This is a genomic window from Bacillus sp. KNSH39 (assembly GCF_052656585.1).
Window position 1 is genome coordinate 922,744 of record NZ_JBQXYO010000001.1, and the last position, 115,343, is coordinate 1,038,086.

At 32.7% G+C, this 115,343-nt stretch carries 117 protein-coding genes, 8 pseudogenes, 1 riboswitch and 1 other annotated feature (2 of these 127 only partly in view); of the genes and pseudogenes, 101 read left to right on the forward strand and 24 right to left on the reverse strand.

Annotated elements, in window-relative coordinates:
- From ACUL40_RS04540 to ACUL40_RS04550, 3 genes and pseudogenes are all read left to right on the forward strand, one after another.
- Positions 1 to 206, forward strand: the 3' portion of a protein-coding gene (locus ACUL40_RS04540) for a GNAT family N-acetyltransferase (RefSeq protein ID WP_002182765.1). It extends 328 nt beyond the left edge of the window; the window shows 206 of its 534 coding nt (coding positions 329–534); its start codon lies beyond the left edge, outside the window; the stop codon is at positions 204 to 206.
- A 45-nt stretch (positions 207 to 251) separates the two neighbouring features.
- On the forward strand, positions 252 to 821 hold the full coding sequence (locus ACUL40_RS04545) for an AAA family ATPase (RefSeq protein WP_000513268.1): 570 nt from the start codon (positions 252 to 254) through the stop codon (positions 819 to 821).
- A 51-nt stretch (positions 822 to 872) separates the two neighbouring features.
- Positions 873 to 1,135 (forward strand): annotated as a pseudogene (locus tag ACUL40_RS04550) (DinB family protein); the annotation flags it as partial.
- Between the two features lie 372 nt (positions 1,136 to 1,507).
- Here ACUL40_RS04550 and ACUL40_RS04555 read toward each other — a convergent pair.
- Both ACUL40_RS04555 and ACUL40_RS04560 read right to left on the reverse strand, forming a co-directional pair.
- A protein-coding gene (locus ACUL40_RS04555; RefSeq protein ID WP_445423132.1) for an IS3 family transposase occupies positions 1,508 to 2,667 on the reverse strand; the annotation gives its coding sequence in 2 pieces (ribosomal slippage) (positions 1,508 to 2,409 and positions 2,409 to 2,667; 1,161 coding nt in all).
- Positions 2,668 to 2,784: 117 nt separating this feature from the next.
- Positions 2,785 to 2,922, reverse strand: coding sequence for a DUF3956 domain-containing protein (locus tag ACUL40_RS04560; protein WP_000376554.1), 138 nt, complete (start codon positions 2,920 to 2,922; stop codon positions 2,785 to 2,787).
- Between the two features lie 165 nt (positions 2,923 to 3,087).
- Here ACUL40_RS04560 and ACUL40_RS04565 point away from each other — a divergent pair.
- Positions 3,088 to 3,198, forward strand: a pseudogene (locus ACUL40_RS04565) (DinB family protein); the annotation flags it as partial.
- Positions 3,199 to 3,258: 60 nt separating this feature from the next.
- On the opposite strand, the gene ACUL40_RS04570 reads toward ACUL40_RS04565, so the two are convergent.
- From ACUL40_RS04570 to ACUL40_RS04580, 3 genes are all read right to left on the reverse strand, one after another.
- Entirely contained in the window at positions 3,259 to 4,275 is a 1,017-nt protein-coding gene (locus ACUL40_RS04570; protein WP_098214383.1) for a D-alanyl-D-alanine carboxypeptidase family protein, read from the reverse strand.
- Positions 4,276 to 4,450: 175 nt separating this feature from the next.
- Positions 4,451 to 5,608 carry a sensor histidine kinase gene (locus ACUL40_RS04575; protein ID WP_001243312.1) on the reverse strand — a complete coding sequence of 386 codons (1,158 nt, stop codon included), beginning with the start codon at positions 5,606 to 5,608 and terminating at the stop codon, positions 4,451 to 4,453.
- Positions 5,598 to 6,293, reverse strand: coding sequence for a response regulator transcription factor (locus ACUL40_RS04580; RefSeq protein ID WP_001038807.1), 696 nt, complete (start codon positions 6,291 to 6,293; stop codon positions 5,598 to 5,600). The genes ACUL40_RS04575 and ACUL40_RS04580 overlap by 11 nt, the downstream gene beginning before the upstream one ends.
- A gap of 192 nt (positions 6,294 to 6,485) precedes the next feature.
- Between ACUL40_RS04580 and yqeK the strand changes: the two genes are divergently transcribed.
- The 6 genes and pseudogenes from yqeK (at position 6,486) to ACUL40_RS04610 (ending at position 12,858) form a co-directional block, all read left to right on the forward strand.
- Positions 6,486 to 7,094: a bis(5'-nucleosyl)-tetraphosphatase (symmetrical) YqeK gene (gene yqeK, locus ACUL40_RS04585; RefSeq protein WP_445422849.1), complete on the forward strand. Its 609-nt coding sequence runs from the start codon at positions 6,486 to 6,488 to the stop codon at positions 7,092 to 7,094.
- 13 nt (positions 7,095 to 7,107) lie between these two features.
- Positions 7,108 to 7,811, forward strand: a pseudogene (locus ACUL40_RS04590) (DUF3885 domain-containing protein).
- Entirely contained in the window at positions 7,808 to 8,545 is a 738-nt protein-coding gene (gene mtnN, locus ACUL40_RS04595) for a 5'-methylthioadenosine/S-adenosylhomocysteine nucleosidase (protein WP_000151939.1), read from the forward strand. Before ACUL40_RS04590 ends, mtnN begins: the two are co-directional and overlap by 4 nt.
- A 42-nt stretch (positions 8,546 to 8,587) precedes the next feature.
- Entirely contained in the window at positions 8,588 to 9,436 is an 849-nt protein-coding gene (locus ACUL40_RS04600) for a GNAT family N-acetyltransferase (protein ID WP_048519177.1), read from the forward strand.
- A 191-nt stretch (positions 9,437 to 9,627) separates the two neighbouring features.
- A complete protein-coding gene (locus ACUL40_RS04605; protein WP_001059022.1) occupies positions 9,628 to 10,002 on the forward strand; it encodes a hypothetical protein in 375 nt (124 codons plus the stop codon).
- 174 nt (positions 10,003 to 10,176) lie between these two features.
- A complete protein-coding gene (locus ACUL40_RS04610; protein WP_445422850.1) occupies positions 10,177 to 12,858 on the forward strand; it encodes a M4 family metallopeptidase in 2,682 nt (893 codons plus the stop codon).
- A 332-nt stretch (positions 12,859 to 13,190) separates the two neighbouring features.
- Here ACUL40_RS04610 and ACUL40_RS04615 read toward each other — a convergent pair whose 3' ends face one another.
- Positions 13,191 to 14,417 carry a helix-turn-helix domain-containing protein gene (locus ACUL40_RS04615; RefSeq protein ID WP_075677045.1) on the reverse strand — a complete coding sequence of 409 codons (1,227 nt, stop codon included), beginning with the start codon at positions 14,415 to 14,417 and terminating at the stop codon, positions 13,191 to 13,193.
- A gap of 591 nt (positions 14,418 to 15,008) precedes the next feature.
- Here ACUL40_RS04615 and ACUL40_RS04620 point away from each other — a divergent pair.
- The 7 genes from ACUL40_RS04620 to ACUL40_RS04650 all read left to right on the forward strand — a co-directional run bounded on the left by ACUL40_RS04620 (position 15,009) and on the right by ACUL40_RS04650 (position 25,625).
- Positions 15,009 to 16,670, forward strand: coding sequence for a SpaA isopeptide-forming pilin-related protein (locus tag ACUL40_RS04620; RefSeq protein WP_166669624.1), 1,662 nt, complete (start codon positions 15,009 to 15,011; stop codon positions 16,668 to 16,670).
- Positions 16,671 to 16,757: 87 nt separating this feature from the next.
- Positions 16,758 to 17,561, forward strand: coding sequence for a class C sortase (locus tag ACUL40_RS04625; protein WP_166669623.1), 804 nt, complete (start codon positions 16,758 to 16,760; stop codon positions 17,559 to 17,561).
- Positions 17,562 to 17,715: 154 nt separating this feature from the next.
- Positions 17,716 to 19,953: an MSCRAMM family protein gene (locus tag ACUL40_RS04630; RefSeq protein ID WP_445422851.1), complete on the forward strand. Its 2,238-nt coding sequence runs from the start codon at positions 17,716 to 17,718 to the stop codon at positions 19,951 to 19,953.
- Between the two features lie 156 nt (positions 19,954 to 20,109).
- A complete protein-coding gene (locus tag ACUL40_RS04635; protein ID WP_000225721.1) occupies positions 20,110 to 20,673 on the forward strand; it encodes a class I SAM-dependent methyltransferase in 564 nt (187 codons plus the stop codon).
- 240 nt (positions 20,674 to 20,913) lie between these two features.
- On the forward strand, positions 20,914 to 21,393 hold the full coding sequence (locus ACUL40_RS04640; RefSeq protein WP_000559863.1) for an SRPBCC family protein: 480 nt from the start codon (positions 20,914 to 20,916) through the stop codon (positions 21,391 to 21,393).
- A gap of 79 nt (positions 21,394 to 21,472) precedes the next feature.
- The gene (locus ACUL40_RS04645) at positions 21,473 to 24,643 is read left to right on the forward strand and encodes an ATP-binding cassette domain-containing protein (protein ID WP_445422852.1); all 3,171 of its coding nucleotides are present in this window, start codon (positions 21,473 to 21,475) and stop codon (positions 24,641 to 24,643) included.
- 172 nt (positions 24,644 to 24,815) lie between these two features.
- A complete protein-coding gene (locus ACUL40_RS04650) occupies positions 24,816 to 25,625 on the forward strand; it encodes a MerR family transcriptional regulator (RefSeq protein ID WP_000472640.1) in 810 nt (269 codons plus the stop codon).
- Between the two features lie 276 nt (positions 25,626 to 25,901).
- Here ACUL40_RS04650 and ACUL40_RS04655 read toward each other — a convergent pair whose 3' ends face one another.
- Positions 25,902 to 26,618 (reverse strand): SDR family oxidoreductase, encoded by a 717-nt coding sequence (locus tag ACUL40_RS04655; RefSeq protein WP_000029108.1) that lies wholly within the window; start codon positions 26,616 to 26,618, stop codon positions 25,902 to 25,904.
- A gap of 353 nt (positions 26,619 to 26,971) precedes the next feature.
- Between ACUL40_RS04655 and ACUL40_RS04660 the strand changes: the two genes are divergently transcribed.
- The 5 genes and pseudogenes from ACUL40_RS04660 (at position 26,972) to ACUL40_RS04680 (ending at position 30,948) form a co-directional block, all read left to right on the forward strand.
- Positions 26,972 to 27,310: a winged helix-turn-helix transcriptional regulator gene (locus ACUL40_RS04660; RefSeq protein WP_427260207.1), complete on the forward strand. Its 339-nt coding sequence runs from the start codon at positions 26,972 to 26,974 to the stop codon at positions 27,308 to 27,310.
- Positions 27,311 to 27,443: 133 nt separating this feature from the next.
- Entirely contained in the window at positions 27,444 to 28,196 is a 753-nt protein-coding gene (locus ACUL40_RS04665) for a class I SAM-dependent methyltransferase (protein WP_445422853.1), read from the forward strand.
- A 136-nt stretch (positions 28,197 to 28,332) separates the two neighbouring features.
- Positions 28,333 to 29,166 carry an alpha/beta fold hydrolase gene (locus ACUL40_RS04670; RefSeq protein WP_445422854.1) on the forward strand — a complete coding sequence of 278 codons (834 nt, stop codon included), beginning with the start codon at positions 28,333 to 28,335 and terminating at the stop codon, positions 29,164 to 29,166.
- A 117-nt stretch (positions 29,167 to 29,283) separates the two neighbouring features.
- Positions 29,284 to 30,078, forward strand: a complete 795-nt coding sequence (locus tag ACUL40_RS04675) for a VOC family protein (RefSeq protein ID WP_000627924.1) — start codon at positions 29,284 to 29,286, stop codon at positions 30,076 to 30,078.
- A gap of 116 nt (positions 30,079 to 30,194) precedes the next feature.
- Positions 30,195 to 30,948, forward strand: a pseudogene (locus ACUL40_RS04680) (aminoglycoside phosphotransferase family protein).
- A gap of 78 nt (positions 30,949 to 31,026) precedes the next feature.
- Here the strand turns inward: ACUL40_RS04680 and ACUL40_RS04685 are convergent.
- A pseudogene (locus ACUL40_RS04685) lies at positions 31,027 to 31,322 on the reverse strand (protein kinase); the annotation flags it as partial.
- 2 nt (positions 31,323 to 31,324) lie between these two features.
- Here ACUL40_RS04685 and ACUL40_RS04690 point away from each other — a divergent pair.
- Positions 31,325 to 32,137 (forward strand): AraC family transcriptional regulator, encoded by an 813-nt coding sequence (locus ACUL40_RS04690; RefSeq protein WP_427260204.1) that lies wholly within the window; start codon positions 31,325 to 31,327, stop codon positions 32,135 to 32,137.
- A gap of 14 nt (positions 32,138 to 32,151) precedes the next feature.
- On the opposite strand, the gene ACUL40_RS04695 is transcribed toward ACUL40_RS04690, so the two are convergent.
- The gene (locus tag ACUL40_RS04695; protein WP_427260203.1) at positions 32,152 to 33,843 is read right to left on the reverse strand and encodes a M3 family oligoendopeptidase; all 1,692 of its coding nucleotides are present in this window, start codon (positions 33,841 to 33,843) and stop codon (positions 32,152 to 32,154) included.
- Positions 33,844 to 34,013: 170 nt separating this feature from the next.
- Between ACUL40_RS04695 and ACUL40_RS04700 the strand changes: the two genes are divergently transcribed.
- The 3 genes and pseudogenes from ACUL40_RS04700 to ACUL40_RS04710 all read left to right on the forward strand — a co-directional run bounded on the left by ACUL40_RS04700 (position 34,014) and on the right by ACUL40_RS04710 (position 36,378).
- Positions 34,014 to 34,610 carry a DUF4030 domain-containing protein gene (locus ACUL40_RS04700; RefSeq protein WP_427260202.1) on the forward strand — a complete coding sequence of 199 codons (597 nt, stop codon included), beginning with the start codon at positions 34,014 to 34,016 and terminating at the stop codon, positions 34,608 to 34,610.
- A 59-nt stretch (positions 34,611 to 34,669) separates the two neighbouring features.
- Complete coding sequence (locus ACUL40_RS04705) at positions 34,670 to 36,040, forward strand: aminotransferase-like domain-containing protein (RefSeq protein ID WP_000280124.1); 1,371 nt, start codon at positions 34,670 to 34,672, stop codon at positions 36,038 to 36,040.
- A gap of 113 nt (positions 36,041 to 36,153) precedes the next feature.
- Positions 36,154 to 36,378: pseudogene (locus ACUL40_RS04710) on the forward strand (hypothetical protein).
- 132 nt (positions 36,379 to 36,510) lie between these two features.
- Here the strand turns inward: ACUL40_RS04710 and ACUL40_RS04715 are convergent.
- Together ACUL40_RS04715 and ACUL40_RS04720 are read right to left on the reverse strand one after the other, a co-directional pair.
- Positions 36,511 to 37,944, reverse strand: coding sequence for a 4-hydroxyphenylacetate 3-hydroxylase family protein (locus ACUL40_RS04715; RefSeq protein ID WP_001180384.1), 1,434 nt, complete (start codon positions 37,942 to 37,944; stop codon positions 36,511 to 36,513).
- An 18-nt stretch (positions 37,945 to 37,962) separates the two neighbouring features.
- On the reverse strand, positions 37,963 to 38,406 hold the full coding sequence (locus ACUL40_RS04720) for a cysteine dioxygenase (protein ID WP_001176009.1): 444 nt from the start codon (positions 38,404 to 38,406) through the stop codon (positions 37,963 to 37,965).
- A 210-nt stretch (positions 38,407 to 38,616) separates the two neighbouring features.
- Here ACUL40_RS04720 and ACUL40_RS04725 point away from each other — a divergent pair, with 210 nt between their 5' ends.
- The 5 genes from ACUL40_RS04725 (at position 38,617) to ACUL40_RS04745 (ending at position 42,281) form a co-directional block, all read left to right on the forward strand.
- Positions 38,617 to 38,817, forward strand: coding sequence for a hypothetical protein (locus tag ACUL40_RS04725; RefSeq protein ID WP_000279689.1), 201 nt, complete (start codon positions 38,617 to 38,619; stop codon positions 38,815 to 38,817).
- A 160-nt stretch (positions 38,818 to 38,977) separates the two neighbouring features.
- A complete protein-coding gene (locus ACUL40_RS04730) occupies positions 38,978 to 39,904 on the forward strand; it encodes a zinc-dependent alcohol dehydrogenase (RefSeq protein ID WP_259593226.1) in 927 nt (308 codons plus the stop codon).
- Between the two features lie 80 nt (positions 39,905 to 39,984).
- Positions 39,985 to 40,842, forward strand: a complete 858-nt coding sequence (locus tag ACUL40_RS04735; RefSeq protein ID WP_427260200.1) for an NAD-dependent epimerase/dehydratase family protein — start codon at positions 39,985 to 39,987, stop codon at positions 40,840 to 40,842.
- A gap of 55 nt (positions 40,843 to 40,897) precedes the next feature.
- The gene (locus ACUL40_RS04740) at positions 40,898 to 41,395 is read left to right on the forward strand and encodes a DUF421 domain-containing protein (RefSeq protein ID WP_001021701.1); all 498 of its coding nucleotides are present in this window, start codon (positions 40,898 to 40,900) and stop codon (positions 41,393 to 41,395) included.
- Between the two features lie 256 nt (positions 41,396 to 41,651).
- Entirely contained in the window at positions 41,652 to 42,281 is a 630-nt protein-coding gene (locus ACUL40_RS04745) for a class I SAM-dependent methyltransferase (RefSeq protein WP_000397612.1), read from the forward strand.
- Positions 42,282 to 42,533: 252 nt separating this feature from the next.
- Here the strand turns inward: ACUL40_RS04745 and ACUL40_RS04750 are convergent, their stop codons facing one another.
- Together ACUL40_RS04750 and ACUL40_RS04755 are read right to left on the reverse strand one after the other, a co-directional pair.
- Complete coding sequence (locus ACUL40_RS04750) at positions 42,534 to 43,235, reverse strand: class I SAM-dependent methyltransferase (RefSeq protein ID WP_001079451.1); 702 nt, start codon at positions 43,233 to 43,235, stop codon at positions 42,534 to 42,536.
- A complete protein-coding gene (locus ACUL40_RS04755) occupies positions 43,232 to 44,134 on the reverse strand; it encodes an SMP-30/gluconolactonase/LRE family protein (protein WP_000492433.1) in 903 nt (300 codons plus the stop codon). Before ACUL40_RS04755 ends, ACUL40_RS04750 begins: the two co-directional genes overlap by 4 nt.
- A gap of 142 nt (positions 44,135 to 44,276) precedes the next feature.
- Between ACUL40_RS04755 and ACUL40_RS04760 the strand changes: the two genes are divergently transcribed.
- Positions 44,277 to 44,447 (forward strand): DUF2197 domain-containing protein, encoded by a 171-nt coding sequence (locus ACUL40_RS04760; RefSeq protein ID WP_000551042.1) that lies wholly within the window; start codon positions 44,277 to 44,279, stop codon positions 44,445 to 44,447.
- Between the two features lie 69 nt (positions 44,448 to 44,516).
- Positions 44,517 to 44,773 (forward strand) — a binding site (T-box leader).
- Positions 44,774 to 44,854: 81 nt separating this feature from the next.
- Entirely contained in the window at positions 44,855 to 46,408 is a 1,554-nt protein-coding gene (lysS, locus tag ACUL40_RS04765; RefSeq protein ID WP_048538119.1) for a lysine--tRNA ligase, read from the forward strand.
- Positions 46,409 to 46,467: 59 nt separating this feature from the next.
- Here the strand turns inward: lysS and ACUL40_RS04770 are convergent, their stop codons facing one another.
- On the reverse strand, positions 46,468 to 46,896 hold the full coding sequence (locus ACUL40_RS04770; protein WP_001128402.1) for a cell wall hydrolase: 429 nt from the start codon (positions 46,894 to 46,896) through the stop codon (positions 46,468 to 46,470).
- A 151-nt stretch (positions 46,897 to 47,047) separates the two neighbouring features.
- Here ACUL40_RS04770 and ACUL40_RS04775 point away from each other — a divergent pair, with 151 nt between their 5' ends.
- The 3 genes from ACUL40_RS04775 to ACUL40_RS04785 all read left to right on the forward strand — a co-directional run bounded on the left by ACUL40_RS04775 (position 47,048) and on the right by ACUL40_RS04785 (position 49,777).
- Positions 47,048 to 47,962 (forward strand): acetamidase/formamidase family protein, encoded by a 915-nt coding sequence (locus tag ACUL40_RS04775; protein ID WP_000285669.1) that lies wholly within the window; start codon positions 47,048 to 47,050, stop codon positions 47,960 to 47,962.
- Between the two features lie 127 nt (positions 47,963 to 48,089).
- The gene (locus tag ACUL40_RS04780; protein ID WP_000238994.1) at positions 48,090 to 48,797 is read left to right on the forward strand and encodes a response regulator transcription factor; all 708 of its coding nucleotides are present in this window, start codon (positions 48,090 to 48,092) and stop codon (positions 48,795 to 48,797) included.
- The gene (locus ACUL40_RS04785) at positions 48,794 to 49,777 is read left to right on the forward strand and encodes a sensor histidine kinase (protein WP_033686943.1); all 984 of its coding nucleotides are present in this window, start codon (positions 48,794 to 48,796) and stop codon (positions 49,775 to 49,777) included. Before ACUL40_RS04780 ends, ACUL40_RS04785 begins: the two co-directional genes overlap by 4 nt.
- A gap of 244 nt (positions 49,778 to 50,021) precedes the next feature.
- Here ACUL40_RS04785 and ACUL40_RS04790 read toward each other — a convergent pair whose 3' ends face one another.
- Positions 50,022 to 50,648, reverse strand: a complete 627-nt coding sequence (locus ACUL40_RS04790) for a DUF6518 family protein (RefSeq protein ID WP_000376264.1) — start codon at positions 50,646 to 50,648, stop codon at positions 50,022 to 50,024.
- Between the two features lie 709 nt (positions 50,649 to 51,357).
- Between ACUL40_RS04790 and abc-f the strand changes: the two genes are divergently transcribed.
- The 5 genes from abc-f to ACUL40_RS04815 all read left to right on the forward strand — a co-directional run bounded on the left by abc-f (position 51,358) and on the right by ACUL40_RS04815 (position 57,263).
- Positions 51,358 to 52,986, forward strand: coding sequence for a ribosomal protection-like ABC-F family protein (gene abc-f, locus ACUL40_RS04795; RefSeq protein ID WP_048518996.1), 1,629 nt, complete (start codon positions 51,358 to 51,360; stop codon positions 52,984 to 52,986).
- A gap of 20 nt (positions 52,987 to 53,006) precedes the next feature.
- Complete coding sequence (locus ACUL40_RS04800) at positions 53,007 to 53,591, forward strand: GNAT family N-acetyltransferase (protein WP_000343079.1); 585 nt, start codon at positions 53,007 to 53,009, stop codon at positions 53,589 to 53,591.
- A 259-nt stretch (positions 53,592 to 53,850) separates the two neighbouring features.
- Positions 53,851 to 54,621, forward strand: coding sequence for an ABC transporter ATP-binding protein (locus tag ACUL40_RS04805; RefSeq protein ID WP_000404284.1), 771 nt, complete (start codon positions 53,851 to 53,853; stop codon positions 54,619 to 54,621).
- Positions 54,596 to 56,527 (forward strand): ABC transporter permease, encoded by a 1,932-nt coding sequence (locus ACUL40_RS04810; RefSeq protein WP_048518997.1) that lies wholly within the window; start codon positions 54,596 to 54,598, stop codon positions 56,525 to 56,527. The genes ACUL40_RS04805 and ACUL40_RS04810 overlap by 26 nt, the downstream gene beginning before the upstream one ends.
- Before the next feature lie 67 nt (positions 56,528 to 56,594).
- On the forward strand, positions 56,595 to 57,263 hold the full coding sequence (locus ACUL40_RS04815) for a lipoprotein BA_5634 family protein (protein WP_000831682.1): 669 nt from the start codon (positions 56,595 to 56,597) through the stop codon (positions 57,261 to 57,263).
- Between the two features lie 76 nt (positions 57,264 to 57,339).
- Here ACUL40_RS04815 and ACUL40_RS04820 read toward each other — a convergent pair whose 3' ends face one another.
- The gene (locus ACUL40_RS04820; protein WP_001165495.1) at positions 57,340 to 57,681 is read right to left on the reverse strand and encodes a DUF3914 domain-containing protein; all 342 of its coding nucleotides are present in this window, start codon (positions 57,679 to 57,681) and stop codon (positions 57,340 to 57,342) included.
- A 280-nt stretch (positions 57,682 to 57,961) separates the two neighbouring features.
- Here ACUL40_RS04820 and ACUL40_RS04825 point away from each other — a divergent pair, with 280 nt between their 5' ends.
- From ACUL40_RS04825 to ACUL40_RS04870, 10 genes and pseudogenes are all read left to right on the forward strand, one after another.
- Positions 57,962 to 59,203: an esterase/lipase family protein gene (locus ACUL40_RS04825; protein WP_000517059.1), complete on the forward strand. Its 1,242-nt coding sequence runs from the start codon at positions 57,962 to 57,964 to the stop codon at positions 59,201 to 59,203.
- An 87-nt stretch (positions 59,204 to 59,290) separates the two neighbouring features.
- Positions 59,291 to 60,316 carry a homoserine dehydrogenase gene (locus ACUL40_RS04830; RefSeq protein WP_000701758.1) on the forward strand — a complete coding sequence of 342 codons (1,026 nt, stop codon included), beginning with the start codon at positions 59,291 to 59,293 and terminating at the stop codon, positions 60,314 to 60,316.
- An 89-nt stretch (positions 60,317 to 60,405) separates the two neighbouring features.
- On the forward strand, positions 60,406 to 61,854 hold the full coding sequence (pdxR, locus tag ACUL40_RS04835; RefSeq protein WP_000471644.1) for a MocR-like pyridoxine biosynthesis transcription factor PdxR: 1,449 nt from the start codon (positions 60,406 to 60,408) through the stop codon (positions 61,852 to 61,854).
- 4 nt (positions 61,855 to 61,858) lie between these two features.
- Complete coding sequence (locus ACUL40_RS04840; protein WP_000690435.1) at positions 61,859 to 62,773, forward strand: D-alanine--D-alanine ligase; 915 nt, start codon at positions 61,859 to 61,861, stop codon at positions 62,771 to 62,773.
- A 73-nt stretch (positions 62,774 to 62,846) separates the two neighbouring features.
- A riboswitch (TPP riboswitch) is annotated at positions 62,847 to 62,952 on the forward strand.
- 127 nt (positions 62,953 to 63,079) lie between these two features.
- Complete coding sequence (tenA, locus tag ACUL40_RS04845; protein ID WP_001011746.1) at positions 63,080 to 63,769, forward strand: thiaminase II; 690 nt, start codon at positions 63,080 to 63,082, stop codon at positions 63,767 to 63,769.
- Between the two features lie 397 nt (positions 63,770 to 64,166).
- Positions 64,167 to 64,430, forward strand: a complete 264-nt coding sequence (locus tag ACUL40_RS04850) for a DUF3937 family protein (RefSeq protein ID WP_069358061.1) — start codon at positions 64,167 to 64,169, stop codon at positions 64,428 to 64,430.
- 555 nt (positions 64,431 to 64,985) lie between these two features.
- Positions 64,986 to 65,306, forward strand: coding sequence for a heterocycloanthracin/sonorensin family bacteriocin (locus ACUL40_RS04855; protein ID WP_001071364.1), 321 nt, complete (start codon positions 64,986 to 64,988; stop codon positions 65,304 to 65,306).
- Positions 65,307 to 65,451: 145 nt separating this feature from the next.
- Positions 65,452 to 65,586 (forward strand): annotated as a pseudogene (locus tag ACUL40_RS04860) (site-specific integrase); the annotation flags it as partial.
- A gap of 209 nt (positions 65,587 to 65,795) precedes the next feature.
- Complete coding sequence (locus ACUL40_RS04865) at positions 65,796 to 66,281, forward strand: hypothetical protein (protein WP_033687380.1); 486 nt, start codon at positions 65,796 to 65,798, stop codon at positions 66,279 to 66,281.
- A gap of 308 nt (positions 66,282 to 66,589) precedes the next feature.
- On the forward strand, positions 66,590 to 67,291 hold the full coding sequence (locus tag ACUL40_RS04870) for a pPIWI_RE module domain-containing protein (RefSeq protein ID WP_044307582.1): 702 nt from the start codon (positions 66,590 to 66,592) through the stop codon (positions 67,289 to 67,291).
- Positions 67,292 to 67,329: 38 nt separating this feature from the next.
- Here the strand turns inward: ACUL40_RS04870 and ACUL40_RS04875 are convergent, their stop codons facing one another.
- Positions 67,330 to 68,439 carry a site-specific integrase gene (locus ACUL40_RS04875; RefSeq protein WP_000675854.1) on the reverse strand — a complete coding sequence of 370 codons (1,110 nt, stop codon included), beginning with the start codon at positions 68,437 to 68,439 and terminating at the stop codon, positions 67,330 to 67,332.
- 303 nt (positions 68,440 to 68,742) lie between these two features.
- On the opposite strand from ACUL40_RS04875, the gene ACUL40_RS04880 reads away from it, so the two are divergent.
- The 4 genes from ACUL40_RS04880 to ACUL40_RS04895 all read left to right on the forward strand — a co-directional run bounded on the left by ACUL40_RS04880 (position 68,743) and on the right by ACUL40_RS04895 (position 72,119).
- On the forward strand, positions 68,743 to 69,936 hold the full coding sequence (locus tag ACUL40_RS04880; protein ID WP_000440006.1) for an exosporium leader peptide-containing protein: 1,194 nt from the start codon (positions 68,743 to 68,745) through the stop codon (positions 69,934 to 69,936).
- 564 nt (positions 69,937 to 70,500) lie between these two features.
- Positions 70,501 to 71,652, forward strand: coding sequence for an AimR family lysis-lysogeny pheromone receptor (locus tag ACUL40_RS04885; protein WP_000265306.1), 1,152 nt, complete (start codon positions 70,501 to 70,503; stop codon positions 71,650 to 71,652).
- A 37-nt stretch (positions 71,653 to 71,689) separates the two neighbouring features.
- Positions 71,690 to 71,836, forward strand: coding sequence for a hypothetical protein (locus ACUL40_RS04890; protein ID WP_000720927.1), 147 nt, complete (start codon positions 71,690 to 71,692; stop codon positions 71,834 to 71,836).
- A 154-nt stretch (positions 71,837 to 71,990) separates the two neighbouring features.
- The gene (locus ACUL40_RS04895; protein ID WP_000836786.1) at positions 71,991 to 72,119 is read left to right on the forward strand and encodes a hypothetical protein; all 129 of its coding nucleotides are present in this window, start codon (positions 71,991 to 71,993) and stop codon (positions 72,117 to 72,119) included.
- Positions 72,120 to 72,154: 35 nt separating this feature from the next.
- On the opposite strand, the gene ACUL40_RS04900 is transcribed toward ACUL40_RS04895, so the two are convergent.
- Entirely contained in the window at positions 72,155 to 72,508 is a 354-nt protein-coding gene (locus tag ACUL40_RS04900; protein ID WP_000491272.1) for a helix-turn-helix domain-containing protein, read from the reverse strand.
- Between the two features lie 200 nt (positions 72,509 to 72,708).
- Here ACUL40_RS04900 and ACUL40_RS04905 point away from each other — a divergent pair, with 200 nt between their 5' ends.
- The 9 genes from ACUL40_RS04905 to ACUL40_RS04945 are packed head-to-tail and all read left to right on the forward strand — an operon-like array spanning position 72,709 to position 76,074.
- Positions 72,709 to 72,900: a helix-turn-helix domain-containing protein gene (locus ACUL40_RS04905; protein WP_000854271.1), complete on the forward strand. Its 192-nt coding sequence runs from the start codon at positions 72,709 to 72,711 to the stop codon at positions 72,898 to 72,900.
- A 56-nt stretch (positions 72,901 to 72,956) separates the two neighbouring features.
- On the forward strand, positions 72,957 to 73,223 hold the full coding sequence (locus ACUL40_RS04910; protein WP_000522034.1) for a helix-turn-helix domain-containing protein: 267 nt from the start codon (positions 72,957 to 72,959) through the stop codon (positions 73,221 to 73,223).
- Positions 73,223 to 73,387, forward strand: coding sequence for a hypothetical protein (locus ACUL40_RS04915; RefSeq protein ID WP_000390285.1), 165 nt, complete (start codon positions 73,223 to 73,225; stop codon positions 73,385 to 73,387). Before ACUL40_RS04910 ends, ACUL40_RS04915 begins: the two co-directional genes overlap by 1 nt.
- Before the next feature lie 57 nt (positions 73,388 to 73,444).
- Positions 73,445 to 74,500 (forward strand): DnaD domain protein, encoded by a 1,056-nt coding sequence (locus tag ACUL40_RS04920; protein ID WP_025921883.1) that lies wholly within the window; start codon positions 73,445 to 73,447, stop codon positions 74,498 to 74,500.
- A gap of 3 nt (positions 74,501 to 74,503) precedes the next feature.
- On the forward strand, positions 74,504 to 74,782 hold the full coding sequence (locus tag ACUL40_RS04925; RefSeq protein WP_000799090.1) for an AbrB/MazE/SpoVT family DNA-binding domain-containing protein: 279 nt from the start codon (positions 74,504 to 74,506) through the stop codon (positions 74,780 to 74,782).
- Positions 74,775 to 75,134: a hypothetical protein gene (locus tag ACUL40_RS04930; protein ID WP_001125949.1), complete on the forward strand. Its 360-nt coding sequence runs from the start codon at positions 74,775 to 74,777 to the stop codon at positions 75,132 to 75,134. The genes ACUL40_RS04925 and ACUL40_RS04930 overlap by 8 nt, the downstream gene beginning before the upstream one ends.
- Positions 75,135 to 75,152: 18 nt before the next feature.
- Positions 75,153 to 75,320, forward strand: a complete 168-nt coding sequence (locus tag ACUL40_RS04935) for a DUF3954 domain-containing protein (protein ID WP_000717826.1) — start codon at positions 75,153 to 75,155, stop codon at positions 75,318 to 75,320.
- Between the two features lie 27 nt (positions 75,321 to 75,347).
- Positions 75,348 to 75,599 (forward strand): hypothetical protein, encoded by a 252-nt coding sequence (locus ACUL40_RS04940; protein WP_000109498.1) that lies wholly within the window; start codon positions 75,348 to 75,350, stop codon positions 75,597 to 75,599.
- 19 nt (positions 75,600 to 75,618) lie between these two features.
- A complete protein-coding gene (locus ACUL40_RS04945) occupies positions 75,619 to 76,074 on the forward strand; it encodes a nucleoside triphosphate pyrophosphohydrolase family protein (RefSeq protein ID WP_001102016.1) in 456 nt (151 codons plus the stop codon).
- A gap of 267 nt (positions 76,075 to 76,341) precedes the next feature.
- On the opposite strand, the gene ACUL40_RS04950 is transcribed toward ACUL40_RS04945, so the two are convergent.
- Entirely contained in the window at positions 76,342 to 77,130 is a 789-nt protein-coding gene (locus tag ACUL40_RS04950; RefSeq protein WP_000185203.1) for a sulfotransferase family 2 domain-containing protein, read from the reverse strand.
- 1,101 nt (positions 77,131 to 78,231) lie between these two features.
- Here ACUL40_RS04950 and ACUL40_RS04955 point away from each other — a divergent pair.
- On the forward strand, positions 78,232 to 78,987 hold the full coding sequence (locus ACUL40_RS04955; RefSeq protein WP_000783004.1) for a DNA cytosine methyltransferase: 756 nt from the start codon (positions 78,232 to 78,234) through the stop codon (positions 78,985 to 78,987).
- Positions 78,988 to 79,023: 36 nt separating this feature from the next.
- Positions 79,024 to 79,164, forward strand: coding sequence for a hypothetical protein (locus tag ACUL40_RS04960; RefSeq protein ID WP_179191799.1), 141 nt, complete (start codon positions 79,024 to 79,026; stop codon positions 79,162 to 79,164).
- Between the two features lie 140 nt (positions 79,165 to 79,304).
- Here ACUL40_RS04960 and ACUL40_RS04965 read toward each other — a convergent pair whose 3' ends face one another.
- Positions 79,305 to 79,595, reverse strand: coding sequence for a hypothetical protein (locus ACUL40_RS04965; protein ID WP_001045720.1), 291 nt, complete (start codon positions 79,593 to 79,595; stop codon positions 79,305 to 79,307).
- Positions 79,596 to 79,826: 231 nt separating this feature from the next.
- On the opposite strand from ACUL40_RS04965, the gene ACUL40_RS04970 reads away from it, so the two are divergent.
- Genes ACUL40_RS04970 through ACUL40_RS04980 form a run of 3 tightly spaced genes read left to right on the forward strand, consistent with a single transcriptional unit; the run spans position 79,827 to position 81,040 of the window.
- Positions 79,827 to 79,997: a hypothetical protein gene (locus ACUL40_RS04970; protein WP_000645540.1), complete on the forward strand. Its 171-nt coding sequence runs from the start codon at positions 79,827 to 79,829 to the stop codon at positions 79,995 to 79,997.
- Between the two features lie 27 nt (positions 79,998 to 80,024).
- Positions 80,025 to 80,498: an ArpU family phage packaging/lysis transcriptional regulator gene (locus tag ACUL40_RS04975; RefSeq protein WP_000166200.1), complete on the forward strand. Its 474-nt coding sequence runs from the start codon at positions 80,025 to 80,027 to the stop codon at positions 80,496 to 80,498.
- Positions 80,498 to 81,040, forward strand: coding sequence for a site-specific integrase (locus ACUL40_RS04980; RefSeq protein WP_001012177.1), 543 nt, complete (start codon positions 80,498 to 80,500; stop codon positions 81,038 to 81,040). Before ACUL40_RS04975 ends, ACUL40_RS04980 begins: the two co-directional genes overlap by 1 nt.
- Before the next feature lie 335 nt (positions 81,041 to 81,375).
- On the opposite strand, the gene ACUL40_RS04985 is transcribed toward ACUL40_RS04980, so the two are convergent.
- Positions 81,376 to 81,792, reverse strand: coding sequence for a DUF1259 domain-containing protein (locus tag ACUL40_RS04985; RefSeq protein WP_001061495.1), 417 nt, complete (start codon positions 81,790 to 81,792; stop codon positions 81,376 to 81,378).
- Between the two features lie 283 nt (positions 81,793 to 82,075).
- On the opposite strand from ACUL40_RS04985, the gene ACUL40_RS04990 reads away from it, so the two are divergent.
- On the forward strand, positions 82,076 to 82,786 hold the full coding sequence (locus tag ACUL40_RS04990) for a DUF421 domain-containing protein (protein ID WP_001289208.1): 711 nt from the start codon (positions 82,076 to 82,078) through the stop codon (positions 82,784 to 82,786).
- Between the two features lie 512 nt (positions 82,787 to 83,298).
- Here the strand turns inward: ACUL40_RS04990 and ACUL40_RS04995 are convergent.
- Positions 83,299 to 83,784 carry a hypothetical protein gene (locus tag ACUL40_RS04995; RefSeq protein ID WP_000100518.1) on the reverse strand — a complete coding sequence of 162 codons (486 nt, stop codon included), beginning with the start codon at positions 83,782 to 83,784 and terminating at the stop codon, positions 83,299 to 83,301.
- A 526-nt stretch (positions 83,785 to 84,310) separates the two neighbouring features.
- Here ACUL40_RS04995 and ACUL40_RS05000 point away from each other — a divergent pair.
- From ACUL40_RS05000 to ACUL40_RS05125, 26 genes and pseudogenes are all read left to right on the forward strand, one after another.
- On the forward strand, positions 84,311 to 84,523 hold the full coding sequence (locus ACUL40_RS05000) for a hypothetical protein (RefSeq protein WP_000778974.1): 213 nt from the start codon (positions 84,311 to 84,313) through the stop codon (positions 84,521 to 84,523).
- A gap of 134 nt (positions 84,524 to 84,657) precedes the next feature.
- Positions 84,658 to 84,996, forward strand: a complete 339-nt coding sequence (locus ACUL40_RS05005; protein WP_000333451.1) for a hypothetical protein — start codon at positions 84,658 to 84,660, stop codon at positions 84,994 to 84,996.
- A 4-nt stretch (positions 84,997 to 85,000) separates the two neighbouring features.
- The gene (locus ACUL40_RS05010; RefSeq protein WP_000964490.1) at positions 85,001 to 85,231 is read left to right on the forward strand and encodes a hypothetical protein; all 231 of its coding nucleotides are present in this window, start codon (positions 85,001 to 85,003) and stop codon (positions 85,229 to 85,231) included.
- Positions 85,224 to 85,559, forward strand: a complete 336-nt coding sequence (locus tag ACUL40_RS05015) for an HNH endonuclease (RefSeq protein WP_001008152.1) — start codon at positions 85,224 to 85,226, stop codon at positions 85,557 to 85,559. The genes ACUL40_RS05010 and ACUL40_RS05015 overlap by 8 nt, the downstream gene beginning before the upstream one ends.
- A gap of 152 nt (positions 85,560 to 85,711) precedes the next feature.
- Positions 85,712 to 86,047 carry a P27 family phage terminase small subunit gene (locus tag ACUL40_RS05020; protein WP_000124846.1) on the forward strand — a complete coding sequence of 112 codons (336 nt, stop codon included), beginning with the start codon at positions 85,712 to 85,714 and terminating at the stop codon, positions 86,045 to 86,047.
- On the forward strand, positions 86,044 to 87,702 hold the full coding sequence (locus tag ACUL40_RS05025; protein WP_000615662.1) for a terminase TerL endonuclease subunit: 1,659 nt from the start codon (positions 86,044 to 86,046) through the stop codon (positions 87,700 to 87,702). Before ACUL40_RS05020 ends, ACUL40_RS05025 begins: the two co-directional genes overlap by 4 nt.
- Positions 87,703 to 87,710: 8 nt before the next feature.
- Positions 87,711 to 88,874, forward strand: a complete 1,164-nt coding sequence (locus ACUL40_RS05030; protein WP_025921931.1) for a phage portal protein — start codon at positions 87,711 to 87,713, stop codon at positions 88,872 to 88,874.
- Positions 88,858 to 89,640 (forward strand): head maturation protease, ClpP-related, encoded by a 783-nt coding sequence (locus tag ACUL40_RS05035; RefSeq protein ID WP_000216392.1) that lies wholly within the window; start codon positions 88,858 to 88,860, stop codon positions 89,638 to 89,640. Before ACUL40_RS05030 ends, ACUL40_RS05035 begins: the two co-directional genes overlap by 17 nt.
- A 3-nt stretch (positions 89,641 to 89,643) precedes the next feature.
- The gene (locus tag ACUL40_RS05040) at positions 89,644 to 90,798 is read left to right on the forward strand and encodes a phage major capsid protein (protein WP_000234867.1); all 1,155 of its coding nucleotides are present in this window, start codon (positions 89,644 to 89,646) and stop codon (positions 90,796 to 90,798) included.
- A 5-nt stretch (positions 90,799 to 90,803) separates the two neighbouring features.
- Positions 90,804 to 91,097 carry a hypothetical protein gene (locus ACUL40_RS05045; protein WP_001098848.1) on the forward strand — a complete coding sequence of 98 codons (294 nt, stop codon included), beginning with the start codon at positions 90,804 to 90,806 and terminating at the stop codon, positions 91,095 to 91,097.
- 1 nt (position 91,098) lies between these two features.
- Complete coding sequence (locus ACUL40_RS05050; RefSeq protein WP_001247286.1) at positions 91,099 to 91,452, forward strand: phage head closure protein; 354 nt, start codon at positions 91,099 to 91,101, stop codon at positions 91,450 to 91,452.
- A gap of 1 nt (position 91,453) precedes the next feature.
- Positions 91,454 to 91,798 (forward strand): HK97 gp10 family phage protein, encoded by a 345-nt coding sequence (locus tag ACUL40_RS05055; RefSeq protein WP_000997564.1) that lies wholly within the window; start codon positions 91,454 to 91,456, stop codon positions 91,796 to 91,798.
- A complete protein-coding gene (locus ACUL40_RS05060; RefSeq protein ID WP_000172097.1) occupies positions 91,795 to 92,124 on the forward strand; it encodes a hypothetical protein in 330 nt (109 codons plus the stop codon). Before ACUL40_RS05055 ends, ACUL40_RS05060 begins: the two co-directional genes overlap by 4 nt.
- The gene (locus tag ACUL40_RS05065) at positions 92,125 to 92,718 is read left to right on the forward strand and encodes a major tail protein (RefSeq protein ID WP_001114731.1); all 594 of its coding nucleotides are present in this window, start codon (positions 92,125 to 92,127) and stop codon (positions 92,716 to 92,718) included.
- 6 nt (positions 92,719 to 92,724) lie between these two features.
- Positions 92,725 to 93,081, forward strand: coding sequence for a hypothetical protein (locus tag ACUL40_RS05070; RefSeq protein WP_000415935.1), 357 nt, complete (start codon positions 92,725 to 92,727; stop codon positions 93,079 to 93,081).
- Positions 93,082 to 93,311: 230 nt separating this feature from the next.
- A pseudogene (locus ACUL40_RS05075) lies at positions 93,312 to 94,520 on the forward strand (hypothetical protein); the annotation flags it as partial.
- A 257-nt stretch (positions 94,521 to 94,777) separates the two neighbouring features.
- Positions 94,778 to 95,035 carry a hypothetical protein gene (locus ACUL40_RS05080; protein ID WP_000566747.1) on the forward strand — a complete coding sequence of 86 codons (258 nt, stop codon included), beginning with the start codon at positions 94,778 to 94,780 and terminating at the stop codon, positions 95,033 to 95,035.
- Between the two features lie 217 nt (positions 95,036 to 95,252).
- Positions 95,253 to 97,442 (forward strand): phage tail protein, encoded by a 2,190-nt coding sequence (locus ACUL40_RS05085; RefSeq protein ID WP_445422855.1) that lies wholly within the window; start codon positions 95,253 to 95,255, stop codon positions 97,440 to 97,442.
- Between the two features lie 41 nt (positions 97,443 to 97,483).
- Positions 97,484 to 98,959, forward strand: coding sequence for a distal tail protein Dit (locus tag ACUL40_RS05090; RefSeq protein ID WP_000093919.1), 1,476 nt, complete (start codon positions 97,484 to 97,486; stop codon positions 98,957 to 98,959).
- Positions 98,956 to 103,866: a phage tail spike protein gene (locus ACUL40_RS05095; protein WP_001260223.1), complete on the forward strand. Its 4,911-nt coding sequence runs from the start codon at positions 98,956 to 98,958 to the stop codon at positions 103,864 to 103,866. The genes ACUL40_RS05090 and ACUL40_RS05095 overlap by 4 nt, the downstream gene beginning before the upstream one ends.
- 39 nt (positions 103,867 to 103,905) lie before the next feature.
- Entirely contained in the window at positions 103,906 to 104,331 is a 426-nt protein-coding gene (locus ACUL40_RS05100; RefSeq protein WP_000373893.1) for a phage holin family protein, read from the forward strand.
- Positions 104,331 to 105,266 carry an N-acetylmuramoyl-L-alanine amidase gene (locus tag ACUL40_RS05105; RefSeq protein ID WP_000405785.1) on the forward strand — a complete coding sequence of 312 codons (936 nt, stop codon included), beginning with the start codon at positions 104,331 to 104,333 and terminating at the stop codon, positions 105,264 to 105,266. The genes ACUL40_RS05100 and ACUL40_RS05105 overlap by 1 nt, the downstream gene beginning before the upstream one ends.
- A 279-nt stretch (positions 105,267 to 105,545) precedes the next feature.
- A complete protein-coding gene (locus tag ACUL40_RS05110; RefSeq protein WP_001294984.1) occupies positions 105,546 to 106,247 on the forward strand; it encodes a CsxC family protein in 702 nt (233 codons plus the stop codon).
- 125 nt (positions 106,248 to 106,372) lie between these two features.
- Positions 106,373 to 107,230 carry a BC_2427 family protein gene (locus ACUL40_RS05115; RefSeq protein WP_000795507.1) on the forward strand — a complete coding sequence of 286 codons (858 nt, stop codon included), beginning with the start codon at positions 106,373 to 106,375 and terminating at the stop codon, positions 107,228 to 107,230.
- Positions 107,231 to 107,638: 408 nt separating this feature from the next.
- Complete coding sequence (locus ACUL40_RS05120; RefSeq protein ID WP_001001285.1) at positions 107,639 to 108,427, forward strand: sulfotransferase family 2 domain-containing protein; 789 nt, start codon at positions 107,639 to 107,641, stop codon at positions 108,425 to 108,427.
- A gap of 85 nt (positions 108,428 to 108,512) precedes the next feature.
- Positions 108,513 to 109,283 carry a sulfite exporter TauE/SafE family protein gene (locus ACUL40_RS05125; RefSeq protein WP_000021617.1) on the forward strand — a complete coding sequence of 257 codons (771 nt, stop codon included), beginning with the start codon at positions 108,513 to 108,515 and terminating at the stop codon, positions 109,281 to 109,283.
- A gap of 39 nt (positions 109,284 to 109,322) precedes the next feature.
- Here ACUL40_RS05125 and ACUL40_RS05130 read toward each other — a convergent pair whose 3' ends face one another.
- Positions 109,323 to 110,045, reverse strand: a complete 723-nt coding sequence (locus tag ACUL40_RS05130; protein ID WP_044128302.1) for a sulfotransferase family protein — start codon at positions 110,043 to 110,045, stop codon at positions 109,323 to 109,325.
- A 290-nt stretch (positions 110,046 to 110,335) separates the two neighbouring features.
- Between ACUL40_RS05130 and ACUL40_RS05135 the strand changes: the two genes are divergently transcribed.
- The 4 genes from ACUL40_RS05135 to ACUL40_RS05150 all read left to right on the forward strand — a co-directional run bounded on the left by ACUL40_RS05135 (position 110,336) and on the right by ACUL40_RS05150 (position 113,878).
- Positions 110,336 to 112,018, forward strand: coding sequence for an RNaseH domain-containing protein (locus ACUL40_RS05135; RefSeq protein WP_142244345.1), 1,683 nt, complete (start codon positions 110,336 to 110,338; stop codon positions 112,016 to 112,018).
- Positions 112,019 to 112,225: 207 nt separating this feature from the next.
- Positions 112,226 to 112,993, forward strand: a complete 768-nt coding sequence (locus ACUL40_RS05140) for a DUF3959 family protein (protein WP_445422857.1) — start codon at positions 112,226 to 112,228, stop codon at positions 112,991 to 112,993.
- A 143-nt stretch (positions 112,994 to 113,136) separates the two neighbouring features.
- Positions 113,137 to 113,553 carry a DUF3995 domain-containing protein gene (locus ACUL40_RS05145; protein ID WP_000905568.1) on the forward strand — a complete coding sequence of 139 codons (417 nt, stop codon included), beginning with the start codon at positions 113,137 to 113,139 and terminating at the stop codon, positions 113,551 to 113,553.
- Between the two features lie 121 nt (positions 113,554 to 113,674).
- Complete coding sequence (locus ACUL40_RS05150; protein ID WP_000878369.1) at positions 113,675 to 113,878, forward strand: hypothetical protein; 204 nt, start codon at positions 113,675 to 113,677, stop codon at positions 113,876 to 113,878.
- A 328-nt stretch (positions 113,879 to 114,206) separates the two neighbouring features.
- On the opposite strand, the gene ACUL40_RS05155 is transcribed toward ACUL40_RS05150, so the two are convergent.
- The gene (locus ACUL40_RS05155) at positions 114,207 to 114,419 is read right to left on the reverse strand and encodes a hypothetical protein (protein WP_000362067.1); all 213 of its coding nucleotides are present in this window, start codon (positions 114,417 to 114,419) and stop codon (positions 114,207 to 114,209) included.
- A gap of 209 nt (positions 114,420 to 114,628) precedes the next feature.
- On the opposite strand from ACUL40_RS05155, the gene ACUL40_RS05160 reads away from it, so the two are divergent.
- Positions 114,629 to 115,343, forward strand: partial view of a DUF1835 domain-containing protein gene (locus ACUL40_RS05160; RefSeq protein WP_000565681.1) — the 5' portion only. It continues 290 nt past the right edge of the window; only the first 715 of its 1,005 coding nucleotides appear in the window; the start codon lies at positions 114,629 to 114,631; its stop codon lies off the right edge, out of view.

The window sequence follows — 115,343 nt, forward strand, 5'->3', positions numbered from 1 at the left end:
TGAAAGCAGTACTTCATATTGCTTTTGACGAATTAAAACTACATAGAGTAACTCTTGGTGTGTATGATTTTAATACATCGGCCATTTCATGTTACGAAAAAATAGGGTTTGTAAAAGAAGGCTTATTAAGAGAGTCAAAAAGAGTAGGAGAAACGTATTGGAATTTATGGGAAATGAGTATGTTAGAATATGAATGGAAGAAGTAGCAACGATAGTAATTTATAATTATATTATGTTAATAAAGGGGTTTGGTGGGTATAGTGGATAATAAAACAAAAATAATTTCAATTGCAGCTGTTTCGGGAGGAGGTAAAACTACAATTACAGAAAGATTAAAGCATAAGTTTAAAAACTCAAAAGCTCTATATTTTGATAGTTATACATTTGATAACTCTCCTGCTGATATTTGTAAATGGATTGATGATGGGGCGAATTACGACGAGTGGGTATTAACACCATTAATTCATGATATTGAGCAACTTATACAAAATAATACCTTAGACTATATTATTGTAGATTATCCTTTTGCATACTTAAATAGTGAGATGCGAAAATTCATTGATGTAACTATATTTATTGATACGCCTTTAGATATTGCGATGGCTAGAAGGATTTTGCGAGATTTTAAGGAAGGTACAATAGATGAAATACATAATGATTTGGAACATTACATGACATATGCGAGAAAAGCTTATTTAGAGGCAATTCATACTGTTAAGCCGAATTCAGATATCATATTGGATGGTTCTTTATCTGTAAGTGAAATAATTAATCACGCTGTAGAGGAACTTGGCCGAAGAGAAGTGATTGTCAATGGTTAAATGTATAACAGATGCTGTTAGGTGGATAATTGAAGTAAGAGAGAGATAAATGTGTACACTTTATTTCAATATAATTGGCAAGTAAGAGATGATTGGTTTAAGTGGTGTGAACAACTTTCAGAGGAAGATTTACTTTGCAAACTGGGGGTATGTTAGAAACATTATTTCATATTGTAGATGTAGAGTATAGTTGGATTAGTGCTCTTCAAGGATAAGAAGATAGAGAACCGCAATTTAAAGATTATCAATCGATTCAAAAAGTGAAAGCGTTATCTGATTTATATAAACGAGAACTTGAAGTTTTTTTTGCAGTCATGATCATCTAGCCTAGAATGCTAGCACACTTAAAATAAGCCGTATAAAAAGTTAATCATTGTGTGCTTTGATTATATAACGTCGGCGAAATAAATAGTGTGAGGGACAGCTATTCTAACAAGTATTTTATGTAACGTTCGTATATTTAAATTTTCTTGTAATTAATCGAATTCTAATTTTTTAGAAACGGATAATGAGGTATGGGTGGAGCTCTTTTTTATTGAATAAAATGGGTTAATTTTTCGGATTTTCATTACAATATAAAAAATAAAATTTAAATTTTGTTTGTTTTTAAGAAAAGGTGAGAAGAAAATAAAAAAAGAGGGCTAATTGGTCATCTCCCTGTCAAGTAGACAGTAATAAAAAGAGTATTATGCCACGGCCTTTTCCCGATATTCTATCGGGGAAAGGCCGTGAAGTTTTTCTTGGAACCTTTCTGTATTATAGAATTGAATATATTCTTGAATTGCTTGATAAGCCATTTCATATGTTTTTGGGCGCACTAAATACAACTTCTCTGTTTTTAAATGTGAGAAGAATGATTCGATACACGCATTATCAAAACAGTTTCCACGTCTAGAATGACTACCGACAAATCCTAATCTTTCTAACTGCTTTGCGTAAGATTTTGATGTATATTGAAACCCTTGATCTGAATGTAAAAGGGGCTTAATGGATAAGGATTTCCCCTCTAATTGTTGTAATGTAGTTAAAACCAAATCTAAATCATTTCTTCGAGATAGCTTCCAAGCGACAATTTCATTGTTATATAGGTCTAACATGGCTGACAAATAAGCAAACTGGTCTCCAATTCGTACATAAGTAATATCCGTTACATATTTTTGATTTTGTTTGTCCGCTTGAAACTCTCGGTTCAAATGATTTTTAAATATCACCGATGTTTTCCTTCCGTAAAATGGACGTTTTTTCCGGATGATAGATTGGATGCCTAATTCTCTCATGAGACGGCGAACACGTTTATGATTCATTACCATTCCTTCTCGAGCTAAAGCACGAGTCATGCGTTTATACCCATAGTAAGGGTGCTGACGATGAATAGATAAAATATGTTCTTTATGCCACATATCCCTTTTCTGACGTAAACGCTCTACGTTATGATATTTCCGCCATTTATAGTAGCCAGCCTTAGAAACTTCCGCGATTTGAAACAGCCATCGAAGTGGATAGGCTTGGCGTAATGAATCGATAAGAGAAAATCGTTCTTTCTTTAGGACCATTCCTTCCCGTGTAGATTTGGATTGCGCTTTTTTAAATACTCAACCTGCGCCTTCAAATAAGCATTTTCTTCTTCTAGACTATTAAAATTCTTTCGATTCCAGACACCACGTTGATCCTCAAAGGACTCCCCCTGTTGCGCACGTTTTACCCACTCAATAATCTGAGCATCACTCTTCACACCGAGTTGTTCACGAATTTCTCGCAATGATTTTCTCTCTTCTAATCGAAGACGAACTGCTTCTTGCTTTAGTTCTTCTGTATATTTTTGAAATGATTGTCCTTTTCTTGCCATAAAAAAATCCCCTCCAGATAAAACAGTATTGAGTCCATCATATCAGATGGACTCTTTTTTTACTGTCTACCTATAGGGGATAATACCAAATGCCCTCTTTTTTTATTAATTTGGTAATTAATCACAGATTGGTATCCCAAGCACTCTTAGAGCTAATGCTACTTGAAGGGAAATCTCTAATCTAGCAATTTCAATACCAGCTACTGAAAGAACTAAAAAAGGTTGTCCGTTTACAAATACAACGCAACTATCCATAGTTAAGCCTCCTTTCTAGTAATCTACTATAGTATATGAGTAGAACTTTAAAGTGTAATAGTTCAATTGTTGGATTTAATAGAATTAATAGATTAACCCATTTAAACTAAACAAACGAACACAACGAAAGGAAACAGAGATGGATGTATGCCTCAAAAAACATAGGTTTTAAGACATGTAATGGGATATTAAATTTATCATATTGGTCAGCTATCTATATGGGCGAGAGAGTTAAACTTGCAACCAGTTTCAGCAAATTTGCTTGGAAGAGGATGATAGAATTAAAAACCGACTTGCATCTCAAGCGCAAGTCGGTTCTATATATAAGAAGATTTCTTAATTGAAATCCTCGGATTTTTTCTGACGTATATGTAAAAACATTAAGGTGGTAATGATTAAAAAAATCATTATAGTTTGTATAATTAAATTTTTAAACTGAAGCAATATTGTCCAAGATGTAAGGGCGTCTTTAAAAGCTTGGAGTGCAGAGTACGAGGAAGGATCAAAACCATACTGTAGCAACTTTTTTGTTTCAATAAATGAAATGTTTTCTTCATCTGCATCTAATATTACTGAAATTAGTCTAGTATCTCCAAGTTTTGCTGTACTGACAAAACTATAATTACCGTTAGTTGAAAAACTAGTTTGTAAGCCATCAACACCTTGAAGTTTAATGTTTTCATTAAGGGAATATATCATTTTATTCGTATTGAAAACCTGGGAATCTTTGAAGGTAAATTGGTAAGAGGTTAGTTTCGTAATATTCAATACATCTGGAAAATCTTTTACTAATCGTGCTGCTAGTTTAGCTGCGTCTATCGCTGTTGTAGTTGATTGTTTATTTGTATTATTATTAATTCCAGTAGAGTTTAGAAATGGAGATGGTTGTAATAACTTTAGTTCTTTTGCTTTTTTATTCATTAATACTGTAAAGTTATCTTCATTTCCAGCAATGTGTTCTGCTAGAGCGAGTGCAGAACGATTATTCCCTGCCAGTAGCAATGCATGAAGTAAATCACGAACCGTTGTTTTATCATTCGATGTTACTTGTATAGGGCTTGTTTCTACTCGGAAAACTTCGTTACTTATTTGTACGAAGTCATCTAACTGTATCTTTTTATCATTTAGTTGCTCCAATACGATATATTCTGTCATTAATTTAGATAAAGTAGCTGATTGTACTGGGGTTTCTTCATTTTTTTTATAAACAATTTCACCTGAATTAGCATTTATTAAAATAGCTGATTTAGCTTGAATAATCGGACCATTTACATAAAGATAAAAATATAAAACGATAAGTGCAGTAATAAAAAAAGATAATAATAAAATAGCGAATTTCTTTAAGAATTGCATAAGCGATCCTCCTATTATGACATCAATAATAGTATTGTAAAAAGGAATGCTTAATTAGGAAGAAAGAAAAGGTAAAGAATTTCTAAAGAATTATAAAGGATTATTAAATTTAGGGTAATTATGGAAAAAGTTCAATTTCTTATATGGTAAGAAATTGAACTTTTTATTTGTAATATTAACATTTGTATGGGAGTAGTTTTACAGTGAATGTTGTTTTTTCGTCATCACTATATACTTCAATTGTTCCTTTATGCAATTCGACTATACTTTTTGCAATTGCTAATCCAAGTCCAGATCCACCAGTGTTTGTAGAGCGAGATTTCTCAACGCGATAAAAACGTTCAAAAATATGAGGTAAATCCGTACTAGGAATAGGTTGTCCGTAATTTGTTATATCAATTGTAATCATATTATTACTTTCATAAGCAGTAAGGTCAATATAGCGACCTTCGCTTCCATAAGCGATAGCGTTTATAATAAGATTTTCAAACACACGCACTAATTTGTCACCATCAGCTAATACCATGAGCTTTTGAGACGGGAAAGAAGGTCGACATTCTATATTAGCTTCTTGAACCTGTATGCGGAATTGAACAGTTAATTGTCCAAGTAACTCTACAATATCAATAGGAACAGAATACAAGCTTAATTCTTTATTTTGAACACGTGTATATTCGAACAAGTCATTCATTAATGCATTAAGACGAGTTACTTTATCGTAAATGACTTGAATATAGTATCGCAATTCCACTTCATCTCTATAATTATCATGATGGATTAAATTTACGTATCCAACTATAGAAGTAAGGGGAGTGCGTAAGTCATGTGATACATTTGTAATAAGTTCACTTTTTGCTTGTTCCGCTTGTCTTTCTTCATCAATTGAGACTTTTAATTGTTCAACAATTTCATTGACCCCGATTGCTAATTCTTCTAGATAATTATGATTTACAATAGAAACTTTATGATTGAAGTTTCCATTTGCAATATAACGAATTTCTTCTATCATTTTTTTTATACAAGTTTCATAATAAAGTTTTTTCTCGTGACGATAAAAAATGTAAAGATAGGATGAAAAAATAGAAAATAAAAACAAATAAGATACAATCATCATCCATAAAGACTCTTTAATCCCTTTATACTTTTCATAACCAAAAATTCGAATGAATTCTTTACCGAGTTCGGTTAGAGTAAGTGAACTTTCAATTACACTCGTAACGAGGCGATAAATAATTAGTTCAGTAATAGGAGTGAGTGTGATAGCTAATAAAAGCCAAAAAATAAGTTTCCATTTAGGAATATCTTTTAATATATCAAATGCTTCATTTCTCAATTTTATAGCCAACTCCCCAAACAGTATGAATAAATTTTTCTCCATTTATTACTGTTTCAAGTTTATCTCGTAAGTTGCTAATATGGACCATTACCGTCTTATTTGAACCATAACCATCTTCATTCCAAACGCGTTCGAAAATTTCTTCTGAACTAAATACTCTTCCTGTATTACTCGCAAGTAAATATAAAATATCGAATTCAATAGAGGTTAGTTTAATGTACTCTCCATTTACTTTAACTGTATGATTATGTTTGTGTATTTCAACAGAGCGAATACGAATAATACCATCTTCATTCTTTTGCGAAGTAGCATTTTGGAAAGAGGATCTTCGTAATAAAGCTTTCACTCTAGCTACTAATTCTAATGGATTGAATGGTTTGATCATATAATCATCAGCACCTGTCATAAGGCCTAATATTTTATCCATATCTTCTGCTTTTGCACTAAGCATTAGAATTGGTACAGTATTATTTTCACGCACTTCCTGACAAACTTCTAATCCGTTTCGTTTTGGCATCATAATATCCAAAATCATAAGGTCAACTTCATATGTAGAAACCTTTTGCAATGCTTCATCGCCATCATAAGCTTTATAAATGTTATAGCCTTCATTTCGCAAATAAACAGCAAGTAATTCAACAATTTCTTTATCATCATCAATAATTAATATATTTTTATTCATTGTGTAGTTCCTTTCCTTACAAATCATCAACATTACTATAATATCAAACATTTATGTACTTGTAGCGATGATTATGTATAAAATTTCATGTAACGTATTAAAAAGGAGTAAAAAGATTAATAACGAATATAAAATAACAAGGATATTTAGATTCTACATTATAATGAAAGTTAGTTATAAGGGGGATTTTCTATGTTATGTAATGATATATATTCATTTACTCCATCTGGAAAAATAGACAATGATATTAAAGCTTTTCTACTAAAATATAATAAAGAGTTTACATATAAACATTCAATTCGTGTGGCAAATGAGGCAAAAAAGATTGCAGAAAAGTTTCACGTAGATAAAGAAAAAGCAGCAATTGCAGGATATTTACATGATATTAGTGGCATTTTTCCAAACGAGGAGCGGATTGCAGTTGCTGAAGAATTTGGTGTAGAAATAGTGGAAGCGGAAAGAAAGTTTCCTATGATTATTCATCAAAAATTATCGAGGGTAATCGCAAAAGAAATATTTAAAGTCGAAGATGAAGAGATTTTAAATGCAATTTGTTGCCATACAACGTTGCGTAAACATGCAACGAAGATGGATTTAGTATTATTTGTTGCAGATAAAATAGAATGGGATCAAAAAGGGACACCACCATATTTAATAGAAATAAAAAAAGAATTGGGAAAATCTTTGGAAAAAGCAGCTTTTGTATATATTTCATATTTGTGGGAAAGGAAAGATACATTGAAAGTTATACATCCGTGGCTAGAAGAAGCATATTGGGATTTAAAAAGAATTGTACAGTAGAAAGGACAAGGAAATGCAATTAAAAGAATATATGAATCAAACATTTCCAGGAGTTACATTAGGACCCTACTTATATTCTCAGTGGGAAAATCATTTACATTTTGATTTCGGAAAAGATAAATATCAAATTGTAGAAGGAACCGACGATTTAAATATGGAATACTTTTCTCAACTTTGAAGACATATTTTCAAAAGAAGATGTAGTGTTTGTAGTGACAAATGTTTATAGATTTAAAAAGGAAAACATAAAAACTTCACAGAAAATAAATATATACAATAAATATATTAAGAAAAGAGATTTAAGATTTCATATAAGATAAGAAACGTTACCGTTTTTATTTGAAGATGAAGAAGCAGATTTATCCCGCTATTTGCCGGGCAGTAAGACCCCCCACTGATTAAAGTTTCACTTTATATTGTACATATCAATTTTCTTTTAAATGTCTTGCGGAAGATATTAAATATGAACCGCTGATACAAGCTGCTAATCATGAGGATTTTTCTGATCTGTATCTTCGATTTGGACGAAAAAAAGAAATCTCTTATCCAGATGTATTTCTCATAAATGCAAAGAAAGATATTGTGATGTTTATGTATGATGATAGAGGATGTGAAGTAATTGCGAAGAATAAAGAAATAATACGAGATTCATATAAGAAATACAAAGAATGGATTCCAGATTATGAACGAGAAAGTATAGATAACTTATTTAAATGACAATAGGGGAAGTGAAGCGTGTAATGAAACGTATTGCAATTGTATCTGCATGGGAACCAGAACTGACGTATTTGCATCAACATTATCCGAGTGAACGTGTTGAAAAAAGAGCAGCTTGGGAATTTCATTTTCATACTATTAATGAGCTGGAAATTATATCAGTTGTTACTGGTGTCGGTAAAGTAAGCTGCGCTAGTTGTGTACAATTGTTAATTAGTGAGTTTCAGCCAGATGAGTTGTTTATGACAGGAATATGCGGAAGTTTATCAAACAAGGTGAAAAACGGTCATATTGTAGTGGCACTAAACGCAATACAACACGATGTTACTGCAGCTGGCTCAGGGGAAGATGTTTTTAATTTATATAACGGTAGAACAGCACCTATTGAAACAACAAAATCACTTGTAAGAAGAATAAAAAAAATACGATCATATGATCCAATACATTTCGGTACATTTTTATCCGGAGATCAACGTATTCGTAGTTCAGAAATGAGATATTTACTCCATACCGTATATGGAGCATTGGCAGTTGATCAAGAAGTAGCAGCTTTCGCCTATGTGTGTCAAATAAATAAAAAACCATTTCTCTGTTTAAAAGCTGCTTCAGATCAAGCAAATGATAAAACGAAAGAAGAACAAAAAATTTTTAAAATGCTAGCATGCGAAAGAGCATGTGAGCATTTAATTGCCTTTTTACGTGTTTATGAGATTAATGTAGTAAATAATAGATAGTTAGAGGGTTTTAACATAAGTAATTGGAGGCATAATTATATTATGATTCAATATAAAAGGTGTAGTGATGTAAATATTGATTTAGTATATGAAGCTTTTAAAGTTGGATTTTCAGATTACATTATTAAAATGGAAGTTTCAAAAGGGGATTTTATACAACGTTTTTTGGGACCAGAAGGTAATTTGCTAGAACATTCTTTTCTTGCTTTAGAAGAAGGCAAACCTGTTGGCGTAATACTAGGTGGTATAAAGGATTATGAAAGTATTAAGACTATGCGCTGTGGAACATTAGCGGTTCATCCTAATTACCGCGGTATTGGTGTGAGTCAAAAATTATTTGAACTGCATAAAGAAGAGGCGATTCAACATGGATGTAAGCAACTTTTTCTCGAAGTCATTGTAGGAAATGACCGAGCGATTCATTTTTATAATAAGTTGGGCTATGAAAAAGTGTACGATCTTTCTTATTATAATTTAAATGATTTGACTAAAATAATGAATAAAGATTGTAAGGATATTGAAGTAAAACAATTAGAATTTCCAACTTTTAAAGATGAAATTCAGAAATGGTTAAACTTCCATATAAATTGGCAAAATGATATTGATTATATCAAAAAAACAAATCATGTATTTTATGGTGCATATGTCGATAATGACTTAAAAGGCTCTCTATGTGTAAATAAACAAGGTAAAATTAGTTTTATTTTCGTAGACAAAGATTATAGAAATATTGGTGTTGGGATGAAATTATTACAAATAGCAAGAGAAGAATTAAATTTATCAAGTTTATCAATTGGGTTTCCTAACAATAATTTACTGGAAGGTTTTCTTAAGAAATGTGGATTTGAAAAGAATTCTTTAGCGCAATATGAAATGTATTTATTACTCTAAGAGCGGAAAGATTTATTCTTTTCGCTTTTTATTTTGCTGTTACGTTGGTAAATGCTCCGCAACTATAATTTATAATGAGAGGGATTTTGTTTATCCTTAAGTTATTTTTTAAATTGTCAATTTCATGCTAATAATTTTCTTTGTATAATATTCTAATTTTATGTAGAATAGATACGATGGGAGGGGATGAAATGAATAATGGATTAAAGTTTAAGATTTTTGAATTGCATTGTCTCGTTCAAAAGACTTATTCTGATATTAAAATAGCGTGTGATATTGCTATTTATCAAGAAAACACTTCTAAATATTTAATTTCATTAGGATTTTTAAATAAATCATATATGACTTATATAGAAGCAAAAAGATTCTATCGCGAAAATGAAGAGCTTGTAAGTGTAGAATTTGATAATTTCTTTGATATGTATGATAAATTAGAAAACGAATTAAAACAAGTTATTTCAACTGAAGATAAAAATCCTTCATTGTTACATAGCAGACTTGATCAGTTTCAGCAGAAAGTTGAAAATATAAATGACCTAATAAAAGTATTGCAAAATGCTCGTTAATGAATGCTTTTTTCTGTTCGTATAGAAATTATGTATTAAAAACATTTTAGGGATATTACATATTGAAGAGGTGGCTTTTGTAGATTACAAAAGTCATCTTTTTATGTTAGGAATAGATTGTATACATTTTAGCAGTTTCATATAAATAATAGAAATTTATACGAGGTAAATATCATGGGAAATAAAAAAGAAATAGCTATAGTTGCATTAACAACAGGATTCGTTTTAACAAGTGTAACACCATATGGAGTAGGTCATGCAGAGGAACCTGGTCAAATGCAAGTTGAAATTCAAGAGGATTCGTTCCGTACAGGTGATCTGACACAACCATCAAAAAAGGCACCAGAGAATGTAGTGAAAGATGCACTTAAGGAAAATACGGAGCATGCTTTGTCTCCAAAACAAGTTAGTGCAGAAACAGGAGTAGATTACAAGGTTCTTCAAAAACGTGGTTCTTATGATGGAACTACACTTGTGCGCATGCAACAAATATATGAAGGAAAAGAAGTATATGGCCACCAGTTGACTGCTCACGTAGATAAAAAAGGTATTATTAAAAGCATTTCAGGAGCTAGCGCACAAAATTTAACACAAGAAGATTTAAAGAAACCTATTAATTTATCAAAAGAAGAAGCAAAACAATATATTTATAAAAAGTACGGAAACGATACTAAATTTATTTCTGAGCCAGAAGTTAAGGCAGTTATTTTTGTTGATGAAAATCATGGGCAGGCTAGCAATGCATATCAAGTTACATTTGCTGCTACAACACCAAATTATGTATCTGGAACTTATTTAGTGAATGCTCATAATGGTGAAATGTTAAAAGATATGGTACAAGAATCAAGTTTGAAAATAAGTGAAGAGTATGTTGAATCCGTTAAGGAAAATAAAACTAGCAATTTTACATCATTAACTGGAACAGGAAAAGATGATTTAGGCGTAACTCGTACATTTGGTATTTCTAAACAGACCAGTGGGAATTATGCGCTTGCTGATTACACAAGAGGACAAGGAATTGAGACATATGATGTAAATTATAGAGATATTACAAATGAAGAAAGTTATTATCCTGGTATACTAGCAACTAGTGTTTCAACAACATTTAATGATCCAAAGGCGGTAAGCGCTCATTTCTTAGCAACAAAGGTATACGATTTTTATAAAGAAAAATATAAGCGTAATAGTTTTGATAATAAAGGAAAAAAAGTAGTTTCAGTTGTACATGCATGGGATTCTGGAGGAACAAATGATCCTGAAAATTGGGAGAATGCATTTAGTACTAATATTAATAACATTAGTATGCTTTTATATGGAGATCCCATGGTAAAAGCGTTCGATATAGCCGGTCATGAATTTACACATGCAGTTACATCAAGTGAATCTAACCTTGAATTTTCAGGAGAATCTGGGGCAATTAACGAAGCATTATCGGATATTATGGGAACGGCTATAGAGAAATACATAAATAATGGGGAATTTAACTGGACAATAGGAGAACAAACTGGATCGACTTTTCGTAATATGAAAAATCCAACTGCAATTAATTTTTCAGAAGGACTACCGTATCCGGATGATTATAGTAAATATAATGATTTAAATGGAGAGGATTATGGAGGCGTTCATTTTAACTCAAGTATTATTAATAAAGTTGCGTATTTAATGGCACAAGGTGGTACTCATAACGGTGTAAATGTAAATGGTATTGGTGAAGATAGAATGTTTGATATTTTCTATTATGCAAATACTGATGAATTAAATATGACTTCTAATTTCTCTGAATTGAAATTGGCATGCCTTAAAGTGGCAACTAATAAATATGGAGCGAACTCAATTGAAGTTCAAGCAGTCCAAAATGCTTTTGATGCGGCAAAAATTACAGGAACGGTGAAAGAGAACGAAAAAACAGCAGAAAACCAAGCTCCAGAGTTAACTGTACCGTTTACGATTACACTACGTGTAGGTGATACGTTTGATCCAATGAGAAATGTAAAAGCTGTTGATAAAGAAGATGGTGATTTAACAAATAAAGTAAAGCATAAAGGCGATGTAGATACTTCAAAACCAGGTACATACATTGTGGAATACATGGTTGTTGATTCTCAAGGGCGGAATGCAACGGCAACACAGACTGTAATTGTAGAGGGAAATGGAGAAACATCAGATTTAGAACCTAAATTAACAGTGCCTGTTGGAGCGACAATTCATGTTGGAGATTCATTTGTTCCAATGGCAGAAGTATTAGCTATCGATAAAGAAGACGGTGATCTCACTTCTAAAATCAAAGTTGATGGTGAAGTAGATACAACTAAAGCCGGTACTTACGTATTAACGTACACGGTTACAGATTCTAAAGGTCATGAAGTAACGGCGAAGCAAACTGTAACGGTCAAAGTTAGAGAAGAAGTTAAAAATGATAAACCAATACTAAAAGTACCTGCTACAACTTCAATTACTGAGGGTGATCAATTTGATCCATTGGTAGGGGTATCAGCTACTGATAAAGAGGACGGTGACCTTATTTCTAAAGTAGCGTATGAAGGAACTATAGATACAACTAAAGCTGGTACTTATGAAATAATATATAGTGTTAGAGATTCCGTGGGTAATGAGGTAAATGCAATACAAAAAGTATTAGTGAAAGATAAAGAAACTAGCAAAGCTAATGGCCTTGCTAATAAGGAAAATAAGAGTAATATCCCAAACAACAGTAATAGCGATAAAAAAGAATATACATATAAGGAGCTTCCAAAGACGGGTGTAAGTACAACTAACAGTGCAGCAATCGGCATATTGATGATTATTACAGGCACAGTACTCACTTTTGTTCGCAAATTTAGAAAGATACAAAAATAATAGTAGGGATCATTCGTTTGAAGAAAAGAGTTCATTATTCAAAAGAAATAAAGTAGAAAGTAAGTAAAACAAAATATGGATTTTTTACTTAATAAGATTTTAGTAGTTAAGCGGTGCATTTGGCTTCTATAAAAATTTGTAGTTGGATCATGTTCTGTCTACAAAACTACATTACATAAAAAACACGTTACTATTCTCATTAAAATAAAAGAATAGTAACGTGTTTTTTGGTTTGGAAAAAGCATAAATCCTATAGTTCATGAATCTGGGAGTGCTTCTAATCTGCCATTGATGAGTTACTGAAAACATTTTGTTTTAATGGAAGTTTCACTCTAAATGACAACATGAGATTTTCGATATTTACCAGGTGTTTCATTGGTGAATTTTTTAAAAATTTTAGTGAAATAACTTTGATCGCTAAAATTAAGCGAAGCGCATATGTCTGATAAAGGATAGGTGGTGAAAGTTAATAATTTCTTTGCTTCTTCTATTCGTTCACGTTGAATGTACTCAATTAATGAAATACCGACTTCTTTTTTAAATAATATAGATAAATAATCTGAATTCACATTTGCAAATTTAGCAACTTGTTTAACAGATATTGGATTGTAAATATTTTTAAAAATGTAGTTTTTGCAAATAGCAATAGTCTGTGAATGTTGCTGTGTTTTTTGTGCCTTTACACGGTCTGCAAAGGTACAAAAAGCATTTTTTAATAAATCCCAAACAGATTCTTTGTCTTTTAAATCTTCTGTTCTTTGAATATGTAAATCATAAATTTTGTAAGCAATCCCAGATGGAAGTCCCCCTTTTATCGCATATCTAGTAGCGAGCGTGATGGATGAAATACAAATGTTTTTATGACGTCTTAATTGATGGAATGAAGATAAAGATGAAAGAGTCTCTTGTTGGAATTCGTAATAATATTTGAGTACGGTTTCTTTATCCCCGTGTTCTATAGAACTAAGTAGTTGCTGCTCTATATATAAATTATGATAAATGGATTCGTCTTTTTGCATTGAAATATATACATCTTCGTTTAAGATGCTGCTATGACTTATATGAAGTGAGTCACTGTTATTTGAAAAGGTGCTTACATCTGAATTTTTTTTATAGAGAATGCTATAGAACAATATCGCTATATTTACAAAGAAATTTTGATCTTTGACTGACAATGAAAAATAATGGTCTCTTGTTCTTTTATAATTTGGAATAAAATTAAGGTTACTATCCGCTTTACTTGTAGAAGAATTCACATGTGTCAAGGGCCCAATAATAACAGTACCGTTCACCATATAATCGCTCTTTATGTGAATTAAAATAAAGTGCCCTAGATATTCGTGAGTTCTGAAGATGGGGGAATTATATGTATCATTTCTCTGAAAAAGCATATGTAACTCTTCTATTTTTGATGTATATAACGAATGTGAATCATTTTTTGATTTAAATTCTAAAAGAATATTTTTGTTACAATCTAAAAAACAAACTGGAATTTCGAAAGATTGAAAAAACATATTGCAAATGTACTCTATTTCAACTAGACTGAGTTTTTTAGTCATATTCTTCCTCCTTACAGTTATGCGTAATAGTTAAATAAACATATATTCCTTTTTCATAAGTAGATACGGAAAACCTTTATCAATAAAAAATATAAATAAAAGTTATAAACTTCTAAGAATAATACCATAATTTAACATGAATAGCACATATTATTTGAATATACAGGTAATAGTTTTGGACAGTAACGTAAAATATGAATCGTCACACTTATTTGTTGGTTATTACTTATATGTATTAAAAAATGATTAAGATTGGATTTTAAATAGGGATAGGAAGTGAGAAATGAATAGATTGACAGTAAGTGAATAGTCGAAATTAGCGGTGAAAGCTATTATGCAACAAATGTAATGATTCTTGAAATAGGGATATACGTGTAATTTAGGGGAGAAAATTACATATATCATGTGGAGAGACAACGTAATAATAGAAGATAAGAAAAGTGAATAAGTGATTGTAAACAATGGATTGTTGGACGACTATGTTTTATGTTATTCGTTTAAATCTGATACTTGGCACACTATTGCTTTTAAGAAGGTAATAGTAATAAAGAAATTTTTAAAATGATAGAAGTAGTAAAGGGGATAAGAGAAATGAAAAAAATATTTAGTGTGCTTTTAGTGTTATTCTTAACATTTTCTACATGGTCTAGTGTATTAGTAAAGGCAGATTCACCATCTAAAGGTACTTTAACGATTCATAAGTATGAACAAGAAAAAGATGGAGCGCAGGGACTAGAAGGTGACGGTTCTGCAAATCAAGAGGTGCCAAAGGATGTGAAACCATTAAAAGGTGTAACGTTTGAAGTAAAAAGGGTTGCTTCTTTTGAAAAAATTTCAAACGATGGGAAAATCGTAAAAGAAGACGTGAAACCTGTAATGGGAGCCACTCCAAATCAAGTAGTAACAGATGATAACGGACAAGCTATATTAAAAGATCTTCCGCTAGGACGTTATGAGGTGAAAGAAGTGGCAGGACCTCCACATGTTAATCTAAATCCCAATACGTATACAGTGGATATTCCATTAACAAATAAAGAGGGTAAGGTGCTAAACTATGATGTTCACATGTATCCCAAAAATGAGATTAAACGTGGTGCAGTGGATTTAATAAAAACTGGTGTAAATGAAAAAGCATTAGCAGGTGCAGTATTCTCTTTATTTAAAAAAGACGGTACAGAAGTGAAAAAAGAGTTAGTAACAGATGCTAATGGTCATATTCGCGTGCAAGGATTGGTGTATGGAGAATACTATTTCCAAGAAACAAAAGCTCCGAAAGGCTATGTAATAGATCCAACTAAACGTGAGTTTTTTGTTAAGAACTCCGGAACAATTAATGAAGATGGAACTATTACTTCTGGTACAGTAGTTAAATTAGAAGTGAAAAACTATGAAGAACCAACAATTGATAAAAAGATTAACGGAAAATTGGAAGCGTTACCAATCAATCCGTTAACTAATTATAATTATGATATTAAAACATTAATTCCAGAAGACATTAAGGAATACAAAAAATATGTGGTAACAGATACTTTGGATAATCGTTTAGTGATTCAAGGAAAGCCAATCGTGAAAATTGATGGAGCAGAAGTAAATGCAAGCATTGTAGAGGTAGCTATAGAAGGTCAAAAGGTAACAGCTACAGTAAAAGATTTCACAAAATTAGATGGTAAAAAAGAATTTCATTTGCAAATTAAATCTCAAGTAAAAGAAGGAGTACCATCTGGTTCGGAAATTTTCAATACAGCAAAAATACATTTTTCAAATAAAAATGATGTAATTGGAGAAAAGGAATCTAAACCCGTAGTTGTTATTCCGACAACTGGAATAATTGAGTTAACAAAAATTGATGGTGCTAATAAGAATAAATTAAAAGGTGCAGAGTTTGTACTTAAAGATAATAATGGAAAAATAGTTGTCGTAGCAGGAAAAGAAGTAACAGGTGTATCAGATGAAAATGGTGTTATTAAATGGTCTAACATTCCATATGGAGACTATCAAATTTTTGAAACGAAAGCACCAACATATACAAAAGAAGATGGTACAAAAGCATCTTATCAATTATTAAAAGACCCCATTGATGTAAAGATTAGTGAAAATAATCAAACGGTTAAATTGACGATTGAAAATAATAAAAGTGGATGGATTCTTCCGGTAACGGGTGGTATAGGAACGACTCTTTTTACTGTAATAGGCCTTACTTTAATGCTTACAGCGGCATTTGTTTTCTTTAGAAAAAAGTTTGCTAGAAATTAAGATTTTAGGAACATGTAACCATATGAAAAGGGGAGAAGCAAAATGCTTTCCTCTTTTCGATATTTAAGCGTATACAGAGGTGGAAATATGAAACGAAATCTTGTTTTGGGAGGTATTTTCTTATTTGGATTAGGTATTTTTTTATATCCTACTATTAGTAATTGGTTGGCGACCCGTACACATTATTCTGAGATTAGCTCTTACGATAAGAAGATTAAAGCATTACAAAAGAAAGAAGTCGAACGTAGGGAAAAAGAAGCAGCCGAATATAATAAACAAGTTCAAACTTCTGCGAAAATATTTACAGATCCATTTTCTGAAAAAAAAAGTAATCATCAAGCGTATGCTGATGCGTTAAATTTAGGAGATGTAATGGGGTATATTGAAATATCGAAAATTAATATAAAACTGCCAATCTATCAAGGGACCTCTGAGGAAGTATTAAGTCGCGGGATAGGTCATTTAGATTTTTCTTCGCTCCCGGTAGGTGGAGAAAATACGCACACTATTTTAACAGGGCATCGTGGTTTACCATCAGCAAAATTATTTACAGATTTAGATAAGTTGAGTGAAGGAGATCTTTTTTATATTCATTCTTTAGACAAAGTTCTTGCTTATAAAGTAGATCAAATTAAAGTAGTGTTACCACACGAAATGGAAGATCTACAAATTGTAGAAAATAAAGATTATACAACTTTAATTACGTGTACGCCTTATGGAGTAAACACCAATAGATTGCTAGTTCGAGGTGAGCGTGTGGAGTTAAACGAGAAAGAAAAACAAAAAGTGAGTACAGAGATATTTATGTTTAATAAGTGGACTGTAATAGTTCCACTCCTATTGTTATGTGTGTTTCTAGTCGTAATTTATAAGAAAAGGTTTACTCGATAGAATGTATGTATTTATCCTGCATTAATGGGAAGTGGGACCGTAAATTCAGAGATAAGTAAAGAAGGTATATAGGGGATTGAAGTAAATCATCATTAATAAAAATTTCATTTTATTCGACTATAGAAAAAATACGGTAAAGGTGGGAACAAAGGAATTGAGGCTACGATTAAAGCTGGTAAGTATTCATTTTATTGTTTTGTTAATGTTAAGTGTAAGTTTTGTCATATATGTACCAAAAGAAGTATATGGATCCACGACAAACTTAGAAGGTCTAGGTGATATATCGCGCTATAATGCTGTTGTCTTTGGTAACCATAAAGCAATAGGTGGCGACATTGAAGGAGCAATTGCAGTTCAAGGTGATATGGATGCATCGGGGTATACAATTGTAGGTGCTGCAGCGGGAACATCTAATATAGTAGGTGAAAAATGGGTTGATGAGGGATATCCGTCCTTGTTATTGTCTGGAAAATTTAAGAAATCAAGAGAAGAATCTTTTATCATTCAAAACGGAATAGTCGTAATGACAAAAGAGAGTGATCCAGATCGCATCATACAATCCTCTTATGATCGTATCGTTTATAAAGAAAAACTAGAAATTGACGCGAAATTTAATGAATTTCGCAATATAGTGAACCAAGTCAGTAAAAATGCAGGTCAATATAAAACAAATACCCCAATTCCAAATATGAGTCATGGAATCGGAAAAGATATAAACAATCCTAATATTTATGTTTCATCAGAATTGACAGGGAAAATTAATTTAGAGATAAGAGATGTATTTTTACCGAGTGCTAAGGACAAAGATTTTATTGTTATGTATTCGGATGCAACAGAGGTTACATTTAAAAATGGGTCTATTCTATATGACACGAACAATATTGGAAGGGCTACAGATATAGTTCCTACATCACAACCATATTCTCCTAATTCCCCGTTTACTGAGCTATATGGGAAAGTGATTTGGGTTTTTCCAAATGCGAAAAAAATTATAACAGAGGGATATGGTGTCGTTGGTAGTGTGTTTGCCCCCAATGCTGTATTAGAAACAAAAGGCGGTTCGATTAATGGACAAGCATTTGTCGGTGCGGTACAACAAACTGGTGGATTTGAATTTCACAATTTCAAATTTAACTGGCAACATTGGAACAAGCCTAGTACAGGAAAAATAAAAATAAAAAAGGTTGATAGTAATAATGTTAATAAAAAATTGATCGGAGCAAAGTTTCATATAGAAGATTCAAATAAAAAAGTAGTTGGAGAACTAGTAACAAATGAAGAAGGAGAAGCGATATCAAAAGACTTACCAAAAGGAAACTATACCCTTGTAGAAATAGAAGCGCCAAAAGACTATGAATTATTAAAAGATAAAATAGCTGTAAAAGTAGAAAAAGATGCAGTAGTAGAAATTAAAATAGGAAATAAGAAATTGCCAGATCCAATGGGAAAAATGAAGTTAGTGAAAGTAGACATAAGTGATAAAAATAAAAAGCTAGCAGGGGCAAAGTTTCATATAGAAGATTCAAAAGGAAAAATAGTTGGAGAACTAGTAACAAATGAAGAAGGAGAAGTAATATCAAAAGACTTACCAAAAGGAAACTATACCTTAGTGGAAGTAGAAGCACCTAAAGGTTACGAATTATTAAAAGAAAAAACAACTGTAAAAATAGAAAAAGATGCAGTAGTAGAAATTAAAATAGGAAATAAGAAATTGCCAGATCCAATGGGGAAAATAAAGCTTGTGAAAGTAGACATAAGTGATAAAAATAAAAAACTAGCAGGGGCAAAGTTTCATATAGAAGATTCAAAAGGAAAAATAGTTGGAGAACTAGTAACAAATGAAGAAGGAGAAGTAGTATCAAAAGACTTACCAATAGGAAATTATACCTTAGTGGAAGTAGAAGCACCTAAAGGTTACGAATTATTAAAAGAAAAAATAACTGTAAAAGTAGAAAAAGATGCAGTAGTAGAAATTAAAATAGGAAATAAGAAATTACCAGATCCGACTGGACAATTTGAAATTGAGAAAGTTGATGATAAGGATATCAATTTAAAACTACAAGGCGCTATATTTCAAGTCTTAGATAAAGAGGGTAAAGAAGTGGCTAGATTAACAACGGATGAAAAAGGAAAGGTGATTTCCAGTCAATTAGTACTTGGAAAATATACGATAAAAGAAATAAAAGCGCCAAACGGATATATGTTACTTAGGGATCCAATAGAAATAGAAATTACAGAAGCAGTAAAGACACAAAAAATAACAGTGAAAAATGCGAAGAATAATTGGGTAATTCCTAATACTGGTGGGAGCGGAACAACAATTTTTTACGTAATTGGTATTATGCTAATGTTTGGTGTGCTATATTTCTGTAAGAAAAATCGTATATTATGAACTAATTTTATAGAGTTAGACAGATTGTTACGTTAGAGAGTTTTTAGGACATGAGTTCGGTATTGTACTGGACTCATGGTACTAAATTTGTTAAAGGAGGAAGGATAATAGTAAACATAGAATATATTAATGAATTAAAATGTTTAAGAGGTGAACATGGTGGCAATAAAACAAGACGAAATTAAAGTAGTTGTCGGAGCTGGAGTGTTTAATAATAATCCAGGTTGGATTCAAACGCAAGAAGATGAACTTAACTTACTAGATAAAGCTACGTGGGAAGAAAGATTTGAATACAACTCTATTTCAGCTATTTTAGCTGAGCATGTATGGGAACACCTTACTTTTGAAGAAGGTGTAAGAGCAGCTGAAATTTGTTATGAATTTTTAAAACCATCTGGTCATATTCGGTGCGGAGTCCCTGATGCATTCTTTCAGGATGAGGCATATCAAAATATAGTTCAAATAGGGGGCCCCGGTCCGAAAGATCATCCAGCAGCAAGTCATAAAATCGTTCATAATTATATAACATTAACGAAAATGTTTGAAACTGCTGGATTCGAGGTAGTTTTACTTGAATATTGTGATGAAAATGGTCGGTTTTATTACAACGAATGGGATGCAAACGACGGTGTTATTTTCCGTTCGAAAAGGTATGATTCTAGAAATAAAGGCGATAAACTTGGTTTTCCATCGCTAATTGTCGATGCGATTAAGCGCTAATCATTCAACAAAAAAAGGAGTTAATCCTATGATTTCATAAGTCGCAAATGCGGCTTTTTTATTTGTACATAAATCTATATTTAATTTTCAATATTATATAATTCGATTTAGAAAATATTTAAGTTTTTCTCAGCACCATTCACTTTAAATTAACACTTCGTTGACATAAATATTTATTTTATATTTATATTCGTGTAAAATGAAATGGGAACATATATTCTATATAAGGAGACAATCAAAATGATAGCTGAAATTAGGAAACTAACTGATGGATATATTGTAAAATTTGAACGCCAATTTCCATATACGGCAGAAGAAGTTTGGTCTGTATTAACAGAAAACAGTAAGCTGAAAAAATGGATGCCCAATTTACAGATTGAAAGCCTTAAAACTGCTGGAATAATAAAGTTCGACATGATGGACGGTTCATTCATAAATATTGATATTTTAGAGTGTCAACTAAACTCAGTACTTGAATTTACTTGGGATAAAGACCGTGTCAGATTTGAAATACATAATGAGGAAAATGGTACTCTTTTACTTCTTAAAGAGTACATTCATGAATTAACAGATCATACACCGAGAGATGTAGCTGGTTGGCATATTTGTTTAAATCTTTTTTCTTTCGTTTTAGAAGGAGAAGAGAAAGAATTTTCTAAAGATGAATGGCAACAGTGGTTTGAAATATACAAGGATAAGATTCATGAAGTGAGAGGATAATTGCATAATAGGTAATATTCATTATGTAATTATTATATTGTAAAAATGCTTTTGTGAATAAATAAGAATAGAGGTTAATATGAAAGTAAATCAATTAATTGCTAATAACATAAATAAATTAGATGCAACTATACCGTTTAATAAATCGTTTGGAATTGCTGGTTTATCTGGATCGGGTAAAACAACTTTTTGCCAAACAATTGGTGAAGAATCAAAAAAACGATTAGTTTCTTTATTACCAAAGGCTGAATATCAATATTTATTTCCTAACATTATGGAAACAAATTTTAGTGCCATTAAGATGGAAGAAATGCCTTTAGTACTTTTTCTAGGAAAATCATCGATTTCGTCTAATCCGCGTTCAACGATTGGTACTCATACTGGTGTTTTTACAGAGGTTCGGGAAAAACTTGCTGAAGTATTTAATCTTTCTCCAGAGGCCTTTTCATTTAATAATCAATTAGGCTGGTGTACTGGTTGTAAAGGCCGTGGTACTACAAAAAATGTTGAGTGTAAAAAATGTAAGGGAAAACGTTATAGTGAAGAAATTGAACAACATGAAATTGATTTGTTGGCCAAGCCACATTCAATTTCAAATATTAATGATTTAAGTGTTGAATCTATTCTTTCACTAGCAAAAGAGTTAAATATTAGTGAAGAAAAACAGCATATACTGCAAAATATTATTAATATGAACATTGGTTATTTAACATTAAATCGAATTATGGGTACGTTATCAGGTGGAGAGTTAACACGACTTTATTTGGCCGAATTCATGGCAGTAAGTGAAAATGCTGTAATTATTATTGATGAGATTTCAGTTGGACTTGATCATGAAACTTTATTACAAATTTTAGAAGAGATTAAACGATTAGGGTGTAAAAATCAAATTTGGCTTATTGATCATTCAGATACAGTACTAGATACATCTGATGAGCAATTGTTCTTTGGACCTGGTAGCGGAAAATATGGCGGGAAAATTGTGAAAGAATCACCAAGACCAAAGTCAATACTGTGGGATCGAAATAAAGAAATACCAACAGAATATTATACATTCTATGATTTATATTGCCGTAATATCCAAATGGAGGAGTTTCAAATTCCTAAAAACAGGCTTGTAACGGTTACAGGAGAATCAGGATGTGGGAAATCTACACTTTTCAATGAATGTCTAGCTACAGATTTCTTGAAAAGATATCCAAAAGATAAATTAGTTATGGTGGGACAAGACCGAAATCAATCAATTACAAGTCGATCAACTGTAGCAACTTTCCTAGATATTAAAAAGAAACTAACAAAGTATAGTGAAGACATTGATGATATTTTTGAGCGCTCGATTGAGGATATTATTGATGAACTTCCAAATGAAGATATCGCTTATAAACGTTTGAGCCTACTAATTAAATTAGGACTTGGCTATTTAACATTAGAGAGAAAAACACAAACATTATCGACAGGTGAGTTTCAATGTGTTCATTTAGTTTCGGAATTATTTGCAAACACTAGAAATCCACATACATTATTCATTTTTGATGAGCCTTCAAAAGGTTTATCACAAAATATTTTAAATCAATTTATCGATAGTATTAGAGGTATTCTGCAAGATGAATCAGTTTCTATCATTATGATTGAGCATAATCGTTACATGTTAGAAAGCTCTGATTATATAGTTGATTTTGGAAAAAGGCAGAATGAATCTGTAGAGCATTTGGATGTTGTTAATCATGAGGATTACTATCGTCAAAAAAGTAATGTGAATAGCACAGAGAAAATAAATATCTCTTCAATGCTTAAGCAGAAAAAAGGAGTTCACTATTTAGAAGGAAATCATATTAACTATTTTAAAAATGCCGAAAATGTTTATAAGGGCGGTATTTTAAAAAGTTTATCATCAATGGCTAGGTTAATTTATGGTGAATATGAATCTGATACAATCGCACCTGTTATTGCTATTGATCTTGAAAGACATTTATATAGTCAATATAGTTTCTTATATGAGATTGGTGGATTAATTAATCATATTGTAGCTGCTCATCCAATTAATAAAGATACGAGAAGTTTTGATTTCTATTCACAGGACAATCATTGTCCATCTTGTTCTGGACGTCTTCAAATTGAAGTTTTTGATAAAGATATTGCCATTCAAGATAAAAGTGTTCCATTTTGGGATGGGCTATTCGATCCAGAAATCATGAAGGTATTAAAGTTTTATCAGCATGAAAAAATAGAATTTCTATTCGAAGAAATAAAAAATGAGCTTGGTCACGATTTGTCAAAGAGCTATAATGATATGTCAGAAGAAGAAAAGCATACGTTTTGGTACGGATATTTTGAAAAATCATTTTATGATAAAAAAGGAAAGACACGCAGAACATGGGTAGGATTTAATACAATTATTGGTGGATATATTGTTATTTCAAAAGCACCTATTAAAGAAGAAATTAAGAGTTCAAAAAAAATGATGAAATGTCCAATTTGTGAGGGGACGGTTTTAAATCATCATAAGCCACTTAAATTTGGTAACGTAGATATTCGTGAAATAATCAATCAGCCTATTAATAAAGTATTGAAAACAGTTGGTGATTTACCGGCACTTGTTAAATTGAAGTCTATTGTTGGTGGCGATATGGTATTGACAGAAGATGTTTCTTTATTGCCAAGAAAAGCACAAGTTGCACTGAAGATGTTTGAATTAGAACAAGCAAGCTTTTCAAACTATGAAATGGTGTTACAAAATGTCTTACCATTCTGGGGCGAAATAAAAGGAAATATCGAATCCATTAGTATTAATAATCAAGTAACTGTTTGTGATTTCCCTAATGTTTATGAAACGAGAGAAACCATTATAGATAAGTATTTCACAAATGGTAAATATAAAAAACTTACGTATGTATACGAAGCGTTTGGATACAAAAAATTAGTTACCCAAATTAATAAAATTAAAAAGAGTAATCCATGTCCATTTTGTAAAGGTAAGAAAGTGATAACCGAAGATAATCTACATGATGGTGTCTTTAAACTAACAATTCCATGTGTAACTTGTAATGCAAGTGGTATTAATGACGAAGGGTTAAAAGAAGTTGTTGAGGGCGTGGATGTACAAACGTGGTTAACTGGAAAAGTAAGTGATGTTGTGAATGAAAGCTTATTAACAGAAGCTGTTGGACAAATACCAATTTTTAATCGCATACGTGAGTTGGATAAACGAGATATGATGGCGGTTTATGAATGTCTTGAGAAAAATAACTAGTGATGGATTGTCAATTGCAGTAGTCATAAAAACAGGAATATAGGTTTTTAATTATATAAATATAACATGTTAAATTGTTATTTAAATCGTTAAAAATAGTTGACCCTCACACAATGTCATTGTTTAAGATAAAGTTGAGCTTCAAAGTAGATGTAACCTATAGGAGGAAATCATGTTTAAAATAGGGGATTTTTCAAAACTATCTTCCATTAGTATACGAATGTTGAGACACTACGATAAAGTGGAATTACTACAACCAGTAAAAGTCGATGAGCAGAGTGGATATCGATTTTATTCAGCAGACCAATTAAAAAAAGTAAATCAAATTCAAACGTTAAAAGCTATGGGGTTTAATATTGCTACCATCAAAGAAATAATAGAATGCGATAATATAGATACCATAAAAGAGCAATTTTTAAATCGTAGTGCTCAAATTAAAGAAGACATGAATAACCTCCAAAAACAATTACGTCTCCTCGAAGACTCAATGAAAACGATGAGAGAGGATGTTGTTGAGATGAATTATCATGTTTCAATAAAAGAAATTCCAGAAAGAACTGTAGCTAGTGTTAGAAAGATTATTCCATCGTATAATTGCGAAGGTGATTTATGGAGTGTATTAATGCAAGAAATTCAAATGAAAAATATTAGTATTGCCCAACCGAGTTATAGTATTGCGGTTTTCCATGATCGTGAATACAAAGAAAATGATGTAGATATAGAAATACAGCTAAGTATTCTAGGTAAGCACGAAAATACAAAAGACGTTACATTTAAAAATATGGAATCGACTAATGTAGCTTCTATAACAGTTAATGGAAGTTATGAACAGATGACAGCTGTAAATGAGGCTGCGGCAAAATGGATTGAGACAGAGGGTTATAAATTAGCAGGCCCGATGTTTAATATTTATCATGTGAGCCCAGCGATGGAAGCGGATCCTAATAAGTGGGTTACAGAAGTTTGTTATCCAGTTAAATGAAGATAAAGAAAAAAGGCATTATTTATATGTCTTTTTTCTTTATAAACTTATCCATAAATATCAAGATAAATTACTTCTTGATTTGATTCGTCAACTACTAGCACGATTGAATTTGCAAATGTACAAAATGAGCGGATTATAATGGATTCCTTTAATGAATCTTCTAAAAACCAACCTGTTGGTAATAAAGAAATGCAACCATCTTTTTGGAAATTTCAGCAATGTTTACATTAGCAACAAAATCCACCGGAATAAGGGGCTTTTCTCTTAAATAATTTAATGGTATGTGTACCCTCCATCAGGAAATAATACATTACCCGTAGTAAAACTATTTTGCATTAAATATAGGACAGTATGTGCAATTTCATCATTAAATCCAGCTCGTTGTACAAGTGAAAGAGATTTATAAGCTTCGTAAGCAACTAGTCTATTTTCATTTTGTTCATTTTCTCTTTGTATTGTTCCAGGAGAAACCACATTAACTCTAATAGGAGCTAATTCCACAGCTAAAGCCTTCCCTAAACTTTCAATAGCACCATTGCAAGCTCCATAAGCAGGAGCGCCTTTAAGTGGTCTTTGACTAAATGCACCAGACATTAACACAATCGATCCAGAGTTTGAAAGAAAAGGAATTGCATATTTTACGGCATAATATTGAGGCCAAAACTTTCCGATGAAGCTACTTTCAGCAATTTCCTCTGTAGAGGTAATCGGTCCAAGTGTGTAAGAGGCTCCCGGTGTGAATAAATGATCAAAGTTCCCAACTATCTTGAAAAAATTTTGTAATTGCTCTTTATTTTGATTATCCAATATATAAGTTTGAAGATGATTGTTATTTATTACTTCTCGAGCAACTTTTAATTTTTCTTCCGAGCGTCCGGCAATAATAACATGTGCGCCTTGTTTAATTGCTTGTGTTGCTGTTGCTAATCCAATACCAGAACTCCCGCCAATGATAACAATACGGCTATTTTTTAATGTAGTAATAGACATATTTTAGCCACTCCTTTAATAAAAAATTTAGAATATAACTAACTGTGCTATGCTTTTATTATTCGCTAAAAGGGAGCAAGTGAAAAGTACGCACTTTATATGTACATAGTCGCAAATTTCGTACTAATCGCTATACATGCGGATAAGTAATAGGAAAAATTTCTAAATATGGTTTATCCGGCATTAACGGGCAGTAAAACTCTCACCTCAAAGTTAGGAAAATGCAAGGAAGTTAGGTAAGAGATCAATAGCCCGTAAAAGCCCGATTGGTTCAACTAATAATCAGTGTGGGATGAACAAAACCCCCACTGATTAAAGTTTCACTTTATGATATCTGAGGAGAGGTGAGAAAAATGGATTTACAAGAACCGAAGTTAAAAGGGGTAATAGCAACATTACAAATAATCGGTGGGAAATGGAAGCCACTCATTTTGTTTATTTTGCTAACAGATGGAATGAAACGTTTTGGTGAATTAAAGCGATTGATACCAGATATATCTCAAGGGACGTTAGCGAAGCAATTACGTGAATTAGAGCAAAATCAACTAATAAAACGCGAAATTTATCAAGAAATACCACCTAAAGTAGAATATAGCTTAACTGAACATGGAAAAACAGTCAGTACTGTTTTGGATAGTATGTGTAGTTGGGGAAGAGGGCATTTAGAATATATAGATAAAGATAAACCATAAAAATGTTATGTAAACTTATTGTAGTGTGAAGGGAAATATTGTTTTAATAATTTGTATTTTATAATATATAATTAAGGAGTGTCGTAGGTTATTATACATATTTAATTTATTTTTACAAAGGGGAAGTAATAAGATGAACGAATTAGAGTATAAAAGCTTCTATAATAAAGTAGGAAGATTAAATGGATGGGATTTTAGCAAAATAAAATGTGAAACTGTAGGAGATACATGGGACTTTTATAGTGAGGTAAAAGAAAGGTGTAAACCATCACATATTTTACTTGATGTTGGTACAGGCGGAGGAGAAAATGTACTTAACATAGCATCATCAGTTAAATTGTTGATTGGAATTGATAATTCTAACGGCATGATTGCAACGGCACATTCTAACTTGAAAAAATCAGGTGTACAAAATGTTGAGTTTCTTCAAATGGGTTCTGAAGCTTTAACATTTCCACATGCACATTTTGATATTGCTTCAAGTTGTCATGCCCCGTTTCTGGCATCTGAGTTAGCGAAAGTAATGAAAAAGGGTGCCTTTTTCTTAACACAACAAGTAAGTGAGAATGATAAATTAAACCTGAAAGAAGCATTTGGTAGAGGACAACGCTTAGGTGAACGGGATGGTACTTTAAAAGAAAATTATATGAATGAACTTATTAGTGCAGGATTTGATCTCGTGCAAGTACGTGAATATGATGTTACTGATTATTACAGTAGGTCTGAAGATCTCATTTTCTTATTAAAACATACCCCTATTATTCCTAGATTCGGAGAACAGGAAGAGGATTTTACTATTTTACAAAAGTTCATTGATACGTATAGTTCTGAAAAAGGGATTCGTACTAATTCAAAAAGATTTATGATTATTGCTGTTAAATTATAATGTATTTTAGTGTAAAAGCTGCTTTTCATTTAAAGAAAAGCAGCTTTTTGTGTGGAAAAGAATACAGGAAATACTTGAAAATAATGGAAATAAATAAAATGTAAATTAAAAAATCAAAATATGGAGGATAAATGTTTTGAAACGTTACTATATTAGCAATGAAAAAATAAATGTACATATTACTGAATGGGGGAATAATGACAAGCCCGTTATCTTTTGTTTACATGGATTAGGTAGTACGAGTTTAAGTTTTATAGAAATTGCTGAGGAATTAAAAGAAGAGTATAGATTTATCTCCGTTGATGCACCTGGACATGGTAAAACACCCCCATTTGAAAGAACAGAAGATTATGAGATGCACAATTTAGCAAATTGGTTAAATGAAATAATAAATGAATTGAGAATCGAATACTTCTATTTTCTATCGCATTCATGGGGAAGTTTTGTAGCGTTATTTTATTTGTTAAATCATCCAGAAAAAGTACAAGGAAGTATTCTTATTGATGGTGGATATCAAACAAAAAGGCTTAAAGAAGAAACGTTGGAAGAAGAAATTGCTTATTATGAAAAGGACTTTGATAAATATGTTTTTAATAATTGGGACGAATTTTTCAAAAGTGAAAAAGAAGCTTATACTAGATGGTCTTCATTGTTAGAAGTTGCTGTAAAGGATCTAGGGATCGAAATGGATAATAAAGTATGGTGGCATGCCAGGGGGAATACAGCTAGTAATATAATAAGAGGTATGCATAAAGATGAAACAATAGATATATATGAGAAGCTACCGGCTAATATTGTATTACTTCGAGCTACAGTCCCACAAGTTTGGGCGGATTATAGAGATAAGACAGTAAATGTTTTTAAAGAGAAAACGGACAGTATAGTAAAAGTAATTCCTGATACTACCCACATGTTGCACTGGGATAAACCAGAAATTGTTATAGCGGAAATAAAAAATAATTGGAGCTAACATATTCATACTAAAGTTGTAGTTTCTATATGAAAAATCCATCCTTCCGTTTGATTTTATCTATTTATAAGTGTAATACAATACGAATAGATAATAAGAAATGAGGGGGAATGTAAAGTGATTACACATATATCAGATATAAAACTACAGACGGTTTCCATAGAAGGGGTAAAACAAGTTTATAAGGACATATTATCTTTTCCAATAAAAAAAGAAACAGCATCCTTCATTCAATTTGAAGTAACACCTTATACAACAATTAGTTTTCAAGAAGTGTATGAACCAATCGCACCTGCACATTTTGCTTTTGAAATTCCATATTCAAAATTCCATGAAACAGCAAAATGGTTAAAGGACTCTGGATTACTCATTGTAAAATGGCAAAATGGAAATGTAATTGGTGAAGAGAATGGTCTATTCAATTTATACTTTAAAGACGGAGATGGAAATCTACTCGAAATTATCGCACATAGTTATGTTAAAGAGGATGTATTAGTACCACACTCACCTTTAAACATTTTATACGTAAGGGAAATTGGTCTTCCTGTTAAAAGTGTACCTGTTTTTACGGAATGGTTAAAATCAAATCTAAATATGAAAACGATGGAAGATGGGGATATTTTTAACTTTGTTATAGGTGGCACTGCATATATCGTCGCGACTTGGTGGCAGCGACCTTGGATTCCAATCGCGATGAAAGCTCTATCACCGAAAGTATACGTTTCTTTCGGAACACCAGACGTCGCATTTTTACAGCGAATCCAAAATAACTTTAAGAAAAATAGTGTATCATTTGAATGTAAACGTAATGAAGTATCATTTATTGAGCAAGGATATACATTTTCAATTGTGCATACATCAGAGTTTCATTCTGATATTCCTAAACAATTAAACTTACCGCTTTCTATTTAAGGATGGAAAGCGGTAAGTTTTTTGTATATTCGTGAAGAAGGTTTTAGCTAGGATTATAGTGAATTTAAAGAGAAGTATAAGGTGTTATTCTAATTTATGTTAAGGGGGGAAATAAAGTGGTTTTAGGTAATCCAATTGCAAAAGGGAATACAGCAGAAATTTATTTAACTGATGATAAGGTTGTAAAATTATTTAAATATTACCTCCCAGATACAGAGTCTATGAATGAAGCAAAAAAAACAAAAATATGCGTATTCATGTGGGTTGCCAGTTCCAAACGTATTTGAAGTGAAAAAGATACAAAATAGACAGGCAATTATTATGGAACATGTAAAAGGGGACAACATTGGTGATCTTCTGCTTAATAATTTAAATGAGGCAGAGCGTTATATCAGTCTTTGTGTTAATGAGCAAAAAAAGATCCATGCTATACATGTAAATACAGATGAAATGGAGTTAATGAGGGAAAGGTTAGAGCGTCAAATTAAATCTGTGCATAAATTGGATGAACGCAAAAAGAAGGATATATTACAAAAATTAGATTTTATTACATTTGATTTTAGGCTATGTCATGGAGATTTTCATCCATTTAATTTGATTTTGAGTAAGGAAGAGAAAGTGAAAGTTATAGATTGGGTAGATGCTAGTTCAGGTGATATTCGCGCAGATGTATTTCGAACATACTTGTTGTACTCACAATCTTCGGTAGAATTAGCTGAGATGTATTTACATATATATTGCAGTCGTACCGGCATATCAAGAGATGAAGTTTTTCAATGGGCTCCTATTATTATTGCAGCTAGATTTTCTGAAAAAGTATCACCGCAAAATGAAGTGTATTTGAGAAGATTATTGAATCAGTATTTATAAGTCATAAAAAAGGTTGTCAGCTAATTAATAAATGCTGTTGTTTAACCAAAGTTTCCTTGCAGTTAAACAACGGCATTCTTAAATATTGATATAGGTATTCTTATTTTCGATCTTCATCCTATAAAGGTTCATAATCCGTACTTGTTCCTCCGTTAATTCTTCTTTATCCCAATACATATGCATTAAGCTATATTCAAAAATCTCCTTTAATTTAATAAATAACGGAAACTTGTCTTTCATCTCTTTTGGTAGCCTTCAAATAGTGCTTTTGTAATAGAATACTCATAGTCAACGATATTCCCATTTCCAGCAAATGAATATTCTATCGCACTATAAATAGGAACGGCTAAATCGAATATGTAAAAATGTTTTTGGAATGAATCCAAGAGAATATCAACTTAACAAAATGCCTATCCAATCATTTGTTAAACTAAATTTAAATAAAGAAGGGGCGTTTAAAATGAATATTTCTAGAAAAATAGAGGTTGAACAGTTACGAAATAGGAAGAGTGAGCTATTTGATAAAGAGGTACTTAACATATTAAATGGTCAAGTTATGTATGAAGAATTTAAAAATAAAAAGCTAATGGATCATTCTGATTATGCACCATTTAATGAGGCAATGTGTGTGAACCCTGCTACTACACAAGTTTTTGATGAGGATTTTATTAAAACAAGAGCGGAAGGACATAACAGTTCAGTAGAAAGTTATATAAAAAAGGTTATAGATCCGTTAGAAAACCTTTTTACGAAAAAGTATAAATGTATTGTTCTATGGTTTGGTGAAGATATGTTTTGCCAAATGAACTTACTTACCATACTTTCTCACCTTGAACAGTCTGTTTATGAAGGGAAGGTATACTTAAATAGCTTTAGAGAGGATGAATTTAAAGTAAATCAAATTGAACTTGAATTGGGGAAGTATTCTTCTATATACAATGAAGTATTAGTAAACCATAAAAAGACCTCTCATAAGGTACCACCTGTAATGTATCAGGCTATAGACTTATTTTTAGAAATGTTAACAGAAGATAATCCAGTAATGAAATTCATCTCTAAAAATAAAGATTTATCAACTCGTGAATTATTAATAAAGTTGTTTTATCTTTTTCCAACAATCGGATATGGAGATACTCAGTACATAGAGCTGATTAATAAAATAAAGAAGAAAGCTACACCAAAAATATAGGTGCAGCTTTCTTCTTATAATTGCTCAAGTAATTCTAATTCTTTTTCTACAAATAGCATTAGTTCTTTAATTGTTTCACCAGAAAAATCAAAACGAATACCGGCTGCATCATACACTTCTTTTATAGATTGCGAGCTTCCTAGTGATAATGCCTTTTTATAATTTTCTAGCGCTTGCTTAGGATCCTCTTTATATTGTTTATACATTTGTAATGCACCAAGTTGGGCGATCGCATATTCAATATAATAAAATGGTACTTCAAAAATATGGAGTACAGGTAGCCAACTCGTTGCTATCCAGTTTTCGTAGCCATCAATATGTATGACGCTAGACTGATAATGTTTTTGAAGTTGTAAGTATTTTTCATTTCTTTCTTCAGAAGTATGACTTGGATTTTCATACAGCCAGTGTTGAAATTGATCGACAATAAGCATAATAGGTAAATATGAAATAACATCTTTAAAGAAGTTAATTTTTGCTTGTTTTAAATCTTTTTTGTCTGTATAGAAGGTATCCCAATAATTAAGCGAGAATAACTCCATTGTCATACTGGCTAGCTCAGCTGTTTCAGCTGGAATTTCTATATACTGTCGTAATTTTAATGGTTTTATGAGTTTGTTATGAATACTATGACCCATTTCATGTATAAAAGTGACAATATCATCTTGTGTATAATTTAAGTTCATAAAAATATAAGATAATTGTGAAGCTGGTAAGTACTCACAAAAGCCACCAGCTGCTTTTCCTTTGCGGCTTGTTAAATCAAGACAATTGTGTTTATACATTCGGTTTAAAAGTGCTGAAAATTCAACATCTAGTTTATTAAAGATATGAGTGCTCTTTTCAATTAAATCATTTTCATTTGCAATAGGTTTAAGTACTTTTTGATCTGGAGTTACAGCTGATACATCCCACGGGCGAAGTGTATCCAATTGCAGTTTATCTTTTTTCTCTAGCAATATTTTATCTTTAAGAGGCACAACATACTTACGTATGGATTCAGCTAGTTCATAGCAATCTATCGCTGAATAATCAAAACGCTCGTATTTTTTGAACATATAATCGCGATAATTCTCTAGTTGAATATTTTTTGCTTTTTGATGGCGAATTTCAATTAATTGATTTAATATGTTTTGGAGTTCTTTTTCAACAGATAAAAATTGTTCAGAAATAATGGTTTTTGCCTTTTTACGGGTGTCACGATTCGAATCTTGTAAATAGGATTGTAATTCTGTTATCGTTTTTTCTTCTCCGTCCCAAATTCCACTTAATCCTCCAGTGATTTCAAAGTACTCTGTGACTAATTTGTCTTCCTTTATTTCTAATTCGATATTTTCCTCACAAAATAACTTTTGAGCATTTTTTATTTTTGTATCTAATAAACCATATACATTAGAATCTAATTCCATTCGAAAAGGTGACTCTAAATATTTATTATCCAATAAATTTTGGTATCGCTTTAAAAGTGGCTTTACAAATTGTTGATCATGTTCAAAAGTATCCTTTATTTCTTCATCATCCGTATTACATTGAAAGGCGATGTAATGTGATCTTAATTGTTCTTCGATGTCCCAAATTACTTTTGACTGCTCTTTTAACCAATTTTCAAGGTCTAGTTTTGAAGAAATCATTTTATTTAATAAAGTCGAAAGAGTTTTTTCCAATTGTAGTACATTACTAATATCAATCGTATTTACACGTTGCATTATATATCCCTCACTTTTTATTTATTCATAGAGATATTCTATTTATTAATTGTAATTCCCTTGTTAAGTGGGGTAAATGTGAAATAATGTTAAATTTAATAATTAAAGAAGGTATTTATATGTCAAAGTAAAAAGTTTATCGTAAATGAAAATATATGGAGGGGTGCTGCATGAGAAAGGGAAAGAAGTTACTTGTATTTTTATTTCCACTTGCTTTATTATGTGCCTGTGAGAATGACATTGAAGATGCTAAAAGTGAAGATTCTATAGTGATGGATATTGCCACAGCAGCGGTAAAGGAGGAATCTTTTTTTAGTGCTGCTATAAGAGATGAAAAAGAAAGAATATTAGATTTAGAGATTGCTGATAGCGAAGATAGTAACGAAATAAAAAATGATATTAATAAAAGATTGGTGATACAAGGTGTAACGTCTTATAAAATCAATATAACTCAAAGAAATAGAGAAGTTGTAAAGGCAGAGAGTAGATGGAATCAAGTTTTTGGACATATATTTGATGACGTATTCAGAAAAAATGGATATGAAGGGTTTGGTATTCAGCAAATAAATTATAAAAAGAATCAACCTGTTACCATTGATATAAAAACTAAGATTAGCGATGATGAAGTAGGGGCGAGAGAACTTGGACAGAAAATAGAAAAAGAAGTTGAAGTTGTACTTAAAACAGAAGCAGTAAAGAAATGGATTGAAAATGATTCATATGCTATTGGGATTTACGATATAGATGATCGGAAAATTAAGGAATGAATGCTATATGAATGAAAAATCGATATAATTAAATATAGAATTACTGAAGGAGGTGTAAGATGTATAAGTATTTACATATTTTAAACGACATAGAAAATATGATTCAAAATGGAGAAATAAGAGAAGGAAAGAAATTACCGTCTATACGGTCACTCGTTACGCAATATGAATGTAATAAGGCAACAGTTATACGTGCGCTTCATGAATTAGAAAAGCGTCACATTATATATTCTGTCCCTCAAAGTGGATACTACGTTGTTAAAAAATCAGAGAGTACTATAGAAAATAACGAGATAATTGATTTTGCCTCCTCAGCACCAGATCCAGATGTTTTTCCGTATTTAGATTTTCAACATTGTATTAATAAGGCTATTGATACGTATAAAAATGATTTGTTTGTATATGGAACGCCGAAAGGCTTACCATCTTTAATACCAGTTATTCAAAAACAACTAGCAAATTATCAAGTCTTTACAAAAGAAGAAAATATTTTTATAACATCAGGTGTTCAGCAGGCACTTGCTATATTAACTTCTATACCATTTCCGAATGGAAATGAAACTGTATTAATTGAACAACCAACATATCATCTATATATTGATTATCTAGAAATAAATAAAGTTCCTGTAATCGGTATTAAACGTACGAATGAAGGTATCGATTTGAATGAATTGGAGCAAATATTTCAAACCGGAAAAATAAAATTCTTCTATACGATACCGAGATATCATCATCCGCTTGGAACGTCTTATTCTAAAGATGAGAAAGAAAAAATCACACTATTGGCTAAGAGATACAATGTATTTATAGTGGAAGATGATTATTTAGCAGATTTAGAAACTGATTCAAAAGCAGATCCATTATATAGCTTGGATAATTGTAGTCATGTCATATATTTGAAAAGTTATTCGAAGATTATTTTTCCAGGTTTACGGGTTGGAGTTGCGGTCATTCCACCATCCATTGCAAATGCGTTCTATACATACAAAAAGATACTAGATATTGATAGTCCGATGATTTCTCAAGCGGCTTTAGAAATTTATATAAAGAGCGGTATGTTTGAACGTCATAAAAGTAAAATTAATTCTTCCTACTATAATAGATCAATAAAACTAGCAGAAACATTAGAAAAAGTGCAAAATGAAGATCCATCATTATTTACATATAATAGACAAAACACATTTGGAATACACACTTGTTTAGAAATGCAGAAAAACACAGTTACAGAAACACTTATACAAAAATTAGGTGACAGGCAAATAAGTGTCGATACTATTGATAAGAATTATATGAGGAATTTTCCTAAAGAAAAACTGTTAAAGTTAAATGTTTCGAATGTAAAAGAAGATAAGATTGAAGAAGGTATTCGTAAAGTAATTGAGGAAATCAAGCAATTAAGACAGTTTAATTTTCAGTTTAGAAAAGAATAATTTGAATTAGGAGGTTCGTTGTGAGGCGCAAAATCATTCTCTTGTTTGTATGTAGCGCTATAGTGGCAGGTGCAATTGTTGTGATTACATATTATAAAAAAGAGGATTAATGCATAGCAGTTGCAAAGTATTCAAGAGGTATTATCGTAGATTAAAATAACGAACCTATAACTAATGTGAAAATTTATGAAGATTCAATTGAAAGTAAGATGCGTAGTATTTCAAATGCACAAGGTGAATTTGAAATACCACATGGAGTTTGTGGTGAAATTGCATTAAAATTAGTTACTCAGAATGGGGAAGTCTATACGAGAAAATATGATAAGAATCATGTGTAAGAAGAAAACTAAAGGTGAATAAAATGAAACCATTACAGAGAAAAGTAGCAGTTGTGGACGGAGCAACTATATATGTAACTGAATAACTATATGTTTTTTAAGAGCGCTCTTAGAAAAGAGTGCTCTTTTTCATTAATGTAAATATTTACTTAGCATCTTTTTAAAATGATTTTTATCATAATTTACATATTGCGTAGCTGTATTTCGTATTGGATCTCCGGCATAAAATCTTTCATACAATTCGTGTCTAGATCCTAATGGACTTCCAATGATATCCCAGGCTAACTTAAATAATTTTGTGCGTTGTTCGGCATCTATATTCGTTCCTTTAAAGTGCTTTTTCAATAAATTAGCTATCGGACTTTGGAAGTCATTCGAGCTCGAAGGAAGTTGAATGAACCCACCTGCTCCAATTAATTGTAAAATTTCTATTGCACGGGGATAATATTTGGAACCAAGATTCCTTGCAGTTTCAATATATTTAAAATTCGGCAAATAAGTTTTCGTTTCATTTGTAGTACCTTCAACTTCTGCAGCAATTAAAAGTGCGCGAATTGTTTCGATTTGCATAATTAATTCCCCAAGCTTCTCTTGAACATGCAAATAAGTAGTAGCACCGATCGCTTCAGCAATTTCACAAGCAATTGCAGTTATAAATTCTAGCTTTACTACTAATCGTACAATTGCTTGGTGATAAGCTAAACTACTAGAAGCTACATCTGACTTTATTGCCCATAACGCTTCAGGGTTGTTATATAGTAAGACTCGTTCCCATGGTACAAATACATTATCAAAGATTAATAGTGCATCCATTTCATCGTACTGTGAGCTAAGAGGGGAATCAACTGTAATTGAATGTGTATTCGCAAATGGTTCTCTACAAACCATATGTAATCCAGGGGAATTGGCTGCCACGATGAGAAAGTGAGCTAAATCTTTTTGAGTATCAGTCAGTTTTGCTAATGGATAGATTAATAAATCATTTGAATAAGGAGAAGCAGTACCAATCATTTTAGCACCACTTAAATAAATTCCATCAGAAGTTTTTTTCGTAACTCTTAGTAATCCTAAGTCGTTTGTATTCAACATTGATTCTGTAGATCGATTTATTTGTGGATCACGTTGAACTACGCTTAAGAATAAGTGATTATCTCTTGCTTCTTCATAATAAGATGTAATTTTATCTGGAAACTGTGCATCGAATTTTTTATAAAAATATTTTGATACGTACCAGCCAGTAAGTCTCGATCTTGCGTAATCAGATAGTCTACTCATTACACCGTCTGTAGCATAACTCCACGTTTCAAAAGCGGTTCTCCTCATTAATAATTCGTTATAGGAATTCGGAACTAAAAAGGCTGTATGGACAAATTCTTTCGTTTTTGGACTAACATATCCAACAGAATCTCTTCGTATTGGATCATCAAACAATGTAAATAAATTAGAAATGGTACTTAATGTTCCTGCAAAATGTTTGTCTGTAGTTACATCTACTTTTTGTCCATAGAGCCAAACGTTACGACCATCTTGTAAGCTCTTTATATAGTAATCTTTCAAATTTTGCATATTTCCTCCTTCTAAAGACTATTCATATATTTGGACATCTTTTAATGGTGGGGAATATACGTGGAAAGTTATTACTGCTGAATCTGTAGCATTATACATTTTATGCACAGTATCTTTTTTTACTGTGAAAATATTTCCCTCTGTAAACTCTTCAATCCGCTCGCTATTATTTTCGTACGTTATATTTTGTAACGTACCATTGACTATTAGTATACATCCTACAGATATTCCATGATCGTGCACAAAGGTCTTTGCTTTGCTGGGGAAATTTAATACTAAAATCTCTACGAATTCAGACTGATAGATAACGTTCCTTCCGTATTCAAGATTAACTGGTGAAGTAATAAAAGGAGCTATTTTATGAAGTGAAATATTTAATGATTGAATAGTGTGTATTAAATTGAACGTATCGTAGTTACATAGGTTATTAAATGCCTTTCTTATGTTATGAATCAATTGCATGTACAACTTCCTCCTAAGCATTTGCAGTGAAAGAAAGTAATCTCCTATTATATCGTGTGTAGTCGATTACATAACATTGTATTGAATAAATTCAAAAAGGTGACTGGTTTTAATTTGGTAATATTTGCTCTGGACTACATGGTAATTAATTCCTTTTTTATGGTATGCTTGAACTATAGCCCGCTTTCTATTGGAAAGGTGATGAAATAAATGGCAGTTCTTTTAGTGGATAATCTATATCAAATGTCTATTGTTTTACTGATCTTATGTTCATTTTGTTTTTATAGATATTTAAAGAAAATAAAAAGGGAAAGAAAGCTTACAGGTTTTGAAATTACGATGTATATCGTGACGCAACTTGCGTATTTCATTTGGGCGGCAACGACTTTTCTTAAAATGTTATCAGAATAGTAATCTTGAAGTATTAGACGCTGAACAGAAAGGTACAGGAGCATTAAAGGTATAAACGTGGGCAAGGGTAATTTATCATCTATTAGGTAAATAAATTTAGTCGAAATTTAGATGGATAACAATATTACTTATAACATCTTTATAAAAAGAGAGGATATAAATGGAACAATATAAGTTAATTGTAAAAGGGCCTAAACAACTTGAGTGGGAAACAAATGAAATTAAGGACATACAGGACGATGAAATTATCGTTAAAACAATCGCAGGATCGATAAGCATTGGGGCCGAGTTACCACAGTATAATGGATCCGATGTTACAGATCCGCATCCTTTTTATCCAAGAAAAACTGGATATGAAAGTTATGGTGAAGTGATTGAAGTTGGTAATCAAGTAACACATGTAAACGTAGGTGATAAAGTAGTTTCTTTTTATGGACATGAAACGATAGGGATAGTTAAGGCGCATAAAGTAATTCGAGTGCCTAGTTCTATACAACCTAAAATTGCTTTATTATCTATTCTTTCATGTGATGCCGCTAAAGGAGTATTGAAACTAAACCCGCGACAGGATGAAAAAGTACTTATAATTGGAATGGGAGTTATTGGTTTACTCGCTTGTTATTTCTTAAAATACTATGTAGGCATTGAGCATGTGGATGTTGTTGAGCCTAATAAAAATAGAAGAGATTTTGCAAAGAAGTTTGGTACGAAAAACATATATGATTCAGAAGAGAAAATAATAGAAACATATAATTATGGTTTCGAATGTTCTGCTACAAATAGTGGGTTCCATACTTTGCAAAAAGCTCTTAAAACTAATGGTGAAATATGTATACTGTCTGATGGTAATATAGAAGAACTAACATTAACTGCTAACTTTTATCAGAAAGAATTACAAATTATTGGATCAAGTGACGGATACGATTATCAAAAACATGCAGATTGGTTTTTTGAAGAAATAGGAAAAACACCATTTATAGAGGAGATCTTTCAACATGAAATACATTATACTTCACTCATACAATGTTTTGATGAATTGAGTTTAGGGATAATTAAACCATTAAAAGTATATGTTTCATATGAATAACGAAAAAATGAGCAAATATTTGTCACATACCTTACAAATGTTTCGTCACATTTATGATTATTAAATGAGGAGGAACATATATGAAAATATTTGTAGCAGGTGCAACTGGTGTAATAGGACGTTCTTTATTGCCAATGTTAATAAAAAATGGGCATACGGTGTTTGCGATGATTCGTAATACTTCGCAAGTAGAAGCAATGAAAAGGGTGGGTGCCATACCAGTAATAGCTGATGTATTTAATAGAGAGGCTGTATTTTCTGTATTAGAAGAAACAAATCCCGATGTAGTTATTCATCAATTAACGTCATTGTCATCATGGAATTTTGAGGATAATGCAAAAATTAGAACAAAAGGCACTCGTAACCTTATCGATGCCGCTAAAAATGTAGGGGTACAGAAAATAATCGCTCAAAGTATTTCATGGGCGTATGAACCAGGGGATACATTTGCGACTGAAAAAGACTCACTACATATTACTGCTTCTATGCCTCGGCAAGTCACTGTTAATGGCATATTGAAATTAGAAAAAGCTGTTACTGAGTTACCTGAATCGGTTATACTTCGTTACGGCACATTATACGGACCAGGAACATGGTATGCGGAAAACGGATTAATAGCAAATCAAGTTCGTAATAATGAAATTATCGCATCAGACGGGATAAGCTCGTTTATACATGTTGAAGATGCTGCAAGAGCTACTATGCTATCCCTTAATTGGCCTTCAGGAATCGTAAATATTGTAGATAATTATCCAGCAACTAGTAAAGAATGGTTACCAATATATGCAGCAGCGATAGGGGCACCTAAGCCTAAAGTTCAAGATGGGAAAAATAGTTGGGAAAGAGGAGCTTCCAATAATAAAGCACGTAAAGAGTATGGTTGGATACCTTTATTTCCATCATGGTCTGAAGGATTTAACAACTTAATAGGTAAGTAAAACACACCTTTAATGGGAATGATAGTAAAATACACCATTAAAGGATTGGGTTATTATGAATATAATTTGGGAAAGTATTATATTAACTTTTACTGGAATAATTGTTTTGAAAATGACAGGTAGTACATCTGTCAGCCAAATGACCAGAGCTGAAATCATTATAGTTGTATCAATTGGCCGTATTATTGTAGAACCTGTATTAAGTAGAAAAGTAGTCCCATCTATATTCGCGGCTATCATATTTGCAAGCATATTACTTATCATTCATTTCTTTGAATTGAAATTAAGGAAGGTGGAACAATTTTTAAATGGAAGTAGCATTATAATTGTTGAAAACGGAGAGATTGTAAAAGAGAATTTGATGCAGGCAAAAATGTCGGAACAACAACTTTATATGCAATTAAGAGAAAAAGGGATTCATGACGTAAAGAGTTTACAGCAAGTTACAGCGGAACCGAATGGTCGTATTGGTTATCAATTAATAAAAGAAGCACAACCAATAACTTTAGAAATGTTAGAAAAAGTATTAGATCGGTACAATATAAAAAGATAATTTCTCGTGAGAAAAAGCCAATACTATAACGGAAGTATTGGCTTTTTTATTTTTCTACAAACGTAAGGATTAATAAAATAGGGTGGATTTTAAACCAATCATTATAATAGATATGGGCTTATAATTGTGCTATATTCAATAGACTTATAGTGAATGTGGTAAAAAACTAATTTGGCATAGGTAGACGCAGCGTTAAAATTTATAAGTTTTTCATGTGATACTAAAAATGGATTGAAAATAAGGAGATAGATACATAATGGAATTTTGGGAATCAAGTTTTATCGAAAAACAAACGATGTGGGGATTTGAACCTACAGAATCTGCAATTTTGACAAAAGATTTTTTTCTTGAAAAGAACGTTAAGAATATATTAGTTCCGGGTATTGGATATGGAAGAAATGCAAAGGTTTTTATCGATAATGGTATAAATGTAACAGGTATTGAAATTTCGAAAACAGCGATCGATTTAGCAAGAGAAAACGGACTAGAAGATGTTAGTATGTATCACGGTTCAGTAAACGAAATGCCTTTTGATAATAAACTGTATGATGGGATATTTAGTCATGCACTTCTTCATTTGTTGAATGAACAGGAAAGAGAGAAATTTATTGAAGATTGTTATAATCAGTTAAAACCAGGCGGATATATGGTTTTTACAACTGTTTCTAAAAAAGCTCCCATGTACGGAAAAGGAAAACAGTTGGATAAAGATTATTATGAGATAATGGAAGGTGTAAAAATGTTCTTTTATGATTCTGAATCTATAAAAAAAGATTTTAATCAATATAGATTAGTACAAGTTTCGGAAATTGATGAACCAAATAAGAACATGGCAAATAAACCTTCAATCAATTTCTTAATGATAAAATGTAAGAAAGAACGATAACTAAAAGTTATTAAGAATGATTAAAGATGTTTATATATTGATTATGCACAAATAAAAAGGACAAGCATATAATATAAATACCTTTTAACTTTAAGTAACCTTAACTTTCGTTAATAGGGTATCTCAAAATCCCCAAAAGAGCACTTGCGGAAACAAGTGCTCTTTTATTTTTTGTTTCATAAATATTTATAGTTGCAAATTTCGTGCAATAAAAATAAATATGAGAGAAATAATCATATCTTTATTATACGATTATTTCTGAACTACAAACGATATAGCATTTGTTTTTAATTGAATGTGTCTTTCATTTCGAACAATATCATAAGCTAATTCTTTTATTTCAACTTTTAGTTCTTTCCATTCTTTATAAATGCTTTTTAAAGTACTTATCATTTCTTCGGTTGAAAGATTAATTTCAATTAAAGCTTCTAATTCTTCATTCGTTATTGAATCAATTTCTTGTATGTTAGAGTTAATAATTAAACAATTAATACCGCCGTTTTTTGTACCTCTTTTCATAGAGTGGAGTACATTTTTAAAATCTTCTTCTGATCTGACATGTTCTAAACTTGATACTGAAACGATATAATCATAAGCGTTAGAGTCAATATGATAGTTTTCAATTGCTGCTTCTTCTGTTTTTATAGCCTCGAATACATCATGTTCTTTGCTATAAATTTGTAGCTTTGTTAAAGCGGAATTAAGTAAATCAACACATGTAACGGTGCCGCTAGTATTTTTTATTTTTTTTGCAATTGGAATGCTATTTCTCCCAACGCCAGAGCCAAGGTCAAGTACTTGCAAGTTGTTTTGTCCGTCAAAGTGGTTCATCAAGTCCATAACCGTTTTAACTGGTTTGAAAAGCCAAGAGCCAGCTTCAAACAGTTTATATTGTTCATAGCAAAGGTCGTGATATTTCTTTTCTTCTTGTCTTATGTAATCGATACGGTTCACATTGTTTCAGCTCCAATATTTTTATTGCAAAATGAATAGGTGGGACAGCCTTTAACATTTGTTTGAATTCGAAAAATACCACCAGCATGTGGATACTCTTTTAATTCGTTATCACTCATTCTTGTTCTGGCTGTTGTAACATATAAATCTGTTAAATTAGGCCCACCAAATGTACATGATGTTACATATAACGCGGGAATTGGAATGCTTAATATTTGTTCTCCAGTAGAGGGATTCCATCTAGTTATTTTTGAACCTCCCCAATGTGCAATCCATAAACAACCTTCTTCGTCAATTGTCATACCATCAGGTAGACCATCATTTTCAGAGAAATTGATTACATCACTTGGATTATGAATGTCTCCAGTACGTATATTATATTGATAGCGAACCACTTTTTTAGTAGGTGTATCTATAAAGTAAAAGTATGTATGATCAGGTGACCAAGCAATTCCATTTGATGTATTTACATGTGAAACTTTTTTCTCTACACTTAAATTATGATGTAAACAATACAAGGAACCTGCAGCATTCATACCGTATGTATCTGTAGAACCTGCCCAGAAACGACCAGCTGGATCACATTTTCCATCATTGAAACGATTTTCTATTAAATGTGGTTCAGGGTCAAAAATATGTGTCAGTTTTTCTGTATTTACATTAATAGAATAAAAGCCGTTTTCCATAGCTAAGAGTAGTACATCCTCTAAATATGGAACAACACAGCCAATTTGTTGATTGAGAACAATTACTCGGTTCGTATTAGCGGTAGGATTATATATGCATAATTTTCTCTCCATAATATCAACCCAATATAAAAGTTGCTTTTTTCCATTCCAACATGGTCCTTCAGCTAAACTTGCTTTAGCATCTAAAACTAATTCTATATTACTGAACAAGATGTTCACCTCGCGTTATAAGATATTAATATAATTCGATAAGAATAGAGGTAAACCTTTTAGTCAAAGGATATTAAAATTTATACTGTAGAAAAATGACCTTCTCAAGTGATTAAAAAAGTGTATAAACAAGGAGAGGAAAATGCATATGATGTTTTATGAGATTGTTTGCTTTTCTTGTAAGAATATATTTCGTGTTTACGAAGGCAGTGAAAAATATAAGCGATTTAAAGAGAAACCAAAAGGGGCATATTGTTGTGATGAGTGTAGCCACAAAATTCAATTAGAAGCGATAAAGAATTTTTTTAGATAATTTTACGATTTCGATTCGGAAAAGTTTGACAATAAAAGTGTTATAAATTATCATATTAAAAAACTAATATTTAAGGCATAGAAGAGAAGAGTAGTTAAGAAAGAATACGTACAGAGAGCTCTGGTAGCTGAGAAAGAGCGGTATACATCTTAATGAAAAAAGACTTGGAGCTGCGCAAGGAACTAATTTATTTAGGGATGGTGCGACGGGTTCTCCCGTTATAGAGATAGGGTATAAGCATATTTTGCCGTACCTGAAGAGGTTAATATGGTGACATATTAACAAACTGAGGTGGTACCGCGAAGCTAACAACTCTCGTCCTCAAGATGAATAATCTTGGGGGTGGGAGTTTTTTTGTTGCATAAAACTGGAAATGAGAAACAAAAAATAATTGAGGTGAGTAATATATGCATTGGGCGTATGAAGTAGCACATGAATTAATTAGGAAACATCCAAATAAAGAAAAGTTTGTTTGTGCATCTGGAATTAGTCCGTCAGGTTCTGTTCATATTGGGAACTTTCGTGAAATCGTAACGACTTATTTCGTAGTAAGAGCACTTCAAGATTTAGGGAAAAAGACTCGTTTTATATTTTCGTGGGATGATTATGATAGGTTTAGAAAAGTTCCAAAAAATATTGATCCATCTTTTGCAAAGTATATTGGTATGCCATACTGTGATATTCCAGATCCGTATGGATGTCATAACTCGTATGCGGAGCATTTTGAAAAAGAGTTTGAAAAATCGCTTCAAGCATTTGGAATTGAAGTAGAATTTATTTATCAACATGATGAATATAGAAGCGGAAGGTATAACGAAAATATATTAGAGGCCTTGTATAAACGAAAAGAAATATATGATATTTTAATGGGTTTTAAAACTAGAGAGTGTAGTGAAGAAGAACGAGAGAGCTTTTATCCAGCTACATTATATTGTGAGAGATGCGGAAAAGATACAACAACTATTACACATTTTGATGAAGTATTAAAAACAGTCCGGTATGAATGTGAATGCGGAAATGAAAAAGAGTTATCCGTATTAAATACAAATAAAATGAAACTAAACTGGAAAATCGATTGGCCGATGAGATGGATGATAGAGGATGTTATTTTTGAACCGGGCGGTAGAGATCATTCATCAGAAACGGGTAGTTATAATGTATCAAAAGAAATTGCAAGGAAAATATTCAATCGAGAAGCGCCTCATTACGTTGCTTACGATTTTATTGGTATTAAAGGGAATCATGAAAAAATGTCTAGTTCTTCAGGGAATAGTATTACACCAAGCAATTTATTGAAAGTGTATATACCAGAAGTAATTCTCTTTATGTTTGCAAAATACAAACCAGGCGCTGCTTTTCATATTGGGTTGGATGAAGATGTGATTCGTAATTATACAGAGTATGAGCGATTGAAAGATAGTTATGAAAATAAAACGCTCAAAAATGAAGATTTATTTGATGCAATTAAAATCTCTAGAGTTGATAGTGAGATTAAAGAATATCCGAAATTTAATCAAGTAGCAGGAACGTTACCATTATTAAATTTTGATTCAACTATTTTACAGGGGATATTAAAGAAAATAGATAGGAGCTATGCATTAGATGAAATGAGAGCGATAAGTAATCGCGCAGAGTATTGGATAAGAAACTTTCAATTTGAAAAATTAATCGCGGTAAATGAGGAGAAAAATGCAGAGTTTTACTACACATTAGATGAAAGGCAGAAAGAATGGCTAGTAGAAGTTTGTAAAATACTTCGTTCTAATAAAGATTACTCTAACTTAATGGAGCAATTATATGCGATTTGTCATCATGAAAATAAAAAAATAATGAAAGAAAATCAAAAACAATTATTCACTATTATATATAAGCTCATTATGAATCAATCAAATGGTCCTCGTATACCATTATTAATACATGTAGTAGGCATAGAAAATTTCATCACACTATTAGATTTCTAAAACACAGTTAAAAGCAACGCAAGTACCAAAATTTCTAAGTACTTGCGTTGCAAATTTTACTATCGTGAATACATTTTCGGACATTCATCACCACTTGGTTCATAAAAACAATGGCTTTTAAACTGTCCTACAAATGGCTGATTATACCATTCAGGCGGACAAGCTCCAACTGGACGGAAATACCAAAGAGCCCATCGTGCAGGCCAGCGCCATTGACCTTGTAAAACTTTTCGTGCGATTTCTTTTTCTGATTCACGAGCGCGTTGATAAAAATATCCATATTGTACTGCTTCAAATCCGCCGGGGCTTTGATATACAGCGTCTCGTACGGTACGGAGTTGTTTAAAATCTAAGCAATCACAAAATACACGGTTTACTACAACGCATCCAACTAACTCCTCACCTTGGCGACCTTCGCCTTCAGCTTCAGCACGAATTAATCGAGCTAGTAAATCAACATCACTTTCGTTGTATGGAATAAGGGGCATAGTGATACCACCTTTCTGTTATAGTAAAGAGTGTATGTTATAAAACAATCTGCGTGCTTTTTTACATAAAAATAACATTTAATTTTAAGAGGAGCTTGTATAAAAAAAAGCTAATTAGTAATAGTAGATAAATATAAAAGGGAGAGGTATTATGTATCGAATTCATAAAGACCATATCATTTACTCAATGTCACCAGAAAATAAGCCGTGTATGGAAGTAGAAATTGGGAGCAGTCTTGTATTTGAAACATATGATTGCTTTGAAAATCAAATCGATTCTGAAGATGTTGTGTTACAAGAATTAGATTGGAACCGAATTAATCCAGCGACTGGACCTGTATATGTTAAAGGAGCAGAACCTGGCGATATATTAGTCGTAACGATTGAAAAAATTGAAATTGCAGAGCAGGGCGTTTTAACTACAGGTGCAAACCTTGGTGTAATGGGTGATGAGTTAAATGAAAATACAGTGAAAATTGTCCCAATACATAATGAATATGTTTTGTTTTCAAGTGAACTACAAATCCCGATTAATCCAATGATTGGAGTAATTGGTACTGCACCGAAAGAAGAGAGCATTTCATGTGGCACACCGCATGATCACGGCGGGAATATGGACTGTAAAGAAATTAAAGAAGGAACAACATTACTACTACCAGTTAATGTCCCAGGAGCACTATTAGCATTAGGTGATTTACACGCAGCAATGGGTGATGGTGAAATTGGTGTTAGTGGTGTAGAGGTTGCTGGTGAGGTAACGGTAACAGTTCAAATTATAAAAGGAAAACAATGGCCATTACCAATGGCTATTCAAAAAGAAAAAATGATGACGATTGCTTCAGAGAAATTGTTAGATGATGCAGCAAATCGTGCTGTACGTAATATGGTGACATTTTTACATGAAGAATTAGCAATGTCTAAAGCTGATGCAACGCTTTTATTATCGGCAGTAGGTAATTTAAAAGTTTGCCAAGTTGTGGATCCGCTGAAAACAGCGCGTATGGAACTAGGAATGGATTATGTGGAGAAACTAGGATTTACTTTTAGTAAATTTCATATTAAATAGATAAGGGACGAAAAAGGATACTTTTGTATAAAAGCATCCTTTTTTTAATTTACTGATTTTGTGAAAAGAGGTAGTATTTATTTTATATAAGTATATTTGAGATTGTGGATTAAAAAGGAGTTCAATAATGGTCAAAATTATGATTGTAGAAGACGATATGAAAATTGCAGAACTATTATCGACACATGTTGCGAAATATGGTTATCAAGGAGTTATTGTATCGGACTTTCAAAATGTATTAAACATTTTTTTAGAAGAACAACCAGAGTTAGTTTTATTAGATATTAATTTACCGAGTTTTGATGGGTACTTTTGGTGTCGTCAAATTCGGGGAGTTTCAACATGTCCGATACTATTCATTTCGGCCCGTGAAGGCACGATGGATCAAGTTATGGCGTTAGAAAACGGTGGCGATGATTTTATTCCGAAGCCTTTTCATTATGAAGTTGTAGTGGCGAAAATTCGTAGTCATTTAAGACGTGCATATGGAGATTATGCACCGAAATTAGAAGAACGAATGATTGAACAACAAGGTCTTTGTTTATATCCCGAAAGACTTGTATTGAAACTTAGAAATGACGAGATTGATATAACGAGAAACGAAGCCATTTTATTAGAGACATTAATGAAAAATTATCCGCGTGTTGTGAGTAGAGAAGTGTTACTTAATAAATTATGGGATAGTGAATCTTATGTTGATGATAATACATTAAGTGTAAATACAACACGTGTGCGTAAAAAGTTACAAACGTTGCATATAGAAGGTGCGATTGAAACGATTCGTAGTGTTGGATATAGATTTCATATTACTTGGGATAATGGTATAGAAAAATGATAAGGTTGTTTATACGTGATCATATACCACTTATTTGCTTTACCATAATTCAACTACTAGCTATATTTCTCGTATATTGGTTTGATGGGCATAATCATATTACAACGGCGTTATATGCAATGTTTCTAGGTGTTTTCTTTATGGGAAGTTATTTAGTGTTTCGTTATTTTACACATCGTTCTTTTTATGAGCGCCTAGCAAACCCGATGCAATCTTTGGATGAATCTGTTCAAAAATCTGATTTTGCAGCTGTATCGGCTGCTCTTCAAGAACTACTTGAGGTGCAATATCGACATTATCAAAATCAGCTGCAAATACAAGAGAGAAAAAATAATGACCATTTAACCTTTATGAATCAGTGGATTCATCAAATGAAAACACCTTTATCTGTAATAGAATTAATTACACAGGATGAAGTAGATTCACGTTTTGAAAGTATAAATGAGGAAACTGATCGATTAAAAAAGGGATTAGAAATGGCTCTGTATGTCGCACGTTTAGAAGCATTTACACAAGATTTTTATGTAGAAAGAGTACAACTACATAAAATAGTGAATGATTCGGTACATGAGCATAAACGTTTCTTTATCCGGAATTTTGTATATCCAGAGCTTGAAATTGATAAGGACATTACTGTAGAAAGTGATGCGAAATGGTTACAATTTTTAATCGGACAAATACTATCGAATGCGATTAAATATTCATCAGGTAGTAGAGAGAAAATTAAAGTGAAAGCTTGTAAGGAAGGTAATAATGTTATACTTGAAATTGCTGATAATGGTGTAGGTATACCGAAGCAAGATTTACCAAGAGTATTCAAACCTTTCTTTACAGGAGAAAACGGTAGAGATTTTAAAGAATCAACTGGAATGGGGCTATATCTCGTATATGAAATTACGAAGCAATTAGGACATAGTGTAGAAATCTATTCAGAAGTTGGTAAAGGTACCGTTGTACGTATTATATTTTTTAATGTGTAAAATGACTCAGGCTAAAGAACTTTTGAAATAAGTTTTTTAGCCTTACTTTATATGGATTAAATGAAATGATATACAAGACTGGTATGATTCTAATAAAAGGTCGTGTAAGTATGTGTAATGACACAATAATAAATAAGGCTGTTAAATGAGAGGGATTTAATAATTTAATAATTTATTAATATATAAATAGTTTATTGTAAGAAAAAAGCTCGCCCTTTAAAAGAGCTAGCTTTATGAATTTTAATTAAGTAAACAAACTTAATAATTTATATCCAATTAATCCCAAAATAGTGATAGGAATCATCATTAAGAAAGAAGAAATTCGATGAGCATTAGAGCGTTCTAATACAAGAATCAAGATAATCCCGACTATGACTTCGGTATATCCAACAGGTAACATGTGACTATAGTCTTCAAAATTTAAAAGAATGTGAAGTCCATCTGTTACAAAAACTCCACTAATAAGTGAGCTTCCGAATTTATGAAGTGGATTTGTAGTATCTTTCCATAGAAAACCTGCAATTCCAAAGATAGTTCCTCCTATACATGCACATACAATCCATACAGATATAAAATAAATAGAGTGAGCTATATTTTTAATAACTATTGCATAACCATAGTAGCCTAATACCATTCCGAATAGTGCAAGGATACCAGAAAGTATAGCTGTACGCTTAGAATAACTAAAGCTAGCCACAAAAAAGGATGGAACTAACCAAACGCTTCCTAGATTAGCTAATGAATTCCAATGTCCAGGAAGTATACTTTGCCCCAATTTAGTTAGTATACCAACAATTATCCCTACTATAATCGGGATGAGAAAAATCATTAAAAACATATTTAACTTTGTGATTTTTAATGTCCTGTCCATAAAATCAATCCTTACATTAATATTTTCTGTAAAAATATAATAGCTTATTACAAGGGGATAATCAATAAAAAATTATCGATAAACAATAATTTATTGTTGGGTAATGAATAATATTTTGTTTTTATACAAAATTTATCCCGCTTTAATGGGCAGTAAGACCCCCACCTCAAAATTCAGCGAAAGCAAAGAAATTAGGTGGGGGTCGGGCTGCCCATAAAAGTCCGATTGGTTCAACTAATAATCAGTGGGGATGAAGAAAACCCCCACTAATTAAAGTTTCACTTTATATAAGAGAGAGTGCTTAGAAGTTTACTACTGGGGAAATCTAAAGGACGTATTACAATCAATGTAATTTGTGCTTATTCAACATGAAGTTAAGGAATGATAAATAAACCTAAAAGAAAGCAATCTTTTTAACAGCACATATAATTGCATTTACTCATACAGTACTAGTATGGTACAATATGGTTATTAACGATGGAAAGGAATGATGGGTGGACGATGATTAACTAATCTTATTTTTAAATGTTGAAATTCAATAAATTTCAATTTCTAAAAAATAGGATTAGTCTGCCCAATTTCCATACAACGGTATTGCTATTTATATTGCGCAATAGCTTATTTGGGTATAAATAATGTAATGACTAATCCTGCCAAATTTATTTGGGAGGATTTTTTTATTCTCCCTTAATGAAAGGGATCGATATTTATGAAAGAACTATTAAAATTAAATGATGTTTATGTTGAAATAAAAGAAAATATGTTGTTAGAGAAAATGAATGTGACAGTAAAACAAGGGGATGTTATCGGATTAATCGGTAAAAATGGTGCTGGTAAATCAACGTTACTTCAATTAATAAATGGGAAGATTGAACCTTCAAAAGGTACTGTTGAATGGATGCAAATGAATATGACAACAGCATATGTTGAGCAAGAAATAGAATCTTTTATTAGTAATGATGTAATTGCAAAAGAAGCAGAACTTCTTGCGAAATGGGGCGTGCCAACGAACGATTTTCATACTTTAAGTGGTGGTGAAAAGCTGAAAATTCGATTAGCAAAAGGATTTGCTGAAAATCCTAATGTCTTAATATTAGACGAACCGACAAATCATTTAGATGAGATCAGTACGGGATTTCTCATTAAACAAATAAAAAACATGAGAGGTACAGTTATCGTTGTATCGCATGATCGATATTTTTTAGATGTTGTCGCAACAAAAATATGGTCAATTGAGGACAAAAAATTAATTGAGCATAGTGGTAATTATACGAGCTACATGAAAGCACGTGAGCAAAAAAGAAAGTCGCAGCAGCGTGAATATGAAAAGCAGCAAAAAAAGATAGAACAAGTAGAAACACATATAAAAGAATTGAGTTCATGGTCACAAAAGGCACACGCGCAGTCTACAAAACAAGAAGGTGTGAAAGAATTCTATCGTGTAAAAGCGAAGCGAATGGATGCACAAGTGAAGTCAAAACGAAAACGACTTGAAAAAGAGCTGGAGAAAGCGAAAGTAGAACGTGTGAAAGAAGAGTATTCAGTTGAGTTTTCTATTCAAGCGAACAAAAAAGTAGGAAAACGTTTTTTAGAAGTGAAGCAATTAAAAAAAGACTTTCATGGGAAAGTATTATTTGAAAACGTTAATTTTACAATTCAGCACGGTGAGAAAGTTGCGATTGTTGGACCAAACGGTAGTGGGAAAACAACATTACTGAAGATGATTATGGGAACGGAAACTGCTGAAGGAGAAATATGGATTTCACCATCTGCGAACATCGGCTATTTAACACAAGAAGTTTTTGATTTACCGCTTGATAAAACACCAGAAAATTTATTTTTTAAAGAGACGTTTGAAGAAAGAGGAAAAGTCCAAAATTTAATGAAACATTTAGGGTTCCAAGCTTCTCAATGGAAAGAGCTGATTGAGCATATGAGTATGGGAGAAAGAGTAAAATGTAAGCTAATGGCTTATATTTTAGATGAAAAAGATGTACTCATTTTAGACGAACCGACGAATCACTTGGATCTACCTTCACGTGAACAACTTGAAAATACATTAGCTGAGTATAACGGAACATTAGTAATTGTATCTCACGATCGATATTTTCTGGAGAAAACAACTAACACAAAACTCGTGTTTTCAAACAATACGATACAAAAGCAGCTAGAAGAACCTACGAAAACAAGAGATGATATTGAAGAGCTACGTTTAACGTTAGAAACAGAGAGACAAGAAGTATTAGGGAAATTAAGCTTTTTAACTTCTAACGACAAAGAATATAAAGCACTGGATGAACGGTTTATGGAACTTACGAAGCAGATTAAGGAGCTTTAATGTAAGTAAGGGGGATTAACATGGATGAAGAGAGATTCACTAAGTTATTTAAAATAGATTGTGGAGATATATACCTACAAGAGTTTACGGTCAAAGATGCAGAGAGTATTTATAACATATCCAATCAACCGGAAATAGAAAAGTTTTTACCGGACTGGAAATCGACGAAAGAACAAAGGGTTAATTGGGTTGTAAATTATGAAATACCAGAAAATAAAGCGTTTCTTCATGCAGTGAGAACTACGACTAACATAGATGATCACATATTAAGACTAGGAATATTTAAGAAAACCACAAATGAATTTATTGGATGGTGCTGCACAGGTATGAAAGAAGAACTCCCTTCACCAAACAGAGAGATAATGTATGCTATCTCAAATGAACATCAAAATCATGGCTATGCTACAAAAGCGACTAAAGGTTTAATTGACTTTTTGTTTAAAGAAACAAATTTAAATGTCCTTAACGCAATTGCTTTAATTAACAATGTAGCATCAAATAAAGTTATTGAAAAATGTGGGTTTATTTATAAGAGCCAACAGAGGATAGAAAATCAAATATATAATCATTATATATTGAGAAGATCTGAGTGGATAAAAATATAACGTTGGGTAGTAAAAGACCGATAAAGCAATCGGTCTTTTCTCATTTATATAATAAAGGTTTCATATACTTTGTATTTCCTGCTACTATACAATTATTATAAGATAGTTATGCGTTAATTTCAGTTTGAAAATAGTTTTATTATCAGTTTTTTTAGAAATCTTACAAGCGTGTAAGATAAATGAAAGACGAATCAATATGAGCTGTAAGACAATTCATTTACACTCTGTTATGAGACGTGCAAATGAAGGGAGAATATACATGGAAATTTTACATGCAAAAAGTATTAGTAAAGTATATAAAGGGAAAGTACCTTATAAAGCATTAGTTGATATTGATTTATCAATTCAAGAAGGTGAATTTGTAGGGATTATGGGGCCATCTGGTAGTGGAAAAACAACGTTATTAAATATGGTATCTACTATTGATTCTCCATCATCGGGAGAAATTTTAATAAATGGTACAAATCCTTTCCAATTATCATCAGAAGATTTAGCGTTATTCCGCAGAAAACAATTAGGATTTGTTTTTCAATCATTTAATCTTCTTAGCACACTTACTGTAAAAGAAAACATCGTATTGCCGATGACTTTAGATGGTGTTTCCGTGCAAGAAATGAACAAGCGATTGGAAGAGATTGCAGAGAAGTTAAATATTACAGATATCTTGAATAAAAGAACATTTGAAATATCAGGGGGACAAGCTCAAAGAACAGCAATCGCTCGTGCGATCGTTCATAAGCCGCAATTATTACTTGCAGATGAACCAACAGGGAACTTGGACTCTAAATCTTCAAATGATGTAATGGAGATGCTTGATACTCTTAATAAAGAAGAAAAAGCAACGATGATGTTAGTTACACATGATCCGTATGCTGCGAGTTTTTGCAGTAGAGTAGTATTTATTAAAGATGGTCAACTATATAACGAAATTTATTGTGGTGAAAGCAGACAAGCCTTTTATCAAAAGATTATGGATGTTCTTTCTTTGTTAGGAGGGAAAAGGCATGACTTTTCGTCAGTTCGCATTTAATAATATTTTTCGTAATAAGCGTACATATGCTGCCCATTTTTTAAGTAGTACATTTTCTATTATGGTTTTCTTTACGTATGCTCTTTTATTATTTCATCCTGATTTACAAGGGGAATTAAAATCAACAAGTGCAACAATGAGTGCATATGGTACGATGGGATTTACAATTTCGCAAGGTTTGATTTTTGTATTTTCATTTTTCTTTATTTTATATTCAGTTAGTTCATTTTTAAAAACTCGTAAGAAAGAATTTGGCATATTAATGATGCAAGGTATGTCAATGAGACAGTTTAAGAAATTATTATTAATTGAAAATATGTTGATTGGACTTGGTTCAATTTGTATAGGGATTTTCATTGGACTCATATTTTCTAAACTAGTTTTATTGATAAGCGCAAGTGTATTAATGATTAATAATGGTTTGCCTTTTTATACACCAGTGAAGGCTGTATTATTAACAATTATCACTTTTCTTTTCTTATTTTTCATTGTTTCACTATTTACATTTAAAATGGTAAAAATAACGGAACTTGTCGAACTTATTCGAGCAGAGGAAAAACCAAAACCTGAACCGAAATCTTCAATTTTATTATCACTGCTTTCTTTAATTAGTATAGGATATGGATATTTCTCAGTATTTCGCTTTATTTCAAGTTCCAGTTTTACTACACTTGGAATGGGTGTCTTACTAGTAATTATAGGAACGTACTTTTTATATACACAGTGTAGCGTTTATATATTACATCTTGCTAAAAGGAGAGAATCTTTCTTTTTAAAAAGAACAAATATATTAACGTTTTCTGAATTAATTTACCGTATGAAAGATAATGCAACGATGTTTTTTATTGTATCTATTATTTCAGCAGTTGCATTTACAGCTATTGGTACAACAGCTGCTATTGGTAATAGAAATTTAGTGTGGATGACAAACCCATATACATTTCTGTATGAAAGCTCTGAAAACAACAAATTGGTAGATAAACATCTCTCTATTATAAAAAAACATCTCTTGGATGCAAATATTCCGTATCGAATGGCTTCATCTTCAAGTAAATTTACAGAAAGTAACGTAAATGTATTGAAATTAAGTGAATATAACGAACTTACGAGAGCACTCGGGTACCAACATGAAACGATTGAAAAAGAAGATGAAATTTTACTAATCCCTGGGAGGGTGTCACAAAAGCAAGAATTTAAAAATGGTGACTACAAAAAAAATATTGAAGTCATTCAAGGAGATTGGACAAAGACATTTCGTGTGAAGAAAACTGTAGAGAATTTAGTTTTACCACATGATTCTAGTAGTATTTATATTGCTGTTCAAGATCATGTGTATGATGAAATTCCTCTGACGAGTAATCCAGAGGATGAAGATATTCAACATCGTACTTACGGATTTGTTGTAGATGATTGGATAAGAACGAAAGAGATTTCAAATCAATTAAAAAGTATATTCGATAAAGATCTTAGGGACAGTGATTTCTACTTTGAAGCTTTAACATTAAACTTGTTGGAGGCAAAGCAAAAGAATGGTTTATTACTTATGGCAAGTGTTTTAGTCGGAATCGTTTTCTTTACATTTGCTGCTAGTTTTATTTATTTCCGATTATACACTGATTTGGACCGTGATCAACAACAATATAAAATGATTTCGAAAATGGGATTAAGTAAACAAGAGTTAAAAAAAGTTGTAACGAGACAGTTATTATTAATGTTCTTCTTACCGATTGCTGTTGCGGTGATTCATACTGTAGTAGCGTATACGGCACTGCAACAATTAGTTAGTTTTTCTATTTTAAATAGCTCGATTTTTATTTTAATTTCATTTATATGTATACAAGTTTTATATTTCTTTATTACTCGTTGGCGTTACCTACAAAAGCTTTATAAGACTATGGAGCAATAAAGGATATCAACTAATAAAATTACAGAAAAGCATGTAAAAAATGATATGAATTATGAAAGGAACCGTGATGAAAAGAACTTTAACTATTTTTATGTTAACTATAATACTTTTAATAAGCTTTAGTTCATGCTCTAAAAAGGATAACTCATTTCCTGCAAACGGTGTATTAATTATTGGAGATGAAAATAATATTTCACCAATTATTAATCGTTATAAGGAAATTACGAAAGAAAATGAAGTGTTTTCTGTGAAAAAAGGTGAAGTTGGAAATGGACATGTATTAATTTTAAATGAATCTACAGCACTAGCACTGATTAAAGAAAAAATTTTTCATAAACGAGGTAATGGCTCCAATTATATTTTAGATACGTTACCAAAATTCCCAAAAGAAGGATCACTATTGTTTACAAATGAAGACGAAAAGAATATGAAAAGTATTAAAATAGAAGGAAATGAGATTCCTGTTACATACGATAGTGACACTTGGATAGGAAACACTCGTAAATATCCAACGCAATCGTATGTGATTGTAGCAAAAAATAGCGTATATAAGGAAATAAAAGCAAATGAAACGAAAATGCACCTTCTTCAATTAAAGAAATCTCTAGGTGATGAAAGACCTAAAATGTCGACAGATAATACAATGGTTAATGAAAATGTCAAAGTAAAAAAGCTAATTAAAGGTTTGGAAGGAGAAGTATCTTTTCAATTTGTAACGATTGGCGAAAAACCTTAAAAAAGAGTTCGGAGTTGATAAAAATTTCATCAGCTTCGAACTCTTTTTAGTTTATAGACAAATCAATTATTATGCTTTACATTACTTCATTTAATCGAGTCTCGTTTGTTTCCTCAATCCCATTTGAATTTTGAACTGAATTATTTTGGGCTTCTTTTTCTTTACGAGCCTTTTGTAGCATTTCAAGGATGATCCATAAGGGAACACCTTTATCCTTTAACATCTTCCATAAATCTAATTCATTAAATTTATGCTCAGGCTGTTTCATTTCTTTTTCAGATAAACGAATATCAAACTTGATAGGATCACTTATTTTCTTACTTTCAAGTTTAGTAGAAGAGATAGTATTATGCTCAAGATTAGATGGAGTTATTTTAGTAGGTTGAGACAATGTATGAATATTTGATCCGATTTGCATGATTTTTCCTCCTTTTCAAGCAATGAGATTAGTTTTCTTATGGTTTTTAAATCTTTTTAACATGAGGAAACTATATCTAATTATAAATCTAAATAAATAGATTTACAAGTTATATTGTAAAAAGTAAATACTCACTTGAATTAATATTTATCAACATTTTTATATGTTTTCTATATATACAACGTATATAAAATACTTTACATTATGTTTAAGTTGTTAAATTATTCTGTTAATTTTTTAAAAAGAAAAATGTAAACGTTTTATTAGGGGGGGAGAAAGTATGGGGAAGTTATTTTTAAAAATATGTTTTTTTGCATTAGTGACCGTATGTTCATTCGCAGCGAAAATATCATACGCTGAAGAGAGGCAACAAAATAATTATCCTATCATATTGGTGAATGGATTTGCTGGATGGGGTAGAGAAGAAATGCTTGGCGTAAAATATTGGGGTGGTGTTCATGATATACAGGAAGATTTGAAACAAAATGGTTATACGGTACATACCGCAGCTGTTGGACCTGTTTCTAGTAACTGGGATCGTGCATGTGAATTGTATGCACAAATTAGCGGTGGGACAGTAGATTATGGTGCAGTCCATGCTGAGAAACATGGACATAATCGTTTTGGCAGAACTTATAGTGGTTTTGCGCCGAATTGGAGTGAAACAAATAAAGTTCATTTAGTTGGACATAGCATGGGTGGACAAACGATTAGAACATTAGTACAGCTATTAAAAGAAGGTAGTTTTGAAGAAAAGAATTATGTGAAAAATCACCCAGACACCAAAATATCACCACTATTTGAAGGCGGAAAATCATACGTTCATAGTGTTACAACATTAGCAACCCCTCACAACGGTACAACACTTGCGGATGGTAGTCTTCTACTGCCGTTCGTTAAAGATTTACTCATTACAGCTGCAAGCTTTGGAGGAAACAATAATTTATCATTATATGATTTTAAATTGGATCAATGGGGTATAAAGAAGAATGCTGGAGAGTCCTTTTTCCAATATAGTAATCGTATTCTAAATAGTTCACTTTGGAAAAATACAAAAGATATAAGTCAATGGGATTTAAGTACAGATGGTGCAAAGGAGTTAAATAATTGGGTAAAGACGCAACCAGATGTGTATTATTTATCCTATAGTGGACATGCATCACAAGCAGCACCTATAACAGGTTTACATTTGCCTCATATAACGATGAATAAAGTGTTAATGGGAAATGCATTTTTCTTAGGTTCTTATGCGAGATATGAAGAAAACCGTCCGCTAGTTGATACTTCTTGGTGGCAAAATGATGGTGTAGTAAATACAAATTCTATGATTGCACCATCTTCTAATGTTACTGTAAATAATAATGAGTCATTACAGATTGGAAAATGGAATCATATCGAAACGAAAGCGAATTGGGACCATCTCGACATGATAGGGTTAAGTGTTTCAGACTCGTTAGGTTTTTCTAGCATTCAAGAGTTTTATAGAACAATTGCTGAAAAGCTATCACGTTTACCGAAATAGGTAATAATAAAGCGCTCTCGATGGAATTCGAGAGCGCTTTATATTATATTGAAAGAGGGATTTGGTAGAAAAATATGGGGGGATATTATGAAAATTCAAGTTGTATTATCAGGATACGGAACAGTAGGTAGAGAGTTTATAAAATTATTAAATGAAAAATATTCATATATATATGAAACATATGGGATTCAATTAGTTGTAAGCGGCGTATTAGGGAGAAATATTGCAATACATAATGAAGACGGCTTATCACTTCATCATTTATTAATGTATGGTGGCGGTACCGCTGCAATTGAAAAATATTTAGAGTATCATCCGAAGGAACGTGCAACAACTAGCATAAGTGGTACTGTATTGGTAGAATCAACAGTTACAAATCTTAAAGATGGAAATCCAGGGAAACAATATATGAAACAAGCGATTGAAAAACAGATGGATATAGTAGCAATTTCTAAAGGTGCGCTCGTTACAAACTGGAGAGAAATAAATGAAGCAGCAAAAGGCGCAAATATACGAATTCGATATAGCGGTGCAACAGCCGCTGCACTACCGACACTAGATATTGGACAAGTTAGTTTAGCCGGTTGCAGTATTGAAAAAATAGAAGGAATATTAAATGGAACAACTAATTATATTCTTACGAAAATGTATGAGGAAGATATGACATTTGAAGAAGCACTGAAAGAAGCACAAAATAAAGGAATTGCTGAGACAAACCCTATATTAGATATAAGTGGTTCAGATAGTGCGTGTAAATTGTTACTTTTGACAAACAGCTTAATAGAAACAGAGAAAACACTTACTGATATACATATAAAAGGAATCGAGCACGTTACAAAACAGCAAATTCGAAATGCTAAGGAACAACATAAAATTATTAAATTAATAGCATCAACATATAAGGATGAGGGAGGCAATGTGAATTTAAATGTTGAACCGTGCCAAATAGAAAAAGATCATCCGTTAGCAAAAGTAAATGGAACCGAAAAAGGAATTACGTTCTTTACAGATACGATGGGACAAGTTACTACAATTGGTGGGGCTTCTAATCCAAGAGGCGCTGCAGCTGCAGCTTTAAAAGATGTAATAAACTTATATCGAAAAGATTTGTAAGACCGTACCGCCCTTTATAAAAAATACATATGCCGTGGACCTTTTGAGAATGAAATAAATATGCAAAAATGATTGCAGGGGGTAAGAAATTGTTTAAGGATTTTAAAGTTGTTAAAGAACGTCCCGTTTATATTCAATTGAAAGATTATTTGAAGAAAATGATTATGAAAGGGCATTTGCTCGGGGATCAAAAAATCCCATCAACAAGGGAACTAAGTGAATTACTAAGTGTGAGTAGAAACACTGTACTCGCTGCTTATGCAGATTTAGAGCAAGAAGGACTCATTTATGCAGTTAAAGGAAAAGGGAACTTTGTTGCCAAGGTGGATATATCTAACACTTCGTCTGTTGAAATAGATTGGAAAAATAAACTTAATACAGTGACCGCATTAGCGGACGAATTAGATTTAATGAAACATGGTGTTCGTTGGGAAAAGGGAATGATTGTTTTTAATAGTATAGCCCCGGATGAGAAGCTATTTGATGTTGAAAATTTCAAAAGAGCTTTTCTTACTCGTATGTCCATTGAAGGGGACATCGTATTGAACTACGGATATGCAAAGGGATATAGACCGTTAATGAATTATTTACTTCATTACATGGAAATGAAAGGTGTAGACATTTCGAATAAAGATATTCTAATTACAAATGGATTTACAGAAGGATTGGATATTGTACTCTCTTCTTTATCAAAAAAATCCGGTCGTGTCATTTGTGAGAATCCAACTCACCATGCTGCACTTAAGCTTTTCCGTTTACATGGACTTGAAGTTCATGGGATTGATATGCATGAGGATGGTATTGATACGAATGAAGTTGAAAAAAGTTTGCGTGAAAAAGATTTTGATTTTGCTTATTTAATTCCTTCTTATCATAATCCAACCGGTATTGTTACGAGTTCAGAGAAAAGAACGGAATTGATGAGGTTATTCTCAAAATACAACGTTCCTATTATAGAGGACGGATTTAATGAAGAATTACGTTATTCAGGTTCACATTTAGCTCCATTATTAACTTTTGCGGGAGCTGGCAATAATGTGATTTATATTAGTAGCTTTTCAAAGGTGCTTTTCCCTGGTTTACGTGTAGGCTGGATTATTGCAGATAAAGAGCTGATTCATTATTTAGAAAGCGTAAAAAGAGCAAGAACGATTCACACATCTACGCTAGATCAAGCTGTTCTGTTTCAATATTTACATGAGGGATATTTTGAAAAATATTTAAAAAAGGCAAGATCTGTTTATAAGAAAAAATATGAGTTAGCTGTCGGGGCATGTAACCAGTACATTCCTTTTAAAAGAATGACTGGAGATGGTGGACTTCATTTATTTATAGAGCTAGAAGAGCATATGAATGCCCGCACACTTTTACAAAAGTGTTATGAGAAAGGCGTTACGTTTTCACCTGGAGATGTTTTTTACTCTGATGGAGAAGGAGCAAACACTTTCCGATTAGGGTTTTCGCGCTTGAAAGAAGAAGAAATAGTTCGTGGAATTAAAATAATTGGTGATACATTAAAAAATGAAATTTGGAGTTGAGAAAATGAAAATCGGTGTTATTATGGGCGGGGTATCGTCTGAAAAACAAGTTTCAATTATGACGGGGAATGAAATGATTGCTCATTTAGATAAAAATAAGTATGAAATAGTTCCAATTACATTAAACGAAAAAATGGATTTAATTGAAAAAGCGAAAGACATTGACTTTGCATTGCTCGCATTACACGGAAAATACGGAGAAGATGGGACAGTTCAAGGAACACTGGAGAGTTTAGGGATTCCTTATAGCGGAAGTAATATGTTATCTAGCAGTATATGTATGGATAAAAATATTTCGAAAAAGATTTTACGTTATGAAGGTGTAGAAACACCAGATTGGATTGAACTTACAAAAATGGAGGATCTAAATCTTGATGAGTTAGATAAGTTAGGATTTCCATTAGTGGTAAAACCAAACTCTGGCGGATCGAGTGTCGGGGTGAAAATCGTTTACAATAAAAATGAATTGATCTCAATGCTAGAAACTGTATTCGAATGGGATTCTGAAGTAGTAATTGAGAAGTATATAAAAGGTGATGAAATTACATGTTCTATTCTGGATGGAAAACAGTTACCTATAGTTTCAATTCGACATGCAGCCGAGTTCTTTGATTACAATGCAAAATATGATGATACTAGTACGGTTGAGGAAGTTATCGAACTTCCAGCAGAAATTAAGGAACGTGTAAATAAAGCTTCACTGACTTGTTATAAAGCATTAAAATGTAGTGTTTATGCAAGAGTTGATATGATGGTGAAGGACGGAATTCCATATGTAATGGAAATTAATACATTACCAGGGATGACACAATCAAGCCTATTGCCCAAAAGTGCAGAAGCAGCGGGAATTAGTTATAGCAAACTATTAGATATGATTATTGAAACATCATTAAAAGTTAGAAATGAAGAAGGGTTTTAAGGAGATTATATAACGAATTCTTTTGACAGTTTCACGAAGTATGCTATGATGAATACATTATAAAAACAAAATATTTATCCACTAGGGGGGCCTTTTATAGGCTGAGATCAAATGTGATTTTGAGACTCTTAGTACCTGATCTGGTTAATGCCAGCGTAGGGAAGTGGGAAAGACGTTGCTATTTAATGAGTAAATAAATACTGTCAATTTCACTTTCTTTACGCCTGTAAAGAAAGTTTTTTTATTTTACAGCTTTAATAATTGTGGATAAATACTTATATTTTATATATAATTGGAGGGATTTAAATGAATTTTTCACAATCATTACGTAAAGAAGTAGATTCAATTTGGGAAGCGAGTTTTAACCATCCTTTTGTAAAAAAACTTGGTGAAGGAACGTTAGATTTAGCTAGTTTTCGTTATTATGTGCTTCAAGATTCATATTATTTGAGTCATTTTGCTAGAGTACAAACTTTAGGAGCTGCAAAAGCTCTTGAATTAGAGACGACAGCTCGTATGGCACATCATGCTCAAAATACATATGAAGCAGAGTTATCTTTACATGAGAATTTTGCTAAAAAACTAGGGATAACGAAAGAAGAAAAAGATAATTTTATTCCTGCGCCAACTGCATATGCGTATACTTCACATATGTATCGTGCTGCGTATGAAGGGCATTTAGGAGATATCATTGCAGCAATTTTACCTTGCTATTGGTTGTATTATGAAATTGGCGAACGCTTAAAAGAGTGCCAGCCGGAAGAGCCAATTTATAACGAATGGATTTCTGCTTATGGATCTGATTGGTTCCGTACGCTAGTTGAAGAACAAATTACACGTTTAGATACTATCGCTGAAAAAGTAACAGAGGCAGACCGCAAACGTATGAAACAGCATTTTATTATTAGCAGTCAATATGAATATTCATTTTGGGAAATGGCTTATACATTAGAAAAGTGGCCAGTGGATACAGACGTAAAAGACGTAATTGGATAAAGAATAGAAGTAATGTTATAGATAGGTCTGGATTATACCTATCTATATATTTTTTCTTGTCAAATTTGCGTAAAGTCATTAGTGCTACGGAAATGGCGAAATAGAATATCGATAATTTAGCTCATTTTCTTGTCTACGCATTAACTGGATAAACTTCTGTCACATTTATTTTACAATTAAAGAACGTAAATGTTGGTGGTATGAAGTTAAATAAGAAAAGAAACCCGAGCTGTTAGCTGTAACGGAGTTGTTTTTTCATTGCAGGAATTTCTATATTATCATGGAGTGTTGTTAATACGATATGCAAATATGCATATCGTATTTTTTTGAGTTCTTTATGTGTTAAAATTAGATATAAAGATATGAAAATATAAAGAAGCAAAAGCAGGAATATCCAATGAATTTTGAGAGGTGTTATATGTTTACAAATAAGAAATTAATTCGATTTGGTTTATCGTTGTTTGTATTTTTAGGAATCATTAATTTTACAATCAGCTATTTCCAAACATATCTTGAAACAGCAGCAGATATCAAATGGGTAGTTCCAGAAATTTGGAAAACTATTTTACTAGATGTTCCTCAAGGTATACTTGTTCTTTTAGGCGCAATTGCTTTATATGATTTCACAAAAGAGGCATCACAAAAAGACGCATCAATCTAAGTGTGTCTTTTTTCAATTAGGAATTTCATAGAGAGTTTTGCTGGAGAAATAGAATGAAAAGCCCTAATTAGGGCTTTTTTTGTTGGAATTTCATATCCGTCATAGAAACCGGTCACTTGGAGGTGTTATAGCGAAAGCCATTTACAGTACAGAAAAATCTAAGCAGCAGACGGAAATATATAGGACATGGCATCATAATTATTGAGAAATTAATTGAACTTAGTAAGTATGAAGATATGACGCTGGAATTCATATTTTTTAATTTTTATTTATCCCGCTATTTGCCGGGCAGTAAGCCCCCCACCTCAAAATTCAGCGGAAGCAAAGAAGTTAGGTAGGGGATGAACAAAACCCCACTGATTAAAGTTTCACTTTATAAAAATGAGCCCATAGTAAAAATAGGTATACGAACAAGGTGCATCATCTAGTGATAAGTCATACTTTGTTGGTGTACGTATTGAACTTAGTTTATAGCGCTATTTCTACTTAGATGTAACGAACAGGAATATAGGGAAGTATCGATGAGGTTGTATTTTATAAACGGAGGTTATGAAAATGAATCAGTTTCAACAAGAACTACAAGCGTTAAGCCTTAATGATTACCGGTCTGGAAATATTGTCTATTGGGACCAGCAAAACCAATATCCATATTACTATATTGAAGATGCTGCTCGTCGCTGTGGCGGTTGTGGTCGTTGTGGCGGTTGTGGTGGAGGTCGTTGTGGCGGCTTCCGTTGTGGTGGCTTCCGTTGTATTGGTTGCTTCGGTTGTTTTGGTTGCGGAGGCTGTGGCGGTTGTGGCGGCTGTGGTGGTTGCTCTAACTGTTTTGATGGTTTTACTGATACTACCGGTACTATTGTAACGTATGAATATTGATAATATCTATCTTGCTAGTTGCGGGCAGTAACATCCCCCAAAAAATTCAGCGAGAGCAAAGAGAAGTTAGGTGGCGGACTGCCCATAAAAGCCCGATTGGTGAGAGCTGATTAAAGTTTCACTTTATCAATAAAAAAACATTAGTTATATGTACGTGCCGACAAAGAATATAGCCATTTTTAATGGATATATTCAATCATTCAAGTGAAAGAGTAACAATAAGATATATAGATGTAATCAAGATGTGATGGATAAAGCAATGACTAGATTTAAAATCTAATCATTGTTTTTTTCTTATGGTTTTGTCATTAAATATCTGTCTAGTTTGGGCATTGCTTCCTTCTAGCTAATGATTTTATTACAACCGTGTAAGGTTAATGTAATGTTAATCGATAGTAAAATAAGTTGCTTAAGTGTATTTTAAATAAGATTAAAAAGTACTGTTTATCTACAAAATAATAGGGTAAATACTATGTAATTAGGAAGTGTCTGAATATGGTTGAACTAAAATCTATTTTCCATTCGTATAAACTAAAGAGAAAAATAGCTAAAGATTTATACGGAAAAAGAGATGAATTATCACTGTTATTAAATGAATTTAATAATATGAAATGTACAGTAACATCTGAAAAGAAGAAAAATAATATATTATCTCGTTTGCAACTAATTTATCAAAATATGAAATCGGATAAGCAGTACCCTCTAGCAGTTGCTTTTGATAGTAAATTATTGGAGCAATTAGAAAAAGAATCTGTACATACTATTGAGGAGGGTATAACATGTCTACATTTAATGTTAGATATGAATTATGAGAAGATAAAACAATATGGTTCGGGTACAAGTAGGTCATTCGTTCCATTATCGCAGTCTTCTATTTGTCTTGCTGATTGTATTTGTTTAACAGGATTTGTAGTAGGTTTACTAGGAACAATTTCATTTGGAGGATTACTGTTATCTATATGTTCAATTACATAACGCTTAATATTTGTAAAGAGAGCGCCGATTTAAGGTGTTCTTTTTTAGTTTTTTGTAAATTTTTTGTAAATGATAAGTACAATACATTATATAAATTGTATAATTTAAATGTATTAAAATATAAATATAAGAGGTGCTGTATATGATAATTACTTTTAATTGTTAAAAGAGTCGATTTGATAATGTTTTATTCAGATAAATAGTTTTTACTTTTCTTTTAAATACTTGATTTAAATGGATTAGATTAAGTAACTATTGTTCTAGCTTTTTGATAATCAAGACAACTGAAGAAAGGAAGGAATCATTTTATGAAAAAATTAAGGCTGCTAACATTTGAAAATATAGTAGAACCCCTTTTAAATGAAAAGGTATCATTTATATACTTTCCTATTGAATGGCTGGACATCGTAGAGATACATTATAAGACATTTTTATTAACGAGTAAGTTGAAACGTTTGAATGAAAGATTGTATGATATGTTTTCGGATATATTGTTTATTCAGCATAACCCATACGTATTAAATGAAAATACACCATGGATTGTATCGAAAGAACCTATTAGACAAGAGCAGCTCGATTATATTTTTCAAAGTTGGTATGAGATTATTCATGATTGGAAACCAAATAGATTAGTAGAACCACCAAAATATGAATGGCAATCCGATTTGATTTCTAATTTGCCAGTACTACATGATAATGAAACGTATTCTAAGTGGGTGCCCGCTTTAATCTCACATATTTTTTGTGAGCGTCCTATATATTTAAAAAATACAAATGAAGAAGAAATCTATTTTTCCCCTCTTAGATCACAAAATATTTGTGAGGCGATGTCAGGGCCGATAAAAGATGAAAAAACACAAGATTTTTTCTCCTATGTATATCGATTCGAATGCATAACCCGCGGTGGTGAGAACGCTCCATTATTAAATATTTCAATAGGGATTCGGAGATTTTATCAAGAATATAAGATGTTAGGTCAAACAAACCTTGATATGACAACGTTTGTTTGACTTTTTTTGATAAAATGCAAACATTTTGCAAACATAGGTTATCCAAAGATACTTTTACCGAAGTTTTTAACAGCTTCTTCCTGCATATTTGGTAAAACATGAGAATAGACACTTAATGTCATTGAAATATCTGTATGACCTAATCGCTCACTGATGATTTTAGGGTTAACTCCTTGTTTCAATAGTAGAGTGGCGTGTGTATGTCTTAAATCATGGAATTTAATTTCTTTTATACCTACTTTGTGTGTCATCCTAATGAAACTTTTTCTGAAATGTGCTCTTTTTATTATTCTTCCAAACTCATTACAATTTATTAAATCTTGATCTAGATAAGCAGAACCAAACCTTAATTTCTCTTTATTGATTAAAATTTTATGCCTTTTTAAGGCTGCTATTGTTTCAATAGGTACAGGAATTGTACGTTTTGATGAATTTGTTTTTGCAGTTTTTTTGATTTTATTGTCATGACCGGATGTTTGATTTATTGTAACAGTATGTTTTTCAAAATCAATATCCTGCCATCGTAACCCTAGAACTTCTCCCAGACGCATACCTGTAGTTATTGCAAGTAGATACCCAATGTGATATCGTGATTCTTGTGAATGAGCTAAAAACTTTTTTACTTCTTCCTCTGTCCAAGTCTGGATAGGGGTTTTTTCTTTTTTAGGTATCTCAGCAAAATCTGTTGGATTTCGAGAAATAATATTTTGTTTTACGGCTAGGTTTAAAGCGCTCTTTAAAATTCTATGCATAAGCAGAATAGAATTGTTTGCAATCCCTTTATCTATCGCAGTCTTATAACATTTTTGAATGTGTATAACATTTAGTTTATGGAGCGCAACCATTCCTATACTAGGTATAACATGTTGGTTGATAAATGCCTTATAGCCAGCAAAGGTACTCTTTTCTATGCTCATACTTTTAATTTCTAGCCAATGATTTAGATAATCTTTTAACGTAACTTTAGATGGTTCTATAAAAGTTCCTTCATTCAACTCGGTAATCTTCTTTGCCACATCAGCCTGTGCTTCTTTTTTTGTCTTATATCCAGAAAACCACTTCTGTCTTCTTTTTCCTGTCTCTGGATCAGGACCGATATCAATAACGATACAGTATTTATTTCCTCTTTTTCGAATATGTCCTTTCACTTAAAACACTCCTTCATTTGTTTTGAATCATGTTGTATAAGTCTAGTTGTAATTTTGCTGCTATGAAAATTACATGTTTGGACATATCAGCGATGGATATATTTTACCATATATGAATAGAATTGATTATTTAATATATTTGTTGTTTTTTACAAAAATTAATTTTATAAAAGAATTTTGTATATTTAAGGAAATATTTTCATTTAGAATATTTTATTTGGAATAGTACATCTTATATATATCATATTTTGTACAATTAATATTTTCTTAATTGAGAAATGATTTTTATTTGGAGTGAGATATATGGAGAGGAAAAAGAAATGGGAAGGATTAAACTCTAAAAATCTATCTGCTAGTTCAATGGATTCGAGTTTAATAGGACCGACATTGCCACCGATTTCCTCATTTACTCTACCAACGGGAGCAAGTGGAGCAACAGGTCCAACAGGTCCAACGGGAACAAGTGGAGCAACAGGTCTGACAGGCCCAACGGGAGCAACTGGAATAACAGGTCCAACAGGTCCAACGGGAGCAACTGGAATAACAGGTCCAACAGGTCCAACGGGAGCAACTGGAATAACAGGCCCAACAGGTCCAACGGGAGCAACTGGAATAACAGGCTCAACAGGTCCAACGGGGGTAACCGGAATAACAGGCCCGACAGGTCCAACGGGAGTAACAGGTCCTTCAGGAGGCCCGGCAGGTCCAACAGGTCCAACAGGTCCTTCAGGAGGTCCAATAGGTCCAACGGGAGCAACTGGAATAACAGGTCCAATAGGTCCAACGGGAGCAACTGGAATAACAGGTCCAATAGGTCCAACGGGAGCAACTGGAATAACAGGCCCAACAGGTCCAACGGGAGCAACTGGAATAACAGGCCCAACAGGTCCAACGGGAGCAACTGGAATAACAGGCTCAACAGGTCCAACGGGAGTAACCGGAATAACAGGCCCGACAGGTCCAACGGGGGTAACCGGAATAACAGGCCCAACAGGTCCAACAGGATTTGAATCTGCATTCAGAGCTTTCAAATCTACTGATCAGTCCGTTACTGCTAATACACTGTCTATAGTAACATTTGAAACTACACAATTCGATTTAAATGGTGAATATGATGGTGTATCAACATTTATACCGCAACAAGATGGAGTATATTTAATTATTACTACTATAATTTTTAGTCCTACTGATGATACTCTAAATTATGTGACGGAAGTATTTATAACAGTTAACAGTGCTTTAATAGCAGGAGATGATAGCTTTTTTGGTGGAAATACTGGGCTTTTAAATGCGGTAACAGTTTCTACCATTGTACAATTGAATGCAGGGGATATGGTGCAAGTCCAAGCAGGTAATACCATAGATGGCGTTATTGCATCTCCGCTTCTTACAAATTTTCAAGCTGCGAGGTTTCCATCACCAGTTCCAAATACACTTTTCTTGTTAAATAATGTATCTGCAGATTGGAGTAAAAGGCCGTTTAGCAGAAAATCATAATTATGTTCATTTTAAAAATAGCGTGAAGAAAATGATGAATTTAAATTAATATTGTTTATTAAGAATAAGAAAAGCCACTTAGGTGAGTGGCTTTTCTTATTTTTAAATTATGGGATATACATGTAAAACTAGGCAATCCTCTACATATAAAGTTTGAGTTAAAAGAAAAATATAATTAGTGTGGTTACAACGAAAAGGATTATCAAATGCAATATTGCATAATTTATTTGAAAGGGTAAAAAACTAGGTGTTTATAACTATATTTAACTTTCTCAAGTTTTTTCAGAATATGAGAGAATAGCTGTTTGGGTTATTTGTGATAGAATATTCTTAATAATATAATTTGATGGAACGAAAAAGACCCATAGCGTGTGTAATTGTGCTGGGAACACTTTTACACCGTTTGCCCTAATTGTAGTAGGGAAAACATTTGCCATGAGCCTTTCAGTTACGACTATACGTAACATATACGGCTAGTATAACACAACTTTTAGATGTAATTCATCATTGAGGTGCGTTTTCATGATAGGGAAGTGTGTCTTGTTCCAATAAGGGGGACAAAACATGTGGAAAGCTCTAAATCAAATTGAAAAAGAGTTATGTGCAGCTGGAATAAGGAAAAATAAACTAGCAGATTATTGGGGAGTTAAGCCTAGTACTGTTACAAAAATTTTTAAAGGTAACACAGACATGAGTTTTGGTTTTCTTTCCAAGACCATCATCCTATTAAACAAAGGCATACAGGTTCAAGAAAATTTATTAACAGATTATATACATATAACGAAACCGAAATCAGAAAACTTACGTGAGGCAATGGAGGATTTAGCTTTAAGAGGAAAGTTTAATCTATTAATTAATATTATAAATAGTGAATCACAATCAAAGGTAGCAGAAAATAGAGAATTCGCTAATGTGTATCGAATTATATATAGACGATATATAGGTGAAATTGATGCTACACAGTATCATAAGGCATTAAGCTTGGAAAGTAAATCAATAAAAACTTCAGAGATGGAGGTGTTAAGTGAAATTTTATTATGCCAAGCGCAATATCAATCGGGTAACTTTACTTCTTTAAATGAGCGGTTAAAATCTCTTGAAATAAAAATAAATACAATAAGTAATAGGTACATTCGAGAATGTTATAAATTACGATATAAAGAGGCCATTGCCGTTACTTCGTTGCAGGGTGGTGAAGTCATTGAAGCAAGGCATGTTAGTAAGGAACTATTAGATGATCTTGAATGGGATAACTTTTTTTCTTTTCCAAAAGTAAATGCATATTTAAAGTTAGGAGAATCGTATATTTTTTCAGCGAATGAATATGAAAGGGCGAAATATTATTTGGAAAAGACCTTAGAAGTGATAGGGGATAGTAAGACTAATGGAATTGAGAGAAAAAGAAAAATGGTGCAACATACATTATCATTTCTAAAGATTCATCATGATAAAGAAATTAGTAGCTTAGATGTTGTTCATTCAGGTGAACTAGCATATTTAAGGATTAAACAAGGTAAGAAGATGGAAGCGAGAAAACTTTTGGATCAATTAAAAGAGAAGAATGGAAGATTAACAGACATACAGACTGCATATTTAGGTTTAACATATGAAGGTACTAAAAAAGAAGAGTTAATGAAACGATCTCTTTTGATGTGTCAAAAATCAGGTAATATATTTTATTCGAATTTACCAAAAATACACTTGGGTTTAATTTGAATAATTGGTATAATTGTCTTTGGAAAGAGGTGAAATAATGAAAAAAATAATTACAATCCTTCCTGCACTATTAATAGCTGCTACATTATTCATTAACACTGATTCTATTAAAGAAAAACCTAGTACAAATGATTTAAAACCTACAGTCCAACACATGATGGTTGACCCTGGTGGCGGTTGGTAAAATACATAATAAAGGTTTATATATATTACAAATGGCATCGTCTTAATTGACGGTGTCATTTGTAGTTTTAGGAGAAATTTCTTTTTTTGCTAAAAGAAGAAAAAAGAAATTTTTGTAAAAAAATACAAGAATACAAAGAGGGAGATCGTAGAAGATGAAGAGCAAAGAAGGGGAAGTTAATCTAATTAAACGAGCTTTATTACTTTTAAAAGAAGAGGATAATCCGAAAGAGAAATTATTTTCTATCTGTTTGAGTGAACCAAAAAAAGAAAAAGTTATGTAAAAAAGACTATCTAACTTTTGGATAGTCTTTTTACACTACATATTTCCTTTAGATTTCTCGTAGTTCACAAACATCTCTAATTGTTCTAATGCTTTTTTTCGTTGTTCTTCAGGTAAGTCATTAATGATCTGAAGAATTTCGTGTGCTTCTTTTGTTAACTGTATATCCTCGCCGGCTGTTAAATCTGGTGAATCAGATAAATCTAACAAATAATCCGTTGTTACTTTTAAATAATTTGCTATCTTCTGAAGTGTACGTGTACCGGGTGCTTTTTTCCCCTCGACATAATTATAAACAGAAACATGACTAACACCAATTGCATCAGCTAACTGTTGTTGGGTAATGCTCTTCTTTTCAATTAATGATTTCAACCTCTTATGACTAAACATAATAAAAAACACCCCAAGTTTATTTTATATGAAATTATTGTTTCTTAATTACTATTATGGTGTCACACTGTCATTATATATTAACTATCAGTTAAGTGGAAAGGTAATTTTTTTGGAAAAAGATTTGGGAAACACTTGAACTTAACCTAATGTTAAGTTATTATGTAATTATCAACAAAAACGGAAGAGAGGAGTTGTTTATGAAAACTCTAAAGCAGCTACGTGTAGAGCAGGGGTATACATGTAGGGAAGTAGCTGAAGCCGTGGGTATTACTGAAGTTTATTATTGGTATATAGAAAACGGGAAGCGTCGACCTTATTATGATTTAATTGTGAAAATTGCTGAGTTTTTTAAAGTGAAGCTAGATGCAATTAAAATTTTTTGTCCATAACTTAACTTAAAGTTAAGTTATGGTTAGTTAAGTAAATAAGAAAGGAGCAAAACAAAATGGGATTAGATCAAATCATTAAAGAGTCAATCCGCGAAGTTGTTCGCGAAGAAATTCAAGTAGCTTTAGCGTCATTCCAACAACAATCACAACCAAACAAGGTAATGCGAGTGAAGGAAGCAGCAGCTTTCTTAAACATAGCGGTTTGTAGAATGTATGAATTAGCAAATCATCCTAAGTTTCCAGTAATAAGAGAAGGGCGTAAACTACTTTTTTTACAAAAGGATTTAGAAGCCTGGCTTGAAGCACAAAAGGAGGTGATTTAGTGGAAGATACAACATCATTAGCTATATTAGCGATATTAATTGCATGTGGTTCATTTTTATTTTACATAACTTATGAGCCAATAAAACAATGGGCTTGGAGTGATGTGAAGCAAAGTAAAAAGACCCATGGCAGTGGGTCCTTTTCAAAAAACAAGTTGTTATAAGTATACCACGGAAAGTAGGGAAATAGCACATTGGTTTTATTGAAAGGAGTGAAAGCTATGAACAACAAGGTATTACAAATAGGGCAAATAAATTTTCGTGGAAATGTTATAGATCATGGATGGTTTAAAACACTTACATTAGGTAATGGTAAACCTAATATTGTTGCAATTACTATCTTAGGAGAAATTGTTTATTGGTATAAACCTACTGAAGTAAGAAGTGAAGAATCTAGTCAAGTTCAATATAAACAAAAGTTTAAGGCAGACACGCTTCAAAAGAGTTATCAACAATTAGCAGATTCATTTGGATTTACAAAAAGACAAGTAAAAGAAGCATGTGACTTTCTGAAAGAACGTGGACTTATAAAAATTGAATTTAGGACGATTCTTGTTAACGGAACTAGGTGTAATAACGTTATGTATGTTGAACCTGTACCTGAAATGATTCAGAAAATATCTATTATGTATTGGGGAAATGCTAACCCTCCTACACTGAAAAGTAATAGTCCTATTACTTTAGAAAGCAAGAGTGTCTTACATTCTAAAGCAATACCCTCCTACGATAAAACGGAAGAGTCTCTTACACTAGAACGTAAGACAAATACAGAGATTACTACAAATATTACTACAAAGATAAATGATGATGATGCTACTTCATCTCAGAAATTAATTGATGAAGAATTTAAAACTAGTTACAACTTTTTACTTGAAAAGGGGATTCCGTTAAGTGAAATTGCAATTCAAGAATTAGGTGAGTTTTGCGATAGATTCGGTAATGAATTAGTTATTCACGCTGTTAATAAAGCAATTGATGAAAATGTGCCAAAGTGGAGATATATTCGCAGTATTTTAAGTAGTTGGGAAAAGGAAAAAGTAAAAACATTAAATGATGTTGCTGCTTTAGATACTCGATTTGAAATGAGTAAGAAAAACAACAAACGTACTGGTAAAGGTTATTCCAAACGAACGGAAGTTGTACCAGATTGGTTACGTAAACAAGAAGAACAAGAGCCAATACAGCAGCCACACCAAACTCAAAGTGATGATCTTAAAGATAATAAGAAACGTTTGGATGAGATTCTAAATAAATATAAAAATACTAAAGGAGAGTAAGGTATGAAAAACACAGGCGTTGCAAGAAAAGTGGACGAGCTAGGTCGTGTAGTAATTCCAGTAGAGTTACGCAGAACTTTAGGGATTGTCGAAGGAACGGCACTAGATTTTCATATCGATGGTGAAAACATTGTTTTAAGAAAACATGAAAAGTCATGCTTTGTAACGGGTGAAGTGTCTGAAACCAACATAGAGTTGCTAGGTGGCCGAATGTTTTTAAGCAAGGAAGGGGCAAGTGAATTACTGGATTTTATTCAGAAGAGTGGGCTGGCACATGCCTAAGCAACTAAATATTTTTGATGTAGAGCCAGCAATTTGTGAGTTCGATGCAATGAAGGCAAATGTGAAGAGAGGAACTGGACGCACTACATACGCTGACGTACGCGTCCAAGTTCCAACGAATGCAAAGTGTACGGATGAATTACCACGCACAACTAAACAAGATGATCGCTATGATATTTTTGAACAGTATGTAATGGCAATATGGAGATTTCAAAGAGCTGTAGATAAGTTTTTTAATTGGGATACAGCTGAAGAATTGTGTAAGGCAGCAAGGGATAAAAAAGAAATAATTCCGGTACGGGTTTATTTAGGAAGTGGTTTTAAACCTGATGTTGTCGAGTACATGCGGTAGTAAAAAGGAGAGGGACATATGAAAAAAATAGAAATTGATGTTAGTAGCAACAAACTTTTAATAGTGAAGGACGGAAATGTAACAGCAGTAAATCCGCCAATGAGTGGATTCGGTGAGCAAGTTGCGGTTTGGGTAAACGGTAAAGTTGATCGTGTAGATACTAAGTTTACTGAAAAGATAAAATAATTTTTTTACTAGAAAGTAGGTTCGCTTATGAGTGTAGCGAGAAACCATGAAGTGATGAAGGAATCACGGTTGAAGGTATACATCGCTTTAGAAGAAGCTAACTTCATTTGGGATGAAAGAGATGTAATTCGTTTTCGTGAAATGTGGAATCAGGGCATGAGCTTGCCAAAGATGGCAAAAACGTTAAGAAGGCATCAAGTGGAAGTTGCACTCCTTGTAATAGATCAGGCTGATAAGTATTTAATTGAAAATCGTCCGTTAGGATTAGGAATTTGCTAAATAGGAAGGGGAAAATAAAATGAACGTTATGGAAAACAGTGTATATGAAACAACTAAATTAGTTAGTGAATCAAAGGAAGGACAAGCTGTAATGAATATCAATCATATTTGTGAATTAGATCAATATCAAGAAGCGGCATTACGTACATGGAATACAAATAACGATTTCGGTGGACGTGTTTTAAATGCAGCATTAGGTCTTACGGGAGAAGCTGGTGAGGTTGCTGATGTTGTAAAAAAAGCAATTTTTCATGGTCATGGATTTGATCCAGCTCATTGTCCAGGAGAAGAAGAAGGAAATACACATAAAATCGCTTTAGAGCTAGGGGACATCTTGTACTACATTTCAATCATGTCTCATGAAATGGGATATACCCTAGAAGATATTGCTCAAATGAATATATCTAAATTAGCAACGAGATACCCAGGCGGATTTAGCCGAGAAGCTAGTCAAAATCGTGTAGATATGAAATGAAAATTGTAATAAAAAAGAGCCTTGAGTGGAAAGGCTCATAGCTCTTTTTTATAAGGGTAATGATTTTATATATAAATATTATTATATAATCCCAAAAAATTCAATGTTAGTCAATTAAATGGTATAAAATTTGAATTTTGTAGAAAAAGAGCACTATTAGAATAGTGCCCACATTCAATTTGCAGGAGTATTATGAGGAAACTTAAGTAGGTGGCTTAAGTTTCTCTGTAATAATTATGAATCTATGATTATAAAAATGCCTATATTTTAGATGGGAGTTAGGGAGTATTTGTATACAGTGAAATCCTTTTTGAAAATATCTTCAACTAATTGAATAGTTTCGGAGTCATAAAAACTTTCATATGTTGGGAGTCGTGGGAATAGAGGGTCAGTAATATCAGCATCTGCATAGTTACCTTTAAAAATGGTGATCCCACTTTGATGATGCCATGACTTAGTTAATATATCTAATGGGGACTTCTTTAAGTCGTATATATTCTCTAAATTTGAGATTTCAGAAGAGAAATTTTCAAGGTGAATATAGTTTGTAACAAACTTTTCTTCATCTTGGACATATTGTTGCACATAGTGGGGGTTCACATCATCTAAATTATTCATATGTGCTTTTAAGTAATATAAAAAAAGTTTAAAGGAGATTTTTTTATTACAGTTTTTATCATGATATAAAAACTGTCTAATTGGCTGCCATTCGGGATGTTCAATATTTGGTGGAGGAATTAGTGAGAGAAATGAACTTACTGCCCTTTTATAGGGATTTCTTACAAGTTTATATGTCGGTTTTTCATTTGTGGATAATGCATTAGCAAGCCCAGTAAAGTAGTAAACTGAATTTTTGTAAATGTCGAACTCATAATTATGGATGAATGGATTATATTTAATGGCTTCCTTAAACAAGTTGATTTGATAAAAAAACCAATGAGCAAGTGATGTACATCCGCTTTTTTGACTCCAAAATAATATTATGGGGAATTCTTGATGAAAATGGGGTCCTCGGGCGTATTTCATAATGAAGTCATAAATATTTGAGTTAGTCATATGTTACCTCCCATCATATTCTAGAAATCTCATCTTTGTATACGGTATGGAGAAAATTCTATATATATGATAAAAGGCTTGCAGGGCTATCAATTACTTTATAAAAGCGTTATTTTAATCGAAAAGAGAACCATTAGGGCGTATGGTTCTCTTGGACCAAGAACTATAATGTTTATTTTTTATAGTCCGTATAAGTATATGTACTTAAAAAAACAGTGAATCAAATGATATGTATTAACAGTTTTCTTTTAAGTAATTACTTTTTGCTTTCTTGCAAGCAAAGTAAATTGAACCAGCAAATACTAATAATATGGGAATCCACGCTCCAACTGACATTTTTACACCTCCTTAAATTATACTGTTCTTATATTTTAATACATTTGTATTTTGAAATGTAAGAAAACGAAAAAAGAGAGTTTTTAACAAAATAGTTATTTTATAACCCAAAATAAAAGAACCCGTTTGTTAGAAACGGATTCTTCACACAAGGTCTGCAAGAAATTCAAGGTAACTGGACCAGAGCACCATATAGAATCTCTGTTGATATTAATGTATTCAAAGAGATCTACAACGTTAATAGTAATTAAACAAAATTCTTATTTGGGCATAAAAGAGAGCACCTTCGAACAGTGCTCTTTCTCGGAGCGTTATATATTTATGAAGGTGAACTGCCCTCTCAGAAATAATATATGCACTCTTGAATTAAGCAGTGTTTGTACAAAAAGGGAAGAGTTAAATTTAATGAGAAGAGTGAAAAAATCGTTATTTAAATAAAAGAAACCCCGTTTGTCTGCGGGGTTCCTAAGGGTAATTGTCAAGTAATGACGTACTCGACTAAATAACCATATCATGAATTTTTTGGTAAAAATACTGGTAAATGTGTCCAAATTTATAAGGTCATTATTTTGAACAAAAACGCTATTTTGTTAGAAAGGGGAAGTTGATTACGGGATTTAATAAGGTTCTAACACTATGTAGTGATTGTAAAAAAGAAATAACTGTAAAGGCAAATTATGAAAATAGAAATAAGAAGTTTAAATGCGAGAAATGTAACGATAAAAACTAAACAAAACTTCATTTTAAAACAAAGGGGAATAGCGAATGAAAATGTTGGATCTATGTTCGGGAATTGCAGGAATAAGCATGGCAGCGGATTGGGCTGGGATTAATACAGCAGCCTTTTGCGAAATAGAAGAGTTCAATCAGAAAGTACTTAGAAAGAACTATCCTAACATTCCTATTTTCCCGGATTTATATAAACTTACAAAACAATCATTAATAGATGGAGGTGTTGACGTTGATTCAATTGGAGTTATTTCAGCAGGATATCCCTGTCAGGGAGAAAGCATGGCCGGAAAGAGAAAAGGCGCAGAAGACGAGAGGTGGTTATGGCCAGAAGTCTTCCGACTCATTAGAGAACTCAGACCCACTTGGTTTGTTGGAGAAAATGTTGCTGGACACGTCACAATGGGCTTGGACACCGTGCTCTCCGACTTGGAAGAAGAAAACTACTCGACAAGGACATTCGTATTACCGGCTGTCAGTGTCGGGGCGCCACATCAAAGATACCGGACATTTATTGTTGGCCACTCCAACGACAAGCCAAAATTACAAGCCAATAAGAAAATTATCCCCTTCAGAAGCAAACGGCAGCCATGGAAAACAACTTCCGGGATCGATCGGGGAGCACTTTCCGGAACATATTGGGAAGAAAATAAACCCGCAGTTTGTGGAATGGATGATGGGACTGCCGCAAGATTGGACGAAGATAGATTGAGGTTCTTGGGTAACGCAGTCGTACCTCAACAGATCTATCCGATATTTGAAGCGATAGCAAAGATTGAAGGTTTATTATAAAAATTTCATTTTGTAGAAAAGGGGAATGAATAACTGATGGATTACGAATTATTTGAAGAATTGAAGCCATACGTTGAAAACGCAGTTGAAGATAAAAAGAATCCGAAAGAAGTAATTAAAATTTTAGCTAACTTAATTGAACATGTTGCTGAGTTCTATATTGATGATACGAAATAAAAGAGCAGGTAGCAAAAGCTAACTGCTCATCTCCAAGGGGGAACAAGGAGAAAGTAACTTAATGGGTTGTCTGCAGTATTGACGGAATATTGAGTTTTATTCAGGGGCAAAATCAGTATATGCACAAACTGAAGACAAAATTAGATATAAAATAGCAGAGTTGCAGCGTAGCAAGATAAAACTGAAATGATAGAAAACAGGGTTTTAAGTTTTCGGCGTTCTTGTTCATTCTCTGAAACAAACGAAATGTATTTTCGTATTCCAAATGTTAGTATCCAAACGCCAAATGTTAATCCAACTATCCCAACAAAAAACTGAGGATTTGGAAATGAAGTATGAACCGTAGCAGATAAAAGTAAAGTTTTAATGGATAAATAACAAAATGTTGTTAAAAGAGAGCAATATATGATAGCGATAATCCATTTATTCATGATAGCGACCTCCTTTTATATAATGAAAAATTTATGTAATCTGAAAATATTATATCATGGAGATTTTTAATTGTATGTAATGAAAAAACTCAACAAAATAATCCTTTTAAAGTAAAACAAACAGAATATAGTCCGGCTAGAAAACTAGAGGACACCAATTCATTAAAGCAGCAATGAAAGCTGTTTTAGGAAAAGGTGTCCTTTTTATTTTGAAAAGGGAGATGGGGAATTATGAAAGCACTTAAGGACCAATTACGCGAGTGGAAAAAGCAATCGAATAAAGCAAAAAAGAAAAGTAAGAAAAAACGGAAAGAGAAGTTAAACACTCGTGAGATTGAAGGTTTAATGGGTATTCATGGACCTCGTTATGAACGTAGACGTGGAGCATTAAGACAAAAGTAATCTAAAAATAAAAAGGAGTGGTCTTACATGACTAAACAATTATCTTTCTTGCCAAAAATCGATAGAGTAGCAACGCAGAAAAAATTAGAAGGTGTTCTTGAAAGCGTACGTTTATATAGACAGTTTGGAATGATGCGTGAAGAAATGAAAGTCACTCCTTCTTATGAAATTAGATATCACGGACCTACAAATGATGCAGGAAAGCCATTAGAAAATGTAGCGATGGCTAATATACAGCAAAGTAAGCGAGAAGAGTGGGTTAAGCAAACGTCATTTCATATTGATCAGTTTCTTAGTCGTTTGGGTAATGGACGTGCAGGAAAGGATCAAAGAAACATCATCATTAAGCGTTATTTAGAAGATGAAGATGTATGTGATTATATGGTATATAACGAAATTGGCATGAGTGAGCGTACTTATCGACGTGTTAAGGCTAGGGTGTTTTATAAACTTGCTTTTGCTCTTAGATTAGAAGTTTATGAAACTGGAGGTAATGAATAATGAATTTTGTTCAGCCGATACGTGATTCAGAGCAAATACAGCAGTTAAAAGAATATTTTAAGGAAAAGAGTTTACGTAATTACATTCTCTTCATTATGGGAATCAATACAGGCCTGAGAATCTCGGATATTTTGAAACTGAAGGTAGGAGATGTTAAAGGCAGTCATATATCTATGCGAGAAAAGAAAACAGGGAAACAGAAACGAATACAAATTACTGCAGCATTGAAAAGAGAGCTTAAATGCTTTGTCGAAAAAAGAGAAGATAATGAGTACTTATTGCAAAGTAGACAAGGTAGGAATCGTCCGATTGGTCGTAGTATGGCATATAAGATATTAAGTGGAGCTGCAGCAGAGTTTGGATTAGATGAAATAGGCACACATACGTTAAGAAAAACGTACGGGTATCACATGTACATGCAAACGAAAAACATAGCATTACTTATGGAGATATTCAATCATTCGTCAGAGAAGGTCACGTTACGTTATATAGGTGTAAACCAAGATGCAATGGATAAAGCAATGACTAAGTTTAAAATCTAATCACTGCTTATTTCTTTTTAAATCTAGGGGTATCGCCACATTCCTATCAACTTAAGAATTCAGGATTACCCCAAAACCAAAAAATAAGCTATTTTGTCACAAGCTAGCACAAAAATTCGTTTTTGGGTTACTAAAAAATTTTAACTTGATAACTATGTGGTGAGGGGCTACCTCCAGCATTTCGGAACCCCTCACGCTAAGCAAAAAATACAATAAGTCGCAATTCAATGTATCTAGAAATTTATAAAAATGCTTTCTAGATTGCTTAACTGGAGGGCTTTTTTTATTCTCATGATTCTCGATATAGAAAATCAATAAATAAGATCTACTTAAAGTTAGCTCCCGTTATCAGTTATTGGATAACTACTTAAAACCAAAAAGGAATTTGCCAATTTTTTTGCAAAACTCAATGGTGGTTCAATAGATTGGATATGAATATACATAATCAATGGTTTCATATATAACCAATGATTATGTAAGGCGCTAACAATAATCCCTTGTTGAACAATTGATTGCATAAATAAAGGAATTTCTTCTTGTAAAATAGCGATTTCTCCAAGGTTCAACGCATTGCCATTTTGATCTAGCGATTCAAAAGATATCCCAACCGGTATCACTGAGGTGCTTGGTCGTCCTTGAACCAGCACTTTAATATTACGACGCAAGGAGACAGAACAAACACCTTGATTTATGTTGCTTTTTCCATTAAGAATTTTAGCGAATTGTTCACAAAGAAAATTAAGGTTGTTCATAAATCTTATACCCCTTTCTTATCAGATAAAAGTTACTATATAAGTATTAATACTCGTCCATTAGCTTTTATATAAGTAATTTAAGTAACTCTATCATTATATTTCCTCTTACATTCATGTCTCTTTTTAGTTCTTGAGAAACTTGACAACAGAACCGAGATTAATTCATCTACAAGAACTATTTAATGTCATTGAACATAATAAATTCTTTTACAATGATACATACTATCCTTATGTAAATCGTTATAATACGAACACGCAATCTTAAGAGGAGGAGCTACTTATGTCTGAACATATAGAGATTATTTTGAGAACACTGTTATCTTTCTCGATTTTATTTATCGGAGCTAAAATATTAGGAAAGCAGATTATCGCTGAAATGAATACCTTTGATTTTATTGGTGCTATCTCTATCGGAAGTATTATTGCAAATTTAGCATTTAATTTAAATGTAAAAACTCATCATGCAGTTATAGCTTTTCTTATTTTAGTATTTGTCATTTTAATGGTTAGCTATATATCCATGAAAAGTCGGATAGGCAGAAAGGTATTTGCTGGAAATCCAACAGTCATTATGGAAAACGGAAAAATTTTAGAAAATAATATGCGGAAAATGCGCTATTCTCTAGATTATTTAAACCAACAATTAAGAGAGAATGGTATTTTTAATATTGAAGAAGTTCTTTATGTCGTAGTTGAAACAAATGGTAAAATATCTGTTTTGAAAAAACCTGAATATCGTACTGTTACAAAACAAGATTTAAATATACCAACAAAAAAAGAGTGTAAACTTCCCATCGAGCTAATTATGGATGGAGAAATTATGACAGAAAACCTAAGGCAAAACAATCACACGGAGTTAGAATTACAATGTGAGCTAAAAAAACGTAAACTTAGCTACAAAGATGTTACGTATGCTGTACTTGCAGCAAATGGAAACATTTATATTGACGCATATAAAGATAATATTACTTCCCCAATGGACCAAGAATAGGCTATTTCTTAAAAATACAGGCGAACATATATTAGCCTATCTCGAAGTAATAAAACCTCTCCATAACAAAAATTCTATGCAGTATTGACTACTGATAACAATAATTATGTAAATAAGCTGTCGACATGGGCAGTTTATTTTATTTTTGTCTTAGCTTGTTTTTCAAAATGTTAGTGGTATCTCTATACGGTTACTCATAATTTTCGCACTGTGTAACTCAAAAGAGAAAGTGAAATGAAATCAATGATATCAAGGGATTAAACGAAGGATTCAGTTACACACAATATAAGATATGGGTAAGTCAGTTGAGCAAAATGTATAAGGTTAATTAATAATTGGGACATCGTTATGAGAATTTAGGTTTATCAAGCAAATTATATTCTTATGACGATATCCCAACATTACTTAGAAAAATGATGTGAGAAATTTTAATCGATATGAAATTTAGTAGAGGATTGTACTTGTGTCTTAAATAGTATAACTAATACTCATAGATTAAGTTATTCCTATTTTTAAACTATGAAATCAGCAAAATGGAATACCATAGAGGGATCTGCAACGGAAAGACCAGGATTTGTAGGGTTAGAAAGGCCAGATCCACCAACAACTTCAATTTCAAGTTTTCCACGTAATGGACGTTCTCCTACTAAATAATCTCCTGTGGATTTAACATGAAGAATTCCGTTTACAAAAGAACTAATATCAAACTCTAATCGAGTACAACTCATTGGAGGGATAATTGTTAGGCCAAGCCCTTCCAGAAAAGGTCTTTCATTCTCAGTAATTATAAAGGGAAGTGGTGTACCATCAACCGAGATTTGTACAGGAGGACAATACTCGATTACCACATCAGCTTCTAGCGATTGTCTTGTTGGATTCTTAAGGATAATTACAAGCCTATTATTTGGTTGTCCAACCGCAGCATTTAATGGAACTAGAAAAGGTCCTGTAGTAATCGTATTCTTTCTAACATGACATTTCGATTTATAACTGGACATAAAATCATCTCCTATTAAAAATACTTTCTGTATATCTTATTAACATTAAACGTAAGTTGTACAGGCTGATATAGCATAAGAAGCATTGGATTATAGTAAAGTCCTTCATTATAACTTAATTGTGCAGTATTCATGTGGAATTTAATATTAGTGGCAGAGTCGTGACCGCTTTTTGGCAGAAAATGTGCCGATCGTTTTGGAATCAACGTGATATATTTGTATTGTGGGAAGTGGCGGAAAACACAACTCATTAAGATTCCTTTATAATCTATATGTTGTCTAAACGGTTTCATAATGATAGCACATAAAATCCGAAATCAGCAGATGGTAATGATTGAATGATACTGTCATTAGGGAGAGCTTTTGCTCTTCTTCCAGTTACTTAATATTGTTGATGTGTATCAGTGGTTCATCATTAGGTGATTGGAATAAGATTAAAACTTCACGTACCGGAATTAAAGTACAAATTAATAATCTATAAAAAAGCACCCGAATGGATGCTTTTTATTTTGGAGGAGGATGAAAAATGAAACTAACTAAACAAGAACAAGCGGTTGCAATTGGTACTTTCATTTCAATGTTAGGACAGGAACTTGTGAATGAACGTATCGATAAACAGAAATTAGAAAGTGTACTTCCTATCTTTAATGATATGCAAGATAATACAACACCAAAGCAAAAGAGAGAAGCGATGATCAGTTTGCTGGGTAAAGCGGTGGATGAATTCTTAGAAAAATAGCCATAAAAAAAGAAAAGCAACTCGCTTTGGGGTGCGAGTCACTTTTCCTGATGGCAATGTTAACTTTATTATAACAACCTGTATTTATTTGGTAAATATATAATCGGAATATTCTTTTGAAAGGAGTGAGATAGATGTGTGAGGTTCGTACTGGGATTAACCATTACCATACTTCTAAATGTTTAGTGTGTGGCCATCAGGATAGAGTTAATTATCTGTCAAAAGAAGAATATCAAGAAGTAACTGTTTGTCCAAAATGTAACGGTGCGTTTGTAGATATGTGGAAGTTAGAGAAGTACAAACAACATATCAATCAACATAAAGAATGTGAACATAGATATCAATTGATGGATAGTAAAACAACACAGATACAAGTTGATAACAGACAAGTATCTATCCATATCTTGGGGAGTTTCTATTGCGAGAAATGTCTTGATATTCAATTCCGTGGAAGGATTGAGGAAGGAGAATGATAGAATGCTATGGTTATTAGCTTATCTTATTGTTGGGCTTCTTTATACAACAATCAGGTTATATCCATCGATATGTGATGTTGCACAAAAGAATATAGATGATGCTGTATGGTTGATAGCAACAATAGTTATATCAATTGCTGTTATCTTCTTTTTAATTCCATTCTGGATTATCCTGTTAGCTCTTGATATAGCTAAGTTGTTTTATAAACAAAGAGGTAAGCTTCATGAATGAATATAAAACCAAACAACAGAAGCGTAAGTTCTATGACAGTGGTGAGTGGAAGAGTATACGTGAACAAGTAAAGAAGAGAGACTCTTATGAGTGCCAGCAATGTAAACGCAATGGTCGAGTACAAACAGATACCAATGAATACAGTGAGAGTGCAAAGCGTAAGAAGATTCAACTCGTTGTCCATCATATAAAAGAACTAGAACATCATCCAGAACTTGCATTAGAAATAGATAACTTAGAAACAGTCTGTGTGGATTGCCATAATAAAGAACACGGTAGAGTGTTTGTTAAAAAGATAAACAAATGGGAAAACGATGAAAAGTGGTAAAAATGGTTCGGTAATAACACCCCCCCTTAAATAATTTCATGAAAAAATGCTCTAAGGGGCACCGGAGGAGGGGGTCGATTTTTCAAATTTATAACCAAATTCGCGCGTTATATCAAATTGGAAAACGATGTAAATCAGAAGGGAGGGATATTGTGGCTAGAGTGAAGCGTGAAACAATGAGAAAAAGGATTGAAAAGGATCTAACAAATCAATTAAAAGAAAAAAAGATTGTAGGTAATCATTATACTGACTTAATTCAAGACTATTTATCGTTGTGGGATTTAAAGTGTATTCTTGTTGATGATATTGAAGAAACAGGAATAAAAGTATCTGGCATGCATGGTCCGAAATCCAATCCTTCTATTAATGATTTACATAAAACAAATGATCGAATGATAAAGATTTTAGATGCACTTGGATTAGAAGCATCGGCAGAAGAAAAGAAAGTTCCTTCAAAACCTGTGCGCTCAGTTAAAGATTTAACATGATTCAAAATAAATATGTCACTGAATATATTGAGATGTATCGCGCAGGGAAAATTAAGCTGAATAAAGAGCGCATAATGCTAATTGAGTACCTGGAGAAATACATTTTAATACGCGATGATTTGTATTTCGATAATGAAATGCATGAGGACTATATAAAATTCACTGAGAAATGGTACTTTAAATTGCAAGCATTTCAAAAGTTCCTAACAGCATTTGTTTTTCTTTTCTACAAAGAAGATGATTCTGTTTTTTACGAGCAATTTTTAATTATGATGGCTCGTGGTGGTGGTAAAAACGGTTTAATTTCATCATTATGCCATTTCTTTATTAGTCCGCTGCACGGAATAGATCGATACAATGTTTCAATTGTGGCGAACAATGAGAAGCAGGCTAAAGTTTCTTTTCGTGAAGTCTATGATGCTATTAAAGGAAAAGAAATACTAGAAGACATGTTTTATAGAACCAAGGTAGAGATACTGAGTAATGATACACAAAGCATTATGCAATATCATACATCTAATGCTGGTTCTAAGGATGGACTTCGTGACGGTTGTGTTATTTACGATGAAATACATCGATATGAAAACTTTGATGTAGTAAATGTATTCTCTAGTGGACTTGGAAAAGTGCCGAATGCTAGAGAATTTTTTATTGGTACAGATGGCTTTGTCCGCGACGGATTCCTGGACAAAACGAAAGAGCGAGCGATGAACATTCTAAAGGGAAAAGATTTAGAAGATCCATTATTCCCTTTCATCTGCAAGATAGATAATCCAGAAGAAATTGATAATCCTGATGTATGGGAAAAAGCTAATCCGATGTTTAGTGAGCCGAGAAGTTCTTATGCTAAACAATTATTTAAAAAGGTATTAACTCAATATAAACAATTAGAAAATAATCCTTCAAACCGTGAAGAATTCATAACAAAACGCATGAATTACCCTGAAACAGATTTAACAAAGTCTGTAGCCTCATGGGAAGAAATCATGCGTACTGGTTTTGAAGAAGACGGAGAAACGCTCAGAGAAGTTCCTGATTTAAAACATAAAGTAGCTGTAGGTGGACTCGACTTCGCCAGCATCAAAGACTTTGCTGCGGTCGGTTTACTATTTAAACATGGTGAAGATTATATATGGAAAGGTCATTCATTTGTACGTAAAGGATTCTTGGACAAAGTGAAATTAAAAGCACCTATATATGAATGGGCTGAAAATGGTTTACTAACTATTGTGGATGAACCAGTTATTAATATCTCTCACATTGTAGATTGGTTTGTAAAAATGCGTGAGATATACGGATTTAACACAATAGTAGCTGATACTTTCCGTCTTGATCTTGTTAAAACAGCACTTGAAGCTGAGGGTTTCATATTGTTATATATTCGTAATCCAAAAGCGATTCATTCTTTATTAGCACCTAGGGTCGAAACGTTATTTGCGAACAATCGTATTATTTTTGGGGATAATCCATTAATGCGTTGGTACACCAACAATGTTTACGTCCACATCAAAAAAGACGGTAACAAAGAATATCTGAAAAAAGATGAATTTAAGCGCAAAACAGATGGATTCCAAGCCTTTATTCATGCATTATGGCAAGCGGATAACATTCTTGTTGATGAATTCGATTTTATGTTAGACGGTATTAAATTCTAATAAAGGGGGTGATAATCATTGGATGGCTGGATGCGGTGTTTAAAAGAAATAGTGAATTAGGATTTATGTTTGATGTGGAAATGTTTATTGAAAAAGCAAATAGAGTACACATGAAGCGATTAGCAATTGATACATGTATATCCTTTTTAGGAAGAACAATTAGCCAGTCCGAATTCAGAGTGAAAAATGGTGAAGAATTCGAAAAAGATGATCTTTATTACAGATTAAATGTTAGACCCAATAAGAATATGACAGCAAGTACCTTTTGGGAGAGTTTCATTTACAAACTTATTTTTGATAATGAAGCGCTAATTGTACAAGCTGATGATGGTGATTTACTTATTGCTGATGGCTTTGAACATAATGAATATGCTGTGTTTGAAGATACTTTTACGAATGTCACAGTAAAAGATTATCAGTTTAAGAGAAGTTTTAAGCAAAGTGAAGTTATTCATTTAAGATATCGGAATGACAAGTTATCACCTCTTATCGATGGTTTGTTTACTGATTATGGTGATTTGTTCGGTAGGATATTAAGTTCTCAAAAGCGCAAAAATCAAATTCGCGGAACAGTTGATATGGACATGCTTGCTGCAAAGAGTAAAGAACATCAAGCGAAGCTTCAAGAATTCATTGATAACATGTACAAAGCGATTGGAGAAAAAGACGTTGCTATCATTCCGCAACAACCAGGTTTTAAGTATGCTGAAACGTCAGGTGGAGCAAATTCTGGACAGAGTGTGGAGGAAATTAATAAAGTAACAAATGGCTTCTTAAATCAAGTAGCAATGGCTTTTGGTATTCCAACTGCTTTGATATATGGTGAAATGGCTGATGTTGAGAAGCAAACGAAAAATTATATGCTTTTCACAGTGAAACCTTTATTAAAAAAGATTTCTGATGAAGCAAACGTTAAATTTTTTGAAAAAGAGGAGTATCTTTTAGGTCAAAAAATTGAAGTTAAAGCTGTTTCTTATCAAAGTATATTTGATCTTGCGACAAGCATCGATAAACTCATTTCTTCAAGTGCATTTACAGGAAATGAAATTCGATTAGAAGTAGGATATGAAGTTTCGGATGATCCAAACTTAAATACACATCATATTACGAAAAACTATACGAAACTAACTGAATCTGAAGGAGGTGAGAATACAAATGACGGTGAAAATTGACGTTAAAGGACCAATTATTTCGAATGATGAAGCTTGGATTTATGATTGGTTTGAAATGGATGCTGCAAGCCCAGGTAAAATCTCAAAAGAACTGATTGATGCCAATGGTGATGATTTAATTGTATCGATTAACAGTCCCGGTGGTTATGTACACGAAGGATCAGAAATTTATACAGCGTTGAAAAGTTATCCTGGTCATGTGGAAGTTCAAATTGTTGGTTTGGCTGCAAGTGCGGCTTCTGTTATTGCGATGGCTGGTGATAAAGTCCGAATTTCACCTACAGCACAAATTATGATTCACAATGCTTCTATGTGGAATGGGGGTGATCATCGTGATATGGAAAAAGCTGCTGAAATGTTGAAAACAACTGATCGAGCAATTGTAAATGCCTATGTCATTAAAAGTGGTAAATCAGAAGAGGAACTACTTCATATGATGGCTGAAGAAACTTGGATGGGTCCACAACAAGCATTAGAAAATAATTTTGTGGATGAAATTATGTTTATGGATAATCAGGTTAAAATGACAGCTTCAGCTTCTACTACTGCCATGCTTCCACAGAAAGTAATCGATGGCTTTAGAAATGGAACCATGAACAAAGGCCAAGGGATTACAAAAGAAGATTTAAATGCAGCATTATCAGGTTTAAAAAATGAAATTCTGAATGATTTACAAACGAATACAAATCTCAAAGAGCCTATTCAAAAGCCTGTTCATACAAAACAGAATTTGAGTACGCTCTTTTTAAATTTAGGAGGAAAATAAAATATGGTTATTAAGTTTAATAATTTCGAAGAGAAAAAACTAGCTTTTGCAAAAGCGACACAGGATGGTACAGCAGAAGAACAATCAGTAGCATTAAACTCCATGATTGAAGCACTTGCTACAGATGTACGAGCAGATATTTTAAATCAAGTGAATGAATCAATGGTAGATCGTTCTATTATGCAATCTCGCGGTGCTAATGTACTAACAAGTGAAGAAATGAAGTTCTTTAATGCTGTTGTTGAAGAGGGTGGTTTTAAATCTACTGAGACTCTACCTAAAACAACACAAGAGAGAATTTTTGATGATTTAGTTCAAGGTCATCCGTTGCTAGAGCATATCGGTTTAGAGAATTTAGGAGCCGTGACAGAATTTATTTATGGAGATTCAGAGGGTGCAGCTGTATGGGGACCGTTATTTGGTGATATTAAAGGACAATTAAATGCTGCATTCCGAAAAGAATCAATTACTCAACTGAAATTAACAGCATTTATTCCATTAGCAAAGGATATGTTGAAGCTTGGTCCAGTATGGGTGGAACGATATGTTCGTACTATGATTACAGAAGCAATGTCAGTAGGTTTAGAACGTGGCTTTGTAGCTGGTACGGGTAAAAATGAACCTATTGGATTATTAAAAGACCCTAGCGGGAGTGTCACGAATGGAGTATATCCAGATAAAAAGGTTGCTGGAACTTTAACTTTTGAGCCTGGTCGCAAAACAATTAATGAATTAAAAGGCGTGGTCAAATTATTGGCTAAAAAATTAAACCCTGATGGTAAAACAGATGCAGATCGACCAAAAAATATTGCTGGTAAAGTAGTTATGGTAACAAATCCATTTGATACTTTTGATATTCAAGCAAATGCTACGATTCAAAATGCGGCAGGTGTATATGTAACGAGCTTACCTTTTAATCCAATCCCAACAGAATCTGTATTTGTACCTCAAGGACAAGTGGTTTTCTTTGTTAAAGGGGAATACATTGCAGCGATGGGTGGAACAGAGCCAATCAAGAAGTATGAAGAAACATTAGCTTTAGAAGATGCAACTGTTTATATTGCTAAACAATATGCTACAGGTAAACCGAAGGATAAATACACTTCACAAGTTTTTACATTAAAGCTTGAAGAAGTAACCCCACCAACACAAGGGTGATGTGAATGAATACAGTAATTTCGAATGAAATATTACAGCAATTCAAAGATAGGATGCACTTAGGGGATGAGGAAGACGACAACCTAAAGCGCATCCTTTCTATGTCTAACAAGGCGTTACTTAGGGTTTGTGGGAATTATGATTTAAATAAAGACGAGGAGTTCAAAGAATTAGTCTTTGAACGTTCTCGTTATGTTTATAACGATGCATTAGAGTATTTTGACAAGAATTTTTTAAGTCAGATTAATAGTTTAGGTATCGATAAAGCATTAGAAGAAATTAAATTGGACGGTGATTAATATGCGTCCTTTTCAGTACAAGAAACCACTGAATACAGGTGATTGTAGAAATCGAATTATCATTGAGCAACCAGAAGTAATACAAGATGATTTGAATCAAGAAGTTGAAACAGGTAATTGGCAAGAAGTAAAAAAAGCATGGGCAATGATAAAAACGGTAAAAGGTTCAGAGTACATTGAAGCTTCGGCTTCACAGTCTACACGAATTTATCGGTTTGTAATTCCTTATACAACAGGAATTACAGAATTAATGCGAATTAAAATGAAGGATCGTATCTTTGACATTATCGAACCGCCAATGAATGATGATGAAATGTATCAAACATTGACTATGATCGCAAAGGAGCATGTTTAATATGAATGATTTTGCGAGCGAACTTGCTAGAGAATTGCAAAGATATGCAAATGTTGTGGAAGAAGAATTGTTGACAGCACAAGAAGAGGTTGCTGATGTTGCTGTAGAAAAATTAAAGCAAGGTAGTCCTAAAAAAACAGGGGCATATCGTAAAGGATGGCGTAAGAAAAAAGAAGATAATGGTGTTGTCGTCCACAATTCACAAGGACAATTAACGCATCTTTTAGAAAATGGACATGCGAAAGTCGGTGGTGGACGTGTTCCGGCTCAAGTGCATATTCGTCCAGTTGAAGAGTATGTAATTAATGAATTGCCAAGACGTATCGAGAGGGCGATTCAAGAATGACATTAGGTGAACTAACAAAAATTCTTGAAGCTACAGGTTATCCTGTGGCTTATTCGCATTTTACAGCAACACCGACTAAACCAGTTCCAACGCCACCTTATATATGTTTCCTTGTGGATGGATCAGCAAATTTAATGGCTGATAACAAGGTTTATCACAAAATAAATGATTTAAATATTGAGCTTTATACAACTAGAAAAGATTTAGTTGCAGAAGCCATAATTGAAAAAGTCCTAGACGATCATGATATTCCTTATGACTCGTATGGGACTTTTATTGAATCTGAGAAATTATTTCAAAAAATATATGAAACGAGGTTGATGTAAATGCCAGAAAACAAGGTATCTTATGGTTTAAAAAATGTTCATTATGTACCATACAACGTAACTGACGGAGTCGTTACATTTAAAACACCAATTCCATTGCCTGGTGCAGTTGAACTAACAAATGAACCACGCGGTGATTTAATTGAATTCTATGCTGACGATATGCTTTATTACTCAGCAGATAATAACCAAGGTTATGAAGGAACATTAAATATCGCACTCCTTCCAGAGCAATTTGCTATTGATGCATTAGGCGAACAATTAGATGAGACAGATGGTGTATTAAATGAGTTAGCTGATGCAAAAGGGAAACCATTCGCGCTGTTATTTGAGTTTGATGGTGATGTGAAGGCAACTCGTCATGTTATGTATAACTGTTCAGCGAGTCGACCTAATATTTCATCAAAATCAAAAACAAATTCAGCTGAACCGAATACAAATGAATTGAAATTTGTTGCGAGCCCATTGATTTTAGCGCCTGGTGGAAGACCAATGGTTAAAACGAAGACAACTGCTAAAACAACCCAAACAATTTACGATAACTGGTACAAAGAAGTGTATATTAAAAAACCAGCAGCACCAAAAGGAGCGTGATAGTAAATGGAAAAGACAATTACAATAGACGGAAAACAAGTTAGATTAAAAAGTACAGCAGCAACCGTTAAACGATATAAAGCGCAATTTAGACGTGATTTATTTGCAGACATGCTCAAATTAGGAGTTATCGCTCCTTCAAATCCTCAAGCGGGTGCTACTATTGATTTAGCAAATGCGGATTTAAGTAAAGTAGATTTTGAGGTTGTATATGATCTAGTTTGGTTATATGCAAAAACAGCAAATCCAGAAATTGCTGAACCGATTACATGGTTAGATGGTTTTGATGAATTCCCTATCTCTGAAATCCTTCCAGAAATTATGGATATGATTCAAAGTACAATGGGCGCAAAAAAAAAATAAAGAAAAGTAATGGAGAGCAAGGCGATTTCAGTGATGAAGAATTAACCACTGATACGTTCCTTGCTCTTTGTTATAAAGCGAAATTAACACATTGGGATTTGGAAATTATGACGATTGGTGATTGTTTTGATTACATTTCTGAATTCGCTGAAATGGAGAATCCAGATAAAGAAAAAGTTAGAAAAGCAAATCAAAAAGACTTCGATTCATTCTAAGAAAGGGGTGAGAAAATGGCAGGAAGAATTAAAGGTATTACGATTGAAATTAATGGTGACACTCAACCGTTACAAAACGCTCTAAAAGATGTTAATAAACAAAGCGATTCTTTAGCTAAAGAACTAAAAGATGTGGAGCGTTTGTTAAAGTTTGATCCTGGTAATGTGGAAGCATTAGCGCAAAAACAACAGTTACTTACACAACAGATTGAGAATACAACGCAAAAGCTAGATAAGTTGAAGGCAGCGGAACAACAAGTACAAGCTCAATTTCAAAACGGTAAAATTTCTGAAGAACAATATCGTGCATTCAGACGTGAAATTGAATTTACAGAAGGATCGCTTAATGGTCTGAAAAATAAACTCGGAAACATGAAAGCTGAACAAGAGAATGTAGCGAGTTCTACAAGGCAATTAGAAACATTGTTTAGAGCTACAGGAAAAAGCGTTGATGATTTTGCAGGAGCATTAGGAAATCGTCTTGTGAATGCAATTCGAAATGGAACAGCTACAAGTCGTCAGTTAGAACAAGCAATTGAAATTATCGGTCGTGAAGCATTAGGAGCAGGAACAGACATTGATAAATTGCAACGAGCTCTTCGATCTGTGGATGCTGGAAATTCAATACGGCAAGTGCAAAATGAATTAAGAGATTTACAACAAGAAGCTGGCAGGACAGAGAAAAAGTTTGAAGGCTTAAAAGTAGGGCTTGAAAATGTCATTGGTGGATTGGCAGCAGGTGGTGGAATTGCAACCGCTATTGAAAAAGCAATGGACATGTCGAAGCTAAAAACAAAAATTGAAATAGGATTTGATGTTCCTGAATCCTCAAAAAAATCAGTAGAGGATGCTGTGAGAGGAATTTCAGCCTATGGATTAGATGCAGAAGAAGCACTTGAGGGTGTAAGAAGACAATGGGCTTTGAATAAAGATGTTAGTGATGAAGCAAATGCTTCTTTCGTAAAGAGTGCAGCTGTTATTTCTAATGCTTATGCTGGTATAGATTTTACTGAATTAATTCAAGAAACGAATGAAATCGGTAATGAATTAGGCATTTCACAAGAAGGCGCTCTTGGTATGGCTGATGCCCTATTAAAAATGGGTTTTCCACCGGAACAATTAGATATTATCGCTGAATATGGTGGTCAGCTGACGCGAGCAGGCTACAACGCTGAAGAGGTCCAAGCGATCATGGCAGCTGGGGTTGAAACAGGTACATGGAATTAGATTATAGTTCCCTTGTATGGTGACATACAATGAAAAACTCCTTTAATTCAGTGAAACTCTCAAATGAGACAATACTGAGCGAAGCCTTTTAATTAAGGAACGTGCAACGACTAGTCGAAAGACGTAGGGTGTAAGCAAATGACACTCGAAACGGGGAGCAACTCAATTAGTTGAAGATATAGTCTAATCTATGCGGTGACGTATAGCAGTTCATAAAAGAACGGGCGTGACGTTGCGAATCACGTTGAATGTAAATGATCGATAATCTCTTAGATGGTTTGAAGGAGGGACGTGTTAAAGCAGCTGAATTCGGTCAAGGTGTCGATAAAGCAATGAAAGAAGCCCTTGAAGGTACACAAATTTCAGCAGAACAAGTTCAAAAATGGGGTCAAGCTGTAGCTAATGGTGGTAAAGAAGGTTCAGCAGCAATGACCGAGATTGCACAAGCTCTATCGAAAGTTGATGATGAAACAAAGCGTAATGAATTAGGCGTTAAATTTTTCGGTAGATGATAAATTGTGCCGAAGTAAAATTGCGGTATAAAGCAAGAAGGGTGAGATTCCTAACTTGAACCGAAGGCTATACGAAGTATAGTCAGGGGCAGAGCATAGAGGGTGAAAAGATATAATCCCTCCACGAGACCGCGACACTTAATAGTGAAAACGTATGCCGAACTTACAGGAAATGAACTGTAAGAAGTAGAGGATAAAAAGCCTTTACGATAACAAAATGACAATGTATGAAGATCAAGGACAAAACATCATTAATACTTTGCTAGGCGCGAAAGAGAAAACAGTTGATTTTGGGAAGCAACAAGATAAACTGAATGATTCTATTAAGAAAATGGATGCAAACCCAGCAGTTAAATTTCAAAAAGCGATGCAGGATTTACAAGTTGCGCTTCAGCCAGTTCTTAGTGTCATAGCGGATGTCATTTCCAAAATAGCTGAATGGGTTTCAAACAATCCAAAGTTAGCAGCCACATTAACGGCTGTTGCAGTGGCTATTGGTATAATCTCAGGTGCAATTATGGCACTTGCTCCTATAGTCATGACTGTCATGAGCTTCTTTGGAGTTGGAGCTTTAGCAGCAGCCGGACTTGTTGCTATTGTTCCTATTATTATTGCAGCTATAGTTGCTTTAGGAATTGCCATTTATAAAAATTGGGACGACATTAAACAATGGACCATTGATGCTTGGAATGCAATTGGAGAGTTCTTAGTAGGAATATGGGACGGTATTGTGCAGTGGGCAAGTGATACCTGGAATAGTATTAGTGAATCTACATCGGAAGTCTGGAATTCAATTAAGGAGTTCTTAATAGGTTTATGGAATGGAATTGTTGAATTTGTTGTAACATGGGGAACCGCTATTTTAGAAGCATACGTTGGTATTTGGACTTCTATTTTTAATTTCTGTATGGAAATTTGGAATGGAATTGTTGAATATCTCACTTCTGTATTGCAAGAAATAGCAACTTTCTTCACTGAAGTATGGACTTCAATATCGACGTTCTTTCAAGAGATCTGGGATGGATTAGTTGCCTTTCTAACTCCTATTTTACAAGGGATTGCTGATTTCTTTTCTATGATTTGGAACGGTATTTCTACAGTGATTCAAACTGTATGGAATTTCATTACTCAATACTTACAAGCAATTTGGACGGCTATTTTGTATTTTGCAACGCCAATTTTTGAATCGATAAAGAACTTTATTGGTTCTGTGTGGAATGCTATTAGTTCAGTGGCAACAACGGTGTGGAATGCTATAGTTTCTTTTCTTCAGAGTTGTTGGAATGGTATTGTTTCGGTTGCAACTTCTGTCTTTGAAACACTTAAAAATTGGATTGTGAATGTATGGAATGTTATTAGTTCCACCACAATGACGGTGTGGAATGCAGTAAAAGGATTTTTACAATCTTGCTGGAACACGCTAGTTTCTATAGTCACGCCGATTTTCCAATCAATCAAAGATTGGATCGTAAATACATGGAATACAATTAGTTCCACTACAAGCGCAGTATGGAATACAATTAAAAGTTATCTTTCTAGCTTATGGAATTCAATTGTTTCCACAGCTAGTTCAATTTTTAATAGCATTAAATCAGCCATTTCGACTGTTTGGAATATGATTAGTAGTACAAGCAGCAGCGTGTGGAATGGTATTAAATCTACGCTTTCAAATATTTGGGAAGGTATTAAGTCGACCGCATCTTCTGTATGGAATGGATTAAAAGATGCCATTATGACTCCTGTAAGATGGGTAACAAACGCTGTTAGTGGGGCATTTGAAGGAATGAAGTCAGCAGTATTAGGCGTGTGGGATGGAATTAAGAGTGGTATTCGTACAGCTATCAACGGAATCATTCGTATTATTAATAAATTCATAGATGGCTTTAATACACCAGCAGAATTGTTAAATGAAATTCCAGGAGTAAGTGCTCCAACTATTCCACATGTACCAATGCTTGCTAAAGGCGGAAAACCTGTAGGTGATGGTTCATTTATCACAGGAGAAGCCGGACCAGAGTTATTTACGAAGAAGGGTAATTCAATCACAGTTACACCTTTATCATCGAAAGAAAAATCACTCGGTATTACTGGAACTATGAATCAATTAATGGGTGATATGAGCCGTATGATGGCTACTTCTATGAATCAGCTATCCGGATTAAAGTCTGTCATGAGTGGTGTGTATGGAAGTATGTCAAACAGTAGACAAGCCATGACAAACAGTGTATCGAATCAAGTGGTTAATAATTCTTTGGGATCATCTGGAAGCGGAGTAATTCCAATGCTTGGTGGCGATTTAGTTGTGGAGGTTCCTGTTGTTTTAGAAGGACGAGATGTGGCACGTGGTACTTATCGATATACAACTGAGTATCAAGAAAGAGAAGAAAAGAGAAACTCAGACTTTTAGGTTTGGGTTTCTTTTATTTTATAAAGAAATGAGGTGTCAAAATGAGCTCTTTCAAATTTAACAATGAACGTAAAAAGTATATCCAAATTGCAAAAGATTGGAAAAGACCAACTTGGGCACCATTGAAACGTAATTTTCTAAGTACTCCAGGGTATCCAGGGGCAAGATTATTAAATACACAAACAGAAATGCGTGTTTTATCAATTCCTGTAGGGATCATAGTTCCTGAACACGCTGATTTAGAAATGTTAAAAGAAGAAATTGCAAGTTGGTTAATAACGGATCAACCAGCAGAGCTTATTTTTGATGTAGAACCAAATAGAACATATTTAGCGGTTGTGGATGATAGTTTCGATTTAGATGAATTTGTAACACTTGGAATAGGAACTCTTACGTTCATTTGCCCAATGCCATATAAATTAGGACCCACTCAAACAGTCGATTTTCAAACAGGTACGCTAGGGTTAACCGCAAATGTTCAAAACAAAGGAACTGTTCATTCTAATCCTATTATTGAGATTGACATAAAAAAACCAAACACTTTTTTAGATGTATGGTTTGGTGGGGTATCTTTAAGTGATCGAGATTATTTTCGTATCGGTATGCCACTAAAAACTGTGGAAAAGCCTGTAGAAAGGAATCAACGTATCGTATGGGATGAAATGGCTACTACGGTCGGATGGAGTAAAGTCAGCGCAATGGAAGATGGTGAGCCAGTTGGCGAAATGAAATCAGATAAATATCAATTTTATTGTTCTGATTTTGGTACTGGAACAGGTAAAGGATGGCATGGTGCAGCTGTTAAAAAGAGTATACCTGGTGGTCCAGTACAAGATTTTATTATGCAAGCTTATGTTACTTGTAAGAGTAAGAAAATCAATGAAATGGGACGAGTTGAGATAGCTATACTCGATGAAAATAGTAAGGTACTCTCAAAAATTGCTATGAATGATCTCTATTGGCAAGCTGAACAAAATTTTGGAACGATGGTTATTGGATACGATAACAAGCCAGGGAAAACAGGATTGATTTATGAGAGTGGTGATTATCCAAATACATGGAATCAATATTTCGGTCGATTGTGGATAGCTAGAACAGGAAATGTATGGGAAGCGTATATTTCAAAATTTCTTCCTGGGACAGAAAAAGATGATTCAGAGCGTTTTGCACGGTGGACTGATGAAAATAACTATCACATGGAAAAAGCAGCTCAAATACAGATTAGCATCATGCAATGGCAGGATGTACCGCCAGTAGAAGCGATGTCAGTTAATGATTTAAAGTTTTGGAAAGTGAATTTAAATACGAAAAACACACCGCCTTATATAGTAGATGTTGGAGATAAAGTCGTAATTGATACAGAAAATAGTCATGTAACGATTGAGGGGAAGGATGCAATTAATTTGAAGGATATTTTTAGTAATTTCCCTGTCATTAATAAAGGTATGAATACACTAGAAATTATGCCTTCTGATATCGGAATAGCAAAGGTTACATATAGGGAGCGATTTAGATGAGAACACCAAGTGGAGTCTTGCATGTTATTGATTTTAAAACGAGTCAAATCGTTTCAGCTATACAACCAAAAGATTATTGGGATGATAAACGTCATTGGGAAATCAAGAATAATATCGATACTTTAGAGTTTAAAGTATTTGATAACACGACATATGCAGCAACACTTATGCAACAAAACTTAGTGTTAAAAGAAGTAAGGGATGGGCGTATTGTTCCGTATGTAATCACTGAAGTAGAAAAAGACCCTAACGATAGATCCGTCATTACTTATGCATCAGGTGCATGGATTAATCTTGCTAAAGATGACTATATTCGTCCACAGAAATTTGAAGGTAAGACAGTAAATGAATTTATGGATATTGCTCTTATAGGGACAAAATGGAAGCGCGGTAAAACGGAGTATGCTGGATTTCATTCTATGACTATTGATGAATTTATAGATCCATTGAGTTTCTTAAAGAAGATTGCTTCCCTATTTGAACTAGAAATTATATACCGTGTTGAGGTGGTTGGTTCTCAAATTGCAGGTTGGTATGTAGACATGGTGAAAAAAAGAGGAAGAGAAACAGGGAAGGAAGTCACATTAGGTAAAGATTTAGTTGGAATCAAACGTATTGAGAACTCACAAAACATTTGTACAGCTTTAATCGGCTTTATCAAAAAAGAAGGTGGGGAAGTTCTCACTATTGCAGATATAAACAAAGGTATGCCCTATATTGTAGATAACGATGCCTTTCAACGTTGGAACGAAAAAGGGAAACATAAATTTGGATTTTACACACCAGAAACAGAACAAGATATAACACCAGAACGTTTATTGACTCTTATGAAAACAGAGTTAGCAAAACGTGTGAATACCTCTATTTCTTATGATGTTCAAGCACAAAGTATAGGTCGTGTATTTGGACTAGCTCACGAGTTAATCAATGAAGGAGATACAATCCGAATTAAAGATGTTGGATTTACACCTAAGCTTTATTTAGAAGCAAGGGCAATCGTTGGTGATGAATCACATACTGATCCTTCGCAAGATAAATATTCATTTGGTGATTATCGTGAAATTACTGATCCAAATGAAGAACTACGAAAGATATACAATCGTATTCTTAGTTCACTAGGAAGTAAGCAAGAATTGATAGATCAATTAGATAAATTAGTGAAAGATGCAAATGAAACAGCTAGTAATGCTAAGAAAGAATCCGAAGCAGCGAAAACATTGGCTGAAAAGGTTCAAGAGAATCTTAAAAATAACACGGTAGACATCATTGAAGCTAAGAATCCACCGACAACAGGACTTAAACCTTATAAAACACTTTGGCGTGATATTAGTAATGGAAAGCCTGGTATTTTGAAAATATGGACAGGCGCAGCTTGGGAATCGGTTGTACCTGATGTTGAATCTGTTAAGAAAGAAACACTTGAGCAGGTGAATAAAGATATTGAGTCCGCCAAAACGGAGTTAAATCAAAAGGTTCAAAGTGTGGAAGGTAAAGCGCAAGAGATAGCTGGACAAATAGTGGATGTTCAAAAGCAAGTTAATGGTAAAGTGGACCAGACCTGGATTGATACTCAGCTGAAAGATAAGGCCGATAAATCAGGTGTTTATACGAAAGATGAGATTAAAGATGGTTTCATAGGTAAACAAATTTACGAAACTGATAAACAAGGGAACGTACAGAAATTCAAGGACATTAACACATCTATGAGTCAAACAACTGAGGCTCTTACACAGAAAGCAGAGAAGTCCGAATTAAAGAAAACGAATGAAGGCTTGTCACAATTGGAGCAGAAGACAAACGAGATTAAGACAACAGCTGAGGGGACGAAACAGACTCTTACAGAACTTAAAACGCAAGTAGATAATACAGTTATTGGTGTTCGTAATTATGTTTTGACCGGAGATCGAGAGTTTATATATACAAATACAAATGAAACCGATAATAAAGGTGATGCACTTGATATTTCTAAAGATGCATACAATGACTTTAGAGGAAAGCAAGTCTATTTAAGTTTTGACGCTGAAACAATTAACCTTAAACATGGAACAGCCAGTAATAATAGTGTTGGAATTGAATTAAGAGTTGAATATGCTGATGGAAAAACATCGTGGTTTGAAGCGTGTTATGGGAAAATTGTTCCAGAAGGGACGAATAGATATAAGAGATATGGAAGAGTATCTCAAATAATAGAAGATAAAGAAATCAAATTTATAAGGTTACAAATCTTTTTGCGTTCAGCTTCAGGTACTGTAAAAATGAAGAACTTCCAAGTCGAAGCAGGTAATAAGCCATCATCGTTTAAATTAGCCAATGAAGATCAAGTTACAGGAACAGACTTTACTAAAAAAACAGTGGAGATTGAAAACAGCATTAAAGGTGTAAATACTACTGTTAGCAATATCCAGAGTGAGCAAGGAAAGCTTACGGAACGTGTAACGAAATCAGAGCAAACCGCAGATGGATTTAAAACTTCTATTGAATCGTTAACAAAAAAAGATACTGAAATCAGTAATAAATTAAATACAGTCGAACAAACCGTAGAAGGCACAAAAAAGACGATTTCTGATGTACAACAAACAACAAGTGAGCTTAAGAAAACAACAACTGAAATTAAAGAAGAAGCCGGAAAAATCAGTGAGAAGCTAACGAGTGTAGAGACCAAAGTCAATAACACTAAAATAGGTGGACGAAATGTTGTTCTTGGTACATCAATCCCAGCTAGTTTAATTGGTAATAATACAGCGAATCAAACTTTAAGTATTTATAATTTTGCAGGTGGGGATTCTAGTTCAATTCTAAATAAGGAAATTTGTGTTTCCTTTGATTGGAAAGTTGAAGGTACAACGACACCATCGGGTACTATGTATATGCAAGGGAGTAATCCTTATCCCCTTATTGCATCCAAAATTACATTTTCTCCTCAAAACTTAAGCGGTAAATATTTGGGTGTAATCACGATTAGTGATAGTGCTTTTAAGGCTGTAAATATGAGATTAGATAATTTCACAACTGGAGCAAAAATTATCATTTCTAATTTTCAAATTGAAATAGGTAATAAAGCTACCGGATGGACACTAGCTCCAGAAGATCAAGTGACAACCGATGAATTCACCAAAAAAACAACCGAGATTGAAAAAAGTGTAGATGGTGTAAAATCTACTGTAACTAAGGTGCAGGATAGCCAAGCCGGATTCGAAAAGCGCATGACTACAGTAGAACAAACAGCAACTGGATTATCTTCCACAGTGAGCAATTTAAATAATGTAGTATCAGATCAAGGGAAAAAGCTTACTGATGCAAATACAAAACTCGAACAACAGGCAACAGCAATCGGTGCAAAAGTTGAGCTTAAACAAGTAGAAGATTATGTTGCTGGATTTAAGATACCTGAGTTGAAGCAAACAGTCGATAAAAATAAACAAGATTTATTGGGCGAACTAGCTAACAAACTTGCAACTGAGCAATTTAATCAAAAAATGACTTTGATTGATAACCGCTTTATTATCAATGAACAGGGTATAAATGCTTCAGCCAAAAAGACAGAGGTATATACAAAAGAGCAAGCTAATGGGCAATTTGCCACATCATCTTATGTAAGGGATATGGAAACCCGTCTTCAGTTAACTGAAAAGGGCGTAAGTATATCTGTAAAAGAAAATGATGTAATCGCAGCATTCAATATGAGTAAAGAAAACATTACTTTGAATGCGAACAGAATTAACTTAGTAGGTTTTATTACAGCAAATCATATTAAAGGAAAAGTTTTAGAAGGGGTAACGCTTAAAACAAGTGGAAACAGATTTGTTGAAATAAATAAGCAAGACATGAAGATTTTCGATTTAGATAAGCCACGTGGCTATATAGGATTTATGGAAACAGATGATGGAAGTATTCAACCTTCATTAGTCCTTGGTTCTGATAATAGAAAATACGCTGGTACAGGATCATTTTATATTTATCAAGTCATGCCGCGAATTAATGGAGTTGATCAACCTTCTAAAGCATATGCAAAATTTGGGATTTCTAAAGGAGAAAATGCAGAAGGAACTAATATTTGGTCAAACTATATTCAAATGCATAATGACGGTGGACATCTGAGCGTATATTCAGATGGACAATTTCGTTTTAAAAACTTAAATGATATTATTTTTGAATCTGAAGGATGGGCTCCAGGATATGGTTACTTCTTTGTGACCACAACGGAACCGCATATTTTTAACAATAACCGGGGACAGTTTACGTTTAAAAGGAAAGGCAGTGACTACAATATATCTTTCATCAATGGTGCCACTGATCATGATTTAATCATGGGTAATGCAATGATAAGATCAAGTTTTGTACAAGGTTATAACAACGGATTACAGATTAAAGATATGATGGGCCAAGGGTGGAAAGATATAGAATTAAGAACGCTACGAGCGCAAGAAAATGTAAATGCCAATGGTCAAATGTGGGCGAAAGCATTTAATCCTACATCAGCTAGGAATATGAAAGAAAACATAAAAGATATCCCTTTCTCAGCTCTTGATAAAATCATGAGTTTAGCTATCAAACAGTACAACTTCAAGGACGACATGTATAATCTGTATCAAATGCGTGTGAACAAGCCGGAAGAACAAACAGAACCATATACAACAAAAGAAATTGAAACGTATTTCGGTATGATTGCAGATGATACGGAAGATATATTTACAGATAAAGAGAAACGGGCCATTAATTTATATAATACTGTTTCAATCTTTATTGCAGCTTTCCAACAGCAGTATCATCAATTTAACGAAGAGTTAACTACTGTTAAAGGTGAGAATAAACAACTAAAAGAGCAAGTTACGAAACTAACAAACGATGTGTCCACATTAACAGAATTAGTACAAAAATTAATAGACGGGAAACCAGAGCAGCCATAAGCTGGTCTTTTTTTATTATCTAAAAAAGGAGAGGAAAAGATGGATCGTATTGATGTATTATTAAAAACCTTTATTGCCACTTTTGGTGGCTTCTGTGGGTATTTCTTGGGAGGATGGGATGCAACATTGAAAGTTCTAGTAATCATGGTAGCTATCGACTATATCACAGGAGTAGTCGCAGCAGGATACAACGGAGAGCTAAAAAGTAAAGTTGGTTTCAAAGGCATCGCCAAAAAGGTGGTGCTTTTTCTTTTGGTTGGAGTGGCGACCCAGCTAGATGTGGCACTTGGAAGCAATAGTGCTATTCGAGAAGCAACAATTTTCTTCTTCATGGGTAATGAATTACTTTCACTTTTAGAAAATGCTGGTCGAATGGGTATTCCGTTGCCGCAAGCTTTAACAAATGCAGTTGAAATTTTAGGTAGTAAACAAAAACAAGAAGAGAAAAAGGGAGATGTTCAATAATGGAAATCAGAAAAAAATTAGTTGATCCAAGTAAATATGGTACAAAGTGTCCGTATACAATGAATCCAGAATTTATCACAGTTCATAATACGTATAATGATGCTACAGCAGAAAATGAAGTATCTTATATGATTCGTAACGATAACCAAGTATCGTTTCATATTGCGGTAGACGATAAAGAAGCTGTACAAGGAATTCCTTTAGAGCGTAATGCTTGGCATTGCGGTGATGGTGGTGGTAACGGAAATCGTAAGTCTATTGGAGTTGAAATCTGTTACTCTTTAAGTGGTGGAGATCGATATTATAAAGCAGAAGATAATGCAGCTATCGTTGTAGCTCAACTCATGAAACAGTACAATATTCCAATTAGTAAAGTTCGCACACACCAATCATGGAGTGGAAAGTATTGTCCTCATCGTATGCTAGCGGAAGGACGTTGGAATAGTTTTTTTGAAAGAGTCCAAAATGCATATAACGGAAGTAATAATCCGGTAATGCAAAAACCTACTCCACCTTCAACTGATGGTACAAATGTTGCTTATATTAATGGCGATAATGTGAATTTACGAAAAGGACCTGGAACTGGATATGCAGTTATTCGTAAGTTAGGTAAAGGGGAATGCTACCAAGTATGGGGTGAGTCAAATGGGTGGTTAAATTTGGGTGGCGATCAGTGGGTATATAATGATTCATCATACATTCGTTATACAGGAGAAAATGCACCAGCACCTTCTAAATCTTCAAATGATGGCATCGGTGTAGTAATTATTACTGCTGATGTGTTACGCGTTCGTACTGGTCCAGGAACTAACTATGGCGTCGTGAAAAATGTGTACCAAGGTGAGAAATATCAAGCGTGGGGATATAGTGACGGTTGGTATAATGTTGGCGGCGATCAATGGATTTCTGGTGAATATGTGAAGTTTGAAAAGTAAAACATACTATGTAACAGCAAATGAAGCTTATGTGTATGTAAAGTAATTAAAAAGCTGAAAATAATTAGTCAGCTTTTTAATTACTATAATCTAGTATCTATCTAAAAATATTAATTTTCTGAATTTTCAATAAAAATGATTAGATTATACCAACTTAATGATAATGATTAAAGAGACTACTATAGAACCCGAACATTAATAGAAGAAAGACATATACAGGTATTATGAGTTTGAAAATTTTATAAACTCTAAAATCTTATAAAAAGAGGAGCATAAAATATGAGCGAACAATGTCCAATTAATGTACCATGTCAGGTAGCAGGGCAAACCCAAACACCATTAAGTGATGAGACTGCAACACCAATTGTTACTCCAGGAGCACCCATTGTAAAGATTCCAGTTGTATTAGCTGAAAGAACGCTTCAAATTGTTGTAGAGTCCGATATTTCATTAGAGCCTCCAGCAGTTGAAATTAAACGCATATTAAAAAACGTATTTTTAACACAATGTAAGTTAGTGCCTGTAGCATTTGTACCAGTACCAGGTACACCTTACCGACGAGTTACAAGAGCAAAATTATTTGTACAAGGCTATATTCGTAAAAATATTGAATATGCAAATAACGAGTGTAATGGAGTTCTATATGATCGTATTGCAAATGTTCCATTTTCTGGTTTTGCAGATCTGACAGAAGGTGATTTTCTATCATTAGCTTTAGTAGCTTCTTCTTCGGACACTACTTCTCATTTTATAAATCCTAAAAACGGTGATTTACCACGTCTAGATAAATATTTCTTTGAAAATGCAGTTTTTTATAACGAACAACCATATTGTGAATTAGTAAGCGCTCAATTTTTTGAATTAGACTTTTCACCTTGTTCTACAGAGCTAAACGAACCATTTGATACGCTTCGTGAAAAAATTGTACTAGATCTTACTTTAAAAGTTTTACAAGTACAACAAGTACAAGTAGCACTATAAAAATAAAAAGAAATTGTCTTTTTAACAAAGACAATTTCTTTTTATTTTTATACAACATATATAATGATGAAATGGTCACATATAAAAAACAAATTTTTTGAATTTCATCAGACGGGGGGATGGTGATGAAAAATCCATGGATTGGTAAGGGAATATGGGATGAAATTTACAAGTATAAAAACCTGAATATACAAGATAATTTACACGAAAAAAGAGGTGAAAAAGAAGAAGTACCACCTGAATTAAAGGAAGAAGGTCAAGCGTCTGGATCACAAATAGGGCCTTTAATACGCTCACTGGTGGTCAAAACTCCATTTTCTATTTTTTCAGAAGTAACTAGTTTTAAAATATTTCCAAAAATAAATGTAAAAAATCAAGAAGCATTTGTATTTAGGAATGAAAAAGGTGTAGAAGGGCGTGAATTAGATTGTAAGTTATTAAATACAGTGCAACAATATCATTCGGATAGTTATTGTAAGTTAGTTTCTTTAAATCTTCATGAGAAGAGAGTTCATTTTGAATTATATAACAAAAAAAATAAAGGGAATAAAGAAGAGAATAAGGTAGAGGCATCTTCATGGATTCCTATTCACAGTATAATATTAGAGAGTGAAAATGGGGAAGACGTAAATAATTTTATTACAGCGAAACTACCAATAGAAATAGGAAGATATAAAGGTGAAATTAGTTTACGAGAAAAGGTTGTATTTAAAGAAAAAGTCATAGGAATAAAAGAGGTTGAACAGGAGATTATTTTGACAAAAAACGAATTTTTAATACCAAAGGTAAAAAAGAATGGGCAAAATACACTTACAGTTGAAAAAGGGAGCTTATTGGTAGAAGGGTATATATATCAATGTATTCAATACATATCAGAACAAAGTACACTTCATGATAATGAGCATCAGTTAATACAAAATATTGTATTGGAGTTAATCATTCAAGTAATACAAGAACAAGAAGTACAAGTGCGAATTAAATAAAAATAATTATATTCCCTCGATTAGCTGATTATTTTTATTCGTAGTGTATCGATGGGTATTCTTTTGTAAATCATTCAGTGCTGCAAACTAATTGTTAAATGGTTTATCCTTGATAAATTCAATTTTACATTGTTACTAAATGGTATGAATCTCATCTGGTTTATGTTTTAAAAAAGTGCTAACACCTATACAGAATAGACATAATTTATCGCTGATATGTCGTCTTTGAAAATAGCTTTAATCAGCTAAATTACACTTATACGAAATGCTCATAAAAATAGTCTTAATATCAATAAAATTAAGTACCTTTACAGTGATATAAAAATAAACTGGTATGAGTGGGGAACATTTTATTGTTATAGTGGCAAGGAATATTATGAATAATGAAGGTAAAGGAGGGCTCTGTTGATGAATGAAGACATTAAAGCGTTAATTGAATATGGTGAACGTATTCCGCATTTTCATAAGGATTTTCCTATAATTTTATTTTGGAGCCACAGAAGTGGCTGTACTTCCCTTGCAAACTGGTTTTTCTTCCAAATTGGGTTATATGACAAAGCGATGAAATATGCACCATTTATTCACTACTATGAATCTGATATATACAAAAATAAAATTGATTATTACGTAGATTTAGAAATAGAACTCTTGGAGTTAAAAAAAGATACCATAAAGCTTGTAAGAAATCCTTATAAAAGAGCTGTAAGCTCATTTCTGATACTTTATGATAATCCTTATGCTTCGAAACAGTGGGAGGGAATTAGGGATTATTTTTATAATGATAAAAATATCCAAAAAGGAATCTCGTTCAAGCAATTTTTATACTATGTAAAGGCAATAGGACCTAAATCGAGTCAAATAGATCAACATTTCTCTCAACAATATATTGACGGGGAAGAAAAGATCATCAAACAAAATATAAAGCTAGAAAATTTTAATACAATAATTCCGAAGTTAGAGAAAAAATATGGATTACTTTCTTCTGATATATCACTCCTTACAAACTCCACACATCATAGGGCACATCAAATGATTCATAAGGGAAACTATGCAAATGAAGATATTACAAATCCTCAATTCCCTTCCTTACCAACATATCAAAGTTTTTATGATGAAGAAGCTATAAAACTTGTTTCAGAAATATTTACTGACGATTTTGAAGCATACGGATATAAGAAGAATGAAATAAATTTTTAACTAACATACCTAAATCCAGCTATATAAAGTCTCTTTAAAAATAAAAACCATTATTAAAAGCCATCAGTATGGAAGGGGGAATATAATGAGTATTTTTATTATAATGATGGGGTTAATCATAGGGGGATTAGTTGGAGCAACAGGGATAGGAGGGGCTGCATTATTAACTCCGTTTCTTCTCGTATTAGGTATAAGTCCTTCTGTAGCTGTTGGGACAGATTTAGTATATAATTCTATTACTAAAATGTTTGGAATATCCCAGCACTGGAAACAAAAAACCATCAATTTTAGATTAGTAAAATATTTAGCTATGGGAAGTGTACCAAGTGCAGTTATTGCAATAATACTTCTTCATTTTTTACCAATTCTTCACCAAAATCGCGAAGGAATTATAAAATATATGTTAGGATATGTTTTAATTCTTGCTGCAATCTCTATTATTATAAAAAACTTATTCTATAATGAAGCTTCACAGAATTTTTTTCAAAAACGTACTATAGAACAAAAAAAGAGTCTAACGATTTTTATTGGCATAATATTCGGTTTTATCGTTGGACTCACTTCGGTTGGTTCAGGTTCTTTATTTGCTATTGCAATGATATTTTTATATAAACTGAAGTCACCTGAATTAGTAGGAACAGACATTACACATGCTTTTTTATTAGTTACTGTTGCAAGCATAATAAACATAAATTTAGGAAACGTAGATTATATCTTATTAATTCAGTTACTCATAGGTTCTATGCCAGGAGTCATACTTGGTAGTAGGTTATCCACTAAAATTTCTGTAAAACCACTTCAAGTAATTTTAGCTGTTATTATTTGTATTAGTGGATTAAAGCTAATTATGATATAAAAAAGTATTTTTATATGAATAGACTTTAAAGCTATCACTTCAGTAATGCTTCAATTTTCCATCTAAAAAACTTATAACTTTATCAATATTATAATTTGCCTTTCTATCCATTCTAATATTAATCCTTTTTACAAATTTTTCTGGATTTTCTAGTAATTCATGGAAGTGAATATCTATAATATCTTTATTTTCATACTCAAGTTGTTGTCTATAAAATATAAGGTTTTTATGGTACTGATTTAAAATATCAAAGGCTCTCTGTTTAGGAATTTTATCCCTATGAATAAGAGAAAGTACGGACTCTTGTAGTGGACGCCAACTAAATATATAAGTAACGTCTGCTAAACATTCTAAAGGGGTTTTCCATATATCAAACGTTAAGCAAATTCTAGGGTCCTTTAAGCCCCATACTGGTTTAGTTTGTGTGTTTATAAAGGAGATTATATCTTGTAATAATTCAATGGGGTATTTTGTATTTTCTCTTATGGGTGGATTATCCCATGTAGTATTAACTGAATTTAGAATTTGGTCATTTAGATTTATAAAATGAATATTTTCAAAATAACCTTTGGGATTGGTAGCAGAAGGTTTTAATAAATAATCTCCCATATGTATTCCTAAAGTGTGTAATACTCCAGCCGCTGCACTAGATCCAGAACGATGAGCAGATAATATTAAAAATAATTTACTGTTATTAGTACCGTTCAAAACAGTCCCCCCATTTGATATTTTAGATATTAAATTCTTTCTTATTAGATACATTATGAAAAGGGTATTTGTTCGAGAACTTTTATTCCTTCCTTTATAATTTTTATCTTATATAGTTATCAAATACAGAGAGAAGAAACATAAAAAAGTGCTAACAAGTTTGCAAACAAACTTGCTAACACTTATACAAAATAAACATAAATTATCGCTGATATGTCACCTTCAATACTAGCTAAAATCAATTAAAACAGACTAATACGAAGCGCTCACAAAAACATTCTTAATATCAAGAATATAATCACCCAGATATTCCTTTACTTTTAAGACGGAAACGAGGCATTATATTGATTTCTACCTCAGAGTTTGCGTCAAATAATAAAAAAATACGGTTTGTAAAACTAAAAATACAACAAGCTACAACCGGCATGAAATGGATTAAGATATTTAGAAATTTAAAAGATGATTTTCAAATAGGGGGAGAGGTGGATTTAGACCATATTCTCCAATATCCGAAAGATTATATTGTAGGAGAAAATAAAAGGGTGTTATTTCCATACAATGAGAGAATTTATAAAGTTCAAGGTACTAAAATAGAACCGGGTATAACAGTAAAGGAAAGAGAGTATTTATTTAAAGAATTTCAGCGTAAATTCTCTTATTTCACAATACTTCCAGAATGTAAAAAGGTAGCTACAAATAACAAAAATGAATTATTTCCTTTATTTGCCCCAAAAGGATTAGAGACATTAACATTAGAAGTTTGGTCTGAAGATATAGTGTTGGAAATAGAACAAACATTACTTGAGAGTCAAATTGTTTTGACTAAAGTTGGTGAAAATTCTTATGTATTGAATACAGATTTTCCAGTGTTATTAAAGATTGTGAGATACAATATTGAAAAGGTGTTACAAAATCCATATAAAATGCAATATTGCCAAAAATATAAAACAAATCTTGTAGATGATGTTACGAAAGCTGTCTATGCTACCGCGGGCGAGCGCAGTGATGCGACATTAGCATTAATCGCATTGAAAAATTGTGATGGACGAGAAAAAATTGATCCAAAACAAATCATTAGAGAGGGATTTGCACGAGCAAACCGTATTTCAACATTTATTAATTTATTTATAGGCCAAAGTGTATCTCGTAAAACAATTGTAAATAGTGTTTTTAGTTTATTAGAGCAAAAAGGATTTTTGAAGCGTAGTTGGAATAAGATAAATTTACCTTGTATATACGTTAACTTATCAATTGAACGAATATCGAAATTTGATTTCTTACCTATTCTTTCAAAAATAAAAGGAAAAGAAATTTTATATAAATTATATGGGAATACAGAATGGCAAACGATTGATTACGTATTATTAAATATAAATAAACATAATGCATTTTTACCACAACCATCAAAGAGAAATGATATGGGAGTTCTTTTTAAACAATATGTTTCCGAAACATTAATGGAAATTGTACAATATGCAAAAGAACAAAATGAACAAGTTTATTTCATTGTAGATGCAAATTTGAGAAGGTATTGGATAAAAGAGTTACAAAATAAAGAAATTAATACAGATATTTTACCTGATATTGTTCCAGAGGTGTTAAAGGTTCCAAATTTAAATATTATTAGAATAAATACAGGTTTTGATGTACCAAGTTACGGTGTAATAGAATCTGATGATGCTCTAGATAGCATTGGCTTATATACAGATCAAAAAGGGATGTATTATAGCACTGGTGAATATTCACTTAATTGTAGTGGGATTTTTCAGCGATATATACTTGAAATTCTACCATTAGGTGTAAAACCTGTAGAAAGGGATTATATCGCTAAAATGATACATTACATGTGCTGTAATTCTAGTATGCTTTCGAAAAAGAATGTACACATTACATATTCCATGCATATGGAAAAAGTAATAAAGAGTTATATTACTGACATAGATGCAAGAGAGTTTAAAGAATTTGATGATGAATTGGATGTAGATGTAGTAAAAGTAGAAAAGAAAGATTCAATTATTCTACTTTAAATACTAGTAAACAAATCCTGCTCGTTATATCGATCAGGATTTGTCATTTTTTTATGTAAATAAGGATATCCTTTGTCAAGTATCTTTTCGTTTACATATTTACTTTATGTGCAGACAGGATTAATATGTTTTTTAGAAATACAAAAACTATTTCATATGGAAAAACGATTTTTATTAATTGAAAAAATTTGAAAGGAATGGGGAATTGTGAAGAAATTAGATGTGCTCTTAATGCTACTGAGCGGCCTCTTTCCAATTGCAGGACTTACAAAGCAAATCCCTCTAGAACAATCTATATATATTGGAGGGCTTTTATTTTTTACTAGTTTCGGTAGTTATTTTGCTAAAAAGATGTATTCACGTATATGCAGTTGGATAGCGTATGCGCCATTTATAACACTACTGTTAGTTATTTGGCATCAAGATATTGCAACAAGCTCAATCATAGCAAATGCGAAAATTGCTGCATGTGTCGCGTTAATTCCATGTTTATTCCGTTTTCGTACATATGGACTTACTTTGGGCTTATTCTCATTATGGGCCGCTTTACTATGGGATATAAAAGAAGTACAGTCGTTAGTCATACTTGAACGCATAATGAGTTTAATGACAAGCCATTATGTATATATATTACTATTAATTGGAGGACTTGTATTAGGAGGATTACTTGCGATGTTCATTCACCGCAAAGAGAAAGATAATAATAAAGAAAATATAAATCTACTTGGACCAAAAAAGAAACGCAAAAGATTATCAATTAAGATTCGACTTCCAAGATTGCCGAAATTAAAGATGAAACTATTTAAGTTTGGTGGGAAAGAATCTAAAAGTAAAATGCCAGAAAAGATCCATGAGTATAAGTACAAAGAACCAGTTGCAACATATGAAATGACAGAGCAAATAGATCCATACAAAGAAAATGCAGTTCAAGGTCAAACAAGGATGGAACGCCGAAGAAATAGGTATAATGCATAATGAGGTTTAATAACCCCGTAATGACTTATCTTAATATTGATAAATCATTACGGTTTTTTTATGTAATGAAATGAAGGTTGCTAATGTGGGGGGAACAGCATATTTTATAGGTGGGAACCAAAATGAAATAAGGGGAGGATAAAATGCTTATCATTACATATATATCTGCTTGTATATTATTCTTAGTTAGTTTTTTACATGTATATTGGGCTTTCGGAGGTAATTGGGGGACAAATAGTGTTATTCCAACTAAAGCAGGGGAAAAGGCGTTTACACCTCGTGCCGGAATGACATTGGTCATTGCATTATTATTAAGTATGGCAGCAATAATTTTGTTGCAACAAGCAAATATTGTTCATTTTGCAGTTCCTAATGTTATTATTCAAGTCGGTTCCTGGATTTGTATGATCGTCTTTTCTATTAGAGTAATTGGTGAATTTAACTATTTTGGTATCTTTAAACGACAAAAAGATACGCACTTTGCAAGAATGGATACCGGTTTATATATTCCACTTTGTGCATTTTTATCTTTATCTTTCTTATTAGCAATAATTTTGTGAGTGAATAATAGTAGTTTCCGTTCTCAAAATATATATAAACGTGAGAAATCTAAGAGGTAAATAAAAAGGATGTAAGCGCCTTCTTGTCGAAATGTAAATTATTATGAAAGGCGGTGACACTATGAAGTATGTAAAAGTTAGTATGAATGGTGGAAGTGAACATAAATTCTCAATGACTTTAGATCGGTTTGAAGAACTTATTACTACAGAGAATGGGATATTAGAAAATAAATTAGTATGTATTGAAAATGTAATGATTAATCCTACTAATATATCTTCTGTAGTTGAAAAAATTGGTGTACCGGCTAAGTTTATGGAAGCTTAAAATCTTTAGATAAAAAACATCCATTGAGGATGTTTTTTAATTTATAAATATGAAATTGTGCAGTGAAATTTTGAGTAGATTTTTTAGCAATGACTGTGCATATATTAAGTACCTGAACATGGTGCTTAATACATGCACGAAATAATAAGCACAAGCATATATTATGTAGTAGGACAAGATCTTCGTGTCCTACTTAATACTCAGAAAAAACCTCTAATCACATAAGAGCAGCTAATTGCAGGGTGCTCTTATTTTTTATGAAAATCTACTATGAGCCTTATTTTATAGTAGGATGCAATAATAAAGGGCTATTTTGAAATAGTGTTTTTTAGCCTTTAATTTTAAATTTATCTTTAACGTTAATAAATATTAAAAATAATATGATAGCAGAAATTAAGTTAGATAAGTAGAAATTTTGATGAAACAGTAGTTCAAAGATGACATCGAAAGTAACGAATAAGGCAATAGCAGGTAGTATGCAAATAAATATAAATCTCCAATTTTTTAAGTAATGTTTATAATTTGTAAGTACTTTATCCATAAATATAGCTCCTATATTTTTGTTTTTATATAATTATACATTTAGATACAAGGATTTTCAAAGTAAAAATATTTAGCAATTCAAAAATATAAGGAGAGCTTTTGTTGAAAATCCAGATTGCTGTAGTAATCTGGATTTGACTTTAAAGAACTATACTAAAATGATACACTATAATCTACGTTATTTTTGAAATGAATAGAGGGATTTGTGTGATAGATAAAATTAAAAATGCTGTAGAGGATATGTACGAAGATGAGGCTAAAGATTTACTTCAAAGTATTCTCATACAGTTAAACTTATTAGAAGAAAACTATAGTGAAGATACAATTAAAAATTTGATGGATATTCCGAAACAATTAACAAGTAATCCTACTTATAAAAGGAATGTAAAAGACAGTACGCACGTACATATTGCTTTTGATGATTCAACGGCTGGTTGCTTAAAATATATGTTAAGTCAAGAAGAATTATTTGAAGAGAGTGTTGTTGCTTTTTCGGAATTTTTTTCAATTGGACCGATATATAGGTTGCATACGAATGAGGGGCAACTAGCAAGACAGGAGTGGTTAATAAATAACTTAACTGCTTATGATAGTTATTTTGAAGAAGAATATTTATCAAGATTTATAGCAACTATAGAAGAACTACATACTATTCCTGTTGAAACACCTATTACAATTTGGAAGGCTGATAATGCACATGAACATGTAGGCCTAAGTTTTGTAATAGCACAATTAAAGGATAAGAAAAACATTCGAGTTATTAATACGTCTGAAGCAAGCAGAGAAATATTAAAACAAGAGTATGATATTCGTGGAACGGGAGAATTACCACCTGAAAGTTTAGCTCTATTCCAAAAAAGTTTTATAAAGTTACCTTATTTAACTGAAGAGAAGCGAATGAAGTTTGAACATGAGTGGGATA

Bases quoted from the DNA above. Each gene is read 5' to 3' on its own strand.
- ACUL40_RS05000 (WP_000778974.1), top strand. From the start codon at position 84,311: ATGAAACTAACTAAACAAGAACAAGCGGTTGCAATTGGTACTTTCATT.
- ACUL40_RS04700 (WP_427260202.1), top strand. From the start codon at position 34,014: ATGAGAAAGGGAAAGAAGTTACTTGTATTTTTATTTCCACTTGCTTTA.
- ACUL40_RS05035 (WP_000216392.1), top strand. From the start codon at position 88,858: ATGACGGTGAAAATTGACGTTAAAGGACCAATTATTTCGAATGATGAA.
- ACUL40_RS05010 (WP_000964490.1), top strand. From the start codon at position 85,001: ATGCTATGGTTATTAGCTTATCTTATTGTTGGGCTTCTTTATACAACA.
- ACUL40_RS05125 (WP_000021617.1), top strand. From the start codon at position 108,513: ATGAGTATTTTTATTATAATGATGGGGTTAATCATAGGGGGATTAGTT.
- ACUL40_RS04870 (WP_044307582.1), top strand. From the start codon at position 66,590: ATGAAAAAATTAAGGCTGCTAACATTTGAAAATATAGTAGAACCCCTT.
- ACUL40_RS04730 (WP_259593226.1), top strand. From the start codon at position 38,978: ATGGAACAATATAAGTTAATTGTAAAAGGGCCTAAACAACTTGAGTGG.
- ACUL40_RS05065 (WP_001114731.1), top strand. From the start codon at position 92,125: ATGCCAGAAAACAAGGTATCTTATGGTTTAAAAAATGTTCATTATGTA.
- ACUL40_RS04975 (WP_000166200.1), top strand. From the start codon at position 80,025: ATGACTAAACAATTATCTTTCTTGCCAAAAATCGATAGAGTAGCAACG.
- ACUL40_RS04740 (WP_001021701.1), top strand. From the start codon at position 40,898: ATGAATATAATTTGGGAAAGTATTATATTAACTTTTACTGGAATAATT.
- ACUL40_RS04690 (WP_427260204.1), top strand. From the start codon at position 31,325: ATGAATCCAAGAGAATATCAACTTAACAAAATGCCTATCCAATCATTT.
- ACUL40_RS04610 (WP_445422850.1), top strand. From the start codon at position 10,177: ATGGGAAATAAAAAAGAAATAGCTATAGTTGCATTAACAACAGGATTC.
- ACUL40_RS04850 (WP_069358061.1), top strand. From the start codon at position 64,167: ATGAATTTTGAGAGGTGTTATATGTTTACAAATAAGAAATTAATTCGA.
- ACUL40_RS05150 (WP_000878369.1), top strand. From the start codon at position 113,675: ATGAAGTATGTAAAAGTTAGTATGAATGGTGGAAGTGAACATAAATTC.
- ACUL40_RS04705 (WP_000280124.1), top strand. From the start codon at position 34,670: ATGTATAAGTATTTACATATTTTAAACGACATAGAAAATATGATTCAA.
- ACUL40_RS05025 (WP_000615662.1), top strand. From the start codon at position 86,044: ATGATTCAAAATAAATATGTCACTGAATATATTGAGATGTATCGCGCA.
- ACUL40_RS05120 (WP_001001285.1), top strand. From the start codon at position 107,639: ATGAATGAAGACATTAAAGCGTTAATTGAATATGGTGAACGTATTCCG.
- ACUL40_RS04625 (WP_166669623.1), top strand. From the start codon at position 16,758: ATGAAACGAAATCTTGTTTTGGGAGGTATTTTCTTATTTGGATTAGGT.
- ACUL40_RS04810 (WP_048518997.1), top strand. From the start codon at position 54,596: ATGACTTTTCGTCAGTTCGCATTTAATAATATTTTTCGTAATAAGCGT.
- ACUL40_RS04570 (WP_098214383.1), bottom strand. From the start codon at position 4,275: ATGCAATTCTTAAAGAAATTCGCTATTTTATTATTATCTTTTTTTATT.
- ACUL40_RS04645 (WP_445422852.1), top strand. From the start codon at position 21,473: ATGAAAGTAAATCAATTAATTGCTAATAACATAAATAAATTAGATGCA.
- ACUL40_RS05080 (WP_000566747.1), top strand. From the start codon at position 94,778: ATGATCGATAATCTCTTAGATGGTTTGAAGGAGGGACGTGTTAAAGCA.
- ACUL40_RS04995 (WP_000100518.1), bottom strand. From the start codon at position 83,784: ATGTCCAGTTATAAATCGAAATGTCATGTTAGAAAGAATACGATTACT.
- ACUL40_RS05145 (WP_000905568.1), top strand. From the start codon at position 113,137: ATGCTTATCATTACATATATATCTGCTTGTATATTATTCTTAGTTAGT.
- ACUL40_RS05015 (WP_001008152.1), top strand. From the start codon at position 85,224: ATGAATGAATATAAAACCAAACAACAGAAGCGTAAGTTCTATGACAGT.
- ACUL40_RS04990 (WP_001289208.1), top strand. From the start codon at position 82,076: ATGTCTGAACATATAGAGATTATTTTGAGAACACTGTTATCTTTCTCG.
- ACUL40_RS04890 (WP_000720927.1), top strand. From the start codon at position 71,690: ATGAAAAAAATAATTACAATCCTTCCTGCACTATTAATAGCTGCTACA.
- ACUL40_RS04800 (WP_000343079.1), top strand. From the start codon at position 53,007: ATGGATGAAGAGAGATTCACTAAGTTATTTAAAATAGATTGTGGAGAT.
- ACUL40_RS04925 (WP_000799090.1), top strand. From the start codon at position 74,504: ATGAAAAACACAGGCGTTGCAAGAAAAGTGGACGAGCTAGGTCGTGTA.
- ACUL40_RS04985 (WP_001061495.1), bottom strand. From the start codon at position 81,792: ATGAACAACCTTAATTTTCTTTGTGAACAATTCGCTAAAATTCTTAAT.
- ACUL40_RS04775 (WP_000285669.1), top strand. From the start codon at position 47,048: ATGTATCGAATTCATAAAGACCATATCATTTACTCAATGTCACCAGAA.
- tenA (WP_001011746.1), top strand. From the start codon at position 63,080: ATGAATTTTTCACAATCATTACGTAAAGAAGTAGATTCAATTTGGGAA.
- ACUL40_RS05070 (WP_000415935.1), top strand. From the start codon at position 92,725: ATGGAAAAGACAATTACAATAGACGGAAAACAAGTTAGATTAAAAAGT.
- ACUL40_RS04605 (WP_001059022.1), top strand. From the start codon at position 9,628: ATGAATAATGGATTAAAGTTTAAGATTTTTGAATTGCATTGTCTCGTT.
- ACUL40_RS04655 (WP_000029108.1), bottom strand. From the start codon at position 26,618: ATGTCTATTACTACATTAAAAAATAGCCGTATTGTTATCATTGGCGGG.
- ACUL40_RS05115 (WP_000795507.1), top strand. From the start codon at position 106,373: ATGAAAAATCCATGGATTGGTAAGGGAATATGGGATGAAATTTACAAG.
- ACUL40_RS04745 (WP_000397612.1), top strand. From the start codon at position 41,652: ATGGAATTTTGGGAATCAAGTTTTATCGAAAAACAAACGATGTGGGGA.
- ACUL40_RS04560 (WP_000376554.1), bottom strand. From the start codon at position 2,922: ATGGATAGTTGCGTTGTATTTGTAAACGGACAACCTTTTTTAGTTCTT.
- ACUL40_RS05085 (WP_445422855.1), top strand. From the start codon at position 95,253: ATGACAATGTATGAAGATCAAGGACAAAACATCATTAATACTTTGCTA.
- ACUL40_RS04760 (WP_000551042.1), top strand. From the start codon at position 44,277: ATGCATATGATGTTTTATGAGATTGTTTGCTTTTCTTGTAAGAATATA.
- ACUL40_RS04665 (WP_445422853.1), top strand. From the start codon at position 27,444: ATGAACGAATTAGAGTATAAAAGCTTCTATAATAAAGTAGGAAGATTA.
- ACUL40_RS05090 (WP_000093919.1), top strand. From the start codon at position 97,484: ATGAGCTCTTTCAAATTTAACAATGAACGTAAAAAGTATATCCAAATT.
- ACUL40_RS05110 (WP_001294984.1), top strand. From the start codon at position 105,546: ATGAGCGAACAATGTCCAATTAATGTACCATGTCAGGTAGCAGGGCAA.
- ACUL40_RS04805 (WP_000404284.1), top strand. From the start codon at position 53,851: ATGGAAATTTTACATGCAAAAAGTATTAGTAAAGTATATAAAGGGAAA.
- ACUL40_RS04635 (WP_000225721.1), top strand. From the start codon at position 20,110: ATGGTGGCAATAAAACAAGACGAAATTAAAGTAGTTGTCGGAGCTGGA.
- ACUL40_RS04965 (WP_001045720.1), bottom strand. From the start codon at position 79,595: ATGAATAAATGGATTATCGCTATCATATATTGCTCTCTTTTAACAACA.
- ACUL40_RS04830 (WP_000701758.1), top strand. From the start codon at position 59,291: ATGAAAATTCAAGTTGTATTATCAGGATACGGAACAGTAGGTAGAGAG.
- ACUL40_RS04780 (WP_000238994.1), top strand. From the start codon at position 48,090: ATGGTCAAAATTATGATTGTAGAAGACGATATGAAAATTGCAGAACTA.
- ACUL40_RS04840 (WP_000690435.1), top strand. From the start codon at position 61,859: ATGAAAATCGGTGTTATTATGGGCGGGGTATCGTCTGAAAAACAAGTT.
- ACUL40_RS04960 (WP_179191799.1), top strand. From the start codon at position 79,024: ATGGATTACGAATTATTTGAAGAATTGAAGCCATACGTTGAAAACGCA.
- ACUL40_RS05105 (WP_000405785.1), top strand. From the start codon at position 104,331: ATGGAAATCAGAAAAAAATTAGTTGATCCAAGTAAATATGGTACAAAG.
- ACUL40_RS05050 (WP_001247286.1), top strand. From the start codon at position 91,099: ATGCGTCCTTTTCAGTACAAGAAACCACTGAATACAGGTGATTGTAGA.
- ACUL40_RS04920 (WP_025921883.1), top strand. From the start codon at position 73,445: ATGAACAACAAGGTATTACAAATAGGGCAAATAAATTTTCGTGGAAAT.
- ACUL40_RS05045 (WP_001098848.1), top strand. From the start codon at position 90,804: ATGAATACAGTAATTTCGAATGAAATATTACAGCAATTCAAAGATAGG.
- ACUL40_RS04900 (WP_000491272.1), bottom strand. From the start codon at position 72,508: ATGTTTAGTCATAAGAGGTTGAAATCATTAATTGAAAAGAAGAGCATT.
- ACUL40_RS04770 (WP_001128402.1), bottom strand. From the start codon at position 46,896: ATGCCCCTTATTCCATACAACGAAAGTGATGTTGATTTACTAGCTCGA.
- ACUL40_RS04785 (WP_033686943.1), top strand. From the start codon at position 48,794: ATGATAAGGTTGTTTATACGTGATCATATACCACTTATTTGCTTTACC.
- ACUL40_RS04855 (WP_001071364.1), top strand. From the start codon at position 64,986: ATGAATCAGTTTCAACAAGAACTACAAGCGTTAAGCCTTAATGATTAC.
- mtnN (WP_000151939.1), top strand. From the start codon at position 7,808: ATGACAATAGGGGAAGTGAAGCGTGTAATGAAACGTATTGCAATTGTA.
- ACUL40_RS04970 (WP_000645540.1), top strand. From the start codon at position 79,827: ATGAAAGCACTTAAGGACCAATTACGCGAGTGGAAAAAGCAATCGAAT.
- ACUL40_RS04950 (WP_000185203.1), bottom strand. From the start codon at position 77,130: ATGACTAACTCAAATATTTATGACTTCATTATGAAATACGCCCGAGGA.
- lysS (WP_048538119.1), top strand. From the start codon at position 44,855: ATGCATTGGGCGTATGAAGTAGCACATGAATTAATTAGGAAACATCCA.
- ACUL40_RS04720 (WP_001176009.1), bottom strand. From the start codon at position 38,406: ATGCAATTGATTCATAACATAAGAAAGGCATTTAATAACCTATGTAAC.
- ACUL40_RS04695 (WP_427260203.1), bottom strand. From the start codon at position 33,843: ATGCAACGTGTAAATACGATTGATATTAGTAATGTACTACAATTGGAA.
- ACUL40_RS04905 (WP_000854271.1), top strand. From the start codon at position 72,709: ATGAAAACTCTAAAGCAGCTACGTGTAGAGCAGGGGTATACATGTAGG.
- ACUL40_RS04715 (WP_001180384.1), bottom strand. From the start codon at position 37,944: ATGCAAAATTTGAAAGATTACTATATAAAGAGCTTACAAGATGGTCGT.
- ACUL40_RS04815 (WP_000831682.1), top strand. From the start codon at position 56,595: ATGAAAAGAACTTTAACTATTTTTATGTTAACTATAATACTTTTAATA.
- ACUL40_RS04930 (WP_001125949.1), top strand. From the start codon at position 74,775: ATGCCTAAGCAACTAAATATTTTTGATGTAGAGCCAGCAATTTGTGAG.
- ACUL40_RS04660 (WP_427260207.1), top strand. From the start codon at position 26,972: ATGGATTTACAAGAACCGAAGTTAAAAGGGGTAATAGCAACATTACAA.
- ACUL40_RS05040 (WP_000234867.1), top strand. From the start codon at position 89,644: ATGGTTATTAAGTTTAATAATTTCGAAGAGAAAAAACTAGCTTTTGCA.
- ACUL40_RS04650 (WP_000472640.1), top strand. From the start codon at position 24,816: ATGTTTAAAATAGGGGATTTTTCAAAACTATCTTCCATTAGTATACGA.
- ACUL40_RS05005 (WP_000333451.1), top strand. From the start codon at position 84,658: ATGTGTGAGGTTCGTACTGGGATTAACCATTACCATACTTCTAAATGT.
- ACUL40_RS05155 (WP_000362067.1), bottom strand. From the start codon at position 114,419: ATGGATAAAGTACTTACAAATTATAAACATTACTTAAAAAATTGGAGA.
- ACUL40_RS05055 (WP_000997564.1), top strand. From the start codon at position 91,454: ATGAATGATTTTGCGAGCGAACTTGCTAGAGAATTGCAAAGATATGCA.
- ACUL40_RS04825 (WP_000517059.1), top strand. From the start codon at position 57,962: ATGGGGAAGTTATTTTTAAAAATATGTTTTTTTGCATTAGTGACCGTA.
- abc-f (WP_048518996.1), top strand. From the start codon at position 51,358: ATGAAAGAACTATTAAAATTAAATGATGTTTATGTTGAAATAAAAGAA.
- ACUL40_RS04885 (WP_000265306.1), top strand. From the start codon at position 70,501: ATGTGGAAAGCTCTAAATCAAATTGAAAAAGAGTTATGTGCAGCTGGA.
- ACUL40_RS04820 (WP_001165495.1), bottom strand. From the start codon at position 57,681: ATGCAAATCGGATCAAATATTCATACATTGTCTCAACCTACTAAAATA.
- ACUL40_RS05060 (WP_000172097.1), top strand. From the start codon at position 91,795: ATGACATTAGGTGAACTAACAAAAATTCTTGAAGCTACAGGTTATCCT.
- ACUL40_RS04600 (WP_048519177.1), top strand. From the start codon at position 8,588: ATGATTCAATATAAAAGGTGTAGTGATGTAAATATTGATTTAGTATAT.
- ACUL40_RS04580 (WP_001038807.1), bottom strand. From the start codon at position 6,293: ATGAATAAAAATATATTAATTATTGATGATGATAAAGAAATTGTTGAA.
- ACUL40_RS04725 (WP_000279689.1), top strand. From the start codon at position 38,617: ATGGCAGTTCTTTTAGTGGATAATCTATATCAAATGTCTATTGTTTTA.
- yqeK (WP_445422849.1), top strand. From the start codon at position 6,486: ATGTTATGTAATGATATATATTCATTTACTCCATCTGGAAAAATAGAC.
- ACUL40_RS04620 (WP_166669624.1), top strand. From the start codon at position 15,009: ATGAAAAAAATATTTAGTGTGCTTTTAGTGTTATTCTTAACATTTTCT.
- ACUL40_RS04935 (WP_000717826.1), top strand. From the start codon at position 75,153: ATGAAAAAAATAGAAATTGATGTTAGTAGCAACAAACTTTTAATAGTG.
- ACUL40_RS04910 (WP_000522034.1), top strand. From the start codon at position 72,957: ATGGGATTAGATCAAATCATTAAAGAGTCAATCCGCGAAGTTGTTCGC.
- ACUL40_RS04955 (WP_000783004.1), top strand. From the start codon at position 78,232: ATGAAAATGTTGGATCTATGTTCGGGAATTGCAGGAATAAGCATGGCA.
- ACUL40_RS04945 (WP_001102016.1), top strand. From the start codon at position 75,619: ATGAACGTTATGGAAAACAGTGTATATGAAACAACTAAATTAGTTAGT.
- ACUL40_RS04940 (WP_000109498.1), top strand. From the start codon at position 75,348: ATGAGTGTAGCGAGAAACCATGAAGTGATGAAGGAATCACGGTTGAAG.
- ACUL40_RS05095 (WP_001260223.1), top strand. From the start codon at position 98,956: ATGAGAACACCAAGTGGAGTCTTGCATGTTATTGATTTTAAAACGAGT.
- ACUL40_RS04735 (WP_427260200.1), top strand. From the start codon at position 39,985: ATGAAAATATTTGTAGCAGGTGCAACTGGTGTAATAGGACGTTCTTTA.
- ACUL40_RS04640 (WP_000559863.1), top strand. From the start codon at position 20,914: ATGATAGCTGAAATTAGGAAACTAACTGATGGATATATTGTAAAATTT.
- ACUL40_RS04615 (WP_075677045.1), bottom strand. From the start codon at position 14,417: ATGACTAAAAAACTCAGTCTAGTTGAAATAGAGTACATTTGCAATATG.
- ACUL40_RS05100 (WP_000373893.1), top strand. From the start codon at position 103,906: ATGGATCGTATTGATGTATTATTAAAAACCTTTATTGCCACTTTTGGT.
- ACUL40_RS04980 (WP_001012177.1), top strand. From the start codon at position 80,498: ATGAATTTTGTTCAGCCGATACGTGATTCAGAGCAAATACAGCAGTTA.
- ACUL40_RS05130 (WP_044128302.1), bottom strand. From the start codon at position 110,045: ATGTATCTAATAAGAAAGAATTTAATATCTAAAATATCAAATGGGGGG.
- ACUL40_RS04790 (WP_000376264.1), bottom strand. From the start codon at position 50,648: ATGGACAGGACATTAAAAATCACAAAGTTAAATATGTTTTTAATGATT.
- ACUL40_RS04880 (WP_000440006.1), top strand. From the start codon at position 68,743: ATGGAGAGGAAAAAGAAATGGGAAGGATTAAACTCTAAAAATCTATCT.
- ACUL40_RS04895 (WP_000836786.1), top strand. From the start codon at position 71,991: ATGAAGAGCAAAGAAGGGGAAGTTAATCTAATTAAACGAGCTTTATTA.